Source organism: Streptosporangium sp. H16, from assembly GCF_051918855.1.
Taxonomy (GTDB): domain Bacteria; phylum Actinomycetota; class Actinomycetes; order Streptosporangiales; family Streptosporangiaceae; genus Streptosporangium.
This window is the reverse complement of sequence record NZ_JBPXMD010000002.1, coordinates 280,865-393,441: the sequence shown is the minus strand read 5'-3', so window position 1 is coordinate 393,441 and position 112,577 is coordinate 280,865. Positions and strand designations below refer to the sequence as shown.

The window sequence follows — 112,577 nt, the reverse complement described above, 5'->3', positions numbered from 1 at the left end:
TCGACCTCACCGCCGGCATGACGGCCGACGCCGTCCCGGAACAGATCCGCCGAGTGCTGGACAACCTGCTGGACAACGCGCAACGGCACACCACGCACGACGTGGTGGTCACAGTGCGCCGCACCGGAAGCATGGCCGAGCTCAGCGTCACCGACGACGGTACGGGCGTGCCTCCAGCGGAGCGCGAGCACATCTTCCAGCGCTTCGCCCGGCTGGACACCGCCCGCAGTCGCGACCGCGGCGGCACCGGGCTCGGCCTGGCCATCGCCCGTGACATCGCCCGCGCCCACCACGGCACCCTCCACGTCGAGGACGCGTCCTCGGGCGGAGCGCGCTTCGTCCTCCGTCTCCCGCTCAGCACGCGGTAGGCGTCCTCGTCATCGGCTGGACGCGGGCTCACCACCGGGGGAAGCCCAGAGGTCAGGCGCCCGGGTACTTCCTGCGCCAGGCGTCGGTGATCTCGTGGTTCCCGGCGGACCAGGTCGCGAAGTCGTCGGCCAGCTCGGTGATGGCGTCCCGGCCCTCAAGGTGCGCGAGCCAGTCGGCGGGGAGCGCCGCCTCACCGTGGAGGGTGCCCAGGAGGTTGCCGCAGACGGCGCCGGTGGAGTCGCTGTCGCCGGAGTGGTTGACCGCGAGCAGCAGCGCCCGCCCGACGTCGCCGGGCGCGGGGTGGGTCAGGGCGCAGTAGACCGCGATGGCGAGTGCCTCCTCGGCGACCCACGCGCCGCCCAGTGACTCCACCTTCTCCGGTGTCGGGCCGCCCCGCGCCGCGAGGGACACGGCGCCGCGCAGCGCCAGGCTGGTCTCCTCGTGCGAGGGGTACGTCGCCAGCAGGTCCATCGCCTTCCGTACGGCCCGCGCGAGCGTCTCGTCCGGCTTCGGGGACCCGCCCGCCCCGCCGGGCCCGTTCTCCGTCAAGGACCCGTTCTCCGCCGGGAACTCGTCCTCCGTCAGGAAGTGGACGATGGCGGCGAAGGCGCCGGCGGCCAGGTAGCCGGTGGGGTGGCCGTGGGTGATCTGGGCGCACTCGGCGGCCAGGTCGAAGGCGTGGCGGGCGCTGCGCGCGCCCAGGCCGAAGGGGGCCGAGCGCATGACCGTCCCGCAGCCCTTGGAACCGGGGTTGACCGGTCCGGGCTCGCCGAACGGGGCGGGGGCGCCTGCCTGGCGGGCCCGGCGGTCGCGCAGGCCCGACAGGCAGGCGTTCCCGGGGGCCCGCTGGGAGTAGAGCCACTCCTGCTCGCGCAGCAGGCCGGTGCGGACCAGGTCGTTCCCGGACGGGGCCGGAGCGGGATCGTTCGCCGGACGGTCGTGCGCCGGACGGTCGTTCGTGGCCGGGGAGGAGACGTGCGCCGGGCGGGCGGCGGTGCGGTCGTGCGCGGGGGAGGCGGGGGGCGGGGAGCGGTGCTGCTGGGTGTCCAGCCAGCGCAGGTAGGCGCGCCGGACGGCGGCGACGTCACCGCCGCGGATCAGCCCCTCCACGGTGAACAGCGTCATCTGCGTGTCGTCGGTGATCAGGCCGACCTTGCCGCGCCAGTCGGGGACCAGGCCGGTCAGCCCCTCGGGTCCGTGCTGCCCGCGGATCCTTTTGATCGACTCGAACTCGACGGGAGCACCCAGCGCGTCGCCGAGCGCGCCGCCCAGCAGGCAGCCTCTCACGCGGTCGCGGCGGTCCGGCAGGTCATGGACGGAAGGGTGCACGGGCATGATCCTTTTTTCGTCGGTTGACATCAACATAACTTCAGGTTCGAGACTGTGCGCGAGGACATCGAGAGAAAGTGGTCGACATGCGCATTGTCCAGGTGACCGCGTTCGGGGGACCAGAGGTACTCGCGATGGACCGGTCACCGGAGCCGGGCAGGGACCGGGGCGTCCGGGCCCGGCCGGAGGGGGTGACGTGAAACCGGTGTGAAACCAGATTTGTCTATCTTGGCGTTGACCAGCGTCGATGTCGTCCGCAGGCGGCATCCGAGCTGTGCGAGGTGGAGATGGTCGTCCGCAGTGGGAACCAACGACACGACACCGGGGCGGCATGGGTACGGCCGGTCAGCCGGCCGCACCCATGCCTGTCGTCTCGCTTCCCATCGGCCGGGGAACCGCCCGGAATCTCGGGTGGACCACCGGCCGGGAACGACGCCGGGTGGGCCACATCGCGCCGGGGTCGTCGCCGCAGCGGCTACGGGGGCTGTTGCGGTCTGACACCGGGAACGGGGTTGTACGTGGTCATCGAGGCTCCACCGAGGGGTGCCGGTCACTTCTGCGCGGGCCCGCTCGCGCCGGACGTCCGGCACCGGCGGCCGGGCACCGGACACTGATCGCCGGTGGGGAGCAGCCGCCGCTCAGCGTCGAGCGGCGGGTGGGCCGAGGTCCGGTGCCCAGGCCGGCGGAACCGGTCTTCTCGTCCGACCGTCAGCCTTCGCCAGGGGAAGGGCGATAACAGCCGAAGGGGGAGAAGTTCAACAGCGAGATCCCATACGCGACACCTGGCGCTCGTGATTGGCTATCGATCACCAACGCCTGTGGGGCATGGCACCGATCTGTTGACGATCAAGGAGAAAGATGAAGAAGATCAAGACGGGGTTGCTGGCGCTGATGGTGGCCGGGTTGCTGGGCGCGAGCGCCACGCCGGCCGCGGCGATCGATCTGCACGATCAGGTAACCAAGCCCAACTGTGACAGCCACTGGATGGACCCCGGCGAGTAGCTCACCGGCGGAAACCGGCGTCGCGTGAAGCGGCCGGGCGAGGGGCTTCGGCGCTCCCGTCCGGCCGCGCACCCACCTGGCCGGGCACCCCCGGTCACGCTCCCGTCCGGCCGCGCACTCCCGGCCGCGTACCCCCGACCTCGTGCACCTGTCCGGCCGCGCCCCTCGGGTCGCACATTCAGCCCGGCCGCGCTCCCGCTCGGTCGCGCACCCCCGGGTCGCACATCCGGCCCGGACGCGGTCCCGTCCGGTCAGCAGGGGGTGGGCGGCGCGGAGAGCATGCCGTCGAGGGCGCGCCGGGCCTCGAGCGCCCGCTCGTGCCAGACCGGCAGGCCGATGTCGGCGAATTCCCTCACCGCCCGGTCCAGCATGGTCGCGGCCTGCCCGTGCTCGCCGCGCTCGGCGGCGAGCCGCCCGCGGGCCAGGCGGGCGCGGGCCGCGACGAAGGGCTCCCCGAGCTCCTCGGCCAGCAGCAGCGCCGCGTCGAGCAGGCCGGCCGCGCTGTCGAGCTCGCCCGCCAGCAGCTCGGCCTCGCCCGTCCCGAGCAGGCCGTACGCCTCGCCGATGCGGTCTCCGGCCGACCTGGCGGCGAGCAGGACCTGCCCGAACGCGTCCTTCGCCCGCGTCGGGTCGTTCTGGCGCAGGTGCAGCAGTCCCAGCCTGTTGAGGATCTGCGCGATTCCTCGCGCGTTGCCCAGGTCACGGTAGACGGCCAGCGCCGTCTCCAGGAGCGGGGCCGCCGTGCGGGGGCGGTCGTGCTCGATGTGGATCTGGGCCATGCTGCCGAGCACGTGGGCCTCGGCGTGCCGGTCGCCGACCTCGCGGAGCATGCGCAACGCCCGCCGGTAGGCGTCGAGCGCGGTCTCCACCCGCCCCTCCACCCGCTCGATCAGCGCCGCGTTGCGCAGGGTGAGAGCCTGGCCGTGCCGGTCGCCCACCGTCTCGAAGAGCGGCAGCGCGGCCTCCAGGTGCGGTCGCGCGTCGGTGTAGCGCTGCCGGAACAGGGCGAGCGTGCCCAGCGAGTAGCGCATCGCCGCCTCGCCGCGCCGGTCGCCCGCGCGCAGGGCGGCGGCCAGCGCGGTCTCCGAGGTGTGCCGCCAGTCGTCGAAGTGGCCCTGCGCCTCGAACAGGGTGACCGCCGTCATCGCCAGGTCCCAGCACATCTCGCTCAGGCCGAGCCGGGCGGCCTGCTCCACCGCCGCCACCAGGCCGAGCCGTTCGCCGCGCAGCCAGCCGGACGGGTCGGCGAGCAGGCGGTCGGAGGTGGCCTCCCCGCAGTCCCAGCGCGGCCCGCCGCCGTGCAGGACGGTGTAGTCGCCGCCGTACTGCCGCCGGTGCGCCCGCTCGGCGAGCGCGAGATACCCTCCCGCCAGCCGGGTCAGCGCGGCGACGGTGGCGCCGGGAGGATCGTCGGTCTCGCCGCGCTCCCTGGCGTGCAGCCGCACCAGGTCGTGGACGCGGTAGCGGGGCTCGCCGACGCCGTCCTGGCCCGCGTACTCGACGAGCTGCGCCTCCATGAGCCTCTCCAGCACCTCCTCGGCGTCCATCTCCTCGGCGGAGCGCGATCCGGCGCGGGGGCCGGCGCGGGGGCCGGCGTCGAGCAGCGCCGCGGCGACCCAGCCGGCGAAGTCGGGCGTCTCGACCAGGGCGAGGCGGCGGAACAGGGTGCGGCCGGGCTCGTCGAGACCGGAGTAACCGAGGGCGAGGCTGGCCCGTACCGACAGGGTGCCATGGGTGAGCTCGTCGAGCCGGTCGTGTTCGGCGGCGAGCCGGGAGACCAGCCGGTCGACGCTCCAGTGCGGCCGGGCGGCCAGCCGCGCCCCGGCGATCCTGAGCGCCAGGGGGAGATGCCCGCACAGCTCGGCCAGCCGCCCGGCGGTGGCGGTGTCGGCGGCCAGCTCGACCCGGCCGGTGATCGTACCCAGCAGCCGGACGGCGGCGGCCTCTCCGAGCACCCCCAGGGCGAGCCGCTGCGCGCCGGGCAGGGCGGTCAGCGCGCCGCGGCTCGTGACCACCACCGCGCAGCCGTTCCCCGCGGGGATGAGCGGCTCGATCTGGGCCTCGTTCGCGGCGTCGTCCAGCAGCACCAGCACGCGCCGGTCGGACAGGTGGGCGCGGAACACCTCGGCGCGCTCGTCCAGGCCGTCGGGAACGGCCGTCCCCGGCATGCCGAGGGCGCGCAGGAACCGGCTGAGCGCGTGCGACGGCTCGACCGGTTCGGCTCCGGCGCCGCGCAGGTTCACGTACAGCCGGCCGTCGGGGAAGGCGTCCCGCAGGTCGTGGGCGGCCTGCAGGGCCAGCGCGCTCTTGCCCACCCCCGGCATGCCGGAGATGGCGCAGATCACCGGTCCGGAGGCGGGGCGGTCGCGCAGGACGGAGAGGAGCCAGCGCAGTTCGGTGTCGCGCCCGGTGAGGTCGCCCACTCCGGCGGGGAGCAGGGACGGGGCCGGCGGTGACGGCGGGGACGGCGGTGACGGCGGTGACGGAGCCGGGGGAGAGGGGACGGGAGGGGCGGGGCCCGGGTTCCTCGCCGGTGCCGCTTCAGGGCGGGGGTCCAGGTCGACCCGGGGATCCCCGCGCAGGATGGCCCGTTCCAGCGCGCGCAGCTGCGGCCCCGGCTCCAGGCCCAGCTCCTCGGCCAGGACGGTACGGGTGCGCCGGTAGGTCTCCAGCGCCTCCGTACGCAGCCCGGCCCGGTGCATCGCCACCATCAGCCGCGCGGTCGTGGACTCCACCAGCGGATCCTCCGCGACCATCGAGAGCAGCTCGGGGATGACCTCCGCGTGCCTGCCCAGCGCCAGGTCGGTGTCGATGCGCTCGGTCAGCACCCGCCTGCGGTCCTGCTCCAGGCGCTCGGCCGCCTCCGCCAGCTGGGCCACGCCGTCCAGTCCCGAGAAGGCCCGGCCGTTCCACAGCGCGAGCGCCTCCCGCTGCAGGACGGACGCCACCTCCGGCTCCCCCCGGTTCAGCGCCCGCCTGGCGCGCTCGGTCAGGTCGGCGAAGTGCCAGGCGTCGACCTCCTCGGGCCGCGCGGACAGCGCGTAGCCCGAGCGGTCGTGCCGGATCCGCTCGGGGGCGTCGAGCGTCCTGCGCAGCCGGTGCACGAGCACCTGCAGGTTCTTGCCCGCGCGCGGTCCGAGCCGCTCCCCCCACAGCGCGTCGATCAGGGCCTCGGCCGGTACGACGCGCCCTCGCGCGCAGATGAGGAGCGCCAGCAGCTGCTCCTGCCTGCGTGAGGACAGGAGCACGGGACGTTCGTCGGCGATGATCGTCACATCGCCGAGCACCTGGAATCTCATCAAGCTCCCCGAACGGCTCACGGATCTCAGGGGGCGAGGTGGACGGTGCCACGCCCTGGCGATTACGGACTGCCCGATTCCGGCGAGGATAGCCCGGATGATCTTTTGGCGATAGTCGACCGGCATTCGTTCGTGCCGGGAGGCGGCAGGCTTTCTTTTTTCCTGACAAGTCTCACAAATCCCGGAACACCGCTGTGCCTGTTTGGTAACGGTGATGTAACAAGTCTTTACGGATGATTCCGTCCGGTGATTGACTCCGCTCATCCACTGTAAGCGCTTCCACTCTCAGTCGCCGTCGAGTGTAAGCGCTTCCACCTTCCGGCAGATCGGACGACGGGTGTCAAACAGCGACGAAGGTCAGGGCGCGACCATCTACGAGGTCGCGCAACGGGCGGGCGTCTCCATCGCCACCGTCTCCCGGGCGCTGCGCAACACCGGCCCCGTCGCGGCCGGAACGCGCGAGAAGGTGCTGAGGGCGGTCGAGGAGCTCAGCTTCACCCCCAGCCGCCTCGGCGTCTCCCTGGCCCAGGGCCGCCACGCGGCCAACGGGATCGTCTTCCCCGACCTGTCCGGCCCCTACTTCGCCGAGGTCCTCCTCGGGTACGAGGAGGTGGCCGCCGAGCTCGGCCGCTCCGTGCTCATCCTGTCCACCCGCGGACGGGCCGCGGTGCAGGACCTGGTCAGGGACCTCGTCGGCCGGGTGGACGGCATGGTGATCTTCGGCAGGACCGTCGAGGACGCCGTGGTGGACGAGATCGTCAGGAGCAGGACGCCGCTGGTCCTGCTCGCACGCGATCCCGTCGAACGGGCGGACGCGGTCTCCAGCGAGAACACCGCCTCGGCCGAGGCGCTCGCCACCCACCTGCTCGGTCACGGCTACACCACCTTCGCCCTGGCCGGAGACGACGACCAGGGCGACGTCACCCAGCGCTGGACGGGGGTCAGACGGGTCCTGTCCGGCCACGGGATCCGGCCTCCGGCGCCGTTGCCCTGCGAGCTCACCGTGGAGGGCGGGTACGCGGCGGGGCGTGCGCTGCTCGGCGGGAAACCCGGCGGCGGACACCGTCCCGAGGCGGTGATCTGCGCCGACGACCAGGTGGCCCTGGGCGTCATCCTGGCAGCCGAGGAACTCGGCCTCGACGTGCCAGGCGACGTGGCGATCACCGGCTGGGACGACATCATGGCCGCCCGCCACGCCAGGCCCGCCCTCACCACGGTGCGCCAGCCCATGCGCCTGCTCGGCGCCCGCGCCGCCCGCGCGCTGGACGAGCTCATCAAGGGCACCCGCACCGTCCCGAACTCCGAGATTCTCCCCACCCAGCTGATCGTCCGATCCAGCTGCGGGCCTCACCCCCTGGAGGAAAAGTGAAGAAGTACGCCGTCGGGATCCTCGCGCTGGGGCTGGTGCTCGCCGGGTGCGGCCGGAGCACCGGAGGGACCGCCGAGCAGGCGAGGGACGTCGACACCGGCAAGGCCACCGGCGAGGTCACGGTCTGGGCGATCGGGGCCGAGGGGGAGGCGCTGGGCGCCTTCGCCAAGGACTTCGAGACGGCCAACCCCGGCATCACGGTCAAGGTGACCGCGCTCGGCTGGGACATCGCCCACGACAAGATCACCGCGGCCATCGCGGGGAACGCCACCCCCGACGTCACCATGCTGGGCAGCACCTGGATGGGCGAGATGGCCAAGACCGGTGCCCTCGACCCCACCCCGGCCAACCTGATCGACAAGTCGGCGTTCTTCCCCGGCGCGTGGGGCACGGTCGAGGTGGAGGGGACCGCGTACGGCGTGCCCTGGTACGTCGAGACCCGCGCCCTGTACTACCGCAAGGACCTCGCCGAGAAGGCGTCGGTGAAGCCGCCCGCCACCTGGGAGGAGACCACCGCCTTCGTGAAGGCGCTCAAGGAGAGGGGCGGCGCCTCGCTCGGCGTCGAGCAGAACTTCCGGCAGGGCTCCTGGCAGGAGGTGCTGCCGCTGGTGTGGCAGGCGGGGGGCGAGATCATCGCGGACGGGAAGTGGACGCTGGACACGCCCGAGATGGTCAAGGCGCTCAAGCAGTACGGCTCGTTCTTCGAGAGCGGGCTCGCCAGCACCGACCAGCCGACCGGCGCCTTCCCGCAGACGTTCGTCAAGGGGAAGGTCGGCGCCTTCTACTCGGGGCCGTGGATGATCGCGGGCCTGGAGAAGGACGGAGGCGAGGGCTTCGGCGACAAGTTCGCCGTCGCGCCCTACCCGAAGGGGAGCGCCGGAGGCCCCAGCCTGGTCGGCGGCAGCGACATGGTGGTCTTCAAGGACGCGAAGAACCGCGAGGCCGCCTGGAAGTTCCTGCGCTGGCTCGTCGACCCCAAGGTCCAGGCCACCTGGTACACCAGGGTCAACGCGCTGCCCAGCGTCGAGGCCGCCTGGCAGGACCCGGCGCTCACCGCCGACGAGCGCGTCACCGTCTTCGGCGAGCAGCTCAAGAACGCCAAGGCCGTCCCCGCCGTCCCGACCTGGGAGCAGGTGGCCAAGGTGATGGAGACCGAGGTCGAGAAGATGGCCCTGGGCAAGCAGACGGCCGAGGAGACGGCCAAGCGCGTCCAGGAGCAGGCCGAGACCATCGGGACCGGGGTCTGACCATGGTGGTCAGCGAGCGGGTGGGCTCGCGCGAGCCCACCGGACCGGCTCCCGTCAGGGAGCGGCGATCCGGGGGAGGATTCCGCCGTACCGGCCTGGCCTGGATCTTCGTGACGCCCTTCGTGGTGATGTTCGCGGTCTTCTGGGCGGGGCCGCTCCTCGTCGAGCTCGGCATGAGCTTCACCGACATGCGCAGCACCGACGTGCGCGACCCCCTCGGGGTGAACCTCGTCGGGCTCGACAACTACCTGCGGCTGTTCGACGACGAGCTCATGCGCAAGGCCGCGGTCAACACGCTGATCTTCGTGGTGACCGCGCTCCCGCTCACCATCGCCCTCGGCCTGGGCGCGGCCGTGGCGCTGAACTCCGGGATCGCCCGGCTGCCCGCCGCGTTCTTCCGGCTCGGCTACTACCTGCCGTACGTCACCAGCATCATCGGTGTCGCGGTGGCCTGGAGGTTCCTGCTCGAACCCGACGCGGGACTGGTCAACCAGGTGCTCGCGGCGGTGGGCGTGGACGGCCCCCGCTGGCTCGCCGACGAGAACCTGGCACTTCCGGTGATCATCGTCATGACCGCCTGGCGGAGCTTCGGCTTCGACATGGTCGTCCTGCTGGCCGCCCTGCAGGGCATCCCCAGGGAGCTGTACGAGGCGGCGGAGGTCGACGGCGCCGGACGCTGGGAGCGGTTCCGCTCCGTCACGCTGCCGATGCTCCGCCCGGCGCTGCTGTTCTGCACCGTCTACAGCTCCATCGGGTTCGCCCAGTTCATGGAGGAACCGCTGGTGATGACCCAGGGAGGCCCGGCGGGAGCGACCACCTCGGCCTCGCTCGCCATCTACGGCCAGTTCGGCTCCGGCAACTACGGCTACGCCGCCGCCGCGGCGAGCGTCCTGTTCACCGTGATCGTGGCCCTCGCGGTCCTGCAGTTCCGGGTCGGGAGGTCCAGATGAGGTCCGTTCAGGGCGGGGAGGCCCCCGCGAAACCGGCTCCGGGCCGGGAGGCCGGCGTGAAACCGGCGCCGGGGCGCAGGCCCCCCGCGAGACCTGCTCCGGGCCGCGAGGCCCTCGTGAAACGCCGCTTCTCCACGTACGCGCTGCTCAGCGTCGGGCTCGTGCTCGTCGTGCTCCCGTTCGCCTGGACGCTGCTCACCTCGTTCAAGCCGGAGACCGAGATCAGGCGGACCCCGCCGGACCTGCTGCCGGTGCAGTGGACGCTCGGCAACTACGGCGAGCTGCTGGAGAAGATGAACATCACGCAGGTGTTCGTCAACAGCGCGGTGGTGGCCCTCGCCACCGTCGCGGGCAACCTGCTGTTCTGCTCGATGGTCGGGTACGCCTTCGCCAAGCTGGCCTTCCGCGGAAAGAACGTGCTCTTCGCGCTGGTCCTCACGCAGATGGCGCTGCCCGCCATCGTGGTGATGATCCCGCAGTTCGTGCTCATCGCGAAGCTCGGCCTGGTCAACACCTTCCTCGGGATCATCCTGCCCGGCCTGGTCACCCCGCTGGGCATCTTCCTGATGCGCCAGTTCATCGCGGACATCCCCGACGAGCTGATCCACGCCGCGCGGGTCGACGGCGCCAGGGAGTTCCGGATCTTCTTCAGGATCGTCATGCCGCTCTGCAAGCCCGCGCTCGCCACGCTCGGCCTGATCACGTTCCTCGGCTCGTGGAACAACTTCCTGTGGCCCGCGGTGGTCGCCCAGAGCGAGGACAAGTACACGCTGCCCGTCGCGCTGGCGATCTTCAACGGCTACCAGGGAACCCAGTACGGCCTGCTCATCGCCGGGGCGGTGGTCGTCGTGCTGCCGGTCCTGGTCCTCTTCGTCTTCCTGCAGCGCTTCTTCACCCAGGGCATCGCCTCCACCGGACTCAAGTAACCCCCCACGTAAGGAGCCCCCGTGCGTCGTCGTCACGTGGCCGCCCTGGCGGCCTGTCTCGCCCTGATCACGGCCGCCCCCTCTCCCGCCTCGGCCGCCCCTGCCCCCGCTCCCCCCGCTCCCCCCGCTCCCTCCGGTTCCCCCTCCGCGTCTCCCCTCGTCTCCCCCGATGTCACCTTGACAGCGGGGCGGCGGGAGCTGCTGCGCCGCTACGCCGCGGACACCTGGAAGTCCATGGCCGCGATGGCCGACCCGGCGACCGGGCTGCCCTCCGACAAGATCGACGGCTCGCTCGACCCCGCCACCCGCGCCAAGGTGACCTCGCCGACCAACATCGCCACCTACCTGTGGAGTACGGTGGCCGCCCGCGACACCCGCCTCATCTCCCGGGGTGAGGCCCTGCGCCGCGTGACCAGGACGCTCGCCTCGACGGCGAAGCTGGAGCGGCACGCCCCGACCGGCCAGTTCTACAACTGGTACGACCCGCGCACGCTGGAGATCGTTCGCACCTGGCCGGAGGACGGGTCCGCCGTCCAGCCGTTCCTGTCCAGCGTCGACAACGGCTGGCTCGCCGCCGCCCTCATGATGCTCCGCAGCGCCGTGCCCGAGGTCTCCAAGCAGGCCGGGGCGCTGGCGAGGAGCATGGACTTCGAGTCCTACTACGACCCGCAGGCGCGCCCCGACGCGGGCACCGGCCTGCTGCGCGGCGGGTTCTGGCCGGACAAGCCCACCGGCTGCTCGGTCGAGAGCGACTACAACGGCTCGGGGACCACGGTCCACTCCACCTGCCACCACTACGGCGCGCTCACCGAGGCCAGGATCGCCAGCTACGTCGGCATCGTCCTCGGCCAGCTCCCGCCCGAGCACTACTACGGCATGTGGCGGACCTTCCCCGACACCTGCGACTGGTCGTGGGCCGAGCAGAAGCCGGTCGGCACCTGGCGCACGTACATGGGCGTCAACGTCTTCGAGGGCACCTACGGCTACCGCGGCATGCGCCTGGTGCCCACCTGGGGCGGCAGCATGTTCGAGGAGCTGATGGTGACCCAGCTCGTGCCGGAGGACGTCTGGGGCGCCAGGAGCTGGGGCCGCAACCAGCCGGTCTACATCGCCGCCCAGATCGAGCACGGCATGAACGAGGCGAAGTACGGTTACTGGGGCTTCTCCCCGTCCAACGACCCCGCCGGGGGCTACCGCGAGTACGGCGTGGACGCGATCGGCATGGACACCCCCGGCTACACCTCCGACCAGGAGCGCACCTCCGTCGACTACGGCTTCGAGGGATGCCGCGAGGGAGCGCCGGAACCCGCGTCGTACGGGGACGGCGTGGTCACCCCGCACGCGTCGTTCCTCGCGCTGCGCCACGCGCCCGACGCGGCCCTGGACAACCTCGCCAGGCTCAAGGCGAACTTCGACGCCTACGGGCCCGGCGGTTTCTACGACGCGGTCGCCGTGCGCAGCGGCAAGGTCGCCAAGCAGTATCTCGCCCTCGACCAGGGAATGATCATGATCGCGCTCGGCAACGCGCTCGCGGACGACAGCCTGCGCCGCCACTTCGCCACCCGCGACGTCACGGCCAGGCTCGCCCCCGTGCTGCGCCTGGAGGAATGGGCCGTCGTGCCTCCCAAGTGAGCCGTGGCCCAACGCGCACACCCACCCATCGACCATCGGGGAGACATCAATGAGCACGGCCGACGCCGCACACCGGGACTGGCAGGCCCGCATCTACCGGCCGTCGGGGGAGGTGGCCGCGACCGGACGGGTCGAGGTCGCCGCCCCCCGCGGCCTGCGCGCCGACAGCGGAGGCGGGCACGTCACGCTGACCTGGGAACCGGTGGCCGGGGCCATCGGCTACCTCGTCCACCGCGCGCCCGCCGAGGCGGGACCGTACACCCCGACCGAGCAGCGCGACGTCGACGTGCCGGCCGTGCCGGATCCGCGCTACGTCGACACGCGCGGGGAACCCGCCTGGTACCGGGTCGCCGCCGTCACCACCATGGAGCGGACCGGACCCCTCACCGAGGCGGTGTTCGCCGCGCCGCTCGCCGAGCCGGGCGCGGCGGTCCTGCGGGTCGACGCCTCGGCGAGCACGCGGCCGCTGCCCAGGCCGTGGAAGTACATGATCGGCTCCGAGCACCTGTCGTACATGCTGTCCGCCGACACCGTGGGCGGGTGCCCGATCGGTCCCGAGCTGACCGAGGCGCTGCGGACGATGCGGGACGAGCTGGGCGTCGAGACCGTGCGCGCCCACGCGATCCTCTGCGACGACCTCGGCGTCTACCGGGAGGAGGACGGCAAGCCCGTGCACGACTTCAGCCGGGTGGACGAGGTGTACGACACGATCACCGGGTTCGGCATGCGGCCGATCGTGGAGCTGTCGTTCATGCCGCGCGACCTCGCCTCCGACCCGTCGAAGACGGTCTTCGGCTACGAGGCGATCATCTCGCCGCCCAGGGACTACGACCGGTGGGGCGACCTGGTCCGCGACCTCACCCGGCACCTCGTCGAGCGGTACGGCCTGCGCGAGGTGGTCGACAACTGGGCCTTCGAGGTGTGGAACGAGGCCAACCTGGAGGTCTTCTGGAGCGGTACGCCACAGGAGTTCTTCCGCCTGTACGACGTGTCGGCGGCGGCGGTCAAGGACGTCCACCCGGACATCCGCGTCGGCGGCCCGTCGTCGGCGGCCAACGGCTGGGTCCAGGAACTCATCGACCACGTGGACGCCTCGGGCGCGGCGCTCGACTTCGTCTCCACCCACACCTACGGCAACGCCCCGCTCGACTGGCGGCCCACCCTGGAACGGCACGGCCGCGCGGGCACGCCGATCTGGTGGACGGAGTGGGGACCGACCCCCACCCACTTCCACGGCATCGGCGACGGGCCGTTCGGGGCGGCGTTCCTGCTGCACGGGATGCGGTCGGCGGCCGGACGGGTGGACGCGCTCGCCCACTGGGTGGCCTCGGACCACTTCGAGGAGCTGGGCCGCCCGCCCGCGCTCTTCCACGGCGGGTTCGGCCTGCTCACGGTCGGCAACCTGCGCAAGCCCCGCTACCTCGCGCTCACCCTCGCCGACCGGCTGGGCGAGGACGAGCTCGCCTGCTCGGCCGGCGGCGACGTCGCGGGGGTCGAGGCGTGGGCGGCGCGCTCGGCCACCGGCACCGTCGGGGTGCTGGTGTGGAACGGCACCCTCGACCAGGACCGGGCCGACGGCGCGGAGATCCTGTCGCGCGAGGTCGCCCTCACCGTCGAGGGCCTGGCCGCGGGGGACTACGCGGTCAGCCACCACCGGATCGACGAGCGGCACTCCAACATCCGGGCGGTCTGGGCGGAGATCGGCGGGGGCGCCGACTGGCCCGAGGGCGAGCAGTGGGAACGGCTCCGCGCCGCGAACGGCCTGGACGAGCTGGAGCCCGCCCGCATCCTCCACGCGCCGGACGGGATCCTGCGGCTGGAGTTCTCCCTGCCCATGCCCGCCGTCTCCTACCTGGAGTTCACCCCGGCCTGACGGGAACGCGTCCGATCCCCGGGCGGTTTTCGGGAACCGCGGGCACGCGGGAGGGCAACAACGGGTGTCCTGACCGAGAGCCGAGAGGCCGGATATGAGCGAAACGAGCCGGACCCGGACGGGGGCGGGCGGCATCCTCCCCGTCGATGAGGCGGTCGATGAGGCGGAGGACCGTGACACCTCCCCCACCGGCGGGGGAGAGGACCGCGACCTCCTCTCCGCCGGCGGGGGAGGGGACCGCGACCTCTCTCCCACCGGTTCTCCCGTCGACGGGACGGAGGCCGACGACGCCTCCCTCATCGTGCGGTCGCGGCGGGAGCCGGAGGCGTTCGCCGCGGTCTTCCACCGGCACGCGCCGGAGATCAAGCGCTACGTCACCCGGCGGCTGGGAGCCGACGCGGCCGAGGATGTCGTGGCGGACACCTTCCTCGCGGCGTTCCGCGGCAGGGAGGGCTACGACCCGGCGCAGCCCAGCGCGCGCCCGTGGCTGTACGGCATCGCGACCAACCTGATCAGGCGGCACAAGCGCGTCGAGGTGCGCCGGCTGCGCGTTCTCGAACGGACCGGCGTCGACCCGGTGACCGCACCCTTCGCCGAGCGCAGCGACGAGCGGCTGAGCGCCGGTGCCGCGCGAAGGAGGCTGGCCGCCGCCCTGGCGAGGCTGCCCGCGGGCCACCGGGACGTGCTGCTGCTGGTGACGTGGGGCGGCCTCACCTACCCGGAGGCCGCCCAGGCGATGGACATCCCGGTGGGCACGGTCCGCTCGCGCGTCAACCGGGCCAGGAGCAAGGTGCGCGAGGAACTCGGCGGGGTCGACCCCACGTCCGTCAACGAGGAGACCTTCCATGGATGAGATGACCCAGGTGAACCGGCTGCGCTCGGAAGTTCCCCGGCCGGGCCCGGCGGAGCTGCGCGCCGAGGAGCGGCGGCTGCTGTCGGAGATCGCCGCCCTCGGCGCGGCACCGGCCCGCCCCAAGATCCGCCGCCCGGCCGGCCTCCGGAGGAACATCCGGCTGAGCCTGCGGACGAGCCTGGGAACGAGCCTGGTGGTGGGAGCCGGGGCCGCGGTGGTCGTGGGAATCGGGTTCGTCGAGACCGGCCCGGTCTCCCGGCCGGAGACGGCCGTCCGGGTGGCGCCCGTGGCCGTGTCGGCGGTCCTCCAGCGTGCCGCCGACACCGCGAGCGAGCGGGACGAGCTGGACCCGAAGCCCGGCCAGTTCCTCGCCTACGAGATACAGAGCATGTTCCCGGTCAAGCTGAAGGAGGGCGGGAAGGAGGTCCGCTTCTTCGACCGCGTGCTGTTCAAGGTGTGGTTGCCGGTCGAGGGCTCCCCCATGGAAGGGGGCGTCACGTCGAGCAGGCATCTGCGGCCGGAGCCGTTCCCCGGGGAGCCGCTGCCCGCCGAGGCCGAACGGCGGGAGGGCGGCGGCGCGCCGCCGTCGCAGTTCACCGGCCACGATATCCGTGCCGAGCACCAGCGCACCGACTACGCCTACCTGAGCCGGTTGCCCACCGATCCCGCGGGGATGCGCGAGCACCTCTACCGGGGTCTGGCCCAGGACCCCCTGGCCGACTACAAGGCGTGGGGGAACGTCGGCTCGATGATCACGCAGGCATACATGCCGTCCGCCCAGCGGGCCGCGCTGTTCCGGGCGGCCGGTACGATCCCCGGCGTCGAGACCGTCGACCGGGCCGAGGACGCGGCCGGGCGCGAGGGGGTCGCGGTGGCCATGGCCAACAAGCTCGGCGGGGTGCGGCACGAGTACATCTTCGACTCCACCACCTACCTGTACCTGGGCGAGCGCGTCGTCGCGACGGACGCCGCCAGGGCGGGAGCGCCGGAGGGCACCCTGCTGACCTCGACGGCGCAACTGAAGGTCGAGGTGGCCGACAGCGCGCCCGAGGTGGACGGCCCCGCGTCCGGCGGCGCCGACCCCGCGACCGGCCCACAAGGAGCACGCGACTAGCACGAACCGTGCGATGGTGACGCACGGATCGAGTGGTATTAATCCACACTCTTATCAACAGTTCAAGGGCTGGCGAATTCACCATTCTCTGTCACCATTGCCCCATGCACGCCTTCCGTCTTGTTCGCGCCGCGGTGTTCGCGGTCGTGTGCGTGACGGCGTCACTGGCCATGCATGTGCTGGCCGGAGGTAGCCCGGTGGGACCGGGTGTGCTGGCCTGGGCGGTGCTGCCGACCGCGGCGGGCGCGTTCGCGCTCGCCCGGCGGCGGCGTGGTTTCGGCATGCTGCTGGGGGCGAGCTTCGCCGCGCAGTACGGCATGCACCTGTGGTTCACCTCCGGCGCGGTACCACCGTCGACCGGGCACGAGCACGGCGCCGGTGACCTGTCCACCGGCCTGTTCATGCTGCTGGTGCACGCTGTGACGGCGGTGCTGTCGGCACACTGGCTGGAGCGGGGGGAGTGCGGCCTGGCCACACTCCTGTTCCTGCTCTTCGCCTCGGTCCTCACCCTGCTGCGGTGGCGCGCGCCCGTCACCTGCCGCGTCGCGCTCCCCGCCGCGCCCGTCGACCGGGTGCCACCGGTCACCCGGCTGCTCGCCGCCGCCGTCTCGCGCCGCGGGCCGCCCGCGGCCTCGTACGCCGTCTGACATCGGGCCGTCACGCCCGGACGCCGTCGCGCCCTCGCCGGGCCCGCGTCTCCGGGCGCCGTACCCCTCCCGACCGCGGGTCGTCGCGCCGTCGCGCCCTTCCCGGTCGGTGAGCCCGAGTGCCGCCACACCGGCGCCCGCCGGCGCCTGCCGGTCCCCGGTAGTACCCGGCGGTACACGCCGACTTCCCGGTAGTACCCGGCGGCACACGCCAACGCCAACGGGCCGCGAGCCCGGCTCCCACCACGCCTCCGGCAGGTGAGAGCCGGAATCCCGCCTGCCCTCCCGCGACGCCGAACCGAACCTCACACCGCGGTGCCGCGTACCCGACGGTGCGCGCGTTCCCTGCGAACGGAGAACCCTCCCCATGACGTCTGACGTCGATGTCCAGCCCGAGACCGGGCCGTCCGACCCCTCACCGGCCCCCGTGCCCCCCGTGCCCCCCGTGCCCTCTGTGTCTCCGGTGTCCGCTGTGTCTCCGGTGCCCTCCACCTGGGCGACGCTGCGCTCGCTCCTGCTCCGCCTGCACTTCTACGCCGGGATCCTCGTCGCGCCCTTCCTGCTGGTGGCGGCGACGACCGGCCTGCTGTACGCCGCCTCCTTCCAACTGGAGAAGGTGGTCCACTCCCACGAGCTGACGGTCCCCGTACCGGCAGGGCAGCAGAAGCTGCCCCTGGCGCGGCAGGTCGCGGCCGCGACCGCCGCGCATCCCGGGGGAACGGTCGGAGCCATGTGGACCTACGACGAGCCCGGCGCGACGACCCGGGTGCTGTTCAACGATCCCGGCCTCGCGGAGAGCGTCCGCACGGCGGTCTTCGTCGACCCTTACACCGCCCAGGTTCGCGGGTCGCTGGAGAGCTACGGCAGCTCGGGAGCGCTGCCCGTGCGGACCTGGATCTCCCAGCTCCACCGCCACCTGCACCTGGGCGAGCCGGGACGTGTCTACAGCGAGATGGCCGCCAGCTGGCTGTGGCTGGTCGGGCTCGGCGGCCTGGTGCTGTGGCTGACCCGCCGCCGCCGTGCGGGTCAGCGGCTGCGCCGCCTCGTCGCCCCCGAGCGCGGCGCCCGCGGCCGGCGCAAGACCCTCTCCTGGCACGGCTCGGTCGGACTGTGGGCGCTGGTCGGCCTGCTCGCCCTGTCGGCCACCGGCCTGACCTGGTCGAAGTACGCGGGTGCCAACGTCGACGTGATCCAGAGAGCGATCGGCTGGGGCACCCCGTCCATGCCCGTCTCCGGCGGCCACGGTGACCACGGCGGCCACGCCGGAGGGGACGCGGGCGCCGTCCCGGCCGCCGACGCCGACCAGATCGTCCGGGCGGCGGCGGGCAAGGGCCTGTCCGGTCCCCTGGAGATCGTCTGGCCGGCCGAGTCCGGCGACCCGTACGTCGTCAAGGAGACGGACCGCCTCTGGCCGCAGCGCAACGACCAGGTGGCGGTCGACGCCGCCAGCGGCCAGGCGGTCGCGGAGCTGCGCTTCGACGACTTCCCCATCGGGGCCAAGCTGACCCGGTGGGGCATCGACGGGCACATGGGAGTGCTGTTCGGCCTGGTCAACCAGGTCCTGCTGGGCGTGCTGGCCGTGGCACTGATCTCGGTCATCGTGTGGGGCTACCGCATGTGGTGGCTGCGCCGCCCGACCCGCGGTTTCGGCGCCCCCTACGAGCGCGGCGGCCTGCGGCGGCTGCCTCTCGCGGTGGTCCTTCCCCTGGCGGCCGTGGCGGTCGCGGTGGGCGTGTTCCTTCCGCTGCTGGGCATCTCGCTGCTCGCCTTCCTCGTGGTCGACGTGGTCCTGGCCAGGGTCGCGGCGTCGCGCGCGGGGAAGCCGGAAACCGGAGAGCCCGACGAGCCCGGGGAGCCCGGGGAAGCCGGCACGTTGGACGAGCCCGGCGAAACCGGCGAGGTCGGCAAGGCCGGCGAGTCGGACGATCCCGGCGAGCCGAGCAAGCCCGGGGCCGGGGTCTCCGGCTGAGACCCGCCGACGGCGACCGAAGACCTTCCAGACCCGGACCGGCCGGGAACGAGTGACCCCGGCCGGACCGGCCGGGACGGCGGGGGTGCGGCGTGGGGCGCACGCCGCACCCCCGCCCCCCCCGGCTCAGTCGGGGTGGTGCTGGTGCTGCAGGTAGGCGGCGGTCTCCGGGTTCGCCGGGAAGTACGCCTCGATGGCCAGCTCGGCGACGGTGATGTCCAGCGGGGTGCCGAAGGTGGCCATGGTGCTGAAGAAGGCCAGCTCCCGGTAACCGCGGCGGAGCCGCAGGGGGATCACGATGTCGCCGGGCCCCGGCCGGTCTATCTCCGGCTCTGGCTGGTCGCAGGGGTAGTCGTCGAGTTCCTGCCAGAGCGCCGCCAGCTCGGGGTCGGCGGTGAGACTCATCTGGCGGCGGAGCCGGTGCAGTAGGTGGGCCCGCCACTCGCCCAGGTTGATGATCCGCTGCGCCATGCCCTTGGGATGCAGGCTCAGCCGCAGCACGTTGACCGGGGGGACCAGCAGCTCCGGCGCGACCCCGCGCAGCAGCAACCCGGTCGCGGCGTTGCGGTCGACGAGGTTCCAGCGCTGGTCGACGACGACCGCCGGGTACGGTTCGTGCCCGCTCAGCACCTGCCCCAGCGCCTCCCGAACCGACGCCATGTGCGGTGAGCTGAGCGGCGTCTCCGCGTAGAGCGGCGCGAACCCGCCGGACAGCAGGAGGTGGTTGCGCTCGCGCAGCGGGAGCTCCAGCTCCTCCGCGAGGTGCAGGATCATGTCCCTGCTCGGTTTGGACCGGCCCGTCTCCACGAAGCTCAGGTGCCGGGTGGAGATGTCGGCCTGGATCGCGAGGTCCATCTGGCTCATCCGCCGTCGTTCCCGCCACTGGCGCAGAAGCTCGCCTACCGGCCGGGACGCGCTGGTGGTGGTCACCTACGCCACGATAATCGGTGACGTTCGGCGAAACCATTACCACCCACGTAACGCGCGCCATGATGTCGGAGCTGAAGTGGGCGCTTGCGTTTCCCAGGAAATCTGAATCGCTGGCCACCGCGATCCGTATTGGCTAGAATTATGTACATGACTGTTCTTCCTCTCGCGGACGCGCGAAACCGGCTCTCCGGCATCGTCGAGTCCGCGGTCACCACCCATGAGCGATTCGAGATCACTCGTAACGGCCTGCCCGCCGCTGTGCTGCTGGCCGCCGACGACTACGAGACGATGCGCGAGATGATCGAGATTCTCGCTTCGACGGAAACGGTGGCGGCCATCCGCGAAGGGCTCGCCGACCTGGAGTCGGGACGCGTCTCCTCCCTTGAGGAGGTGGAGGCCGAGCTCCGCCGGACCGGTCGTCTGTGAACAGGCGTTATGAACTCAGCCTCACCCGCCGTGCCAGGCAGGATCTCGCCGAGCGGCTGCCGGCGAAGGTCGTTCCGGCGGTATGGGAGTTCATCACCGGTCCGCTCCTGGACAACCCTCACCGGGTGGGCAAGCCGCTCGACGAGCCTCTCGCCCCGCAGTGGTCAGCGCGCCGGGGCGACTACCGGGTGCTCTATCTGATCGACGAGGACACGGTCGTGGTCCAAGTGATCACCATCCAGCATCGGTCGGACGCCTACCGGTCGCGGTGAGGGGTGATCCTGGTCAGCGGTGGCGGACCTTGGTGGCGAGGCGGTTGAGGATGCGGTCCCACTCGGTGCCGAAGGGGTTGTCCTGGACGAGGTAGGTCCAGGTGGCCGTGGGGCGTTTGAGGCCCGCGCCCTCCAGGTCGAGGCCCTCCTCGGTGACGGAGGCGGTCTCGAAGGTCTCGACCGAGCGTGACTCGATCTCGGCCAGCAGGCGCTGGTACGCCGGGACGGCGTCCTTGTGGAACTCGTCGATCGGGTTGAGCCTGCCGAGGACCCGCAGGTGGATGCCCTCCCGCAGCTCCGCCAGGTACGCCAGGTGGTCGGCCCAGCCGCGGTCGAGGTGGAACAGCACGATCTGGCGGGCCGCCTCGTGCAGCACGTCCTCGCCGACGCTCTCCGCCAGCTCCGCCCACCGCTCGGGGGCCGCCGCGGCCAGCGCCTCGCCGGCCACCCTGCCGCGCAGGACCCGGTCGCGGCGCTCCAGCAGCTGGCCGCGCTGGCGCTCCAGCAGCCGGGTGTAGCGCCAGGTGTTGCGGTGGATCTCCATGTTGACGCCCTCGGCGACCCGCTGGGCGTGGCCCACGAGGGAGTGCTCAGGCACGCCCTTGGCGTACTCGTCGGCGACGTAGTGGGTGATCAGCTCGTCCTCGCCGCTGACGAGGAAGACCGAGCCGCCGGGGTCGCCCTGGCGGCCCGCGCGCCCGCGGAGCTGGTCGTCCAGGCGGCTGCTGGTGTGCCGGCCCGAGCCGATGACGTACAGGCCGCCGAGCTCGTCGACGCCCTCGCCGAGGCGGATGTCGGTGCCGCGCCCGGCCATCTGGGTGGAGACCGTGAGCGCGCCGCGCTCCCCGGCCCGGGAGATGATGGCCGCCTCCTCGGCGTCGTTCTTGGCGTTGAGGACCACGCACTCCAGCCCGCGCCCGCTCAGGGTGAGCGCCAGGCGCTCGGACTCGGCCACGTCCAGGGTGCCGATCAGGATCGGCCGGCCGGTGGCGTGCACCTCGACGATCTCCTCGACCAGCGCGAGGTCCTTCTCCATGCGGTACTCGAAAAGGCGGTCGGGCTCGTCGATCCGCACGTTCGGCCGGTTGGGCTGGATCACGGCGACCTTGAGGTCGTAGAACTCCCGCAGCTGGTCGCCGACCGCCACCGCGGTGCCGGTCATGCCGCACTTCTCCGGGTAACGGGTGATCAGCGCCTGGACGGTGATCGAGTCGAGGATCTCGCCGGTCTCCGACGGCGAGAGCGCCTCCTTGGCCTCCACCGCCGCCTGCAGCCCGTCCGGCCAGCGCTGCAGCAGCGCCACCCGGCCCCGGGAGGGGTTGATCAGGTGCACCTTGCCGTCGCGGACGATGTAGTCGACGTCCTTGGTGAGCAGGGCGTGCGCGTGCAGCGCGAGGTTGACGTCCGTCAGGGTGGCGGGGGTGTCGTAGAGGTCGATGCCGAGCGCCTGCTCGACGGTGTCGATGCCCTTGCTCGTCAGGTGGACGTTGCGCGCCTGGTCGTCGAGCTCGTAGTGGTAACCCTTGACCAGCTGCCTGACCAGCACGGCCATCTCCGGGACCGCGTCGCCGGGGTCGGCGGCGCCGGCCAGCACCAGCGGCACCCGGGCCTCGTCGACCAGCACGGAGTCGGCCTCGTCGATCAGCGCCACGGCCGGCGCGGGCACGATCAGGTCGTCCACGCTGGTGCTCAGCCGGTCGCGCAGCACGTCGAAGCCGATCTCGCTGACCGAGCCGTACGTCACGTCCGCCGCGTAGGCCGCCCGGCGCTCCTCGGGCGTGGAGTTCTGGCCGATCCAGCCGCAGGAGACGCCGAGCGCCGCGTAGAGGGGGCCCATCCACTCGGCGTCACGCTGGGCCAGGTAGTCGTTGACCGAGATGACGTGGACGCGCTTGCCCTGCAGGGCGTATCCGGCGGCGGCCATCGCACCGGACAGGGTCTTGCCCTCGCCGGTGGCCATCTCCGCGACGTTTCCCGACAGCATCGCCAGCATGCCGACCAGCTGCACGTCGTACGGCCGCAGGTCGAGCGCGCGGCGCGCGGCCTCGCGCATGATCGCGCAGAACTCGGGAAGGTCGTCGGCCGACGGCGTGGGCAGCTCGTCGAGCGCGCGGATCCGCTCCTCGCGGGTCCCGGCCTCCGCGACGACCTTCTCGAACTTCGAGAGGTCGATGGTGCCGGGGCGTTCGAGGAACCGCCTGAAGAGCTGGGTAATCGAGGCCACGTTCCCTCCAACGCCCGTCCCCGGGCTCGCGTTCCGTCTCTCCGCACATTGTGGTGCAAAGATCGGCCGTTCAGGATCGGGGTGCTCCCGCCAGATTTCCCGGGGGCACCGGTGACTTGTCACGCCATAGCGGGATAAGTCGGAGGTGATTTTAGCCAACAAGCCGTGGACATCCAGGATGATCACCACAAAGCTTGGAACATGGCCTTCTCCGATTACCAGTACGAGATCTACCTCAACGGCCTGGTCGGGACCCCGCCCCCGTACTCGACGTCCGTCGCCGAGCTGGAGCGGGTCGCACGCGAGCGGCTCGACCCCGGACCGTACTGGTACGTCGCCGGTTCCGCGGGGACCGGCGCGACCGAGCGCGCCAACCGCGAGGCGTTCGACCGCCGGAGGATCGTGCCCAGGATGCTGCGCGACGTCCCGGTCAGGGATCTCACCGCCGAGCTGTTCGGCAGGACCTACCCCGCGCCGCTCGCCCTCGCCCCGATCGGGGTGCAGTCGATCGTGCACCCGGACGGTGAGATGGCCACCGCGAGGGCCGCCGCCTCGCTCGGCATTCCCACGGTGCTGAGCACCGCCGCGTCCCACACACTGGAGGAGGTGGCCGAGGCCGGCGGCCCTCGGTGGTACCAGCTCTACTGGCCGCACGACGACGAGGTCACGCTCAGCCTGCTCGACCGGGCCGCCAAGAACGGCTACGACACCCTGGTCGTCACCCTCGACACCTGGACCCTGGCCTGGCGCCCGCACGACCTCGACCACGCCTACCTGCCGTTCCTGCGCGGGACCGGCCTGGCGATCCCGCTGTCGGACCCGGTGTTCCGCGCCAGGCTGGCCCGCCCGGTCGAGGAGGACCTCGACGCGGCGATCATGCAGTGGGTGCCGATGTTCAACGGCCGCCCCCACACCTGGGACCAGCTGGCCCTGCTCCGCGACAACTGGGACGGGCCGATCGTCCTCAAGGGCATCCAGCACGTGGACGACGCCCTGCGCGCCGCGGACGCGGGCATGGACGGCGTGGTCGTCTCCAACCACGGGGGCCGCCAGATCGACGGCGCCACGGCCTCGCTCGACGCGCTCCCCGCGATCGCGGCGGCCGTGGGCGACCGGATGACCGTGCTGTTCGACTCGGGCGTCCGCACCGGCTCCGACATCGTCAAGGCCCTCGCCCTCGGCGCGCGGGCCGTGCTTCTCGGCAGGCCGTACGTCTGGGGCCTGGCCGCGGGCGGCGAGGAGGGCGTGCGCCACGTGGTGCGCGGCCTGCTCGCCGAGCTCGATCTCACCCTCGGCCTGGCGGGCCACAGCCGTCTCGCCGATCTCGACCCTTCCGCCCTGGAGGGACCGTGAGCCTGTCCGGCCTGCGGCCCGTCCCCGGCGACCGGCTCGCCTTCCGGCTCCCGCGGAAGTTCGAGAGCGGGGAGGAGGAGCGCCGCCACCGCGGGGGACGCTTGGTCGCGGCGCTGCGGCTGTTCGGCTGACGCCTCGCGAGGGCCCCGTACGGTTTCCCGGACGCTGTTGGTTAATTCCGCCCTGTTGGATCTCATCCAACGGGGCGGAGGGCTGCGAAGGGTGAGGTTCGGGTGCGGGCGAGGGGTGCGCCGGTAAGCCAGGCGTCGAGATGGGCGAGGTTGATGGCGGCACCGGTGAGGTGGTGTTGCAGCCGGGTTTTGGCGAGACCGCGATAGCGGGATCTGCGAAGGCCGAACGCCTGAACGGCCTGCGAGATGGTGCCTTCGACGCCGGCGCGGTGCCCGTAACGGCGACGCCAGTGGTCGGTGTCCTGCTCGGTGCGGGCTTGCTGGAGGATGTCGTGCTCGATCTTCGGACGCAAGGTCAGGTTGCGGCCGGTCTGGGAGTCGGTGCACGAGGACCGCAGTTGGCAAGGGCCGCAGTGCCGGGCGGCGAAACGGACGCGGGTGACCGGGGTGCCCCGGTGGCTTTGGGCTTCGCGCCACTGAACGCTGGCCTGGCCGCCGGGACAGGTGGCCTGGCGCTGGTCCCAGTCGATGGTGAAGCGGCTACTGCCGAAGAAGTCACCGCTGGCCTGGTGCCGGTTGGTGTTCTTCCCGACCGGTCCAACGAGGTTGATGCTGTGAGCGCGGCGGGCATGGTGGATCTGCTCGGCATCGACGTATCCAGCGTCTACCAGGTGCTCATCCGGCACCAGTCCCCACTCGGCCAGGGCGCAGTGAATGTCTTCCAGGACCGCGTCGTCATTGACCGGCGCCGGGGTGGTGTGGACATGCGTGATCAGGTGCGGAGCGTCGGGCTCACAAGTCTCACTCAAATGGACCTTGTAGCCGGACCAGCCCAGGTCCCGCTTCGCCCCGGTTCTCGCCTCAGGTTCATACGGGGTACGTAAGCGAATCAGACCGGGTGGAAGATCCTTCGGCTCACGCCAGCGCACGACACCGTCGACGTGCTGGAACTGCTGCACCCACGTCTGTCGCAAGAACTCCACCGCCGGCAAATGCCGCAGGCCAGGCGGCGCCGAGGCCGACCAGACAGCTTCCAGCAACGCCGTTCCGTCAGCTCCGCACTGGTCGCCGTGCTCGACGCGGGCGGCCCACCGAGAGGGGAAACGGCTTTCTTCCGGCCGGGCCGAGTAACGATCGAACCACTCCGGCGCCGCCAAGGCCACCAGCCAGTTCTCGGCCACCTCGGCGATCTGGTTCAGCGCGGTCCGCAGTGTCTCGACCACGAACTCCAGCCGGTTCAAGTCCTTGGTCGCAGTCGCAGCCAGGACATGTGTGGCATCCGTGCGTTGCCGCCTGCCCGGCTTGAGCAGTCCGGCCCCAACCGCCGCGGCCAGCACCGCGTCGAACACGGCCCGGCCCGCATCGCCGTCGACCAGCCGGGCACGAAACTCACTGAGCACGGAGAAGTCGAACCCGGTATCAGTCGGTTCCAGCGATAAGGCGTACTTCCAGTCCAGGCGTGCGCGGGCCGCGTGCGCGGCCTGCCGGTCAGTCAGCCCTTCCGCGAACTGCAACACCGACACCAGCGCCAACCGGGCCGGTGACACCACCGGCCGCCCTCGCGCCGAGAACAACTCCTCGAACTGCGAATCGGCGAAAACCGGCCCGAGCGTGTCCCGTATCCGCATCGCCAGACAGCCCTTCGGAAACACCGCACGCGCCACCCGCACGGTCTCCTTTGGGATCTCCTTCAGATCCACCTCACGCAACGACAAAATCCACCCCTGAACTGAGACTTTCCTCGCTACATGGCCTCGCTTCGACAGCTGACCTGGCCTGATTCGCTCAGGTTTTCAGGCAACTTGGCACCAATCTTTCATCCAAGGTGGCCCGGGGTGGTCAGAGCGCTCTACTGGTCATCACGGGAGTCACGGGTGTCACGTCGTGATCGGGATCTGTTAGCTTTACCTTTCCGGCCGGATGTTGCTTCCGGCCGGAAGGTGTTTGTATGACCACTTTTCAAGCAACCGTGCGGCCCATCAGCGCCGCGGACCGCCCCACAATCGAACGGCTCTGGCTCATGTTCCGTCACGACATGGCGGAGTTCCAGGGCGGGCTGCCCAGCCCCGACGCCACCTATCACAGCGACCGGCTGCGCTCGGCGTTCGAGGACGAGGGCTGGGCGGCCTACCTGTTCACCAGCGGCGACCGGCCTGTCGGGTTCTCGTTCGTGCGCGCACTATCCGGCTCGACGCGCGTGCTGAACAGCTTCTTCGTGGTACGCGGCGCGCGGCGAGCCGGAATCGGGATGAACGTTGTGCGGGAAGTCATCTCCCGGCACCCCGGCCCGTGGAAGATCGCCTTCCAGGACTCCAACACAGCGGCCGTCGCGTTCTGGCGGCGCGTCGCCACCGAGATCGCTGGTGACGCGTGGACAGAGGAACGCCAGCCAGTACCGAACCGGTCCAACATTCCCCCGGACGTGTGGATCTCCTTCACCACCGCCTGATCAGGTATCAAACGGAAACGTGCCTGACGGGGCCGGTGGTGAGCGTGCTCTTCCTCTACGTCAGGAAGATCGCGAGACACGAGTGACCTGAGAGCCGCCATCCGTAACTGGGGGTCGCAGCGTTGCCGAATCCCGGCCATGATCGCGGGTCATCTTCCCTGCCCAAGGGGCCAAATGTCGAGAAAAGTCTCATGAACACGATGATGGCCTGCGCAACCCAAACAGGATCGCGCAGGCCATCATCACGCAAGCCCGGGATTTACCAACAGCGTCCGGTTTCCCGTACGGGGCCCTCGCCCGGATCACGCCGGGACGGGCGCCTGTTCTCTCTCCTTCAGGGCGAGCAGGGCGACCGCGCCGAGCAGCAGGACGCTCCCGCACGCCGTCGCCGGGGTGAGCCGCTCGCCGAGCAGCAGGATCCCCAGGATCGCCGCGCCGACCGGCTCCACCAGGGAGATCACGGCGGCCGTCGTGGCGCGTACCGCGGCGAGGCCGGTGAAGAAGAGCCCGTAGGCCAGGGCCGTCGGCACCGTACCGAGGTAGGCGACGACCGCCCAGGAGACGAGCGGGTCACCGGAGGGCAGCAGGCCCTGGGCCGACGCGACGGGGAGCAGGCAGAGCCCGCCGACGACGAAGCCGCCCGTCGCGGTGGCGTACGGCTCGTCGGTGGAGGCCCGGTTGAGCAGGGTCACACCCGCGTACCCGGCCGCCGACAACAGGGCCCAGCCGACACCGGCCGCCGAGAAGGCCGCCCACCCGTCGCCGAGCGTCAGCACGGCCAGGCCGGTCAGGGCGATCGTGACCGAGCCCAGCCCGGTGGCGCCCAGGCGCTCGCCCAGCAGCAGCCGCCCGCCCGCGGCCACCAGGACGGGGGTGGCGCCTATCGTGACCACGGTGGCCACGGCCAGGCCCGATTCGGCGATCGCCGCGAAGTAGGCCGTCTGGTAGACGGCCATCGCCACGCCGGTGACCAGGACCCGCCCGAGCACCGAGCCCCGCCAGGCGAGGCGGGCCGGCCGGAGGGAGGTGAACGGCCCGGTGGGCCGGGGCCCGCCGAGGGCCGGGTCCCATCCGATGGGACGGGCCCGCCGGGCGATGGTGAGTGGTCCGGCGGGCCGGGCTCGCCGGACGGTGGTGAGTGGTCCGGTGGGCCGATGCCCGCCGAGGCCGAACAGGAGCCTGGCCAGCAGGAGCACGGCGGCTCCGGCGGCGAACCGCCAGAAGGAGACGGCGACGGGGCCGAGCCCGCCCGTCTGGTGGAGCAGCGCGCCGGCGGCGCCGCCGGTGCCCCAGGCGGTCGCCGCGATGGACACGTACAGCAGGCCCCGCCGTACGGAGACATGCGTCATGGAGATCTCTCCAGATGAGGTGGTCGTCGTCAGGTCGCACGTATGCGGACGGCAAGCACCCACCGGACCGCTCGGGTCCGGTCGTCAGGAGAGAGGGCCGCCCGCTAGGGGGCGGTCGGCGGGGCAACGATCAGGAACACGGAGTCACCCTAGCCAGGCCCTCCTCACGGCGGCCACCACTTATCCCGGCCACCGGCCGTTCCGGCCCGCGCTCCGGCGCCCGTGCCGGGAACCGCGCCGACGCCCCGTGCCCGTGCCCGTGCTTGTGCCCGAGCCGGTGCTTGTGCCCGTGCCGGTGCTTGTGCCCGTGCCGGTGCTTGTGCCTGTCCCGGTACCCAGGCTGGCCCCGCGAACTGTTCCGGCAAACGTGACAGCAGCTGACAGGTATGGGCGCGACGATCGCTCCATGACCACGACAGCACAGCTTCTCGCCGTGAACATCGACTGCGCCGAGCCCAGGCGGCTGGCCGAGTTCTACGCGGCAGTCCTCGGTTACGAGATCCAGTACGCGGAGGACACCTACGCCGGTATCGGCGACGGCACGATGAGCATCTACTTCCAGCAGAACCTCGACCGCAAGCCGACCGCGTGGCCGGGGCCCGACAAGCAGTTCCACCTGGACGTCCGCGTGCCCGACCTGGAAGGGGCCGTCCGGGACTACCTGGAGCTCGGAGCCACCCGGCCCGACTTCCAGCCCGGCGAGGGAAAGTGGGTCGTGCTCGCCGACCCCGAGGGGCACCTGTTCTGCGTCTGCCCGCCCAGCGGCCAGTGACCACCGGCCAGTGACCAGCGGCCGGTGACCACCGGCCGCGCGGGCACCTTCGGGCCGGGTGGCCGTCCGGGCTCCGCCGGGCACGGGGAGACCGCCGGCCGTGCGGACACCCCGGACCCGGGCACCGTTCGCGTCCAGGCCCGAGGTGATCACTGGCCGTGCGGGTCCCGAGCAGGGTGACCCCGCCCGGAGCCCGTCCGAAGTCAGGGGGCGGCGGGGGCAGGGCGTTCCTCCGGACGACTGGACGATCCGGGAGGGATGCGCTGGAGTTGCCTTCAGGACTCTCCCCTCCCCGGAGGGGACGGAGAGCCCGTTCTCCCTCGTCTGAGGCTCGTCCGAAGGCGGAGGTCCCCACCCCCGAGGAGGATTGATGAGGCGGCATCCCCGGCGCGGGACGGTCGGCGTGATCTCACTCGTCGCGGCGGGGGCGGTGGCGACGGTCGCGCTGGTGGCGAGCCGGGCCGGGGCACCGGACCTGGCGGCCTACGTGCCCCTGCCCGGCCTGCTCGCCCTGGTGGCCGCGGTGCTCGCGGGGGTGGGCGCGGGGCTGACCCTGGCGCGTCCCCGGCGGGACGACCGCGCGGCACTGCGCGTCCTGTCCTGGTGGTGGGTCCTCGCCGGCGTCGTGCTCATCGTCGTGTCCATGTGGAGCGCCACGGCGGTCCTGCTGTTCCTCTCGGATACGGCGCCGGACGCGTCCAAGCGCGTCGAGATGCGCATGGACGCGGTGAAGACCGGCCTGACCGTGGGTGCCGGGGCCGTGGGGCTGGTGGCGCTCCTCCTGGGCGTGCGCCGCCAGTGGCTCGGGGAGCGCACGCAGGCCTACCAGGAGTACGACGCCGGAGAGCGGCGCGTGACCGAGCTCTACACCAAGGCGGCCGACCAGCTCGGGCACGACAAGGCCGCCGTGCGCCTGGCCGGCCTGTACGCCCTGGAACGCGTCGCGCAGGACAATCCCGAACACCGCCAGACGGTCGTCGACGTGATCTGCGCCTATCTCCGGATGCCGCCCGCCCCGGCCGCGCCGGGGGAGGCGGAGCCCGCCGACCGGGAGGAGACCATCGACCCGCAGGAACTCCAGGTGCGCGCCACGGCCCAGGTGATCCTCAGGAACCACCTGCGCTGGAGCGCGTCCGAGCCGGTCAGGCCCGCCACGTTCTGGCCGGACATCGACGTCGACCTCACGGGCGCGTGGCTCGTGAAGCTGGGGTTCGTCGACTGCCGGATGCGCCGGGCCGGGTTCGGTGGAGCCAGGTTCGATGGGTTCGCCCGCTTCGACAGGGCCGTCTTCGGGGGCGTGGCGGTGTTCGGGGGAGCGGTCTTCAGCGGCAGGGCGGCCTGGGGGGAGGCCAACTACAAGGCGGGCTTCGAGGGCGCGGTGTTCAAGGACGAGAGCGTGTTCCGGCAGGCGGTGTTCGCCCTCCGGGCGGATTTCAGGGGGGTCACGTTCGAGCGGGAGGCGTTCTTCAACCGGGCCGTCTTCAGGGACCGGGCTCTCTTCCGCGGGACCACCTTCGAGGGGACCGTGCTCTTCGGCGACGCCATGTTCGAGGACGAGGCGGTCTTCCGCCAGGCCACTTTCGCGGGAGGGACGTCCTTCGGCGAGACCGTCTTCACGACCGCGCCCGCCTTCTGGGAGGCGACGGTACGGGAGGCTCCCGCCGGCCGGCGATCCTGGCCCGCCGGTTGGCGGGAGGCCGCCCGCGACGACGGCTCCGGCACGGCGCATCTGGTCCGGGAGGCCAGCGAGAACCAGGAGAAACGCGAGAACCCCGACGACTCCCGGCCCGGCGATGACGGCCCCGGCACCGCGCATCTCGTCCTTGAGGACTCCGAGATCCTTGAGGATTCCGAGGACCCCGAGGGCCGCGAGGACTCCCGGCCCGGCGAGCCCGCCGCCGCCCGGACCGGTGACGGCGGTCGGGGTGCCGATCGGATCCGGACCGATGGCCAGGATGCCGGTCATGTCCGGAGTGCCGGTTCGTGAGGGTGTTTCCCGCCGGAGGGAGCGTCGATCTCGTCGGCACCGGCCGGACGACGCCTCGCCGCATCTCGTACAGGCAGAAGAAGGGCCCTACCCGTTCGCCGTGCGCCTTAAGCTTGCGGGATGACCCGTGAATCGCTTCTTTCCGGATGCCCCGTCCGTTATGTGAGGTGGCGATGACCTGGGTCGGGATATCGATCGCCCTGGTCGGCGCGCTGGGATACGCCCTGGGAGCCGCGCTCCAGCAGTTCGAGGCGGTCTCCGAGGGCGCGTCGCTGAAGCTGATGAAGCGGCCCCGCTGGTGGATCGGCGGCGTCATCGGTTTCACCGGGGCGTCCCTGCACGCCGTCGCCCTCAGCTTCGCGCCGCTGATCGCGGTGCAGCCGATCAGCGTGGCGACACTGGTGTTCGCGGTGCCGCTGGCGGCGATGCTGCACGGCAGGCGCCCGCACCGGGCGGAGATCGTCGGGTCGGCCGCGGTGGCCGTCGGGCTGCTCGGACTGTTGCTGCTGGTCCCCGCGCACCCCGTGAAACCCCACATGACGAACCAGGAGGCGCTGGGCTTCCTCGGCTGCGTCGGGCTGGTCGTGCTGGTGACCCATCTGCTGGCCAGGAAGATGACCGGCTCGGCCCACGCGCTCGCGTTGTCGGTCGGCGCGGGGGCGGTGACGGCCAGCGTCTCCACCTTCGTCCGGGTGGTGGGCGGCAACTTCGACGGGGACCTGAGCACGCTGCTCAACTGGTTCACGGTGGCCATCCCCGTGCTGCTCGTCTGCGCGGTCGTGTTGCTGCAGAAGACCTACGAGGTGGGTTACTTCGGCATCTCCTACGCCGCGGTCCAGATCGTCGACCCGATCACCTCGATCCTCGCGGGCGCGCTCCTGCTCGACGAGGCGGTGCCCAGCGGCTGGCTGAACGTGATCCCCGCTCTCGGCGCCGCCGCGCTGCTCGTCTGGGGGACGATCACCTTGGGGCGGCTCTCCCCCGACCAGGGGGTTCCCGCCACGGTGCGCGAGAAGGCGGGCGTCGCGCGGTAGTCGCGAAACGGCGCGGGGTCAGCCGGATCAGGCGGGGTCAGGCGGAGGGCGGTGTCCAGCCGAACACCTCGTCCATCGCGCCGTTCACGCTCGACGGGGCGAGCCGCCAGCTGAGCGCCATCATCGTGTCGCGCAGCCGTACGGCCAGCGGGCCGCGCATCCGGGTGACACGGCAGATCGCCGCGGACCGGGCCACGATCCTGGACGTACGCTCCAGCCGCGCGGCGGTGTAGCCGGACAGCACGTCGTTCCCGTCGGCCGGTCCGCCGCTTCCGGCCGGTGACACGGCGCTTCCGCCGTCCGCGCCGGTGCCGCCGGTGAATCTCCGGCCATCGCCGACCACGTGGGCCAGCACCACCGCGTCCTCGATCGCCTGGCAGGCGCCCTGACCCATGTTGGGGGTCATGGCGTGCGCGGCGTCGCCCAGCAGGGCGACCCTGCCCCGGTGCATGGCGGGCAGCGGGGTGGCGAGGTAGTGGACGTCGTTCCTCAGGACCTTCTCCGGCGAGGCCGCGGCGAGCAGCTCCGGGATCGGGGAGTGCCAGTCTCCGAACAGCCGGCGCAGCTCGGCCAGCTGGTCACCGCCACCGACACCGACACCGACACCGCCGCCCGCCGGGACGGTGTCGGTGGCGTAGCAGTAGGAGGTGCCCCCGGCCAGTGGCATGACGCCGAAGACCTTGCCCCGCCCCCAGCTCTCGTACGCCTGACCGGGGACGCCCTCGGCGGGGATGAGCACCCGCCAGCTGGTGACGCCCGCGTAGCGGGGGGCGGGATGGCCGGGGAACAGCGCCGACCTGACGGGAGAGTGGATGCCGTCGGCCGCCACCACCAGGTCCGCCTCCGCCGGCCCGTCGGGGAGGGTCACCAGGCCGCTCTCCGGGTCGACCTCCGAGACCTCGGTGTTCAGCCGGAGCGTGTCGGGTTCGAGGTGGGAGGAGAGCACGTCGACCAGGTCCGCGCGGCGCAGCAGCACCACGGAGTCGCCGCCGTTGCGCGCCGAGGCGGCCTCCACGCTGGTCCTCATCAGCCACCTGCCGTCGGAGCGCCGGACGCCGCCGGCGCCCTGGACGGCCGACAGCTTGCGGATCTCGTCACCGGCCCCGATCGTGTCGAGCGCCTTGAGCGCGTTGGCGGCGACGGCCAGCCCCGAGCCGACCGGCTCCAAGGACGCCGCCCGCTCGAACACCGTCACGTCCCAGCCCCGCCGCTGGAGCGCCACCGCCGCCGTCAACCCACCGATGCCCGCTCCGATGACCACCGCACGTGCCATGACCTTCTCCTTTACTACGGATGTAGTGGATATTACTACGCCTGTAGTTGAACTACAAATGTAGTATCGGAGGGTGAAGTCCCAACGCGCGGAGCTCGTCGCCGACACCGCCATCGCCCTGCTGGCGGATCGGGGAATGCGCGGCCTGACCCATCGAGCCGTGGACGAGGCGGCGGGTCTGCCACCGGGGTCGACCTCCAACCTGGCCCGCACCCGGTCCGCGCTCCTGGAGCTGGCCCTCGCGCGGCTCACCCAGCTGGAGTCGGCCGCGTTCGCGCCGATCCTCGAGTCTCCGGCACCGGACGTGGTCGAAGCCCTCGCCGAGATGACGGCCCAGGCGCTCTGGACACAGCTGACCGTCGGCCGCCGCCGGACGGTCGCTCGCTACGAGCTGGCCCTCGAGGCCACCCGCCGCCCCGAGCTGCGCAGGATCTACGACAGGGCGGGTGAGCGCTTCCGCGCCCCCGCGGTCGCGATCCTCTCCGCCGCGGGGTCGTCCGACCCGGTACGGCACGGGCGCCAGATCATCGCCTTCAGCGAGGGAGTGATCTTCGACGCCGTCATCGGCGCCGGAGCGGAACCGACCCTGGAGGACCTCCGGCTGGGGGTCAGGGAACTCCTGCGGGGCATGCTCGGCAGTGAGGGTTCGTAGGTCACGAACTGCGCGGCATGCTCGGCCGTGAGGGCCCGTAGGTCACGAACTGCGGGGCAGGCGGGGTAGGCCGGTGAGGCGGGCGCGGTGGGCCGGCCACTCGTCGTCGAGGATGCTGAAATAGGCCGTGTCGCGCCAGGTGCCGTCGGCACGGCGGCGCTGGCGGCGCAGGGTGCCCTCGGCGACGCCGCCGAGGCGCCTGATCGCGTCCTGCGAGCGGACGTTCAGGTTGTCGGTCTTGAGCTGGACCCGGTTCACGCCCAGCTCGTCGAAGGCGTGGTCGATCAGCAGGACCTTGCACTCGGTGTTCACCGCGGAGCGCCACACGGACCTGCCGTACCAGGTCCAGCCGATCTCGATGCTGTCGGCGTACCCGGGGGTGTCGATGTAGGTGGTCCAGCCGACCGCGCGGCCGGTCTCCCTCAGGATCACCGCGAACGGCACGTGGTCCGGCGTCTCGATCAGCCGTACCGCGATCTCCGCCAGCTCGGCCTCGGTGCGCGGGGTCGGGGCGGGCATCCAGCGCCACACCTCGTCGTCGCCGCCACCGGCCAGGAACAGGTCGGGGACGTGGCCGCCGGTCAGCGGCTCCAGCCGTACGGTCTCGCCTTCGAGGACGACGGGAACGGGCATCTTCGCGGTCATGGAGACGACCCTAGAACCTGCGGCGGACCTGCTCGAAGGTCCAATCAGGGGGTGTTCCCGGGGACCACTCGGCGCTCGAACTGCGCGAGCCTGCGTCCCGCCGCGGAGTCCTCGATCAGCCGGATGAGACGCTTCTCCCTCGTCTCGGGCCGCTTCGCGGTGGTCACCCAGTGCAGCGCGGTCCTGCGGTAGCCGGGCGGCTGGCTCTGGAACCACTCCCACGCCGCCGCCTCCGCCCGGAAGCGGCGCTCCTGCTCCTCGTCCAGCGCGGCGTCCTCGGCCCGCTCGTGGGAGTAGATCACCGAGTTGTCCTCGGTCCGCTGCGCGAAGGCGAGCAGGCCCGCGGGGCGCATCAGGCCGCGCTCGGTCAGCTCGGCGACCTTGGCGATGTTGACCGCGCTCCACGTGCTGCGCGCCTTGCGCGGCGTGAAGCGGATGCTGTAGCTCTCGGCGTCGACGGTCCTGCGGACGCCGTCGATCCAGCCGAAGCACAGGGCCTGCTCGACGGACTCGGGCCAGGTCATGCTCGGGCGGCCGGTGCCCTTCTTGAAGAAGCCCACCAGCAGTTCCTTCTCGGTCTCGTGGTGCGCCTCCAGCCAGGCGCGGAACTCCTCGGGGGTGGCGAAGAAGGCGGGGTCCATGGGGTCGAGCATAGAGGGCCTGTCGACAGACATACCGTCCGGTCGGTACCCTCACGGGAGACCGTGAGGAGGGGCCATGGATTTCGCGTTCGACGCCGAGACCGAGGAACTGCGGGGACGACTGCTCGGCTTCATGGACGAGTGCGTGTATCCGGTGGAGGAGGCCTTCGAGGCCCAGGCCGCCGAGAGCGGGTGGGCCACTCCGCCGCTGATGGAGGATCTCAAGCAGGAGGCGCGCAGGCGAGGCCTGTGGAACCTCTTCCTGCCGGGCGAGCACGGCGCGGGCCTGACCAACCTGCGGTACGCGCCGCTGGCCGAGATCATGGGCCGCTCGCCGAGGATCGCCCCGACCGCGACCAACTGCGCCGCCCCCGACACCGGCAACATGGAGGTCCTCTCCATGTTCGGCAGCGAGTGGCAGCGCAAGGAGTGGCTGGAACCGCTGCTGCGTGGCGAGATCCGGTCGGCGTTCGCGATGACCGAGCCCGACACCGCGTCCTCCGACGCCACGAACATCGCGCTGTCGATCGTCAGGGACGGCTCCGAGTACGTCGTCAACGGCCGCAAGTGGTTCGCCTCCGGCGCGATGAACCCCAACTGCAAGATCTTCATCGTGATGGGCAAGACCGACCCCGAGGCGTCCTCGCACCGGCAGCAGTCGATGATCCTGATGCCGCGCGACACGCCCGGCATGCACGTCAAGCGGGGCATGCACGTCTTCGGCTACTCCGACTCCGACCACGGCGGGCACGCCGAGATCGTGTTCGAGGACGCCAGGGTGCCGGTCGACAACCTGATCGGCGAGGAGGGCGGCGGCTTCGCGATCGCCCAGGCCCGCCTCGGGCCCGGCCGTATCCACCACTGCATGCGGCTGATCGGGATGGCCGAGCGGGCCGTCGAGATGATGTGCGTCCGGACCCTGTCGCGGAACGCGTTCGGCAAGCCGATCGCCCAGCAGGGTGTCGTCCAGGACTGGATCGCCGAGTCGCGGGTGAGGATCGAGCAACTCCGCCTGCTCGTGCTGAAGACCGCCTGGCTGATGGACACCGTGGGCAACCGGGGCGCCCACGCCGAGATCCAGGCCATCAAGATCGCCACTCCGCGCGACGTGGAGTGGATCCTGGACAAGGCGATCCAGTCCCACGGCGCCGGAGGGGTCAGCCAGGACTTCCCGCTGGCCGGCCTCTGGGCCGGCGCCCGCTCGCTGCGGCTCGCCGACGGGCCCGACGAGGTCCACAAGCGCTCCCTGGCCTACCGGGAGCTCAAAAAACACATTTGACTTTCTCCCTCTCCTAAAGGAGGGGGAGTCCCACCCTCGCGGGTGAGGTTTCCTGCTTCACTGCCGACCGCACCCGGGAGGACCCGGAATGTCTCACGTCAGCTCCACAGGCAGACACCGCTTGACCAGCGGCCAGGATGTTCTTGGCGGCGTTGACGTCCCGGTCGTGCCGGGTGCCGCAGGACGGGCACTGCCACGTCCGGGTGTTGAGCGAGAGTTCGGCGAGCAGGTGCCCACACGCCGAGCACGTCTTGCTGGAGGGGTACCAGCGGTCGATCACGATCAGGTGGCGCCCGTGTTTGGCGGTCTTGTACTCCAGTTGCCGCCGGAACTCGCCCCACCCGCAGTCGGAGATGACCCGCGCGAGGCAACGGTTGCGGACCATGTTCTTCACAGCCAGGTCCTCGATCATGATCAGGTCGTAGTCGCGCACCAGGCGGGCGCTGGCCCTGTGCAGGAAGTCCGCGCGAGCGTTACGGACCTTGGCGTGCGCGCGGGCAACCTTCGTCTTCGCTTTCGTCCTGTTGTTGGAGCCGCGCTGTTTGCGGGCCATGCGCCGCTGGTAGCGAGCCAGACTCTTCGCCCTGTGCTTCAGATGGCGCGGATTGGCGATGCGTTCCCCGCTGGACAGGACCGCGAGGTCCTTCACTCCGAGATCCACGCCGATCGCCTGGCCGGTGGCCGGGGCGGGTTCGTCGGCGGTCTCGACGGCGAAGGAGGCGTACCAGCGGCCATCGGGGTCGCGGGAGAGCGTCACCGTCGTCGGGTCCAGCGTGGCAAGGTCCACGTCGGGCCAGGACCATACGAACTCCACCGGCGCGTCCAACTTCGCCAGGAACAGTCTCCCGTCCTTCCAGCGGAACGCCGAGCGTGTGTAGGTAGCCGACTGCTTGCTGTGGCGGGATTTGAACCGGGGATAGCGGGCGCGTCCGGCGAAGAAGTTCACGAACGCCGTGTACTGATGCCGCAACGTCTGCTGCAACGGCACGGAGGAGACATCGAACAGGAAGCCGAACTCCGGGTCGCGCTTCAGGTCGGTCAGGTATCGGTCGGTCTGCGCGTAGGACGTCTTGGCCCCGTCGACGTGGTAGCGGTGGTGTCGCCACGCCAGCGTCTTGTTCCACACGAGGCGTACGCAGCCGAACGTGCGGTTCAGCATCGCGGCTTGTTCGGCGGTGGGGTAGGCCCGCACCTTGTACGCCGTACGCATGTTCGTGTTTTACCGCATCACATCAAGACGCGTAAGCGAAAGAGAAGATGTGCGCGCCTCGCGCCCTGGATTGTCCCGGATCCGCCGGGAGGCCCGTCACGGGCCGGATTCCTCCCGAACCTAAAGGGCCGTGCCTTTTCCGGAGGATTGGCGACTCAGCGTTGCTCCTGTCATCCCGTACCCGGGGCGGCGGGCGATGCCGGGACCGTCCCGCAGGCGCGGGGCACGCGAGCCGATGAGGGGCGGCGAAGGCCGAGGAGTGCCGATGAAGAATCGACGAAGGGAGCGTTTTCGTGGCGCTGGATGAGAAGGCGGTCAGGGAGCGCGCTGCCGCGTTCCTGGCCGGGCACGACCCCGCCGGGGACCGGCTGGAGTTCCTGCGGGCCAGGTTCGACGCCGGGCTGGCCTGGGTGCATTTCCCCGAGGGGCTCGGCGGGCTCGGAGCGGCGCGCGAGCTGCAGAGCGTCGTGGAGCGCGAGCTGGAGGGGACGCCGCAGATCAATCCCGGGCTGCAGACGATCGGGCTGGGGATGGCGGCGCCCACGATCCTGACGTTCGGCACCGACGAGCAGCGCAGGCGGTTCCTGCGCCCGCTGTGGACGGGCGAGGAGATCTGGTGCCAGCTCTTCAGCGAGCCCGGCGCCGGTTCCGACCTGGCCACGCTCGGCACCCGCGCGGTCAGGGACGGCGACGAGTGGGTGGTGGACGGGCAGAAGGTGTGGACCTCCGGCGCCCACCACTCCCGCTGGGCGATCCTGGTCGCCAGGACCGACGTGGACGTGCCCAAGCACCGGGGGCTCACCTACTTCGTGTGCGACATGCACGCCCCCGGGGTCGAGGTCAGGCCGCTGCGGCAGATCACCGGCGAGGCCGAGTTCAACGAGGTCTTCCTCACCGGCGTACGGCTCGGTGACGACCTGCGGCTGGGGGAGGTCGGCGACGGCTGGCGGGTCGCGCAGACCACGCTCATGAACGAGCGGGTCGCCATCGGCGGCGCGCCGGTCCGGCGGGGCGGCGGCGTGGTCGGCCTGGTCGCCGACACCTGGCGCTCCCGGCCCGAGTCGCGCACCCACGACCTGCACCAGCGCCTGCTGCGCCTGTGGGTGGAGGCGGAGGTGACCCGCCTGGCCGGTACGCGCCTGCGCGAGCAGCTCTCCGCCGGGCAGCCGGGACCCGAGGGCTCCGGCATGAAGCTCGCCTTCGCCGACCTCAACCAGGCCCTGTCGGGGCTGGACGTGGAACTGCGCGGCGAGGAGGGCCTGGTCTACGACGACTGGACCTTCCGCCGCTCCGACAGCGTCGACTTCTTCGGCCGGGGCCCCGGATACCGCTACCTCCGCGCCAAGGGCAACTCCATCGAGGGCGGCACCTCGGAGATCCTGCGCAACATCATCGCCGAGCGCGTGCTCGGCCTCCCCTCGGAACCCCGCGTCGACAAGGACGTGCCCTGGAAGGACCTCCCGCGATGAGCCTCCTTTACACCGAAGTCGAAGAGGAGCTGCGCGCCTCTGTGCGGGACCTTCTCGCGGACCGCTGCGGGGCCGACGCCGTGCTGAGGCGCGCCGAGTCCGAGGCGCCGTACGACATGGACCTGTGGAAGACGTTGTCGCGGGACATCGGGGTGGCGGGCCTGCTGGTGCCGGAGGAGTACGGCGGGGCGGGGGCGTCGGCGCGGGAGGTCGCGGTGGTGCTGGAGGAGCTGGGGCGGGCGGTGGCGCCGCTGCCGTTCCTCACCAGCTCGGTGCTCGCCACGAAGGCCCTGCTGCAGGTCGGCGAGGAGGACCTGATCCAGGAACTCGCCTCGGGGGAGACGACGGCGGCGCTCGTGGTGTCGCTGGCCGCCTCGCCGTACCGTCCGCTGCCGGAGACCGTCACCGTCACGGACGGTGGGGTGCTGAACGGGGAGATCACGGCGGTGGCCGGCGCGGACGTGGCGGACGTGCTGCTGGTGCCCGTCGGGACGGCGCTCTACCAGGTGGAGGCGGCGAATGTCCGGATCGACGTGGTGCCGTCGCTCGACCTGACGCGGCCGGTCGCCACCGTCACGTTCTCGGACACCCCCGGTGAGGCGATCGGCGGGCTCGACGTGCGGAGGGTGCTGAACTTCGGCGCGGGCCTGCTCGCCTCCGAGCAGCTCGGGGTCGCCGAGTGGTGTCTGAGCACGACGCTCTCCTACATCAAGGAGCGCCACCAGTTCGCCCGGCCGGTCGGCTCCTTCCAGGCGATCAAGCACCGGATGGCCGACCTCTGGCTGGACGTGGTGCGGGCCCGTGCCGCCGCGAGGAACGCGGCCGACCTGCTGGCCACGGACCCGGGCGCGTCCGGTGCGGGGGAGGCGGCCCGGGACCGCGAGCTGGCGGCGGCGGTGGCCGCGTCGTGGTGCTCGGAGGTGGCGGTGCACGTCGCCGAGGAGAGCGTCCAGCTCCACGGGGGGATCGGGATGACCTGGGAGCACCCGGTGCACCTCTATCTCAAGCGCGCCAAGTCCGCCGAGATCGCGTTCGGCACCCCCGGCGCCCACCGGGAGGCCGTGGCGGCCCTCGCGGACCTGCCCGGTCCGGCCTGACCGCGTGCTGTCACGATGACCCCCGGCTCCGTGCCGGGGGTCATCGTGGAGTTCGTCGCCCCGCTCGGGCGGAGGGTCACGCGGGGAGTGCCGGCCGGTCCGGCCGCAGCGAGGTGAGCAGCAGGTCGGCGAAGTGCGCCCCCAGCTCGGGACCGGAGAGCGCGCCCTCCGCGCTGTACCAGGTGCCCAGGTGGTGGACGGAGCCGAAGAAGAAGTCGACGACGATGTCCGCGGGGACGTCGCTCCTGAAGGTGCCCTCGCGCTGCCCCTCGGTCACCAGGTCGCGGAAGCGCTCGTGATAGTTGCGCCGCTCGGCGCGGACGACCTTGCGGGTGTCGGGCGCGAGCAGGTGCATCGAGCGGAAGAAGATCTTGGAGTCGTCCAGGTTCTCCACCGTGGTCGTCACGACGTCCGCGGCGGCGGAGTGCAGGCGTGAGGCCACCGGCCCCGGGCCGTCGGCGAAGTGGGTCAGCCGCTCCATCTGCAGGCGCAGCACGCGCCCGTAGATCTCGTGGAGCAGGTCGTCCTTGGAGTCGAAGTAGTGGTACATGGCGCCCTTGGTGACGCCGGCCGCCGAGACGACCTCCTGCACTGACGTACTCTCGAAGCCTCGCTCGGCGAACAGGCGTGTGGCCTCGCTGAGCAGGCGTTGCCGTACCGGCTCCTGGTCCTGAGTCATGCGTCCCCCATGGTGTGGTGAGGGAAAGCATACCGACTGGTCGGTTGCGCCGCTGATGGCTGGCGAATGTGTGTTACTTGCGTCACCTTCGCGATCCAGGGATAGCTGGAGCCCCCGATCGGGTATTTCATAGTCCAAGGATCTTCAGCGTGGCAGATCCCCCCTCCCATCCTTCCCGACCGTTCTAGCCATGGGGGTTCGCTATGCCGGGCGGATCTATCTACGTGACGCCAGTCGACCAGGTCCACGGCCTGTCGCCGCAGGTCATGTACGAGCAGTTCTGGATCAAGGAAGTCGCCCAGCGCAGGAAGATGCGCGCGGTCAAGGCGGTGGTCGGCCTGGCGGTGGGCGTCGCGCTCGCCTACCGGTTCGGCATGTCCCCGCCGATCCTCGGGCTGCTGTGCGGCCTGCTTGTCGCCGCCGGGGACGCGTTCCTGACCTGGCGGGAGTACGACGCCACCGCCGTCTGGCGCGGCAGGCGCCGGGGCGAGACCGTCACCGGCAAGCTGCTCCGCCGCAAGCTGCGCAAGGACGGCTATCACATCCTCGAAGGCCGGGCCGTCCCGGGCAAGGCCTCGGTCGACCACCTCGTCATCGGCCCCGGTGGCGTCTGGGTGGTGGACAACGAGGCGTGGGACCCCGACACCGAGATCGCCCGGTACGGCGACCGGTTGTTCCTGGGTGAGAAGTACGGCACGAAGGTGGCCAAGGCACTCGTCGAGGTCTCCGAGTCGCTGGCCGAGATCCTCTCCCGCGAGTCGGGCATCCCCGTCACCATCGAGCCCCTGATCGCCGTGCACGGCGGGGAGATCAGGCGGTCGGTCACCGCGGAGGGGATCACCCTTCTCAAGCCTCGCCTGGTCGCGCGCTGGATCCGGCAGGGGCCACGGGCCGACTTCGACGACGCCCAGGTCGAGGTCCTCGCCAGGACCGCCGCCCGGGTGCTGCGCCGCATGAGCTGACCGCGCCCGCCGCGTTTTCTCAGACGAGTGCCTCGATGAAGGCCGCCAGCTGCGCGGCGTTCCGGCACTCGTACATCGGCACGATCCCGCCGTACGCCGTCGCCAGCGAGTCGCCGCTGTCCCACTGGGCGGTCGGCTCCGGGTTGAGCCAGTAGGCGTGCCGGGCACCCCCGGCCAGGCGCCTCAGCGTCTCCAGCGCGGGCGGCTGGTAGTTGGACCGGGCGTCGCCCAGGATGAGCAGGGACGTCTTCGGCCCGATGGCGTCGCCGTACCGTTCGGCGAACCGCTCCAGCGCGTGGCCGTAGTCGGTCCGGCCGAATCGCACCATGTCGGCCTCCTTCGCCAGCCGGGTCATCGCCTCCACCACGTCGGCGCCCGGTACGAAGAACCGGGTGATCTCGTCCACGGTGTCCACGAACCCGAACGCGCGGACCTTGGTGAACTGCTCGCGCAGCGCGTACGTCAGCAGCAGGGTGAAGTGCGCGAAGGAGGCGACCGAGTCGCTGGTGTCGCACAGGACGACCAGCTCGGGCTTGTGCGGGCGGCGCGGCCTGTTGAAGGTGGTGAGCGGCACCCCGCCGCTGGACAGCGAGGCCCGTACGGTCCTGCGGAAGTCGAGGCGGCCACGGTGGCCGAGCCGGTGCTTGACGGTGAGCCGGGCGGCGAGGCGGCGGGCGAGCGGGTGGACCTCCCGGCGGAGCCTGGCCAGGTCGGCCTTGGTGATCCGCAGGAAGTCGAGCTGCTCGAGCGGCGGGCGCACCGCGGAGCGGGCGATCCGCTCGATCCCGGAGTCCTCGGCGATCCGGCGGCGCACGTCGGCGGAGACGGCGTCCTCGAAGCGCCTGGTGTTCTCGCCGATCCGCTGCCGGGCGACCCTCTCCGCCAGCCCGCCGCGCTCCCGGCCCGCGAGGACCTCGGCGAGCAGCCGCGCCATGAGCGTCTCGGGAGAGAGCTCCCGCATCACCGGGTAGGAGAACCAGTTCTGCCTGCCGGGGCCCGCGGGCTGGCGGCCGAAGCGCTCCACCATCGCCCGCGCGAACTCGTTCATCCCCTCGGCGCCCAGCAGCAGCCCGGCCAGCCGGTCGCGCAGCTCGGAGACCTCGGCGGTCTCCAGGTCCGGCAGGCCCGGCAGGTCCGGATCGGCCGCGCGCGGCGCCCGCAGGCCGGTCGTCGAGGCGGGGAACCACAGGTCGAACAGCGTGTCGAAGCCCGGCCGGTGCGAGGGCCGCTTGACCAGCGTCGCGGCGTACGCGGCCCGCAGCGACTCCCGCTCGGCCAGGTCGATCACCGCCAGCGCCCTGGCCGCGTCCAGGCCCTCGGCCGGCGACACCGGCAGCCCGGCCTCGCGCAGCGCGTGCACGAATCCCACGTGCCGGTCGAGCAGGCTCACCTCCGGCCTCCCGTCGCGTGGACCGGATCGCCCGGAACCCCGCGTGCCGGGCCGTTCGGGACGCCGGTCGCGATCCTCCCGGTTCCCGGGGCCGTGCGGGCGGTGCCGGTCGCGGGGCTCTCCACGCTGTCGACCAGGGGGCCGGTCACAGCGCGAGTTCCTTGCGGGCCCGGGTCTGGTCGGAGGCGTGCTTGAGGACGACGCCGAGGGTGGCTCCGATCGCCGCCTCGTCGAGCTCGGTCCTGCCCAGCGCGATCAGGGTGTTGGCCCAGTCGATCGTCTCGGCGATCGAGGGCGACTTCTTCAGCTCCAGGGCGCGCAGGGTGGCGACCGTGCGGGCGAGCTGCTCGGCCAGGCTCGCCTCGATCGCGGGCACCTGGGCCAGCACGATGTCGCGCTCGCGCTCCGGCGTCGGATACTCCAGGTGCAGGTAGAGGCAGCGCCGCTTCAGCGCCTCGGAGAGCTCGCGGGTCGCGTTGGAGGTCAGCACCACGTACGGCTTCCGTACGGCGGCGATCGTGCCGAGCTCGGGGATCGTGACCTGGTAGTCGGACAGGATCTCCAGCAGCAGCCCCTCGACCTCGACGTCGGCCTTGTCGATCTCGTCGATCAGCAGGACCGTCGGCGTCTCCGACCGGATCGCCGTGAGCAGCGGCCGCTCCAGCAGGAACTCCTCGGTGAAGATGTCGTCGTGCGTGGCGTCCCAGTCCTCGCCCTGCCCGGCCTGGATGCGCAGCAGCTGCTTCTTGTAGTTCCACTCGTACAGCGCCCTGGCCTCGTCCAGCCCCTCGTAGCACTGCAACCTGACCAGCCGGGCCCCGGTCGTCGCCGCCACGGCCTTGGCGAGCTGGGTCTTGCCCACCCCCGCGGGCCCCTCGGCCAGGAGTGGTTTGCCGAGCGCTCCCGCCAGGAAGACCGAGGTCGAGATGGAGTCGTCGGGGAGGTAGCCGTCGGCGTCGAGCCGCTCGCCGGCGTCGCTCGGTGAGGCGAACCACATGTGTGCTCCCAGTACAGGACCGAATGTTATTCTAGCTTAGCCGGTGATCGTCTCCGGCCCGCGATCATCTTCGGCCGGCGGCGGTCGCCGATTTCGAGGCGCCGCTCGATGTGCGCTATTGTTCAAGGGCTTCAAGCGCCGCTAGCTCAGTTGGTTAGAGCAGCTGACTCTTAATCAGCGGGTCCGGGGTTCGAGTCCCTGGCGGCGCACACCGTGTCCGAACAGCGCATCCCTTGATCACAGGGGATGCGCTGTTCGGATTTTGAGCGTCTTGTTCGTCAGGGTTCGTCCCCCGATGTTGGCTTGAACGCCGCCGTCCCGGCAAAAACGATCACCCCTGCCTCGCCACGACAGCCGGGGGTTCACCCAAGGCCGGGTAGTTAAGGCGCTCGTGGCGCTGTCAAGCACGTGAGTTCCCGGGACGTGGGAACGGAGATCCAGTAGACAGTGATCTTCCACAACCAGCCGTCGAAGAACTGGATCTCCGTTGATCACTGAGTCTGCCAGGACTGCTGTGTCCAGCGCTATCAAGACGAGTAACTCGCCCTGGCCAGCAGCCGAAGGGGTGTTCGCGCCCGGGCATTTGGGCGAGCTGACCGCGCTCGTGCCGTTCGAGCTCGTCGATGCGGTCCTTCACGAGACACGCAAAGTGCAGCGACGACTGCGTTGTCTGCCCTCGCGGGTCGGGGTCTACTTCCTGCTGGCCATGTGCCTGTTCCCCGAGATCGGCCACCAACTGGTCTGGCAAAAATTGACGGCCTCGCTGACCGCCCTGCCCGTCGTGATGCCCACCGCAAAAGCCCTGCGTGACCTGCGCCGCAGGGTTGGCAGCGCACCGATGCGCAGGCTGTTCGAGGTGCTGTGCGGACCACTGGCCCAACCCTCAACTCCCGGGTGGGCCACCCCGAGTCCGTGGAACCCGGCGCCCCCGCAGCGACATGCGACGGCCCACCCCAACCACGCAGGGGACATTACGGGCAAAGCAGCGGACTCGATGAACGTCAACAAGCCCCTGACGAATCGAGGTTGGCTCCGCTACATCGAGAGCGCACCTAGATGTATCGGGAAGAATGCGCGCCGTAATGATAAACGATTGAACAACGAGCCTTGCCCGCTGTCCGTCGGCATGCTCAAATCAACTGACTCGTCCCGGTGATCAGATGGGAAGTGCATGTCTGGGCGATTATTCGCAGTCGTAACGTTGCTACTTGCGGCTATCATCCCACTTGGCGGAAATGCGACCGCCACCGGAAGTGTAGACAAGCCCGAGGTCGTCGACCCCGCACCGTTTTCCTACATTGCCCCCAAGGTCAGGTCTCTCATGGACGCCCAGACCGAATTAAAAGAGCTCGCTCGTCCGATCATGGACATTGTTCGTGGCAGCAAAAAGGACCTAGGGTTCACGGGGGTCGCCCTTCAGGGAGACCATGTACAGCTGTGGTGGCACGGGGAAATTCCAGCGAATATCGATGCAGTCATCGATAAAAGTGTAAACAAATTTCGGGTAACTCCGGCGCCCCGCTCGCTCGTTGAACTGAAGGCGGAGGCAGCACCCCTTCGGGCTGCCATGCGTGATACCTCATCAGGCATTCACACCGTGGCCTATCGTATTGATGGCACGGGCTTGATCGTGAGGCGTTCCCCCGACGATGCGGCAAAGTCTGCGGCAGCTGTCAGTCGACTCTCGCTCGACGTTGCGGTTGCCTACGAAGATGCCCCCAGGCCGGAGTTCACCGGGCGAATGAATGACAGTCCGTCATACTATGCTGGGGCTCGTATTGACAATAAAACATTCCATTGTACTGCCGGATGGCCTGTTCACAGCAACTGGATCCTCACGGCCGCTCATTGCGGCTATCCAAACCAGTGGTGGTATAACGGCAGTCAAACCCTCACCATGGGTTACGTTGCAAGAGAGGAAACACCCCACGACCTGATGCTGGTCCATGCGGATGTAACCGGAGGTGCTCAGGGTCGAATGTGGGACGGCGGTGTCAGTACTCCGGGCGGCCAGAACACCTCCTCTGAATACACAAAGCAAATCCTCGGCTCTGACCACGTTTATCCGGGTGAGTGGCTTTGCACCTCAGGGTCGACGAGCGGTGCCCTCTGCGGCTATCAGGTCACGAACAACTTCCCGACGGACTACTGCGCTTACGACCACTGGGGCACCTACGAGTGCTATGTCGACCTCTTTGAGGCCGAGCAGCACACCGGTTACGAAGCAGCTCGCGGCGGGGACAGCGGCGGGCCGGTCTTCGGACTCAACGGGGACATGTCGAAAGTTATCGCTAAAGGCGTTATCTCGGGCAGGCGGTCCAATGTCTTTGGCCAGCCCAGATGGCTGCTCTTCCAGGATTTCATCACCGCTGTATACGACTTCAACGTCACGGTCGTCACTCCCTGATATCAGGGACGACTACGCCCCCGGCAAAGTCGAGAAGTGCGCGGTCACCCAAAGGATCGTTTAGCTTGACTGACACCTTCCTGACGGAAGGTGTCAGGTTTTGATCGCACGTTCCCATGTTCGTGTGGGAGGCCTTCAATCCAACTGAGACGAACGTTGGAGATTCAACAACGACGGGAGTAACGTCAGGTTTTGGCACGCCCGGACATGGGCGACCCCATAATTCCTCAATGTCCGCAGTCAGGTTCAACCCCTCAACCAATGTGTTCCTGAACGTCGTTGAAGGAAAAGCCAACCCAAGCCGCCAGAAGTGGTCGGTGCTCATCGCCGGCCACTTTAAAGTTCCGCCCCCCGTGAGATGAAACTCCCACGCCGGGAGAGATATTGTCCCGCGATCGGTGTTAAACGGTGCGACAACCAAGGTTGCGGTGGCGACTTTCGCTCTGGGGGCATCCTTGGTTGCCGGCTTGGCCTTTATTGCCGTTAAGGCGGCTTGGCTGCTGATCAGATCGACGCTTTTCGTGACGCCGTGAAGCGTAATCGGCGTTGCCGAGGGAGAAGCAGAGGAAGTAACCGTACCCTCTGGAACGACTTGCTTACTCTGGGAGTCTGTGAGCGGAAGGTCATCGAGAACGATCATGGGGCGGCCCAGTGGGGATGCGACAGGGAAGTCGCTCCATATGTCGGCGAGGCCTGGATCGGGAGCTTGTAGAACCGGTCGCGCCGAACTGCAGCCCGAAACCAGAATGAGGGACACGAGAAAACAGCTAACCTTGCGCATGATCTCCTCCTGTCTAAGTCCTCCAATCAAAACACGATCTTAGTACGGCAGCCGCATTTTGGGGTGTGAGCTGGGCCGATGCCGCGATCGGAGCGGCCAAGTATCGGCGTTCGGCGGACATGAGGACAGCCGCCTCGTGATTCTGTCTGTGTGAAGAGAACAAAACCGGAGGCGGCTGCTGCCGTTATCGTAGAGGCCCGACGGGTCGAGCGGGTGCTGAATGAGGTGCTGGGGCGGATCGGTGGGTGTTTCGCCCGGATCGAGCCCCGGCTGCAGGCCGGCAAGTACGTGCGGGCGCTGCTGTCGGACCTGCCCGAGCGCAACGGGTGGACGATCACGGAATGGATCGGGGATCGGCGCCCGGACGCCACCCAGCGGCTGCTCAACCACGCGGTCTGGGACACCTGGGCGGCGATGAGCGAGGTCCGGCGGTTCGTCGTGGAGCGACTGGACGCGGCGGCCGGGCGAACAGGCCTGCGGATCGGCGCGCTGGATGAGACCGGCCAGGAGAAGAAGGGCCGGGCCACCGCCGGGGTCAAGCGTCAGCACATGGGATGTGCGGGCGGGGTGGAGAACGACATCAACACCGTGCACCTGGCCTACGTGCGGGAAGGGGTCGGGCACGCGTTGATCGGGGCCCGGCAGTGGATCCCGGCCGAGCAGGTCACCGATCCGGTGGTGGCGGTGATCACGGGTCTGCCGCTGAACCTGGCCTTTCGTACCAAGGGCGAGCTGGCGATCGACATCCTGGCCGATGCCTACGCTGATGGGGTGCGCCTCGATTTCGTGGTGGGCGACGAGGTGTACGGTGCCTGTTTGAGGGTGAAGTCGATGTCGGCCCATACGGTGTGGCCGAGCTGCGGGCTTCCGTGGACGCCGATGGTCAGGGCGAGTTCCTTTATGAGAAGGATCCCGAACCCGCCCTCCACGATCTTCCCACCCGCTGCGGAGGTGAGGACGGGTCGTCCGGCTCCGCCGAGATCGGTGACGGCCAGGTACGCGAGGTCGTCCAGGACGACTTCGACGCCGAACCAGCCGTTGTTATGTCCGGAGACGGTGTGGAGTACGGCGTTGTTGCACAACTCCGCCGCGATCGTCCCCGCATCGTCGCTACGCGGGGTTCCGGCGAAGAGCCCTTCGACAAAGTGGCGGGCCTCGGACACCTGCTGAGGGGTGCCGGGGAAGGTGCGTCGCCACACCATCGGTCCCGGCACCCGGAGCCATTCCTCGGGGCTGGCATAGCCCCACTTTCCTTGGTGCATCGCTGATCTATCTCCAGGATGGGTGTTCCGGCCACCGGTTGGCGGCCGGTGATCACGCGCGCGGTACGTGGCGGTATCGAGCACCAACTCGCCCATCAAGGTCAAGTTCAATACACGGCTCCACCTCCCCGCGTGTTTGAGGCGTTCAGGCATGTCATACGGCCTTCCGACACGGACACCGCACTCCGAAAGCGAGGCCGTCACCCCTGTTGATCCGACTTATCAACGCCGCCCCCGCTTGTTGCTCGGGTGGCGAGGAGATCGGGCAGCCGCATGCGAAGGCGACGAAGCTCAACCCACCCATGCGCGCTGTAGTCCATCCCCGCTCGAGGTCGGCGATCGCCGTCAGGGAGCGGGGATCCTGGGATGCTCGGTGGCCCGCGACAAGCCACCGGCGCACTGCGGCGAGTGCCTGGTCGCGGCTGACCGGTGGTGCGGTCCACAGGTCCTGCGGGGGATCGGAGGCGTGCCAGTGGGTCACGGACGGAAGGAGGGGTGCCATGTCAGCGGCTCCATGTCGGCTGGGCCATCAGGCATGGATTCCCCATAGCGAACGCACTTTCCGGCGCGTGCGCGCGAGCGCCATTCTGCGATCTCGTTGAGACCGGTCGCTTCGAGGTCAGTAGCTGTCAGCCCGAGGTAGGGGTTCGGCTGGATCAGGATCGTGAGGACTCCGGTCGTGGTGCGGTCGCCGGCCCAGGTGTGATCGGCGGGCGTGAAGTCGTCGTCGATCCAGACGAGTGGCTGGTCGGTGAAAACCTGGGTGATGGTGTCGCGTTTCCAGAGGTAACCGTTGGGGTGGCTGGTGGTGAGCGGGAGGCGGGGTAGGTCGATGTGGTCCCAGGTTGGCAGGCCGAGAAGGCTGCCGACGAGGGGCGCGGCGTCTGCACGCCAACTGGTGCACCACACGGGGGTGAGGGCGTATCGGGTGGTCAGGTCGAGGACGAGGCGGCCGGTGGCGGGGTTGAGCCAGATCGCGACGGGCTCGCTGTAGCCGGTGGGGGTGACGTGGTGGGTGCGGAAGCCGTCGGGAATCTCCCCAGCGGGGCCGGGGAATGGGATGTGGACGCCGTCGATGTCACACAGAAGGTGCATTGGTCAGCTCCTGGTGTAGATGAGGACCAGGTCCGTGGTGTCGGTCGCGCGCAGGGTGAGGGCGAGTCGTCCGTCGTGGCGAAGGGCGCGGGCGGTCGCGGTCAGGAGCGGGCGTAGGTCGGCGCGTTCGACGAACGAGAAGGCGCCGAAGATCGAGAGGCAGAGGTCGATGGACTCGGGTGGGCAGGATCGGAGGTAGGCGGCTGCGTCTGTCCGGATGAAGGCGAGGCGGGGAAGACCTGCGTAGAGGGTCCGGGCACGCTGGATTTTGAGAGGGTCGTGGTCGATGCCGATCCCCTCGGCGTGGTGATGGATGGCGAGGTGGGCGAGGTTGTGTCCGCTGCCGCAGCCGAGTTCGACGACCCGCCTGCCTGTCAGATCGCCGAAGACCGTGAGTGGAGGGCCGATTCCTGCGGCTCGGGTTCACTCGAACCGGTCGCGGACGGTCAGGCTCGCAAGAGAAGTGCGGCTTCGGTGAGGTGGCGGGAGATCGCGGAGATCCATGCGTCTTCGGCTCCTTCGGCCCATCCGATCGTGAGCTGGTGGGTGAACCAGTCGGCAACCCAGACGCGGTGCCAGCCGAGCGCCCAGCGGGCGGAACTCAACCCGCCTCTTGAGGCCGCCGCCTCTTCGGGGCCGCCGACGGCGACGTAGGAGGTGATGAGCTCTTTGAGCTTGCCGGTGTCGGGAGCATCGATCGTGCCGTGCCAGGACGCCAGGTCGAGCAGCCCGGGACCGTGAAACGCCCGCGCGAAGTCCAGGAGGTGCGTCTCGGTCTCCTTGAGATGCACGGAGGTCGGATGCCATTCGGAGTGGCACAGCCCGAACGGCGGAAGATCGGTTCCGACGGAGCGGGCATCGGCGACCTTCGCCAGACCGCGAGCGGTCTCGGTGAGTGCGCCGAGGTCACGTCCAGGGCGGTCGAGGTGAGCGAGACGCGCACGGATCTGCTCGGGCATCGCGGCCAGGCACACCCCGTCCACGGTCGGCAAGTCTTTGGTGTCGCGGATGGCATGAACGCGAACAGCCAGAGCGGCACCTTCGGCGTCGGTTGCCTGCCGACCGGCCGGGCCGAGGTCGGTCAGCAGCATGCCGAGCAATCCAGGTGTTCGGTCGACCGCCAGGCGGGCCGGGACCGGCAACCCGCCCGCCTCGGCAACCGCCAAGGCGTGGTCTTCGGCGGCGAAGGGGCCTTCGGCGTACTTGAACACCACCGAGGTGCCGTCAGCCAGGTGAAGGCGTTCCACGCCCGAACGTGCCCAGACGCGGATCTCCTCGCGTTCGGCCGGCCCTTGCCCGAGGTTGTCCAGCAGCCGGGCGAGCAGAGCGTTCACCTCGATGGTGTCCAAGGTGCTGGGCCTTCCTTATCGATCGGTGGTCGGGACGCGGCAGGCTTCGACGGCCGCGATCCAGCTGCCCTTCATCGTGGCCAGCTCGCTGCGGAACTTCTCCAGCGGAGCGCCGTAAGGGACGACCGCGCCGCCGGTCTGGTTCGGGACGGACTGGCATCCGTGGACGAGACGGCCGCCGAGAGCGGTGTGGGCGCGCACGAGCTCCAGACGGCGGGTCTCGTTGAACCAGCCGCCGTGGTAGACCTCGTCCAGCAGGTCACCCTCGGCGTCGGTGAGGTCGAACACCGCGCGGGTGGTGGAGTTGAAGAACCAGGCAGGCCCGATGTTGGAGATCTCGCCGGTCAGCTCGACCTTGTTGAGCGCCATGAACGTGCCCGCCTGCCGGAGCATCATCAGATGCTCCTCGGTGATCTCCGGCATACCGAGATCGGCCAGATGCTCGGCGCGGAACACGTACCGGTACACCTCCCACCCGATCTGCAGGACGGTCGCTGCGTCGCTGGTCGGCGTGGCGTCGGCGCGGATGTAGTCCAGCGCGAGCTGCTCCAACGAGGTGTCCGGGGTCTCGTGGGCGTCGAGCATGTCGCGCCGCACCTGCTGCCAGGGGATGACGAGCCAGGTGTGGTTGGTGAACTTGAAGAAATACTCCTCGGGGTCGAGGGTGACGCGGTGGCCGTCCACGGTGATACCGGGGATACGGTTCCAGCGCGGATCGAACACCTCGGGCAGCTCGACGCTGATCTTGTCGTGGGTGGCAGTGGACACTTCGTTCTCCGTTCGAGAGGACAGGCAGCGGCACCCGTGCGGGACTGTAGGAAAGAGGGTTTTTCACGCTCCGCGTTCGGATTCCTACTAAGAGTGGCTCTCCGGGCGTGGTGCGGCTATGGTCAATGGCGTCGCAGAACGTTTAATCGGTTTATCCGTAGGGAGTTCCGATGGCGAGGCACTCCGGCCAGCGTTCCCCCAACGACCGGCTGCGGGAGATGATCGCGGCTTCGGGCCTGAGCTATGAGGGCGTGGCGCGGGCCGTTGTGCGCGTCGCTGCGGAGAACGGGGAAGTTCTGCGGACGAACAAGTCCGCCATCGCGCATTGGGTTGCGGGCGTTGAGCCGAATGAACGGACTGTCGGCTACCTCGTCGAGGCCCTCTCGCGCCGCGCCGGACGTCCGGTGACGAAGCTGCAGCTCGGTTTCCAGATCGACGAGTCGCCGGTGCTGGAAGGCGCGCACCCCGTCGAAACCGCGACCATGCTCGGCCGGGCCGATATCGAGAACAGAGGCTTCCTCGCCACCGCCGTCTACACCACGGATCGGGTGAGTCTGCCTCTCGGCTACGACTCAGAGGCGGTGAGCAGGCTTCTGCGGGCACGGACCGGCAGCGCGCGAGTCGGTGCCAGAGAAGTGGCCGTCGTCCGGCAGATCACCAAAGCGTTCGGCGCGGCCGATGAGCGCCTCGGCGGGGGCCACGGCCTCACTACCGTTGCCGCCTACCTGGCCGACACCGTCGCCCCCATGCTGTCCGGCCGCTTCACCGACGAAGCGACACGTCGCGACGCGTTCGGTGCCACTGCCGAGCTCGCCTGGCTGCTCGGCTGGAAGCATCACGACCTCGGACATGAGGGCGCGGCCCAGCGGTACTACCTCACCGGCTTCCAACTCGCCGTCGAGGCTGACCCGGGTGCCCACGCCGCCTGGATGATGCGCGCGATCGCCCACCAAGCGCTCAGCCTGAAGGAACATCGGCACAGCCGGGACCTCATCGAAGCCGCCCTCAAACGCGCTGAAGGCCGCTGCGACGGTGCCACCGAAGCGCTTCTGCACATCACGCACGCCCGTTCCCACGCCGCTCTCGGTGAGAAGGCCGGAGCAGCGAGAGCGCTCCTCGCGGCCGAGGACGCCCTCTCCCGACCAGGCGATCCTCAGCCCTCATACTCGCTCCTCATGGGACCCGCCTCCGGCACCGTCGACTCCCACACCGCCAGGACGCTCACCGAAATCGGCGATCATGTGGGCACCGAGGCCCGGCACCGGGCGGCCTTCACATCTTGGGACCCCGTCGCTTTTCCCCGCGTCCACCTGCTCACCCACATGGACCTCGGGGACTGTCTCGCCGCCCAGGTAAGAGCCGACGAGGCGATCGCAGCCTGGAGCCAGGCACTCGACCTCGCCGAAGGAATGGCGTCAGGCCGGAGCAGAATCGCCCTGGCGAGCATCCGACCGACCCTCGCCGTATACAAGCGCAGAGGCGTCCCCGGCGCGGCCCTGCTGGAACAGCGCATCCGGCACGCGGCCACCGCCGCGTGAAAGGATCGTGTCCATGCTCACGCCCGGCACCGCCCTGCCCCCCGCGCTTGAAGCACACACCCTCCTCGTCGCCGCCGTCATCGTCCACGACCAGACGCGGCAACGAGTCCTCCTCATACAACGAGCGGCCGGAGCGAAGTTCGCCCCCAACCACTGGGACCTTCCCGTCGGAAAGGCGAGCAAGGGCGAAGTGATCATCCGAACCGCGGTCCGCGAACTGAAAGAGGAGACCGGACTGGTCGTAGACCCCGCCGACCTCCGAGTAGCCGGTCTCATCCACTGCTCCTGGGGTGTCGAGGCACCGAACGGCTTCGTCACCGTTGTCTTCGTCACCGACACCTGGAGCGGCACCCCGATCAACGCCGAACCTCGCAAACACGCGCGCGTCGCCTGGCACCCGGCAGACCAGATACCCCAGGCATTCGTGTCCACCACTCGCGCCGCGCTGATCAACTACCTGACAGGCGGCCCCATGGTGACCACCGAGGGATTCTGACCTCAATGACATCGTCATCCCGCTCGCCCTGTCGGACGCCATGAAGACCGTTGTGTTCGCTGTTACCCGCAGAGGGCGTCGTCGACGACCTTGATGACCTTCAGCGCTCCGGCCTCGGTGCTGGGCAGGGCGGTCACCGCGACCGCGGCCGCCCGGCCGTCGGTGGTGGCGGCGTCGCGGGTCTCGTAGCCGTCGATGTCGCCGCCGTGGCCCCACGCGGTGTCGCCGCAGCTCAGCTTCATCTTGACCACGCCGAGCCCGTACCTCCAGCTCTCGGGGAACCCGGGGGCCTTGACCGTCTTCTTCATCTCCGCCAGCTGCGCGGGCTTGAGCAGCTTGCCGTCCAGGAGGGCGAGGAAGAAGGTGTTGAGGTCGTTCGGGGTGCCGATGAGCTGGCCGGCCGCGCCGCCCCAGGACGGGTCCATCGTGGTGATGTCGACGAACTCGCCCTTGGGCTTCCTGACCGTGTAGCCGCGGGGGTGCGGGCCCTTGATGGTCTGGTCGCCGACGCCCGGCCAGTAGGTGTCACGCAACCCGGCGCGGTCGATGACCCGCCTGGTGACCTCTTCGGCGATCGGCCGGCCGGTGACCTTCTGCACGACCAGGCCGAGCAGCAGGTAGCCGGTGTTGCTGTACTCCCAGCCCTTGCCCGGCCCGAACGACGCCTTGTGCCGCAGCGCCACGTCGATCATGTCCCTGGGCTCGACATAGCGGTGCTGGATCTCGAAGAAGTCCTGGTGCATGTAGCGGGTGTAGTTGGGCAGGCCGCTGGTGTGCTGGAGGAGCTGGCGGACCGTGATCTCACGGCCGTCGCCGGCCTTGCCGCGGACCAGCCCGGGCAGATATTTCTCGATCGGCCCGTCCAGCTTGATCTTTCCCTCGCCGACGAGCTGCAGCACGACGGTGGCGACGAACGTCTTGGTGTTGCTGCCGGTGCGCACCCGGCCGTCGACCGGCACCTCCTCCCGCGTCTCCAGGTTGCCGACGCCCGCGGTGTAGCCGGTGACGCGCCCGTCGATGTCGCGCACCGAGGCCAGCGCACCGGGGAACTCCTTGCCGATCAGCCCGTCGAGTGACTTCTGCACGCCGTCGTCGAAACCGGCGGCCGGGGATGCCGAGGCCGACGCCGAGGCGGAGGCCGTCGCCGCGACCGGCGCGGCGACGGTGCCGACGGCGATCATCGTGGCGAGCCCGCAGGCGAGGAGGCGGGAGCGGGGGGAGGAGGGCTTGTACATCGGAACTCCTTGTTCGAGGGTCACTTGCCGACCCCTGAAGCATGTCGCGGGGGAGATCGTCGCTTCGATCCCGCGAGCTGGAGACTCCTGGTACAGCTGGCGCTACCTCGGTCGTCAGCCGACGGGCAGGTGGTCGAGGTAGCCCCGGACGTTGCGGCGGGTCTCGGCCACCGAGTCCCCGGCGAACTTCTCCGCCACCGCGTCCGCCAGGACGAGCGCGACCATCGCCTCGGCCACGATCCCGGCCGCCGGGACCGCGCACACGTCAGACCGCTGGTGGTGGGCCCGCGCCGGGGCGCCGGTGGTGACGTCCACGGTGGCCAGGGCTCGCGGCACGGTCGCGATCGGCTTCATCGCCGCCCGCACCCGCAGCGTCTCGCCGGTGCTCAGACCGCCTTCGGTCCCGCCGGAACGCCCCGAGGTCCGCCTGACGCCCTCGTCCGTCGGCACGATCTCGTCGTGCGCCCTCGACCCCGGCGTACGGGCCAGCTCGAAGCCGTCCCCGACCTCGACACCCTTGATCGCCTGGATGCCCATCAGGGCGCACGCCAGCCGCGCGTCCAGACGCCTGTCCCAGTGCACGTGGGAGCCGAGCCCCACGGGGACCCCGTAGGCGAGGACCTCGACCACGCCGCCGAGCGTGTCACCCTCCCGGTGCGCCCGGTCGATCTCGGCGACCATCGCCTTGCTCGCGTCCGCGTCCAGGCAGCGCACCGGGTCGGCGTCCAGTCTCCCGGCGTCCCCGGGGGTGGGGAGGATCCCGCCGGGGGCCCTGGCGGAGGCCAGTTCCACGACGTGCGAGACGAGCTCGATCCCGGCCGTCTCTCGCAGGTAGGAGCGGGCCACCGTGCCCAGCGCGACCCGCGCCGCCGTCTCCCGCGCGCTGGCCCGCTCCAGGATCGGCCTGGCCTCGTCGAAACCGTACTTCTGCATGCCCGCCAGGTCCGCGTGGCCGGGCCGGGGCCGGGTCAGGGGGGCGTTGCGGGCCAGTCCCTCCAGCGCCTCGGGGGCGACCGGGTCGGCCGCCATGACCTGCTCCCATCTGGCCCACTCGGTGTTGCCCACCATGATCGCGACCGGTGAGCCCAGGGTCAGCCCGTGCCGTACGCCGCCGAGGACGGTCACCTCGTCCTTTTCGAACCTCATCCGCGCGCCCCGGCCGTACCCCAGCCGCCGCCTGGCGAGCGCGTCGGCCAGCATCGCGGTGGTGACCGGCACTCCGGCGGGCAGCCCCTCCAGGGTCGCCACCAGGGCGGGTCCGTGGGATTCCCCGGCGGTCAGCCAGCGCAGCCTGCTCATCGGGACGCTCCCGCGCTGAGGCTGAGAGCGCGGCTGAAGTCGCGGGCCCCGTGCAGCCAGGCCACCCTGTCGTGCAGGTCGTCCACGGTGAGGGAGGACAGCATCTCGTTGCGCGCCCGAGCCTCGGCGCCCGCCGGGTGGTAGAGCCGCGTCCCCAGCTCGCGGGCCACCACCTGCGTCCTGGCCGTGCGCTCGCGCCGTTCGGCGTTGTACTTCTCCAGGCGCTGCGGGATCGCGTCCTCGTCCCAGTCGAGCAGCCTGCCGATCACCACCGCGTCCTCGAGGGCCATGCACGCGCCCTGGGCGGCGTACTGCAGCATCGGGTGCGCGGCGTCGCCGAGCAGGGCGACCCGCCCGTCGGTCCAGCGGTCGACGGGGTCGCGGTCACACAGGACCCAGGTCCTCCACTCCTCGCCCAGTTCCAGCAGGTCGCGGGCCGTGTCGCTCAGGCCGGGGAACTCGCCCAGCACATGGGACCTGTCCACGGGCTCGCCGGTCACCTCCTCGCGGGCGCCGTCGTCCCGGGTGGCGGCCAGGTTCAGGAACCTGCCGCCGCCGATCGGGTAGTGGACGAAGTGCCACTTCGGGCCCGCCCAGAGGGTGACGGTGTTCCAGCGCAGCTCCTCGGGGACCTTCTCCATGGGGATGACCGAACGGTAGATGGTGTGCCCGGAGATCCGGGGCCCGCCGTCCCCGACGAGCTGCCGGCGGACGGCCGAGCGGATGCCGTCGGCCCCGACGAGGGCGGCGCCGGTGAACCGCTCTTCCGCGTCCGTGACGGCGGTGACGCCGGCCGGGCCCTGCTCGTACCGGGTGACCGCCCGGCCGCCGAGCAGCTCGATGTCGCCGGACGCGCGGCAGGCGTCGAGCAGCGGCTGGTACAGGTCGCCCCGGTGGACCACCGCGTACGGGTTGCCGAACCGCCCCCGGTAGGCGCCGGTCAGCGGCATGCTGGCCACCCGCTCGCCCGTCGTGCCGTCCATGAAGCGCAGCTCGTCGATGAAGACCGCCCGGTCGCGCACGGCCTCGCCGACCCCGAGGCGGTCGAGCGCGTGAAAGGCGTTCGGCCCCAGCTGGATGCCCGCGCCCAGTTCGGCGAACGTGGCCTGGCGTTCCAGCACGGTCACCCGGTGTCCCCGATCGGCGATGCCCAGCGCCGCCGCGAGGCCGCCGATGCCACCACCGGCGATGAGAATCTTCGCCATGTCCTCGTCATCCCTCCAGGGCCAGGCCACGGCCCGCCAGTTCGGCGATGTCGAAGATGCCCTCGGTGGTGGCCTCCACCTCGAAGACGGAGCGCTGGACGGGCGGGAATCCGATCAGTTCGGCGGCCCTGGCCGGCAGCGGAACCGCCGCGGCCTCCGCCGACTCCCAGAGCAACACGGCGCCCCAGCGGTCGCTCCTCCGGTCGGAGATCCAGAATTTCAGGCGCAGCCCGGGAATCGTGGCGAACCGGTCCACCGCCTCGTCGCGCAGAAACGCGCGGAGCGATTCGACGGTCTGGTCCGAGTCCCGCAGATCCCACCAGACGACCGCGGCCTGCATACGCTTGACACCTCCGGAATTCGATTCTTCGTGCCGCTGTCTCCGGTGTTTTGTCCCCCGGATTCACGGCCATTGTTCGTTTTTCATCTATTACGGTAGGCCCCAGCTCAGGGCGGTACAACGGGCCGGTGATAAGACATTCTTCTCATGATGCGAACAAGGAGGAGCGGTGGCCGGAAAAGGTTTCGGGCATGAATGCGCGAGTGTCGGAAAACGGCCGGGAGAGATGGGGAGAAATGTTGAGGACCGGCCCCGGTCCTTCGTCGGGGCCGGTCCTTTCCATCGGGTTCTTCTTACGGTCCTTTCCGTCGGGTTCCTCGTGTGCGAATCAGCGGTCAGCCCTTTTTCGCCTCCGCGATGGTGCGGGCCATCCGCTCGATGCTGGCCTCGTCGAACAGGTCGTCGATGTCGACGTCGGCGTCGAAGACCTCGCGGATCCGCTCGGTCAGGCGAGCCGCGCGCAGGGAGTCCCCGCCCAGCTCGAAGAAGTTGTCGAGGATGCCGATGCCCTCGAGTTCCAGCGTCTTCGCCCAGATCTGCTGCAGGGACCGCTCGATGTCGTCGCGCGGCTCCTGGTAGGGGCTGCCGACGTCCGGGCGGGACCGGGGCGGCTCGGGGAGCGCGGTCCGGTCGATCTTGCCGTTCGTCGTCGTCGGGAGACCGCCGATGACGTACGCCGCCGGCACCATGAACGAGGGAAGCGTCTGCTGCAGCGCCGCCCGGACGTCCCGGACCTCGGGGACGGGCCCGGGGCCCGGCTCGATGTAGGCCACCAGCTGGACGTCTCCCTGGCCGTCCTTCTTGGCCAGGACCGCCGCCTGGCCGACGCCCGGCTGGGCGGCCAGGACGGCCTCGATCTCGCCGAGGTGCACCCGGTTGCCGCGCACCTTGATCTGGTTGTCGGTACGGCCGACGATCTCGATGCTCCCGTCGGTCCAGTAGCGCGCCACGTCACCCGTCCGGTACAGCACCGGGTGGCGGACCCGGTCCATCGGGTTGGCGAGCCACTTCTCCGCGGTGGCCTCGGGCCGGCCCAGATACCCCCGCGACAGGCTCTCCCCGGCCACGAAGATCTCGCCGACGACTCCCGGCGGGAGGACTTCGAGGTTCTCGCCGAGCACGTACGCCTTGACGTTGGGCGTGGGCCGGCCGATCGGGGGCAGGCGGTGGGCGCGCCCCTCCTCGCCGAGGTCCACGCCGAGCTGGGTGATGTCGCACGTGGCCACCACCGTCGCCTCCGCGGAGCCGTACAGGTTGAACACGTGGAAGGGCAGGTCGGCGGAGGGCCACGACTGCACGCGCTCGCCGCAGATCCTGATGTTGACCAGCTCGGTCTCGGCGGGCCAGTGAAGCGTCCACAGCCGTTCGGCCATGGCCTTCATGAGCAGGGTGTGGGTGATCCGCTCCGAGACGAGCCAGTCGCGCAGCCACTCGGGCGACGTCACGACCGACGGCTCGGGGATGTGGACCGTGGCGCCCGCGGCCAGGACCGAGAAGCACTCGACCTCCACCATGCCGTAGCCGGGCGCCGCCAGCCACGTCCCGCGGGACCTCTCGGTGATGCCGCAGATCACGCGCATGCTGTAGATGAGGTTGCGGGCCGCGCCGTGCGGCACCATGACGGCCTTGGGCACCCCCGTGGAGCCGGAGGTGTAGCAGATGTGGATGAGGTCCTCGGACCGCACCGGCTCGCTGACCGGGGTGGTGGGCTCGTCGCGCCAGTCCGCGTCGTCGAGCGAGAGCACCGGGCAGATCCCGGACACCTTGGACTCGTGGGCCGTCATGGTCAGCACCACCACGGCGGAGGCATCCTCGATCATGAAGCGGACGCGGTCGTCGGGGAACTCGGGGTCCAGCAGGATCGCCGCCGCCGCCGTCTTGAAGCAGGCGAGCTGCGCGATCAGGCTCTCGGCGCCGCGCGGGAAGCAGACCCCGACCCGGTCGCGGGGGCGGACCCCCGCCGAGGCCAGCCGGTGAGCGAGCTGGTTGGCCTGGTCGTCGAGCTCGCGGAAGGTCAGTCGGCCACCGGGCCAGGCCACCGCGACCACGTCGGGCGTCCGGCGCGCGATGTCCGCGACGACCTCGTGGAAGAAGAGGCCGGGTACGGGCTCGTCCGTTTGGTTCCAGTCGACCAGGATGCGCCGCGACTCCTCCTCGGTGAGCAGCGGGACGTCCCGCAGCGCGACGGCCGGGTCGGCCGCCAGGGCGTCGAGGACCCGCCCCAGGTGCAGCGCGTACTGGGCGGCGGCGTCCGCGTCGAACTCCGCCCGGGACATCACGAGCTCGAGGCCGCCCCCGTCCCGGGTGAGCACGGTCAGCGCGGCACGCGGGCCCGGCTCCTCGCCGTTCGCGAAGCCGTCACTCGCGAAGCCGTCACTCGCGAAGCCCTCACTCGTGAAGCCCTCACTCGCGGAGATGCCGTTCGCGGGGACGCCGTTCGGGGGCGCGTCACTCGCGGGGACGCCGTTCGCGGGAACGTCTCCCGTGGAGACGACGGCGTGACAGGTCTCGCCGGCGAACGGCTCCGCCCGCGTGGCGGCGATCGCGGACAGCAGGTCCGCGGCGGTCGTGTCCCCCGACACCCGCAGCCGGACGGTCCCGGCCGGACCCCGCCGCGCCCGCCGTCCGATCAGCAGCTCGGTCTCCCCCGTGTAGCGGTGGAGCAGGCCGGCCAGGGCCGCCACCGCGAACGTCTCACCGTCCGGGACGGCCTTCTCGGGGACGGGGATGGGGTGCCGGTGCGGCTCCCCGATCCGGTCGTCACCGGCGGGACGGGCGAGGGGAAGCGACGAGTTGGTCGTTTCCATGGGAATCGTTCCTCTCGAAATAGCGTGGGACAGGGGGCTCAGGCGAGGGCAGGCAGCGAGGCGGGGAGAGCGGCCTCGGCCAGCAGGGGAGTGGTCTCGGCACCGGCCCGCCGGAGGGAACGCCCGGTCTCGGCGGCCGCGGCGAGCTCCTCGACCATCCGGGTGGTCTGCTCCCAGTCCACGCAGGCGTCGGTCACGCTCTGCCCGTACGCGAGGCGGTCCGTCCGCCCCAGGACCAGGTCCTGCCGGCCGGCGGCCAGGAAGCTCTCCAGCATGATCCCGGCGATGCCGGTCTCCCCGCCGGCGATCCGCCGCGCGATGTCCGAGGCGACGTGGGGCTGCCGCTCGTGGTCCTTGCCGCTGTTGCCGTGGCTGGCGTCGATGAAGAGGCGCTGGGGCAGTCCCGCCCTCCCCAGCAGTTCGAGGGCGTTCGCCACGTCGGAGGGTCCGTAGTTCGGGGCCGTGCTGCCGCCGCGCAGGACGACGTGGCACTCGGGGTTCCCGCTGGTGGCGACGATCGAGGCGACGCCCTCGTCGTCGATGCCCGGGAACACGTGCCCCTTGGAGGCCGCGACGATGGCGTCGACCGCGTCCTCCACGTGGCCGCTCGTCGCGTTCTTGATGCCGACGGGCATGCTGAGCCCGCTGGTGAGCTGCCGGTGCACCTGGCTCTGGACGGTGCGGGCACCGATCGACCCCCAGGACACGGCGTCGGAGAAGTAGAGGGGGGTCAGCGGGTCGAGGAACTCACAGCCGATCGGCAGGCCGGTCTCCAGGATGTCCACCATCAGGCTTCTCGCCAGGCGCAGCCCGCTGTTGAGGTCGTGCGAGCCGTCGAGGTGGGGGTCGCTGATGAGCCCCTTCCAGCCGAGGCGGGTCCGCGGCTTCTCCATGTAGACCCGCATGACGACCACGAGCGAGCCGGACACCTGCCGCGCGAGGTCGGACAGCCGCTCGGCGTAGGTCAGGGCGGCGCGGGGGTCGTGGATGGAACACGGGCCGGCGACCACGACGAGCCGGTCGTCCTGGCCGCTCAGCACCTGGGCGACCTCGTACCGGCCGTTGAGGACGGTCTCCCCGGCGGCGGGCGACAGCGGGATCTCCTCCCGCAGCGTCGCGGGCGGGAGAAGCGGCTCGACCGGGGTGACCCGGGAGTCGAGGGAGGGGGTGGGAGACGCGTCGGGGGTCTGGGTGACGGTCATGACGGGGTTCCTTCCTGTGGGGTGATCAGGCGTCGCGCGCCTCGAGGACGGCCGCGGAGAATGTGAATCCCATGCCGGTGCCGATGAGGAGCACCCGGTTTCCCGGCTCCAGAAGGTCCTCTTTCAACAGGTGGTCCAGGCCGTAGAGCTGGTCGGCGGGGCCGAGGTGGCCGATCGTGAGCCCGAGCTCGGCCAGGGTGTTACCGGGAACGGCGTCCAGCGGTCGTACGAAGCTCTCCTTGAACAGGGCCCGCCCGACGAACGGCGTGACGAGCCAGTCGATCCCGTCCATGGACAGGCCGGCGTCGGACAGCGCCCGGGAGACGACGCCGGCTGTCCCGGCCGCCGACCTGGCGCGGACGTCGCGCAGCGACAGCTCGCCGCGGGCCAGGAACTCCCGGGTCCTGCGCCTCATGTCGGGCCGCGGCTCGGGGGCCGTGCGGAACGGCTCGTCGCCGCGCGAGAGGCCTTCGAGGGCCGCGTCGGTCTCCGACGCGCAGGACAGCAGCCTCAGCCGGCCATCGCCGCGAGTGACCACCGCCGACGCGGCGCCGTCACCGAAGACCATGCCGGGGGAGAGGTACCAGCGGTCGGTGGGCGGGGCGAACCGGTCCGCGACCGTGATGAGGGCGGAGGGGAGCTCGGGGCGTCCCGCCAGCATGCTCGCCGCGATCTCCAGGCAGGCCAGGGAGCCGTTCGACGCCGCCGAGACGGTCATCGGCATCCCGGCCATCCGGGTGCCCAGCAGTTCCCCGCCGATCCAGCAGGCCGCGGGCCACATGTCGATGCCCTGGAAGTGGCTGTGGCTGTGCAGGTAGAGCGTGTCGGGACCGATCTCCGTCCCGCAGGCCGCGGCCTCCTTGAGCGCCTGCCTTCCCGCGGTCACGGCCATCTCGGGGGGAGCGTCCGCGGACTGGGAGACGGAGACCATCCCGGTGCTCTCCGCGACCTCGGCCGAGTACGAGCCGTCCTCGACGGCCCGGTCTATCGGCACCAGGTCGCCGAGCGTGCCGCCCGTGCCGGAGATCCAGATGTCATCGAATCGCATCGCTGAGCGTCCTTTCCGTGCCGGAGGTGCCGGAGGTGCCGGAGCTGCCGGGGATACCGGAGGCCTCGGGGACGTCCCACAGGTACTCGCCGCCCGCGGTGACGTGGATCGGCCCGCAGATCCCGTCGAGGATCCGCCGGACGCTGCGGAGCAGCACCCGTCCGACGGCCGTGTCGATCGCGCCCGCCAGGTGCGGGACGCTCGTGGAGTAGTCAACCTGGAAGGTGACCTCACAGCCCTCGGCGAGGTCCTCGGTCGTCCAGGAGCCCCTGAACTCGTGGAAGTCGCCGGTGACCTGCTCGAACTCGATCCGGTACGGCTGCGCGCCGACCAGGTGGCGGCTGTGCTGGACCCACTCGGCCGTGCCACTGCGGAAGGCGAGGACCCACTGGCGGAGCCCGCCGCCGAGGTCCTCGACGGAGAGGATGTCCGGGGCGCACGACGGGAACGCCCGGTCGTCGCCGAGCTGCTCGATCAGGTCCTCGGCCGAGCACCACACCTTGGCCTTAAAAATGCGAGATGTCATGGTATTTACTCCGTATCGGTCGCCGGGCGGACGATGCTGACGCCCTGCAGGTGCGAGGCGCGCAGCATGAGGTAGTTCGCCTCCCCGAAGGCGCCGCCGGTCAGGCCGGTCCCGCCGTGGGTGGGAAGGAACGGCAGGAAGCCGGCGTGCGAGTCGTTGATCTTGAGCTGGCCGCCGCTCGTGACCCCCTCGGCGAACCGGTCGATCACCGAGGGGTCGGCGGCCCAGAAGGAGTTGCGCAGGCCGTACGCGTTGCCGTTCACGAACTCGACGACCCGCTCCAGCAGGTCGTCGTCCGTCCCGCCGGCCTCGGGGACGATGACCGGCAGGAGGGGGAAGAACGTCTCGTCGCGTACCACCCACAGCGACCTGGAGTCGCGGAGCCCGTCGACCCGCAGGATCGTCGGCTCCAGGAAGAACCCGGTCTCCGACGCCGACCCGTCCACCTCCAGGCGGCGGCCGCCGTGGACGAGCGTCGCGCCCTGCCCGAGCGCCTGGGCGACGCAGGCGTGGAACGCGTCGACCATCAGGACCGGGGTGAGCACGACGCCGCGCTCCTCGGGGTATCCGGGCTGGATCTTCTGCACGGCCACGGTTAGCCGCTCGACGAGCTCGTCGGCGATCGCGGGGTGGGCGACCACCTGGTTGGGCACGTTGCAGATCTGGCCCGACTGGGTGAAGAACTGCGTGAGGCTCTCCACCGCGACGTCCAGGTCCGCGTCGTGCCAGACCACGAAGCAGTCGTTGCCCGCGAGTTCCAGGATGGGCTTCTTGCCGGCCGCGACGCAGTCGCGCTCCAGAGCCAGGCCCTTCTTGCTGCCGCCGATGTAGACGATGTCGTCGACGTGCTCGCTGGCCAGCCAGGCGTCGAGCATGGGGGGCCCGCAGAGCGCGTTGAGCGTGCCGGGGGGCGCGCCCGCCTCCTCGAGCACCGGCGCCACGATCTCCCGCATCGTGTACATGACCGCGAGCGGGATCCCGCGCGGCGCGCGCACCACCACGGCGTTGCCGGCCAGGAGGGCGGTGACGCCGAACAGGGCGTTGGCGACCGCGGCGTTCTGCGGCGGGTTGACGCAGACCACCCCGTCGGGGACGCGTCGCAGGATCATCTCGCGCTCGCCGTCGTGCCGGTCGAAGCGCATCTGCGCGGCGCACCATCCGAGCGTCTCCCGGCTCCAGCCGGTGAGGGGGATCCCGTCGACCATGCCCTCGGCGAGGGAGCGGGGCTGCCCCTCGGCGACCAGGATCTCGACCAGCTCGTCCCGGTGCTCGGCGAGGCGTTCCGCGATGCGGTACCCGATCTCCATCCGGGTGGCGAGCGGGAAGCGGGCCCATTCCGGGGCGGCCCGGGCCGCCGATTCGAGGGCCAGCTCCACCATCGCCTCGTCGGCGACGGCGCACGCTCCCGCGACGACGTCCCCGGCCGATTCGATGTCGACGACGCCCAGGTCAAGGTCGCGCTTGAGCCTCAGGCTGGAGAAGGTGTCCTCCAGGACGGCCCGCGTGGTGACCGTGTGGACGTACTTCCCGCTGTCGCCGGTGATGTCCCTGCCGCCGATGTAGGCGGGATAGACCCTGGTCGTCACGTCGTTTCCCTTCGCGCCCCGGATTTCTCTGTCGGATTTGTAGTTACCAGCAATTACGCTAAGACGGTAACAAGGGTGGGACAACGGGGGGGCGATAAGACCTGCTTCTCGGGATGCGAACACGAACCGTGGAGCGCGCGGCGCGACGGAGGGCAGAACGGCTCGCCGATCGTGCCCGTGCCGCCGTGCCGACGCCGGTGGGGCGGGAAGCTTGGCGAGGCATGTCGAATCACCGATACTGACTACCGGTAAACATTTTTCGGTAGTAACCTTGTCAGGGTGAAACGACAACCGGGAGACAGAGCTGTGGCGCCGGGCCCGCTCGCGCTGGTGCAGGCGTTCGTCAACAGCGTCAACGTGGAGTTCGGCCCTGACCGTTTCGCCACCGCGGAGGGCCTCGCCACCTGGCTGGAACGCAACGGCCTCGGCGGCCCGGGGGTGGAGCCGGGCGAGCTGGATCGCCGCGACGCCGTGATCCTGCGGGAGGCGCTCCGCGCGCTCCTGCGGGAGAACAACGGCGGGCCCCCCGACCCCCAGGCCCGCCGCACGATCGAACACGTCGCGCGCGCCTGCCCGCTCGTCGTGGGGTTCGACGGGGAGGCCGGGCCCCTCGGCCTCCGGCCCGCGCTGACCGACGTGCGCGGGGCCCTCGCCACGGTGCTGGCGTCCGTCGCCGATGCCGTCGCCGACGGTTCCTGGCAGCGCCTCAAGGCGTGCGGCGAGCACCGATGCGAGTGGGTCTTCTACGACCGGTCACGAAACCGGGGCAGCCGGTGGTGCTCGATGTCGGTGTGCGGGACGCGGGCCAAGATGCGCACCTACCGCGAGGCGAAGCGGGCGCACAACGAGATCGGGTGAGCCGGACGAGCCGGGTGGAGACGGTCCGGCCGTCTCCACCCGGCTCCCCGGTCGCGTCACCGATCCGGGCGTGCCACCGATCCGGTCGTGCCACCGAGTCGGTCGTGCCACCGAGTCGTGTCACCGATCGGGGCGCGTCACCGATGCGCCTCGCCGGGGATCACGGCGGATCACGGCGCGTTCTCCCGGCCGAGGAGCTTTCTCGCGACGACGAGCTTGGTGGCCGCCGCGGTGCCGTCCGCGAGCTGGAGCCCGATGACGTCCCTGAGCCGCTGCGCGATCGGCCCGTCCTCCGACCAGCCGAGGTGGCCCATGGTCAGCAGGGACTGGTGAACGGCCTCCATCGCCGCCTTCGGCGCCCACCACTTGGCCATGTTGGAGGGGAGCCGCGGGTCCAGGCCGCCATCGGCGCGCCACAGCGCCTCGTACGACACCAGCCGTGCCGCGTGCAGCATGGTCGCGTGCTCGACCAGGGGGAAGGCGACCCCCTGGAACCTGCCGATGGGCTCGCCGAACGCCTCCCTGGCGCCCGCGTGGGCGACGGCCTCGTCGAGCGCGGCCCTGCCGACCCCGAGCGCCATCAGCGAGATGAGCGCCCGCGAGACGCCGAACCCGCGCATGACCGCGGCGAAGCCGAGTCCCGGTTGCCCGACCACGTCCCGGGGGCCGACGCGGACGCCGTCGAGGACGAGCCTGCCGCGCCCGCCGGACCGGCAGCCGAGGTCGGAAAGGACCTCGCGGCTCACCCTGGCCTCGTCGAGCCGGACGTAGAAGGCGGTGATGCCGTGCGCCCCCGGCTCTCCGGTGCGCGCGAAGACCAGGCCGTGCGTGGCGTAGGCGGCGAGCATGATGGAGGTCTTCTCGCCGTTCAGCACCCATCCGTCGCCGTCGGGTTCGGCGCGCATCTCGATGCCCGCGGCATCGGTGCCGTGGCCGGGCTCGGTGAGGCAGAGCGCGACGATCGCCTCGCCGGTGGCGATCGGCGGCAGCCAGCCCGCCAGCTGCTCAGGCGTGCCGTTCGCGGCCAGGACACCGCCGATGAGGGCGGCGTTGAGCACGGGGTAGCAGACCGACAGGTCCGCCGCCGCCAGCTCCTCCAGGGCGACGCCCGCGCTCACCGCGTCGAGCCCGCGCCCTCCGTACTCCTCGGGGACGCGCAGCGAGAACAACCCCTCCTCGCCCATCTCGGCGAGCAGCCCGGAACGGTAACCGCGCCGCACGTCACTCTCGTGGCGGTACGGGGCGACCCTGTCGGCCGCGAACTCCCGCACCCTCTTGGCGAGCGCCTGCTGTTCACTGGTGAATTCGAAGTCCATGACCTGTCCTAAGCCCGGAGCCGGTCGCGCAGGGCGAATTTCTGGATCTTTCCGGAGGGGGTTCTCGGCAACGACGGCACGATCTCCAGCCGCTCGGGCCAGTACTGCTTGGCCATGCCGAGGCCGGCGAGGTGGCCGCGCATGTCGTCGAGGGTGAGCGGGGGATCCGACGGCGAGCCCGCCGTGACGAGGATCGCGCAGGCGCGCTCGCCCAGCCGCGGGTCCGGGTAGCCGACGACGGCCACGTCCTTGATGGCGCGGTGCCGCAGCAGGGCCGCCTCCACCTCCACGACGGGGATGTTCTCGGCGCCCCGCATGATGACGTCCTTGACCCGGCCGGTGATCCGGATGCCGCCGTGGCCGTCCTCACGGGCCAGGTCCCCGGTGTCGAACCAGCCGTCCTCGGTCAGCGACTTCGCGTACACCTCGGGGCGGCGGAAGTAGCCGAGGCACTGGGCGGCGCCGCGGACCTGGAGCAGGCCGGGCTGCCCCGCGGCCACCGGCTCGCCCTGGCGGCCGACGATCCTGACCTCCATCCCCGGTACGGGGGTGCCGTCGCTCTCGGCCGCGCGCATCGCCGGGTCCTCGGGGCGGGTGATCGTCACGCAGCCGTTCTCGCTCATGCCCCACAGGGCGTACACCCGGCAGCCGAGGACCTCCCGCGCGTCCTCCACCAGGAGCGGCGCGATCGGCGCGCTGCCCGTGGCGAACGTCGCCAGCGCGGACAGGTCCCTCGGGGAGGCGCGCTGCGCCTCGATGAGGTCGGAGAGGAACGTGGGCGCGCCCATGAAGAACGTGACCTTCCGCTCCTCCAGGATCCGTAGCATCAGGGCCGGGTCCCACGCGTCCACCTGCACGGCCGTCGCGCCGAGGATGAGCGGCATGACGAAGTTCCAGGTGTAACCGGCCTGGTGGGTCGTGGGGGAACCCATCGCCGTCACTTCCCTGATCGTCAGGTGAAGCACGTCGGCCTGCGCCCTGTTCATCGAGTACAGGGTGTTGTGGCTGTGCACGACGCCCTTCGGCTCACCGGTCGTGCCGGAGGTGAACACGATCTGGGCGGGGTCGTCCGGTCCGGCCTCGAGGGCGTCGAGGGCCTCGATCTCCTCGGGGGAGGGGTCGGGGCCGAGGAGGTCGCGGTCGAAGTCGAGCGCGCCGCTCATACCGCCGCCGCCACCGCCGCCGAGCAGCACCCGGTGGCGCAGGCCGGGGACGGCGCGGGCGACCTCGGCGCTCATGTCCGCGTACGAGAAGCCGCGGAACTCGGCCGCCGCGATGTATACGGGGCTGGCGGTGAGCCCGGTCATGAACTCGACCTCGCGCCTGCGCATGATCGGCACGACCGGGCCCGCCACGGCGCCGATCCGCGCGCACGCGAGGATCGACGCGACGAGCTGCCACGAGTTGGGCAGCTGCAGGGTCACCACGTCACCGCGGCCCACGCCCAGCCGCACCAGGCTCACCGCGAGGCGGTCGACGCGGTGGGCGAGCTCGGCGTAGGTCACCGTCTCGGCGACGCCGCCGCGATAGCAGACGAGCGCCTGCTTGTCCGGGTGGTCGGCGGCGGAACGCCGGAGGTCGTCGAGGATCGTCTCGTCGCGCCACCAGCCGGCGGACCGGAAGTCGTCCTTCATCTGGGGTCCCTCCTCGGTCTGCCGAGGGCCGTCCTGGCCCGCGCGGCGACGGCCTGGGGGGTGATGCCACCCCGCTCCAGGAGATATCTCTGGCCACCGGAGACCGGCACGAACGCGTCCGGCATCGCCACCCGGTGCACCCTGACCGGCAGGATCTCGGAGAGGCTCTCGGCGACGGCGGCTCCGAAGCCCCCGGCGCGCCAGTGCTCCTCCACCGTGACCACGACGCCGGTCGCGCTCGCCGCGGCGGCGAGCGTGGCCGTGTCCAGCGGCTTGACCGTGTGCACGTGGATCACGGACGCCGCGATGCCGTCGCGCTCCAGCAGGTCCGCGGCGTCGAGGGCGGCGAGCACCGGGTACGGGCCGCAGGCGGCGAGCGTGACGTCCGCGCTCCCGCCGCCCTCCCGCAGGGTCCGCGCCTGCCCGAGCCGTACGGGCGGGCCGTCGGGAAGGTCGGGGGTGGCGTTGCGGCCCAGCCGGAAGTAGACGGGGCCCGGCAGGAGGAGGGCCTGGCGGAACAGCTCGTCGGTGGTGGCCGCGTCGGCCGGGACGACGACGGTCATGTTCGGCAGGTTCCGCATGACGGCCAGGTCCTCCAGCGAGTGGTGGGTGGGGCCGAGATGGCCGCCCGACACCCCGGAGTGGGTCGCGGCGATGCGGACGGGCAGGTTGTTGAGCGCGATGTCGACCTTGACGGCCTCCAGGGCCCGGGTCGAGGCGAACGCCGCCATCGTGTTCACGACGGGCACGCGCCCCTCCTTGGCGAGCCCGGCCGCGGCGCCCATGAGGGTGTGCTCGGCGATGCCCAGGTTGAGGTACCTGTCGCCCGCCTCGCCGAAGTCGACCCCGCTGAACAGGCCGGTGTCGCTGTCCAGGCAGATCAGCCGCTCGTCGGCGGGCATGAGTTCCACGAGCACGTCCCGGTAGACCTCACGGGACGAGCGCGTCTTCAGTGTGGTGGCGGTCATCGCCGCTCTCCTTCCGAGGCGGCGCGCAGGTCTTCCGCGGTGGCGCGCAGGGCGGAGAGCGCGCGGCGGTGCTGCCGGTCGCCCAGCTTGGCGTAGTGGCTGCGTGCCTGCCCCTCGATGAAGGGCAGTCCCTTGCCCTTGACGGTGTGGGCGATGATCAGGGTGGGCCGCCCCCGCTCGGGCGGCGCGTTGAACGCCGCGGTCAGCGCGTCGACGTCGTGGCCGTCCACCTCGTGGACCTGCCAGCCGAAGGCCTGCCACCGGTCGGCCAGCGGCTCCAGGTCGCCGACGGACTCCGTCTCGCCGGTGATCTGGAGGCGGTTGCGGTCGATCACGGCGGTCAGGTTGTCCAGCCCGTGGTTCGCGGCCACGCTCGCGGCCTCCCAGACCGAGCCCTCCTGGAGCTCTCCGTCGCCCATGACCACGAAGCACCGGCGCCCTGAGCCGCCGAGCCTGGCCGCGAGCGCGACCCCGACGCCCAGCGCCAGGCCGTGGCCGAGAGAGCCGGACGGCATCTCCACGCCGGGAATCTCTGCGTGGGGGTGGGCCATGAAGGAACTGCCCGGCAGCGCGTAGTCGGCGAGCCGCTCTTCAGGGAAGAAGCCGGCCTCGCAGAGGGTCGCGTAGAGGGCGATGCCCGCGTGTCCCTTGCTCAGCAGCAACATGTCCCGGTCGGGCGAACCCGGGTTGCGGGGGTCGATGCGCATGATCTGGAAGTACAGGGTGGCGAGAACCTCGACGAGGGACATGGAACCCCCCAGGTGCCCGCCCTCGGGACTCGCGCACATGTTCACGATGTGTTCCCTGATCCGGCCCGTCACCGCGGCCGGATCGGTCATCTCGCCCGCCTGGGTCGTACCCGGCAGGGTGGAGGTGCTGCTCACGTCTGCTCCTTTCGCCTCGGTCAGTTCGGGTGCAGGCCGATGAAGTCGAGCCCGAGGGACTCGGGCAGGCCGAGCCGGATGTTCATGCACTGCACCGCGTTCCCGGAACCGCCCTTGACCAGGTTGTCCAGGGCCGCGATCACCGTCACGCCGTCCGACTCCGGGTCCAGGGCGAAGCCGACGTCGCAGAAGTTGGAACCGGACAGGATCTTCGCGTCCGGGAACCGGTGCAGGCCGCGCCGCTGGGCGACCACGCGGACGAACGGCTCGTTCCCGTACCGCTCCCGGTAGACGGTGCGGATGTCCCGCTCGCCGGCACCGTCGGCGAGGCGTGCCCTGCACAGCAGCTGCACCCCTCGTACGGCCTCCACTCCCGTCGCCGTCATGCTGACGGGAAGCCCGGTCGCCTGGGAGATCTCCGCCTCGTGCCGGTGGCGCGTCGGGGCGAAGACCCTGAGCGCGCCGCTGCGTTCGGCGTGCAGGTTCTCCGCGCCCGCGGTCGCCCCGGCGCCGCTGGAACCGGTCCTGGCGTCGACCGTGATCTCGTCCCTGATCAGTCCGGCCTCGGCCAGCGGGGCGAGCGCCAGGATCCCGGCGTTCGCCATGCAGCCGGGCACGCTGATCCGGTCGGCCGTCCGCAGACGGTCCCGGTGGAACTCCGGCACGCCGGGCACGAAGGTGCCGAGAAGCTCGGGGGCCTCGTGCGGGACCCCGTAGTAGTCCGCGTAGGTGTCGGCGGACCGCAACCGGAAGTCGCCGGACAGGTCGATGATCGTGCCGGCCCTGCCGAGGAACTCCGGCATCCGGCGCATCGTCTCCCGGTGAGGTGTCGCCAGGAACAGGACGTCGTAGTGGTCGAGCCGGTCCTCCGCGCAGAAGGCCAGCCGGGTCCTTCCCCTCAGGTTCGGGTGGACCCCGTCGATCTGGCGGCCTTGCAGGCGCCGGGAGGTGGCGGCGGCCAGCTCGACCTCCGGATGGGTGGTCAGGATGCGCAGGAGCTCGCCGCCGATGTAGCCGGCGGCCCCGACGACCGCGACGCGTGTCATGTCTCTCCCCTCGCGATGAGATGGGCCGCGATGGCGTCCGCCACGTCGACCCTGGAGCCGTGGGCCTCCTGGAAGCCCCTGAACTCCACCCGGTCGTTGACTTCGAGCACGGTCAGGTGCCCGTCCACGTCCTCGATGAGGTCGACGCCCGCGATGTCGGTGCCGACCGCCTCGGCGGCGGCGACCGCGAGCTTGGCGTGGACGGGGCCGAGCGGGCAGTACTCGCTCACGGCGCCCCTCGCCACGTTGGTGCGCCACTCCTCGCCCCGGCGGTAGGTCGCGCCGAGCGCCTCGCCGCCCACGACGAGCACGCGGATGTCCCGGTCGGCCTTGGGCACCTGCTCCTGCAGGTAGACCACGTGCGACTGCGGGGAGGGGAGCGCGGCGACGTGTTCGAGCACGGCCGTCGCCACGGCGCGGTCCGTGACCCTGGTCACCAGCCGGCCCCAGGAGCCGACCAGCGGTTTGACCACGGCCGGGTAGCCGATCTCGTCCAGGGCCTCCAGCGCCGCCTCGGACGTCATCGCCAGCGCGGTCCTGGGCGTCGGCAGCCCGCTGTTCAGCAGGGCCGCCGACGTGTGCCACTTGTCGCCGCTGAGATGCGTGGCGGCGGCACTGTTCAGCACCGTCACCCCCGCCGACTCCAGGGCACTCGCCGCGTAGAGAGCGCGAAAGTGCCCGACTTCGCGATTGAGGACAAGGGTGGGACCGGTCCAGGCCGAGTCGTCCGCGACGAACAGCGACCTGGGGTCCAGGTGCTCGAACCTGGCGCCGCGCCGTTCGAGGGCGCCCATGATGCTCTTTTCCTCGAACCGCACTCGTGACGCGAGGACGGCGAGGTGAGGTGCTACGGAATCCATGGCACAGCTCCCTCCGCTACTCGCCCCAGTCTTCTTCGACGTCCGGTGCCAGCGTGAGGGTCGGGGGCTGGACGGAGGCGATCTCCAGCTCGCTCCGGCAGTCCAGGCACTCCACGATCTCGCTCACCCTGGCGTCTCCGTCGATCGTCACCTCGGCCGCGCACTCAGGGCATTCCGGGCCGTTCACAACCTTCTGCATGAGCTCATCCCTGTTCGTAGTTGTCCGAGATTGTCTTATAAACCGTAACCCCATTTCCCATGAAACAGCTAATAAGTGGTTTTACTCGAAATGAACGATATTGCTTATGTGGCGATCTCATAACTCTGATCTATTACCTCATAAGCATCGCTTCTTGGGTAGGGGCCGAAAATTGCCGTGCCGGGTGATTAAGCTCTTTAGTGGTGATTATTTGCTTGCTTGTCGTCATCTTCAGAAGTCTCCAGAGGTCTCCAGAAGGAGGGGTAATGCGAGGGATCGCAGAGAGTCCGGCCGTCAACGGCAACGGTGCGCACCCGGCTCCATCTGATCTTGATTTCGATTTCGGAACCGTCGAGCGCACACCGGGCGAGGAGTTCGCGGCCGCCGTGAGCGCGGCCGGCGAGCGCACAGGTGACGGTGCCGGTGAGCGGGGGGACCTGGTGGTGCCCTTCGGCATGCACCTGCCCGCCGCGTTCCCGCTCTTCGCCTCCCGCCCCCGCTATCCGGTACGCCACCTGCTGAAGACCGCGCCCGTGGCCGACGGCCCGGCGTCCTACGTCCACGAACCTCCCCGGGGGCGGTTGAGCGAGTCGGGCACCTCCTACGCCGCCACCCCCGAGGCGGCCTTCGCGCCCAGGATCGAGCGGACCAGGCTCACCGACCTCACCGTCTCCGTGCCGATCCCCGAGGGGATCCTCGGGCAGCCCGCGCTGCTGGCCCCGTACGTCGACTACCGCGTGCTCGTCCGGCTGTCGGTGGCGGAGAACGAGGCGCTGCTGCACGGCACCCGCGACGGAGCGATCACCGGGCTGCTCCGGCTGCCCGGCACCCGCCACCGGCGGACCGGCCTCGGCCTCGAGGAGGCGGCCACCGAGGCCGCCGCCGAGGTGGAGGAGACCGGCGGCTCGTGCGACGGCATCGTCGCCCACCCCGCGGTCTACTGGGAGATGGTCAGGACGGGCATGCTCGGCCGGCTGGCCGCCGCCGGGATCACCGTGTCGAGGACGCGCATGATCCCGAGGGACACCCTGCTCATGGGGGACTTCCGCGCCGCGTTCACCCTGCTGCTGCCCGGCACCTCCTTCCTCGCGCTGCGCCGCGGCGCCGGGACCGACGGCGCCGACCTCGTCGAGGCGAGCACCCGCGTCGGCCTCGCCGTGCACCTGCCGCAGCACCTGATGACGCTGTCGTGGGGTGGCCGCCATGGGTGACCCGCGGATCCTGTACATCACCGGGTGGATGCGGAGCGGCAGCACCCTGCTCGGGAACGTCCTCGGCGAGCTTCCCGGCGTCCTGCACGCCGGCGAGCTGCACTACCTGTGGCGCAACGGCGTGCTGAACGCCGGCACGAACTCCAGCTGCGGCTGCGGCAGGGACCTGACCGCGTGCGACGTCTGGTCCCCGGTCCTCGGATCCGGCGACGTGGCGCAGGCCGGCGCCGCGCGCCGGATGATGATCCTGCAGCGCTTCCTGCTGCGGACCCGCCACACGAGGACCCGCCTCGCGGAGGCCCAGGGCAGGACACCGACGGCGCCCGGCGTCGAGGAGGCGCTCGGACGCACCGCCGCCGTCTACCGGGCGCTGGCCACGAGCGGCGGCGAGCGCCTGATCGTGGACGGCTCGAAGTATCCCGCCGAGGCGGCGGCGCTGCTGGGGCGTACGGACCTGGACGTCCGGGTGCTGCACATGGTGCGCGACCCCCGCGCGACGGCGTTCTCCTACAAGAACGCCAAGGAGTACATCGACCCGATGAGCCCCGCCCGCAGCAGTGGGTACTGGAGCGCGTTCAACGTCGCGTCGGAACTCGTCGGAGGGGCCGCCCCCGACCGGTACCTGCGGGTCAGGCACGAGGACCTCTGCGACCGGCCGCGAGAGGTCGTCGCCCGGGTCATGCGGTTCGCGGGGCTGGCGGGAGAGCCGCCGGTCGACGGGACCGGCCTGGTCTCGCTCGGGGAGAACCACACGGTGACCGGCAACCCCGACCGGCTGTCCAAGGGCGACACCAAGATTCGTTCCGACGAGCGCTGGCGCACCGCGCTGTCCGCGCGGGAGATCGCCGCCGCGACGGCGTCGGCCCTGCCGGTGCTCACCCGCTACGGATACCCGCTCCTGCCGATCGGGCAGGCACGATAATTAGGGAGCCATTTCATGGACCTTCGGCTTAAAGGGCGCGTGGCCCTGGTGGCGGCTTCGAGCAGTGGGCTCGGGCTGGCCGTGGCCAAGACCCTCGCGGCGGAGGGGGCGAACGTCTCGATCTGCGGCCGTGATCCCGCCAAGCTGGCCACGGCCCACGTCGAGGTCAACACGATGGGAACGGGCGAGGTGCTCAGCACCCCCGTGGACCTGCGCGACGAGCGGGCCGCCGCCGAATGGGTGCGGCGGACCGCGGACACGTTCGGCGGGCTGGACATCGTGGTGACCAACTCCGGCGGGGTCCCGTTCGGGCCCGTCGACAGCTTCCAGGTCGCCGACTACCGGGCGGCCATCGACGGGAACCTCCTGCCGCACGTGAGCGTCACCCTCGCGGCGCTGCCCTTCATCAAGGAGGGCGGCTGGGGCCGCATGCTGATGATCGCCTCGGAGTCGGTGCGCCAGCCCCACCCGGAGAGCGGCCTGTCGTCGGTGGCCCGGCTGGGCCTGCTCGGCTACATGAAGGGACTGGTGCACGCGCTCGGCGCGAACGGGGTCACGATCAACATCCTCGCCCCGGGCTTCCACCGCACCCCCATCCTCGACGAGCAGTTCGGCGCGGAGGTGGAGACGGAGATCGCCCGCGTCGCCGAGCGGATCCCCCTCGGCAGGATCGGGGACGTGGCGGATTTCGGCGCGCTGGCCGCCATGCTCGCCAGCGACCAGGCCTCGTACGTCACGGGCACGGTTTTCGTGGCCGACGGAGGCAACACCCGCGGCATCGGCTGAAGACACCGGCCGACCGGCCGGGAAGCTGAGGAGGAGCGAAAGATGTCCGTACTCGGACACGTCGCCAGTACGCGCAAGGCGGCACTCTACGTAGTCAAGATAGGCAGCGCGAGTCTCGGCCACGACGCGCTCTTCGACGAGCTGGCGCTGCTGCGCCGCCGCGGCGCCCGCGTGCTCCTCGTCGCGGGCGGCGCGGCCGGCATCACCCGGCACTACGCCGACATCGGCCGCCCGGTCAGGACGCTGAGCCTGCGGGGCGACAGCGAGGTGCGCTACTGCCCTCCCGAGGAGATGCCGCACATCGTGGACGCGTACGAGCGGGTGACGCTGCCGCGCGTGCGCGACGCGCTCACCTCGCGCGGGCTCACCGTCTTCGCCTCGGTCGCGCGGGACGGGGCGCTGGTGAGCGCCCAGGCCAACCGGCCGCTGCGGGCCGTGCGGGACGGCAGGACGACGGTGGTCCGCGACCACCGGGCGGGCACCGTGACCGGAGTGGCCGCGGACCGCCTCCAGGCGCTGCTCGACGCGTTCGACGTGGTGTGCCTCTCGCCGCCCGTCGCCGACGGCGCCGGCGGCACCGACGGCGGCGACGGTTCCGCGCTCAACGTCGACGCCGACGTCCTCGCCGCCGAGCTGGCCAACGCCCTCGCCGCCGACCACCTGCGCCTCGTCACCGGCACGCCGGGACTGCTCGCCGATCCGGAGGATCCCGCGAGCCGCCTGGCCGACGTCGTACGCGGCGAGGGGGAGCGGTTCGCGCGGGGCCGGATGCGGCAGAAGGTACGCGCGGCGGAGATCGCCCTCGACGGGAGCGCCGACGTCGCGATAACCGGGCCGCACATCCTGTCGCCCGCGTCGGGAACGCGCTTCTGGCGCGCCCCGGCGCCCGCGCCGGACCTGTCGCTCCTCGCCCGCGCCGTGGAGATCTCCTCGGTGTCGGCCGACGAGCGGGAGCTCGCCGAGTACCTGGTGGACTGGTGCACGGAGCGCGGCGTCCACGCGGAGATCGACGCGGCCGGCAACCTCGTGGCCACCCGCGGCTCCGGCGACCGGCGGCTGCTCATGCTCGGGCACCTCGACACCGTGCCGCACCGGTGGCCGGTGCGCTGGGACGGGCTGACGATCACCGGCAGGGGCTGCGTCGACGCCAAGGCCAGCCTCGTCGCCTACCTGGAGACCCTCGCGGACATGGACGTGCCGAGCTGGGCGCAGGTGCGCGTCGTCGGCGCGGTCGAGGAGGAGGTCACCTCGGCGGGGGCCTTCCACGCCAGGGACCACTACCCGGCCGACGCGGTGGTCGTGGGCGAGCCCAGCGGCGAGAAGGCCCTGACCATCGGCTACTACGGCCTGCTCAAGGTACGGCTGCGCGTCAGCCACAGCGTCGGGCACACCGCGGGACAGGGCGTCACCACCGCCGCCGACCAGATGGTGGACGTCCTGAGCAGGCTGCGCGACGAGATCGGCAGGGCCGACTCCCAGGCGCTGGTGGCCGTGCTCGGCATCCACGCGGTGAACGGCGGGGACGTCCAGCTGGGCGAGACCGTCGTCGACGTGCGGGTTCCCCCCACCCTGGACCTGGAACACCTCGTCGAGCTCGTCCGCCGGGTCGCGGGACCGGTCGTCGTGGAGGTGCTCCGCGCCACGCCCGGAGTGGTCACCTCCCGCACCAGCCCGCTCGTGAAGGCGTTCTCGCGGGCCTTCAGGGAGGAGGGCGTGGCTCCGAGGTTCCTCGCGAAGAAGGGGAGCAGTGACATGAACACCCTCGCCACCACCTGGCGGGGAGTGCCCATGGTCGCCTACGGCGCGGGTGACGCCGCGCTCGACCACACGCCGGACGAGCACCTCGACGCCGAGGAGTTCAGACGGGCCAGGACCGTGCTGTCCAGGGCGGTCGCGAACTGGGTGGAGCAGGGCCGCCCACCGGCGACGCCGGCCACACCGCAGGACACGGCCGGTGCCGGACCCGCCGAAGGTGCCGGGGCCGTCGAGGGCGCCGGGGCCGCCGGGCCCGCCGCCGGTGCCGGGCCCGCCGGTGGCGCCGGGGCGGGCGAGACCGCTGGAGCCGCTGGAGCCACTGAGGCTGTCGCAGGAGAGAGGACACCGTGATGACAACGATCGCCGTCGACGAGACCGCCGGCCACACCTACCAGCTGTCCCACCTGGACGCGCTGGAGGCGGAGGCCGCCCACATCTTCCGGGAGACGGCCGGGGAGTTCGACCGGCCGGTGATCCTCTTCTCCGGGGGCAAGGACTCCATCGTCATGCTCCACCTGGCGCGCAAGGCGTTCGCCCCCGCGCCGGTGCCGTTCCCCCTGCTGCACGTCGACACCGGCCACAACTTCCCCGAGGTCATCGGCTACCGGGACCGCGTCGTCGCCGAGCATGGCCTGCGGCTGGAGGTCGCCTCGGTCCAGGAGCTCATCGACCGGGGTGAGCTGGCCGAGCGGCCCGACGGCTCGCGCAACCCGCTGCAGACGGTGCCGCTGCTCGATGCCATCGAGACGAACGGCTTCGACGCGGTCTTCGGCGGCGGGCGGCGGGACGAGGAGAAGGCCCGCGCCAAGGAGCGGGTGTTCTCCCTGCGCGACGACTTCGGCGCCTGGGACCCGCGGCGGCAGCGACCCGAGCTGTGGAACCTCTACAACGGCCGCCACTCGCCCGGCGAGCACGTCCGCGTCTTCCCGCTGTCGAACTGGACCGAGCTGGACGTCTGGCAGTACATCCTCAGGGAGGGGATCGAGCTTCCGCCGATCTACTTCGCGCACGAGCGCGAGGTGTTCTCGCGCCGGGGCATGTGGCTCGCCCCCGGCGCGTGGGGCGGCCCGAGGGAGGACGAGCCCCTGGAGCGGCGCCTCGTGCGGTACCGCACGGTCGGCGACATGTCGTGCACCGGCGCCGTCGACTCCGGCGCCGCGACCCTGGAGGCGGTCATCGAGGAGATCTGCTCCTCCAGGCTGACCGAGCGGGGCGCCACCCGCGCCGACGACAAGCTGAGCGAGGCCGCCATGGAGGACCGCAAACGGGAGGGCTACTTCTGATGACCACCACACTGCTGCGTTTCGCCACCGCCGGATCCGTGGACGACGGGAAGTCCACCCTCGTCGGCCGGCTGCTGTACGACTCGAAATCGATCCTCGCCGACCAGCTGGAGGCGGTGGAGACGGCCTCGCGCAAGCAGGGCCTGGAGACCGCCGACCTCGCGCTGCTCACGGACGGCCTGCGCGCCGAGCGCGAGCAGGGAATCACGATCGACGTCGCGTACCGCTACTTCGCCACCGCGCGCAGGCGCTTCATCCTCGCCGACACGCCCGGCCACGTGCAGTACACCCGCAACATGGTCACCGGCGCCTCGACCGCCGAGCTCGTGCTCATCGTCGTCGACGCCCGCAACGGCGTCGTCTCGCAGACCAGGCGGCACGCCGCCGTCGCCGGCCTCCTCCGCGTCCCCCACGTCGTGCTGGCCGTGAACAAGATGGACCTCGTCGGCTGGGACGAGGGGGTCTTCGCGGCGATCGCCGAGGAGTTCACCGAACACGCGTCCGGCCTCGGGATCGGTGAGGTGACCGCGATCCCGATCTCCGCCCTCACCGGCGACAACATCGTCACCCCCTCGCCGAACATGGACTGGCACACCGGTCCCACGATCCTGGAACTCCTGGAGACGGTGCCGGTGGGCGTCGACCCCTCCCGGGCGCCCGCGCGGCTTCCCGTCCAGTACGTCATCCGGGCGGACGGCCACCGCGCCTACGCCGGCCAGATCTCCAGCGGCGTCCTGCGCGTCGGCGAGCGCGTCACGGTCCTGCCCGGCGGGCGGACCTCCACGGTGGCGGCGATCGACGTGCTCGGCGAGCCCGTCGCCACGGCGTGGGCGCCGCAGTCGGTCGCCGTACGCCTCTCCGACGACGTCGACGTCTCCAGAGGCTCCCTCATCGTGCCGGAGGACGCGGCCCCCGACCTCACCTGCGAGCTGCGCACGACCACCTGCCACCTCCACGAGCGCGCCCTGCGCGTGGGGGAACGGGTCCTGGTCAAGCACACCACCAGGACGGTCCAGGCGGTCGTCGAGGACATCGTGCCCTCCGTCGCCCTGGGGGATCTGACCTGCGCCCCGGAGGCGGACAGCCTCGCCGTCAACGAGATCGCGAACGTCGTGCTGCGTACCACCGACCCTCTCGCGGCCGACCCCTACGCGCGGTCCCGCATGACCGGTTCCTGCCTGCTGATCGACCCGGCGGACGGGACCACCCGCGCCGCGGGGATCGTCGAGGAGACGCTGCCGGGGTGAGTGCCGACCGCGAGAGCGTCGGCGGATTCGCCATGAGAGTGTCAGCGCGCGGACGTCCGGCCGTGGAAGGCCGGCGCGGTCCACGGCGTCCAGGGGCATCTGGGCGCCGAAGGGAACCGCGCCAGGCCCGCCCCGCGGCGCAGGCGAGACGGGCCGTCAATGGTGTGGCCTCGGGGTGAGATCAACGGGCTGATCTCACCGAGGTCTCACTACTCGTCCTCGCCCTCGTCGTCTTCGAAGATCTCGTCGACGACCTCGGCGGCGACGAAGCCGCCGACCACACCGGCGGCTCCGGCGGCGGCGACGCCGCCCCAGCCGGGTCCGCTGCTGTGACCGCCATGGTGGCTGTCGTGGTGGCCGCCGTAGTGGGCGCCGCCCTGGTGGGCGTAGGGGTCGTGGTGGCCGCCGTGGGAGGCGTACGGGTCGTGGCCGCCGTAATGGGCGCCGCCGGAGCCGTACTGGGACAGAGCGGCCAGCCAGCCGTTGATCTCGGCGGTCCAGTCGCGGTGCGGGGCCTGGTCGTGGCTGGTCTGCCAGCGGCCGAAGGCGTCAGAGCTGGAGCCGCCGTAGCGGCCGGAGCGCTTGTCGGCCTCCACGATGACGTCCAGGCCCGCGGGGCTCGCGACGAAGGTGAGCTCGACCTCGTTGATCTGCCCGGCGTAGGCGGGCGGCGGGTAGAACTCGATCTCCTGGTAGAACGGCAGCTGCTGGCTGACGCCGTAGAGGTGGCCGTGCTCGATGTCGGCGCTCTTGAACTGGAAGCCGAGTCGCACGAAGGCGTCCAGCACGGCCTGCTGGGAGGCCAGGGGGGCGATCTCGACCGGGTCCATGTCGCCCTTGTCGACGGCCGCGGCGATCGCCAGCTCGGTGCGCACCCCCATGACCATGCCGTGCAGGCGCTGGCCCATCACCTCGGTGACCGGAGCCTCCCACGGGACGGGGAACTGGAACGGCACCACCTTGTCCTCGCCGCTGCGCAGCCGGAAGGGCCCGCTGACCTGGGTGCGGAAGAACTCCACCAGGCCGGTCTGCTCACCCTCGCCGTGCTCAGACTCCATTCTGGTGACCAGACCGAGGGCGATGTACTCGATGTCGGCGTCGAAGTCACCGCCCTTGACGCGCACCTCACCGCGCAACAGCTCGCCGGGCCGCACCCGCGGCGCGGCCAGCACGGTGTCCACCGAGGGAGCCCCGACTCCGAAGGCCCCCAGCATCCGTTTGAAGATCACGATTTCCTCTCTTTCTCGTTCGCGTGACGTGTGACGGTCGAGAGGGAAACGATCATTCCGCGGCCAGGGTTCCCGCTGCTCCATACCGGATCGGCAGGTAAGAAAAACATGTCTCACCTGGTGCGGAGGTCAGGGAATTCTTGAAGAACGCGCCGCGGTGGGCGTACAGACGGCGAGTTCGGCGATGAGGACCGGCGGCGCCGGCGAGACGGCTGGGGTATGACCTGCTTCACAACCGGGCACTTGGCCGGCAGGTGAGACGTTGCCCCGGGCAAGCAGGCCGCCGGCGCTGCTTCGTCCCTCAGGGGCCGATAGCGTGGCGTAAGACCACCTGGCCGACGATGTCCAGGTTCGCCGAAACGGCTCGCTGGAGCCGGAGGGGAAGGGCAAGGTGGTGATGTCCGTGTCGTCGGGCTCAGGCCATAGCACAGGCCACGCCAGGGACCGCCGATCACCGGATGGGAGCTCGCGGTGAGTATCGCGCTCGGCCTGCTGGCCGTCCTGGTGCTGACCCTGGCGACCGGCTACTTCGTCGCCCAGGAGTTCGCCTACGTCACCGCCGACCGGCTGACCCTGTCCCAGCAGGCCGCCGCCGGGGACAAGAAGGCCGCCAAGGCCGTCAAGGTCATGGAACGGCTGTCGTTCATGCTCTCGGGCGCCCAGCTCGGCATCACCGTCACCGCGCTGGTCGTCGGTTTCATCGCCAAACCCGCGCTGGCCGAGCTGGTCGCCCCCGCGTTGCGGGCCGCCGGCCTGAGCGGCGGCGCGGTCGACGCCATCGCCCTGGTGATCGGTTTCGTCATCGCCACGATCGTCCAGATGGTGCTGGGCGAGCTGGCGCCCAAGAATCTCGCGCTGGCCAGGCCCGAACCTTTGGCCCGCGCGCTGGCCTCCTCCACCATCGTCTACTTGATGATCGCCGGGCCGATCATCAAGCTGTTCGACTCGGCGGCCAACAGGCTGTTGCGGGCGGTCGGCATCGAACCGGTCGAGGAACTGCACCACGGCGCCACCCTGGAAGAGCTCGGGCACATCATCGGCGAGTCCGAAGCCCACGGCCACCTGCCCGGCGATCAAGCCGACCTGCTGGAGCGGGCGCTGGCCTTCTCCGAGCACACCGCGGAGGAGGTCATGGTCGCGCGCGCGAACGTCATCGCCGTCAGCGGCTCCGCGCTGATCCCGGAGCTGGACGAGATCATCGCCCGTCACGGGCACACCCACTACCCGGTGCTCGGCGGCGACGGCGTGGACGACCTGGTCGGCATGGTGAGCCTGCGCGAACTGGCCGCCTTGGCACCGGAGCGGGCCGCGAGCACCCGGGTCGCCGACATCGCCGGTGAGGTGCTGGTGGTGCCTTTTTCGACCTCGCTGCCGGACCTGGTGGCGCAGATGCACGCGCGCGGCCAAGAGGTCGCCTGCGTCCTGGACGAGCACGGCGGCCTGAGCGGGCTCGTCACCTGGGAGGACGTCGCCGAAGAGCTGGTCGGGGAGATCGCCGACGAAAACGACCTCGACATCCCCGCCGTGACGTCCACCGGCGAGGACTGGGAGATCGAGGCCGAGCTGCGCATCGACGAGGTCGCCCTGGAGACCGGGCTGGAGCTGCCCGACGAGGACGACTACGACACCGTCGGCGGCCTGGTGCTGGACCGGCTGGGCCGTTTCGCCGTCCCCGGCGACGTGGTCACCGCCGAGCTGGTGCCCTCCATGGCCGACGACGCGCCCACCCACGTCGAGATCGAGGTACTGACCCTGGACCGCCACGTTCCCGAACGGGTACGGCTGCATCCGCTGCGCCGCACCGGCCCGACCGGCGAACAGAACAACGAACAAAGCGATGATCCGACGGGTGAACCGACCGGCGCGCAGCCCCCCGCACCGGCCGACGAGCAGAGCCACGAGCAGCCTCGGGCTGATGAGCAAGGCAGCCAACAGCCTCGGGTCGACAAGCAAGCCCGCGAGAGTGAGAACACGTGAACCTGCCCCTGGGGTTGACCCTCACCATCGTGTTGCTGATCGGCAACGGCTTCTTCGTCGCCTCGGAGTTCGCGCTGGTCGCCGCCAAACGACACCGGCTGGAAAAAGACGCCGCGCACGGCAGCCGCGCCGCCGCCGCGGCGGTCAAGGGCATCCGCGAGCTGTCGCTGATGCTCGCCGGAGCGCAGCTGGGCATCACGTTGTGCTCGCTGGGCCTGGGCGTGGTCTCCGAACCACTGATCGCCGGCAGCCTGGCTCCGCTGTTTCACACCCTGGGCCTGCCCGAGGCCGCCGCGCACGCGGTCGCCTTCGTGATCGCGCTGGCCATCGTGACGTTCCTGCACATGGTCATCGGCGAGATGGCCCCCAAGTCGTGGGCCATCGCCCACCCCGAGCGCTCGGCCACCATCCTGGCGCTGCCGTTTCGCGGCTTCACCGTGGCGGTGCGGCCGATCCTGACCGCGCTCAACGGCGTCAGCAACCTGCTGCTGCGCATGGTGCGGGTCCAGCCGCGCGATGAGATCTCCAACCCGCGCACTCCCGCCCAGCTGCAGCGCCTGGTGGAGGAGTCGCGGCGCCTGGGCCTGATCGAGACCGCCGATCACGCCGTGCTCACCCAGGTCCTGCGCGCCCCGGTCGCCGAGATCGCCCCGCTCATCGCCCCCGTCGACGGCATCGTCGCGGTCGCGGCCGGCGACTCCTGCCAGGAGGTGATCGACACCTGCGCCCGCACCGGCCGCACCCGCCTGATCGTCCACGACGACGCCGGGCAGGCGACCGGGGTCGTCCACGTGCGCGACGCCTACCTGGCCCGCCGTCGCGGCGCCGCCTCCCGGGCGGGTGACCTCGCCTACCGCCTGCCCGAGCTGGCCTCCACAACGTCGGTGTCGCAGGCCGTGGCCACGCTGCGCGCCGCCCACAGCCAGCTGGCGCTCGTCCGCACCCCCGACGGCACCCTGGCCGGGCTGATCAGCCTGGACGACCTGCTGAGCACGCTGCTCATCCCCACCTGACGAAAGGACCTCGCGGGAGCACCCGGTCTCTCGCTCGTGGCGGTTGGCAGTGGGGTCACCCGACACCTTCGGGTGAGTCACCCGGCATCTCCAGGGTGAGTCACCGGGTGTTCGTGGTTTCCGGGGTGAGCCTGCTCGCCTGGGCGGCGGGTCGTCCGGTGCCCGTGGTCATCGGGGTGAGTCACCCGGCATCTTCAGGGTGAGCCACCCGGTGGGGAATCTTCAGGGACGGGTTCGGTCGGTTCGACCGGGCCGACCGGGTCAGCCGGCGAAGGGGTAGCCGCGCAGTGACTGCTGGAAGGCCTTGCGCGCGATCGGGACGTACCCCGAGGCCGCGGCGCCGGTGGAGAGGGCCATGGTCACCGGCAGCGGGCCCGGCGGGGAGGGAAGGGTGAGCTTGGCCGCCTTGGGCAGGCCCCAGAGGTCGTCGCCGTTGGCGACGAGGCAGGCCACGCCCAGGCCGGCCTTGGCGGCCGCGCGCAGCCCAACGAGCTCGGCACCCTCGTAGCCGACACGCCACGGGACGTCCGACTCGTCGAGGACGTCGACGATGCGGCCGCGGAGCGTGCACGGTTCCGTGAAGAGCGTGAGCGGGAGCGCGGCGCCCTCTCCGTGGGCCGGACGGCCGAACCAGTCCATACGCATGTGGCCGAGTTCCTGGCTAGTGGCCCCGGCGCCCTGGGACTTCGTCTGGAGGAGCAGTGCCAGGTCCAGCTGGCCGGTGTTCACCCGGCCCTCCAGGGATTCGCTCAGCCCCGTCTGGACGCTGACCTGGGCGTGCGGCATGCCCTTGGTGAGCAGCCGCAGGATTTCCGGGAGCGCCTCGGCGAGCTGGTTGACGATCCCGATGGACAGCCGCACGTTCCCCGGCGCGGGGACGAAACGGCCCACCGCCTCGTCGTTGAGTGCCACGAGGCGGCGGGCGTACCCGAGGAGTTCCTCGCCCTGCGGGCTGAGCTGCAGCTTCCGGCCGGTCGAGGTGAATATGGGCCCCTTGACGAGACCGCTCAGCTGGCGGATCTGCTGGCTGATGGCGGGCTGGGTTATGTGCAGGGCCTCCGCGGCCCTCCGGAAACCGCCGACATCGACTACGGTGACCAATGCTCTCAGCCGATTTATTTGCAGGTCGTGGTACATTCTTCCTCTTAAGCTGACCTAGTAGGAAAGTATCGAGCCATCTGTTCGAGGTGGCTTTTGGATAAATAGGTCGCAGGCTTTTCCGGATGTTCGCGCCGTGCTCTAGTAAGGCAGGTGGACCCCGCTGGGAGTGCGGGTGTCGAGGGCGTACCGGGAGTCGTTCGCGCGTTTCTTCCGCTGTCGGGGGATCCGGATGAGTTTTCTCTGCGGCCGGCGGATTTGCTTCTGCTCCATGGTCTCCTCCAGTCTTCCGGTCCGGATGCGGTCAGCGTAACCCCGGGCGACCGGGAGCTCCTACACACAGGGCCACGAGTGCGGTGTGAAACTCTCATGCTCGCTTGATGACGCGAAAACTATTCTCATCGCCGGTCGGGAAGCACAATTTACTTATTCGAACTCATCCAGATCGAGGAGACGGCGATGGTGACCTTGAACGCTTCACGGACTGAGCAGCCGAAGGAGTACGACCGGCTCTTCGCCGAGTTCTTCGTGAGCGCCTGGAGCGAGCCCGCGCGTGCCGGCGACCCCGTCGCCACGCTCGCCGGGTTCGGTGTCCACCTCCGCAGCGGGGAGGACACGCCCGAGCCGAGCACCGGGCCCGTGGAGTGCGAGGTCTTCGACGACCTCGTCATCGAGGACCTCGACCATCCCGCTCCCGTCGTGGCCGCTTGGACATACTGCGGATGAACACCTCCGTCGAGGACGTCGAGGACGTCGAGGACAGGGCGACCTCACCGCTGATCGGATTCAAGCGCCACCTGCGGGCGGTGACGGTTCCGGGGGAGGCGGTCTATCTGACCTCGGCCCGGGGAACGGTCGCCCTGTCCGGCAGGCAGATCCAGGCGCTCGCGCCGCTGCTGGGGGGCGACCACAGCCTCGCCGAGGTGCGGAGGCGGACGGCGTCCGAGATCTCGGCCGTGCAGCTCGGGCGGATCTTCGGCAGGCTGGCGGAGGCGAACCTCGTCGGATCCCGCCGTCCCTCGCGAGGCGGCGCCGATGTCGCGTCCGAGGCGTACTGGGACCTCGGGCGGGTGGAAGCGGATCGGGCCGCGACGGCCCTGGCGGAGTCGTCCGTCGAGATCGTCGCCCTGGGGGGCGTCGACACGGGGCCCGTGGCCGAGGCGTTGCGGTCGATGGGCGTCACCGTCGAGGAGGACGGTGACCGGCCCGCGGCCCTGACCCTCGTTCTCTGCGACGACTACCTCGACCCGGAACTCGAACGGGTCAACGAGCGGCTGCTGGCGGACGGGCGGCCCTGGCTGCTGGCCAAGCCGGCCGGCGCCGACCTGTGGATCGGCCCGGTCTTCCGGCCGGGTGAGGGGCCCTGCTGGTCCTGCCTGACCACGCGGTTGCGCGGGCACCGGCGCGGGGAGGCGCGGCTGTGGAGCGCGTCGAAGACGGGCGTCACCAGCCCGCCCGACGCGTCGCTGCCCCTCACCCGCGCCCTCGGGGCGCAGTTCGCGGCCCTGGAGGCGGCCAAGTGGCTGGCCGGGTCGCGGGGCGAACAGCAGGACACCGTGTGGACGCTGGACACCTTCTCGCTGGAGGGCCGCCACCACCGCGTGGAGAAGCGCCCGCAGTGCCCCTCCTGCGGGGATTCCGGGCTGGTGGCGGCGAGTGTCGGAAAGCCCGTCGTCATCGCGTCCAGGAGCAAGGCGGCCGTGGGCGGCAACGGGCACCGCGCGCTCGCCTCCGAGCTGGTGTGGGAACGCTACCGCCACCTGGCCGACCCCCTCACCGGGATCACGGACGCGATCCGGCGCGACCCGCGAAGCCCCTCCTTCCTGCACTGCTACCTTTCCGGGCCGAATCTCGCGCTCACCGACGACAGCCTCACCGCGATGAGAGCCGGTCTGCGCCAGCAGAGCGGCGGCAAGGGGAGCACCGACATCGAGGCCAGGGTGGGCGCGCTCTGCGAGGCGGTGGAGAGACACTGCGGCTCGCGGCACGGGGACGAGCCGACGGTGAGAGACAGCTTCCGCGGCCTGGGCGAGCGAGCCGTGCGTCCCGACGAGTGCCAGCACTTTCACCGGCGCCAGTTCGAGGACCGCGACCGCTGGAACGCCGAGAGCATGGCCTTCCAGCACATCCCGGAGCCGTTCGACGACGAGGAGGTCGTCGAGTGGACCCCGGTGTGGTCGCTCACCGCGAAGCGGCAGCGCCTGCTCCCCACCGACCTGCTCTACTTCAGCAGGGGCGGCCATCCGTCGGTGCGCGCGACCTCGAACGGGAACGCCGCGGGCTCCAGCGTCGAGGACGCGATCGTCCAGGGCTTCCTCGAACTGGTGGAGCGCGACGCGGTGGCCATCTGGTGGTACAACCGCACGCGCCAGCCCGCGGTGGACCTCGGCTCGTTCGACGATCCGTGGATCACCGACCTCCGGTCGCGCTACGAGGACATCGACCGGGAGTTCTGGGTCCTCGACGTCACCTCCGACCTGGGCATCCCCGTCATGGCGGCGATCTCGCGGCGCGTCGACAAGCCGGCCGAGGACATCATGCTCGGGTTCGGGGCCCACTTCGACCCCCGGATCGCCGCGCGGCGCGCGCTGACCGAACTCGGGCAGCTGCTCCCGGCCGTCGCCGGGGCACGCGCCGACGGGACGGGGTACGGCCCGACCGATCACCACATCCGGGACTGGTGGCTCACCGCGACGGCGGAGAACCAGCCCTACCTCCGTCCCCACGGGGACCGGGCCCCGCGGACCCTGGGCGACTACGCCTACACCCCTCGCGGCGATCTGCGGGAGGACGTCGAGCACATCGTCACGCTGGCCGGGCGGATGGGCCTGGACGTGCTCGTCCTCGACCAGACGCGTCCCGACATCGGCATGCCGGTCGTCAAGGTCGTCGTTCCCGGCCTGCGGCATTTCTGGGCGAGGTTCGGCCCCGGCCGGCTGTACGACGTCCCCGTCCTCCTCGGGCGTCTCGACAGGGCGACGGCCTACGAGGACCTTAACCCGATTCCCCTGTTCATGTAGCCGTTCCGCCTCGACAAGGGTCAGGAGTCACAGGATGGTCGGAGGCCAGGGCAGCGATACCGATGTGCTCCAGATATTCCCCCAGTGGTCGTTCCGGGAGGACGTGTACGTCGAACCGGAACCGTACAGCGGGACCGTGGTGCTCCACAGCCGCTGGGAGGACGTGGTCCTGCGATCCCCCGGACCCGCCGTGCTGGAGGCGATGCGCCGGATGAGCCTGGGGCCCACCTCGCTCGACAACGTCATCCGCGAGGACGCCGAGCGGCGGGAGCTCGACGCGATCATCGACGGTCTCCAGCACCTCGTGGTGCGTTCCTTCGGATTCGACCCCGAGCAGCCGCTGATGTCGGTGATCCCGCTCGCCCAGCGGGCACGGTTCCGGCTGCCGGAGGTCCCCCTGCTCCACCCGGTCCGCCTGTCCAGGTTCGCGCTGATCAGAACCGACGGGAACAACTACCACATCGAGTCCCCGCTGTCGCTGCACCGGGTCATCCTGCACCGGGCCGAGGCCATGTCCGGTGTCGGGTCGCTGATCCGCCCGGTCGTCCCGTCGGAGATCGAGCGGGACCGCCGGCCCGTGATCGCCTATCTGATGGCGGCGGGGATGGTGGTGCAGGCCGTGGAGGAGGACCCCTTCCAGCCGATGGTGTTCGAGGAGGACGTCGACCCCGCTCTCGTCGCCTGGACTCCCGTCGACCTCATGTTCCACACCCGGTCCACCCTGGGCCGGCACGACCACGACTTCGGGGCGACGTACCCGATGGGAGACAAGTGGAGCGTCGAGCCCGTCGTGAAGCCGGAGCCCGCGCGGGCTCTCGCCGATCCGGGGCCGGAGCGGGCTCCCGTCGCGCTGCCCCGGCCGAAGTGGGGCGAGCTGCTCGCAGCGGATCCGCCGCTGACCACGGTCGTCGAGGCGAGCCGGCACACCCGGCACTACGGTGAGAGACAGCTGACGGCCGACGAGCTCGGGGAGCTCCTGTACCGGACGGCCAGGGTCCGGTCCCTGGTCGGCTCCCCGGACGAGACCTCGACGACCTCGACGAGCGATCGCCCCTACCCGAGCAGCGGCGGCTCCTACGAGCTCGAGCTGTACGCCACGGTGGACAGGTGCGCCGGCGTCCCCCGGGGCGTCTACCACTACGACCCGCTGCGGCACCGGCTGGAGCCGATCGAGTCCACCCCGGCGGACGTGGACGAGCTGCTGGAGACGGGCAAGGTGGCGGCGAACCTGGACGCGACGCCGCCCGTCCTGCTGACCATCACCGCGCGGTTCCGCAGGCTGTCGCGGAAGTACAACGGGCTGAGCTACTCGCTGGTGCTCAAGAACGTCGGAGCGCTGACGCAGACGCTCTCCTTGGTCAGTACGGCCATGGGGCTGGCGGCGTGCAGGCTGGACAGCGGCGACATCGAGGTGACGGGACGTGTTTTCGGCCTCGACTGGCGTGTCGAGTCGAGTGTCGGTGGATTCGTCGTCGGCCACCGTCCCGGCCGCGAGCCGAACCGCTTTTCCGGGCGGTACGCGGTGAATGACGCCGAGTGGGTTCTTCGAGCAAGGGCGGAAATCACGTAAGTTGGACTTCCCTTTTTGGCATTTCATGAATGTGTGAGGATGCGCGCGGCGGGAGCCGCGTGAACACGCCGCGTCCCACCCACCGGACGCGCGTGAATCGTGCCGCACGACTATGACACGCGGTTTTTCCACTGCGTGCACCCGTTGATTCCCCTGGAGCCACGCGGACGGGCTGTCTAAGCTTATTCAGCTGATATAGATTGTTTCGGGGCGTCGGGCTGACGGGGAAGGACCACCGGTCGGGCTTTGAAGGAGACGGTCGATGACGGTGAACGCCGGCCCCCCGCAGCGCTGGCGCGGATTCGCCAGCTCGCTGCACAGGTCACGCCGTAGGACCCGGCAGGGAGTGGGCGGGCGGGCGGCCCCCAGGATGGCCCGTGCGATCATCGTCGCCGTCCTGTACGGCTACGTGTTCAACGCGCTGATGTTCGTGTGGGGAAGCGGCCTGCCGGGTTCCGACCTGCTGGGCTTCGCCGGCTGCCTGTTCGTCGCGCTGGTCCTGCAGCTCGCGCATTCGACGCGGGACGCGCTGAGCTGGCCCGTGCCGGTTCGGGTTCTCACGCTGTCGACACAGGCCGTCGCCACCTTCCTGCCGTTCGCGTGGGTCGGCCCGCAGGCGGGATCCATCGCGGGGTTCCTCGCCGGGTCCATGCTGCTGGTGGTGGCGGGGCCGGGGCGCTGGGGGCTCTTCTTCGCCGTCGCCGCCGGTGTCGGCGTGCTGCTCGCGCTCCGGGAGGCGAACCTGCTCGCGTTGGACGTCGTCTACAGCGTCTACTTCACCCTGCTGACCGGGTTGATGGTGTACGGGGTCAGCTCGCTGGCGTCTCTGGTGAAGGTGCTCTACGTGGCGCGGGGGGAGTTCGCGCGGGTGGCGGTGGCGCGGGAGCGGCTGCGGGTGGCGCGGGACCTGCACGACCTGCTGGGCTACAACGTGTCGGCGATGACCCTGAAGAGCGAGCTGGCGTACCGGCTGCTGCCGGGGGCGGCAGACCGGGCGCGGCAGGAACTCCGGGACGTCCTGGTGGTCGCCCGCCGCGCGCTGGCGGAGGTGCGGGTGGTGGCGGGCGGGTATCTCCCCATGTCGCTGACGGCGGAGGTCGAGTCGGCGGAGTCGATGCTGTCGGTCGCCGAGATACGGGTGGGCGTGGCCGTCTCGCGGGAGGGCCTGCCCGAGGCGCTGGACACCGTGCTGGCGATCGTGCTGCGGGAGGCGGTCACCAACGTGCTGCGGCACAGCAAGGCGCAGCGCTGCGAGATCGAGGCGGGGGTGGAGGAGGGCTGGGCGCGGCTGCGGGTCGGCAACGACGGGGTCGAGCCGCAGCTGGGGACGCGCTCGTTCGGGACCGGTACGGGACTGGGGAATCTCACGGGCCGGCTGGAGGCCGCGGGGGGACGGTTGTCGGTCACGGTCGACGGTGAGTGGTTCCAGCTGACGGCGGAGGCCCCGGTGGAGGCCCCGGTGGCGGTACCGGTCGCGGAGGGCTCCGAGGTCCCCGGCGCGTCCGAGGCGACCAGGACGTCCGAGGCGCCGGAGACGTCCGAGGAATCCGGGGTGCCGGGCAGGCCGGGGACTCCCGGCGCGCCCGGGACGGTCAGGGTGCCCGGAGCGCCGGAGGAGGAGCACGCGCGACCGGGAGCACCGGGTGACCGGCCGCCGGTCAGGGCCACGGCGCGGACGTGGCACCTGCGGGTGGCGCGCTTCATCGCCGTGCTGGTGCTGTCGGGTTACGGCGTCCTCATCGTGGTCAACGTGCTGGCGGAGCGGCCGCACCCGGTCGGGCTGATCGGATTCGCCGCGTGCGTGGCCGTGCTGGTCGGCGTGCAGATCGTCCACTCCCTGGGGGAGCATCGGTCGTGGCCGGGGTGGCTCAGGAAGGTGACCCTGGCGGTGCAGGCGGTCGCCACGGTCCTGCCGCTGCTGTGGATCGGCGCGCCGTGGGGTTCGATGGGCGGTTTCCTCGCGGGGGCGGTCCTGCTGCTGGTGGGTGGCCACTGGCGGTGGGTGCTGTACGCGGCCGTCGGCGCGGGGGTGATGCTGCTGTCCGTGTTCCAGGGCGACGTGGCGGAGTGGACCGCGTACCTGGTGATCTCCACGCTCCTGACCGGGCTGGTGGTCTTCGGCATCAGCTCGCTGTCGGACCTGGTGGCGCAGGTGGACCGGACGCGGGGGGAGCTGGCGCGGATGGCGGTGACCCAGGAGCGGTTGCGGGTGGCGCGGGAGCTGCACGCGCTGCTGGGGCACGAGCTGTCGGTGATGATCGTCAAGAGCGAGCTGGCGCACCGGCTGCTGCCGAGGTCCGCGGAGCGGGCGAAGACCGAGGTGGCGGAGGTGCTGGAGATCGCGCGGCGGGCGGTCGCGGACGTCCGGGCGGTGGCCAGCGGGTACCGGCACATGTCGTTCGACGCGGAGGTGGACTCGTCGGTCTCCACGCTCGCCGCCGCGGGAATCGACACCGGGGTGATCGTTCCCGCGGACCTGGTTCTCGGGGAGCTGGACGCGCTGCTCGCGGTCGTGCTGCGTGAGGCGGCCACGAACGTGCTGCGGCACAGCGACGCGCGGCGGTGCTCGATCGAGGTGGCCCTGGAAGCGGGCGGGCTGCGGCTGTGCGTGACCAACGACGGGGCGCCGCCGGAGGTGCTTCCTGCCGTCCGCGACGATTCCGGGCTGGGGGACCTGGCGGCACGGCTGGGCGCCGTCGGCGGGCGGCTGGCGGCCGAGGTCGCTGACGGGGCGTTCCGGCTGGTCGTCACCGCTCCCGCCGCCGCCCTCGTTCCCCGTACGCAGGCGTTGGGGGACACGTCGCGGGACGCTCGGGGAGGCACACCGGAAGATATGTCCGGAGGTATATCGGGAGGCGCGCGGAGAACGGACGGCCAGGGCGGGTGATACGGCCGGAGCGTTTTTCGGCTGACAAATGTGAGTAAGTTAATGTCAGAATTCCAAGGCATTGCCAAATTCAATTGACTGGGTACTATTCGGGGCAAGATCGGTTGGTCCAGTCGTTTGATCGAACGGTGGCGAGGCGTATGTGGACGAGAATCGCCTCGCAGAGTGGTTCGCGGGATCGCTCCCGGTGCCGCCCGTGGGATCGGCCGCAGGGGCGCCCGCGAGATGGAGAGACTTCGTGGACCCCGGTCGTCGGTTCTCGCCCCGGAGCCGACGTCCGAACGGGAGCGCCGCTGTGCTGAAGATCCTCCTCGCCGAGGATGTGCCCATGGTGCGCGGGGCGCTGGCCGCCCTGCTGGACATCGAGTCCGACCTGACGGTGGTGGCACAGGTCGGCAGCGGGGACAGGATCGTGCCCGTCGCGCTCGAGACGCGCCCCGATGTCGCGATCATCGACGTCGACCTGCCCGTGCTCGACGGTCTTTCCGCGGCGGAGGAGCTGCACGCGAAGCTGCCCACGTGCCGGACGCTGATCCTGACCGGCCTGGGACGGCCCGGCACGCTTCGCCGGGCCCTCTCGGTGTCGGTGTCCGGCTTCCTCCTCAAGGACACGCCCTCGGAGCGCCTCGCCCAGGCGGTCCGCGAGGTGGCCGCGGGGCGTCGCATCGTCGACCCGCAGCTCGCGCTGACCGCGTGGGACGTCGGGGAGAACCCGCTGTCCGGACGTGAGGTCCAGGTCCTGAGGCTGGCCGCGGGTGGCGCCGAGCCGCCGGAGATCGCGGCCGTCATGCACGTCTCCGTCGGGACCGTGCGCAACTACCTCACGAAGATAGTCACCAAGCTGAACGCCAGGAACCGGGTGGACGCCATCCGTATCGCCACCGAGGCCGGCTGGATCTGACCGGGCGGGACCTCGCGTCCTCCCCGTCCTCCCCGTCCTCCCCGTCATCCCTGGCCTTCCCGTCCTGTCCTTCCCGGCCCCCTTGGGCCCCCTTGGCCCCCCTTGGGCCCCCTTGGCCTCCCGATCCTTTCGGGTCCGCCGTTCCGTTCTCGCCGTTCCGTCTTCGCATCCTGAGAAGGATGTCTTATCGCGGGCCCATTGTCCTGATTTTGTTACCGGCATAGCGTAATTGCTGGTAACAAAAGCGTCGGCCGCTGTTCGTCACGTACTTCCCCCGGCCGGGAAAGGATGCCCGCAGATGAGTTCCAACAGGTGGCTGCACTACTTCGAGACGCAGATCCCCCTCTCCGAGGAGCCGCCGCGGATCGCGGCCAGGCTCGCCGGCTCCGGCCTGCACGCGGCGTACGTCGTGTACGAGAGCGGAGGGAAGTGGTCCTACGCGGGGGGAGCCCGGGCCGAGGTCACGCTGGACCGCAACGGCGCCCGGCTCGTCCAGGAGGACGAGCCCGATGTCGTCCTGCCCTGGAGCGACCGGCCCCTGCGCCAGGTGGCCCGGCTGCTCGACACCGTGAAGGTCCCCGCCTGGCGCGCGTACGGCTGGGCGACCTTCGAGCTCTCCTACGCCAAGGAGGGGAAGCTGGACCACGTCGGTGACGGCCGGCTGCTGCACCTCGTGGTGCCGAAGGCCGAGGTCCGCATCGAGGACGGCCACGCCCACCTCCGCGCCGCCGACCAGGAGACGCTGACCGCGCTGCTGGAGGCGATCTCCAGCCCCGTGGAGACCCCCGACGGAGCGCCGAAGCCGCTGGATGTGCGTGAGCTCGGCGAGGACGCGTACCGGCTCGCGGTGAAGCTCGCGGTCGAGGAGATCAACCAGGGCGACCTGAACAAGGTCATCCTGTCGAGGGTCGTCGACGTCGACGAGGACATCGACCTGATCGCCACCTACCTGGCCGGGCGCCGGGGCAACAACCCCGCGCGGTCGTTCCTGCTCAACCTCGGTGGCGTGGAGACGGCCGGGTTCAGCCCGGAGATCGTGGTCAAGGTGTCCGCGGACGGCCACGTGGTCAGCCAGCCGCTGGCCGGGACCAGGGCGCTCACCTCGGACCTGCTCGAGAACGAGAGCCTGCGCGCCGACCTCCTGGCCTCCGCCAAGGAGATCTACGAGCACGCGATCTCGGTGAAGGTCGGCACCGACGAGCTCGTCGACGTCTGCGTGCCCGGCTCGGTCGAGGTGCCGGAGTTCATGGCGATCCGCGAGCGCGGCAGCGTCCAGCACCTCGCCTCCCAGGTGTCCGGCAGGCTCGCCCCCGGCTTCAGGGCGTGGGACGCCTTCGGCGCGGTCTTCCCCGCGGTGACCGCGTCCGGCGTGCCGAAGGAGGCCGCGTACACCTCGATCCGCAGGCACGAGCCCGAGTCGCGCGGCCTGTACAGCGGGGCCGTGCTGACCGTCGACCACACCGGCGAGATGGACGCGGCACTCGTGCTGCGCAGCGCCTACCGGCAGGACGGCCGCACCTGGCTGCGCGCCGGGGCCGGCATCGTCGGGCAGTCCACTCCCGAGCGGGAGTTCGAGGAGACCTGCGAGAAGCTCGACAGCGTCGCGCGCTACCTGGTCCCCGCCGTCGAGGGGAGTGCGCGATGAGGGTCGACGACATCTACCTCGCAGGGGTGGGCGCCTACCTGCCCCCCGTGGTGACCACCGAGCACGCGGTCCGGGAGTCCTGGTACGACCGGGCCGACCGCGAGGCCTCCGGGATGGAGGCCGTGATGGTGGCCGGCGAGACGCCGGCCCCGGAGATGGCGGCCCGCGCGGCCCTGGTCGCGCTGCGCCGGTCGGGGCACGAGCCGGACGACTTCGGCGCGCTGCTGCACAGCGACAGCTACCACCAGGGGCCGGACGGCTGGTCGGCGCCGCACTACGTGCTGCGCAGGACGCTGAACCGGCCGATCACCGCGCTGGAGGTCAGGCAGGGCTGCCTCGGCATGATCGCGAGTCTTGAGATGGCCGCGCACCGGCTGATCGCCGACCGTGACAGGGACGCCGTGCTGCTGACCGCCGGGGACAATTTCTCCACCCCGCTGGTGGACCGGTGGCGAGCCTCCAGGATGTTCCTGCTCGCGGACGGCGGCGGCGCCGCGGTGGTGTCGCGGCGCGGCGGTTTCGCCCGGGTGCTGGCCTTCGGGACGGTCTCCAATCCAGGGATGGAGGAGCTGCACCGCGGCGGGGAGGTGCTCTTCCCGCCCGGCATCACCGTCGGCCGCTCGCTGAACTTCGAGGAGCGCAGCGACTACTGGCGCCGGCAGTGGGCGGAGGGGAAGGCGCCCCCGATGGGGCACTTCGGCGAGTGCGTCGCCGAGGCGGCCGGGCGGACGCTGGCGGAGGCCGGGATCTCCATGGAGAAGGTCACCCGCGTCTGCCACACCGGCTTCGCGCGGGGCTCCCTGGAGGGCATGTTCCTCGACCCCCTGGAGATCGACGCGGACCGGGGCCTGTGGGACTTCACCCGGAGGGTCGGGCACGCCGGCGCCGCCGACCCGTTCATCGGCCTGGAACACCTGTGGACGAGCGGGCAGGTCGCTCCCGGCGACCACGTGCTGCTCATCGGCAGCGCCCCCGGCATGGAGGCCGGCTGCGCGGTCGTGGAGATCGTCGCCCCGTACGAGCCCGGGAACCCCGAGCTCCAGAACCACGAGCCCGGGAACCACGAACCCCGGAACGAGAGCCACGAGCCCCGGAACCACGACCCCCAAGACGAGAACCACGAGCCCGGGAACCGCGAGCCGGAGAACGGAGGCCGGTAGATGCTTGACGGATGCACGCCATGGCCCAAGGAGTTCGCCGCCCGTTACCGGCGCGAGGGACTCTGGCGCGGGGAACGCCTCGGCGACCTCCCGCGAACCTGGGCCCACGCGTTCGGAGACGGTACGGCACTGGTCGGCGGGAGGCTGCGACTGTCCTACCGGGACCTGGAGAACCGGGTCGACCGGATGGCGGCGGGTTTCCACCGGCTCGGGATCGAGCCCGGCGACCGGATCGTCCTGCAGCTGCCCAACGTCCCCGAGTTCGTCATCGTGGCCTTCGCGCTCTTCAGGGTGGGCGCCAAGCCGGTGTTCTCCCTGGCGTCGCACCGGGCCAACGAGATCAGGCACCTGTGCGAGCTGTCAGGCGCGTCCGGATACGTCGTCCCCGGCGTCCATCGCGGGTTCGACCACACCGCGCTCGCCCTGCGGATGGCCGCCGAGGTACCGAGCCTGCGCCGGATCTTCGTCATGGACGGGGAGACCGGCGAGGAGGGCGAGGAAAAGAGCAGCGGCGAGACAGGCGAGAGCAGCGGCGACGAGACCGCCACGGCCGCCGCGGTGATCCCGCTCTCGCGGGTGGACGCCGACCCGGTCCCGCTCCCCGGGAGCGACCCGTCGGACGTGGCGTTCTTCCTGCTCTCCGGCGGGACCACCGCGCTGCCCAAGCTGATCCCGCGCACGCACGACGACTACGCGTACCAGACCAGGGCGGTGGCCGAGCTCTGCGAGCTCGGCGCGGACGACGTCTACCTGGCCGCGCTGCCGGTGGAGTTCAACTTCACCTGGGGCTGCCCGGGGGTCGTCGGCACGCTCGGCTCCGGCGGCACGGTCGTGCTCGCCGAGAGCCCGGTCGCGGAGGACTGCTTCCGCGCGATCGAGCGGGAGAGGGTCACCATCACCTCGGTCGTCCCCACCGTGGCGCAGCTCTGGCTGGAGGAGGCGGCGTGGGCCGAGGCGGACCTGTCCAGCCTGCGCGTGCTGCAGATCGGCGGGGCCAGACTCCAGCCGGAGCTGGCCGCGCGGATCGAGCCCGAGCTGGGCTGCCGCCTCCAGCAGGTGTTCGGCATGGCCGAGGGAATGCTCTCCATGTCCAGGAAGGGCGACGATCCCGGGTCCGTCGTGGACACCCAGGGGCGGCCGATCTCACCGGCCGACGAGGTGCGGATCGTCGACGAGCGGGACGCCGAGGTGCCCGCGGGCGCCACCGGCGAGCTGCTCACCCGTGGCCCGTACACACTGCGCGGCTACTACCGCGCCGAGGAGCACAACCGGCGGGCCTTCACCGAGGACGGCTTCTACCGCACCGGTGACCTGGCCCGGCTGACCGCCGAGGGGAACCTGGTCATCGAGGGACGGCTGAAGGACGTGGTGATCCGCGGCGGAGACAAGATCGCGGCCGGAGAGGTGGAGGGCCACCTGCTCACCCACCCGTCGGTCGCCAGGGCGGCGGTCGTGCCGGTCCCCGACGAGTTCCTCGGCGAGCGGATCTACGCGTTCATCGTCCATCGGGGCGAACAGGACGGGAAACCGGCGCCGGCCGAGCTGAAGCGGGCGCTGCACGAGCGCGGGCTGGCCGAGTTCAAGCTGCCGGACCGCGTGGAGTTCGTCGACGACTTCCCGCTGACCCCGCTCGGCAAGATCGACAAGAAGGTGCTCGCCGCCGCGGCGAAGGACCCGGCCCTGTCCCGCCGGTGGGCGCCCGCGGAGCCCACCCCCGAACACCAGGAAAGGTGAACCAGACATGGAACGCGATATCTCAGCACCGCCCACGGCCGACGACCTGCGGCAGACCGTCGCGACGATCGTCGGCACCGAGCCCGGCGAGATCACCGGCGACGCCAACCTCGTCTTCCTCGGGCTGGGGTCCCTGGAGATGATGCGGCTCGTCACCCGATGGCGACGCCAGGGCGTCGCGGTGGAGTTCGGCGAGCTCGCCGCCGAGCCGACCGTCGACGCGTGGCAGCGGCACCTGCGCGCGGCCTGGGAGGCCCGGCAGGTGAAATCGGGGGAGGCCGTCGGATGAGCGCGCTGCTGATCCGCGGCGGCTGCCTCTACCCGGCCGACGCCGGGGCGCGCGTCGTCCCCGACGGAGCCGTGCTCGTCGAGGGCGAGCGGATCGTCGCCGCCGGGACCACCGCGGAGGTCGAGGCCGCCATGGAACCCCGGCGGCGCGAGAACCTGCGCACGATCGACGCCCGGGGGAAGATAATCCTGCCCGGCTTCGTCAACGCGCACTGGCACGACCTGTTCGCCATGCGGTTCCCCTTCAAGGGGGCGCTGCGGCCCGCCGCCGACCGCGACGACAAGCCCGCGTTCATGGCGCTGGGCGGCGACGTCCAGCAGATCTCGGTGGTCTTCGACTCCTTCCACGACCAGATCGACCGGCTCACCCCGGACGAGGCCGAGGCCATCGCCCGCTACTCGATGTGGACCCAGCTGCGCTCCGGCGCGACCACCCTCGGGGACGTGGGCTCGTTCAACCGACCCGAGGCGCTGGCCTCGGCCGCCCGCCACCTCGGCATGCGCTGCGTGGTCAGCACCTGGGCGAGCGACGCGGTGTGCGCCCCCGGCGAGTCGCGGTTCCGCAGGACCCGCGACGCCGACGTGGTGCTGCGGCGGATCGAGGACCTGCTGCGCGACTGCGCGGGGGACACGAGCGGGCTGGTACGGGCACGGCCGACCTCCGTCTACGGGGTCAACATGACCGACGACCTCGGTGTCGGTTTCGCCGAACTCGTCGCCGAGTACGACGTGCCGTTCGCGACACACGTCGGCGCGCTGCGCAACGAGGCCGAGGTGACGCGGAGCTACTACGGCACGACCCCGGTGCGCAGGTTCGCCGAGCTCGGCCTGCTCTCCGACCGGTTCATGGCGGTGCACTGCGCGTTCGCCGACGACGAGGAACGCGAGATGCTCGTCGCGGCGAACGCGCACATCAGCCACTCGCCGGCGAAGTACGGCCCGGCGGGGGAGTCCTCGCTGACCGAGACCCGGGCGATGCCGGAGTTCCGGCGCGCCGGGCTGGACGTCTCGCTGTCCACCGACGGCGCAGCGCTGCCGGTCGGCGGCATGGCCGAGGCCATGCGGGTCACCTGGCAGATCTACAACGAGATGTACGCCGACCCGACCGAGGTGCTGCCGACCGACGCGCTGGCGATGGCCACCCGGCTCCCTGCCCGGGGGCTGGACTGGGCGGGGGAGATCGGCAGCATCGAGGCGGGCAAGCAGGCGGACCTGCTGCTGGTCCCCGCCGACGACTGGCGCTACCTGCTCAACCCGCGCCCGCTGGAGAGCTTCCTCGCGCTCGGCGGCTCGACGGACGTGGACACCGTGATCGTCGCGGGCCGGACGCTGGTGGAGGGCGGCAGGGCCACCGGTCTCGACGAGGACGAGCTCGAAGCCGACTACATCGAGGCACTCGGCGCCTTCTCGGTGCGCTGCCTCGGTGTCGACCCCGATCTGGTCGCCACGCTGACCCGTGCGGCACGCCGATGAGGAGGTACCACCGATGCATGACAGGACGGCCCTGGTCACCGGGGCGGCAGGCGGTATCGGCGAGGCGGTGGTGCGGGCGCTGGCCGCCGAGGGCGTCGCCGTCGCGGCGGTGGACGCGAACGCCGAGGCACTGAACCCGCTCGTCAAGGATCTCGCCGAGGCCGGGCACCGCGTCCGGGGCTTCGTCGTGGACGTGACCTCCAGCGCCGAGGTGGACATCGTGGTGGAGCGGGCGGAACGCGAGCTGGGGCCGATCGGCTACCTGGTCAACGCCGCCGGGGTGCTGCGCGTCGGCGCGGGAGCCTCGCTCACCGACGACGACTGGGACACCACGTTCGCGGTCAACGCGACCGGCGTGTTCCACGTCAGCAGGGCGGTGGCCAACCGGATGATCCCCCGGGGGTCCGGGGCGATCGTCACGCTGGCCTCCAACGCGGCCAGGACGCCGCGCTGGAACATGGCGGCCTACGCGGCGTCCAAGGCCGCGGCGAGCAGTTTCACCAAGTGCCTGGGGCTGGAGCTCGCCCAGCACGGCATCCGGTGCAACGTGGTCGCCCCCGGCTCCACCGACACGCCGATGCTGACCTCGCTGTGGGCCGGAGGCGACGCGCTGCGGGTCTCCATCGAGGGCGCGCCGGAGACCTTCAGGGTCGGCATCCCGATGGGGCGGCTGGCGCGGCCCGCCGACGTCGCCGACGCGGTGCTGTTCCTGCTCTCCGACCGTGCCGCGCACATCACCCTGCAGGACCTCACGGTCGACGGCGGCGCCGCCCTCGGCAACTGAGCACGACCCCGCCCGGCCGAGAGCCCGGCCGGGCCGCGGAGCCCGGAACCCCACGAAAAGACGTCACGAAGAGACGTCACGAAGAGACTTAACGAAGAGCGGAGGCACGCCATGGCGATCCCGGCGATCGAGTCCTATCCCATGCCGACCGAGGACGAGCTGCCGGAGAACATCGCGCGCTGGACCATCGATCCCGATCGCGCGGTGCTGCTCGTCCACGACATGCAGAACTACTTCCTGAGCCCGTTCCCGCGGGGGCAGGCCCCCACGACCGACCTGGTGGAGAACGTCGCGACCCTGCGGGCGCGCTTCGCCACGCTCGGCGCGCCGGTCGTCTACACCGCCCAGCCCGGCGGGATGACCGACGAGCAGCGCGGCCTGCTCAAGGACTTCTGGGGCGCGGGGATGAGCTCCGCCCCGGAACACCGGATGATCATCGACCGGCTGGCCCCGTTCGGCCCCGACGTCGTGTTCACCAAGTGGCGGCCCAGCGCGTTCTGCCGTACCGGCCTGCTCGACCTGTTGCGCGAGAGGGGCCGCGACCAGCTGGTGATCTGCGGGGTGTACGCCCACGTCGGAATCCTGATGACCGCCCACGAGGGGTTCTCCCAGGACATACAGACGTTCGTGGTGGCGGACGCGGTGGCCGACTTCTCGCGGGAGTACCACCGGCAGGCGCTGGACTACGCGGCGTCGAGGTGCTCGGTGACGCTGTCCACCCGGTCCGCGCTGGCGATGCTGAACGGGGCGGCCGCGGACGGGGCCGCGCCGGACGCGACGGTCCTGGACGAGGCGGCGCTGGAAGGAGCGGGACGATGACCGCGACAACGACCGCGACAACGACCGGGCCGATGCCCGGGGCGATGAACGCGGCGGAGGCCGGGGCGATGAATGCGGCGGCCGGGACGCTCCTGCTCGACCGGATCCTCGGTCCGCAGGCGCCCCCGTTCGCCCTGCTGCATCGTCCGGGCTCGACCGGGGCGGACCGGCTCGACCTGCTCATCGGGGAGACCACCGAGGTCGGCCGCATCGCGGACATCCCGCTGCCGCCCGATGACGACGCCTCCCGGGGTGCCGGTGCCCGGCACGAGGTGCTCGCGATGCTGCCGTACCGCCAGATCGGCGAGCGCGGGTACGCGTTCCCCGACGACGAGGCCCCGCTGCTCGCGATGACCGTCGTCGACCAGGCCGTGCTGCCGATGGGCGAGGTCCTCGACCGGCTCCCCGACGGGCCGATCGAGCTGGGCGAGGGCGACTTCGACTCCGACGACGAGGAGTACGCGGCCACCGTGCGCCGGGTGCTCTCCGAGGAGATCGGCCGGGGAACGGGCGCGAACTTCGTCATCAAGCGGTCGTTCTCCGCCGAGATCACCAACTGGTCGACCCGCACGGCGCTGGCGTTCTTCCGGCGGCTGCTCGGCAGGGACCCCGGCTGCCACTGGACCTTCGTGATCCACACCGGCGGGCGCACCTTCGTCGGCGCCTCGCCCGAGCGGCACATCAGCCTCGACGCGGGCACCGTGGTGATGAACCCGATCAGCGGCACCTACCGGTACCCGGCGGAGGGGCCCGAGGTGCGCGGGGTGCTCGGCTTCCTGTCCGACAGCAAGGAGGCGAACGAGCTCTACATGGTGCTCGACGAGGAACTGAAGATGATGGGCCGGGTGTGCGACCTCGGTGGCCGCACGGTGGGCCCGTACCTCAAGCAGATGGCGCGCCTGGCGCACACCGAGTACCTGATCGAGGGGCGCAGCTCGCTGGACGTGCGGGACATCCTGAGGGAGACCATGTTCGCGCCCACGGTCACCGGCGGCCCGCTGGAGAGCGCCTGCCGGGTGATCAGCCGCTACGAGCCGGAGGGCCGGGACTACTACGCGGGCATGGTCGCGCTGATCGGCCGGGACGAGGCGGGCGGCCGGGCGCTGGACTCCGCGATCGTCATCCGCACCGCCGACATCGACGCGGCGGGCCGGATGCGGATCGCCGTCGGCGCCACGCTGGTCCGCGACTCCGACCCGGCCTCCGAGGCGGAGGAGACCCGAACGAAGGCCGCGGGGCTGCTGGAGGCGCTGCGCCACGCGCCGGGAGGCGACGTCGGCGCTCCCGCCGAGCCGGCGGACATGGGCACCGACCCGCGGATACGGCGGGCACTGATCGAGCGGAACGCGCCGCTCGCCGGCTTCTGGTTCGAGGGCCCGGACAACCGCAGGCACCTCGTGCCCAGGTTGGTCGGCCGCAGGGTGCTGGTGATCGACGCCGAGGACACCTTCACCGCGATGGCCAGGCACCAGCTCGCCGCGCTGGGGTGCGAGGTCAGCGTGCGCAGGTTCGACGAGGACTACCGGCTGGAGGAGCACGACCTGGTCATCGTCGGCCCGGGCCCCGGGGACCCGAGGGACCACGACGATTTCAAGATCGCCCATCTCAGGGACGCGACGCGGCGCCTGCTGGAGCTGGGCATCCCCTTCCTGTCGGTCTGTCTCGGCCACCAGGTGCTCAGCACGCTGCTCGGGCTGGAGCTCGGCCGCAATCCGTTCCCCAACCAGGGCGTGCAGCGGAAGATCGATTTCCTGGGGCGGACGGAGCTGGTGGGCTTCTACAACACCTTCGCCGCCCGCAGCCCCGCCGACCGGTTCCCCTGCCGGGAGCGCGAGGGCACGGTCGAGGTGTTCAGGGAGGCGTCGAGCGGCGAGGTCCACGCGCTGCGCGGACCCGGCTTCGTCTCGGTGCAGTTCCACCCCGCGTCGGTGCTGACCCGCAACGGCGTGGAGATCCTCGGCGAGATCCTCAGCGACCTGCTGGTACAGGCCGAGCACCCCGTCCCGTCCGAGGCCGGGCCCTCCCGGTGAGACGTGCGCTCAGGGGCGGGGGAGGGCCTCGATGGTCTCCATGTGGATCTCGCCCCACTCGCCGAGCGGGATGAGCGCGGTGTTGAGCGAGTGGCCGAACTCGGTCAGCGAGTACTCCACCTTCGGCGGAACCTGGTGATAGACCTCGCGGTGCACCAGGCCGTACGACTCCATCTCCCGGAGCTGCTGGATCAGCATCTTCTCGCTGATGCCCGACACGCTCCGGCTCAGCTCGCCGAACCGGAGGGCCCCGGAGTGGAGGGCCCACAGGATCAGCGCCTTCCACTTGCCGCCCACGACGTCGACGGCGGCGTCGAGCCCGCACGAGTAGGTCTGTTTCTTCATCCCGCTCTCCATACTTACGAAAAGGTTAGTACCTGACAAAATAGTAGGTACTTGAGGAAATTTCAGCGGCGCGCCAGCATCGAAACGTCCCAGCCGGGGTCACGAAGGGATCCGGGACTGGGACCTTCTTGTGCCGACACCGCATGAAATAGGGGGATAAATGAATACCGACGCTCGGACGCCGGTGACAGTCATCGGTCTGGGGGCGATGGGCAGGGCACTGGCCGGGGCCTTCCTGGACAACGGCCATCCCACGACCGTGTGGAACCGTACCGCGGGGAAGGGCGGAGAGCTCACCGAGCGGGGCGCGACCGAGGCGGCCACCGCCGCCGAGGCGGTCGCGGCGAGCCCGGTCGTCGTGGTCTGCGTGCTGGACTACGACGCGGTCCGCGAGGTCCTCGGCGCCCCCGGCGCCTCCGGTCTCGAGGACGTCGCGGACGTCCTCGACACCCCCGGACCCCTCGACGGCTCCGGCACCCCCGGCACCGTGGCCGGCCTCCTGGCGGGCCGGACCCTGGTGAACCTCACCAACGGCACGCCCCGCCAGGCGCGCGAGCTGGCCCGCTGGGCCTCCGAACAGGGAGCGGACTACCTGGACGGCGGCATCATGGCGGTGCCCCCGATGATCGGGAGCCCCGCATCCCTCATCCTCTGCAGCGGGTCGCCGGAGACGTTCACCGCTCACGAGCGGACCCTGTCGGCGCTGGGCACCCTCTCCCACCTGGGCGAGGACGCGGGCCGGGCGGCCCTGTACGACATCGCGCTGCTCAGCGCGATGTACGGGATGTTCGGCGGCTTCTTCCAGGCCGTCGCCATGGTCGGTTCCGAGAAGGTCCCGGCGACGGAGTTCACGCCGCTGGTGGTCTCGTGGCTCAACGCCATGATCACAAGCCTTCCCGAGATGGCGAAGGCGTACGACGCGAACGACCACTCCGCCACCGCCTCGAACCTGGGGATGCAGGCGGAGGCCTTCGTTAACCTGCTGGACGCCGGCAGGGACCAGGGCGTCAGCACCGAGCTGCTGGAGCCCATGGGGACGCTGCTCCACCGTGGGGTCGCCGCGAACCGGGGCGACGACGACCTCTCGGCCCTGATCGACCTGCTTCGCACGGACCCCGCGAGCGGCGCGGTCCCCGCGAGCGGCGCGGTCCCCGCAAGAGGTGCGGTCCTCGCGAAAGGCACGGACCTCATGAAAGTCGCGGACCCCGCGGACGCCGGATCGCACGACATCGGATCGGAGTAGGACATGACCCACGACCACCCCGCCCCCGTGACGGTTCTCGGCCTGGGGCCGATGGGCCAGGCACTGGCCGGAGCGTTCCTCGCGCACGGCCATCCCACGACCGTGTGGAACCGGACGGCCGCCAAAGCCGAGGATCTCGTCGCCCGGGGAGCGATCCGCGCGGACACGGTCGCCGACGCGGTCGCGGCGAGCCCGCTGACGATCGCCTGCGTGATCGACTACGACGCCGTGCGGGCGATCGTCGACCCGGCCGCCGACGCGCTGAAGGGCCGCACCCTGGTCAACCTCACCGCCGACACGCCGGAACGTGCCCGCCTGACGGCCGCGTGGGCCGCCGAACGCGGCATCGACTACCTCGACGGGGCCATCATGACCCCGACGCCGACCATCGGGGGACCGGCGGCCGTCGTCCTGTACAGCGGGCCGGAGGAGGTCCACCGAGCCCATCTGCGAACGCTGGCGAGCCTGGGCGGCACCTCCGCCTACCTGGGCGCGGACCCCGGGAGGGCGGCGGCGCACGACGTGGCCCTGCTCGACCTCTTCTGGACGTCGATGAGCGGCCTCGTCCACGCCTTCGCCCTGGCCGCCGCCGAGAACATCGCGGCGAGGGACCTCGCCCCGCTCGCCAAGGGGATCGGCGCCCTGCTCCCCGACATCATCGACGAGTTCGCGGAGCACCTCGACGCCGGCGACCACCCAGGCGACGAGTCCACCATCCTGTCGGCCGTCGCCGGCATGGAGCACATCATCCACGCGGCCCGGGACCAGGGCATCGACACCGGCGTGCTGAGCGCCGCCCGGGCCGTCGCCCGGCGGGCCATCGACGCCGGTCAGGGCGGCGACAGCTTCTCACGCCTGGCGGAGGTGCTCACGAGGCCCGTACCGGCGGCCTCCTGACCGAAGACCGGTGACCCCGGCGGGTCCGGTGACGAGCGGGGATCGCCGGGCACGCGTCCCCGCCGCGCCCGTGTCCGGCCGGACCCTGACGGACTGAGGCGGACGACGCATGTGATCATGGGGGTGCTTGGTCTCGTGGTGGCCCGGAGGCGGTGGGCGCGCGTCATGCTGCACCGAAACCGCACTGAACCGCACCGAACCGCACTGAACCGCACTGCCGCACTGAACCGCACTGAGACCGCGCGGAACCCGTCGTCCGATCCCGGCTCCGGGACGGGAGCCGAGGTAGAATAGGGGTACCAAGGACATTTCGTGCGTTGGCATTCGGGTCGGCGTCGCCCAAGGCGATAGGCAACCCCGGTCCCCCAGGGCCGAGACAGGCCAGACGATCATGACGTCCGAGCTTCTCTCCCACGGCGCACCCTCCACCCCCGGTGCCGTCACCGCGAACGCCCCCTCCGAGGTACGCCTCAGCCTGGATCCCGCCCTCGGCCGCAGGGGCGCCGTGGACGGGGCCTGGTGGCCGTACTCGCTGGACGCCACCGCGGAGCTGCCCGCACTCATCGCCGCGGTCGACGAGTTGCTCGGCCGGCACGTCCTGCGGGTGGGCCTGTCCCTGAAGGCGTGGGACGACATCCCGCACCGCGTCGCGGCCCCGGGCCGGCAGGTGAAGGTCGGCTGGTTCCGCCACATGGACCCGCACGTGGTCACCCTGATCCCGGTGAACATGGAGCCGGTCAACCTGCTGGTGATCCCGCCGGGCACCGAGGGCGCCACCGCCGCGAACGCGCTCAGGCTGGCCATCACGCCCGAGGTCGCCACCGGCCCGGCCGGCATCCTCACCGCCGCCGCCTCGGGCACGGCCCCGGCCGCCCCGGTCGCTCCAGTCACCCCGGCCGCCCCGGTCACCCCGGTCACCCCGGTCACCCCGGCCGCTCTGGCCACCGGGGACGACGGCCAGGCGTCCTGGGAGGACGAGGGCGGCCACAGATGACCGGAGGCGAGCACCGCTGCCCCCTACCAGAGGGTGAGGGAGCGGCTCAGGATCCCCGCGGCGTCGTCCTCGCCGACCGGGCGCGGGGCGGTGGCGAGCAGCCGCTGCTGCTTCATCGCCCCCTCCGCGAGCGCGGGGACGTCCGCCTCGGTGTACCCGACGCCGCCGATGCCGTTCGGCATCCCGACGTCGCGCATCAGCCTCGCCAGCACGCCGGGCAGGAACTCCGCGAGGTCGCCGGGCCTGGTGGCGGACGGGTCGAGCAGCTCGGCTGCCCGCAGGTGCCGTTCCGGCCGCGCCTCGAAGGTGAACCTGAACGCCTCGGGGGCGGTCAGCGCGACGGCCATCCCGTGCGGCACCATCGGCTCGTCCCCCGGGTAGCCCTCGGGGCGGAAGTCCCGCACGCGCCCGGCGATCGGGTAGGCGTTGGCGTGCGGGATGTGCACGCCCGCGTTGCCGAACCCCAGCCCGGCGAACGTCGCCGCCAGCGCCATCCGCGCCCTCGCCTCCTTGTCGTCCCCGTCGCGTACGGCGGCGCGGAAGGACCGCGCGAGCAGATGCAGCGCCCGCTCGGACCACATGTCGGCCACCGGGTTCGAGCCGCAGTACGGGACGCGCTCCTCGGGACGCTTGCGCTCGTAGGAGGTGTACGCGCGGGCGGTGTAGCTCTCCAGCGCGTGGCAGAGGATGTCCATCCCGGAGGCGGCGGTCACCTCCGGGGGCTGGGACATCGTCAGGTCCGGGTCGACGACCGCCAGGACCGGGCGGAGCCGGGCGTGGCTGATCCCGGTCTTGACCTTCAGATCGAGCACGTCGAGCACGCAGATCGTGGTGCTCTCCGACCCGGTACCCGTCGTCGTGGGCACCGCGACCAGCGGCTTGAGCGGCCGTGACGGTGCCAGGCCACCCCCCACGGGCGCGTTGACGTAGTCCATCAGCTCGCCCGGGTTGGTGGTGAGCAGGTTGACCGCCTTGGCGGTGTCGATGCTCGACCCGCCCCCGACGGCGACGAAGGCGTCCCACGGGCCGGAGGCGCGGGCGTACTCGACGGCCGCGAGCAGGCTCTCGTCCGTCGGCTCGACGCGCACGCCGTCGTACACGCCCGCCTCCATGCCGAAGCCCGCCAGCTGCTCGGCGATCCGCCGCGGCGCGCCGGTCGCGGCCACCCCCGGGTCGGTGACGACGAGGACGCGGCGCGCGCCGTACTGCCCGAGATCGAAGCCGATCTCGGCGGAGGCGCCCGGCCCGAACTTCAGGGCGGGGGCGCCGTAGGTGAAGACGGACTCGGGGTTGCTCGGAGTACTGAACACGTCCGGCTCCTCTCTCGCGATTCTGACCCGTGTCATCGGACGGGGGCATCCGCGTCAGCGAGCATACCCAGCGGTATGTCGCTCCGGCCCACCCGCCCGCCGATCTTGGGGATGGCGCCTTTCGAGGGCAACAGGAGCCTTTCGAGGACAAGAAGCCTGCAAGCCGATGACAAGCCGGGCTCCATATCGTCGCCGCCATGATGAAAAGAACGATCGCGGTGACCGCCGTGGCAGGAGCCGCGGTGCTGGCGGCCCAGCTCCCCGCGTCCGCGGGTTCCTCCACCGCGCTGCTCCGGCTGCGCGCCGGTCTGACGCTGGAGATCCCGAACTCCTGGCGGGTGTACGGGACCGCGGACCAGATCCGAGTGGTGACCGGTGCCTGCGCTCGGCCCAACGGCGGCTACTTCCAGCCCAGATGTGACAGCTTCTGGGTCATGGGGCCGAAGACGCTCAAGCGCGGGGGAGAGGGCTTCCGGCGCTACGACCCCACGCAGGGCCCGTACTACCCGGCCTCCGACGTGCAGCGCTGCCCGACCGACCCCAGGTACGGGCAGGTCATCGGCAAGGCGATCGTGGTCGGCTACCGGAACATCGGGGTGGCGCACAAGGCGCACTACCGGGTCTGGCCCGGCAGGTGTGTGTCGTACAGCGGCGGCGAGCAGAAGTCGACGTTCAACCAGCGCGAGTGGTACCTGCCGCAGTCGAAGATCCTCGTCGTCGACCAGTGGGCCACCCCCGGCCTGGCCACGATCCTGAAGAACGCCACCTGGGACAACTGATCCCGGAACGGGGTCCGGCCCCGGGCAGGAGGGCGTGGTGACGGTGAACGGCGGCGGACCAGGGCCTGAGCCCGTTCCGCCGGCCTGCTTGCCCGGGTGCCCCGCGAGGGCGTGGAGCCGTTCCTACCCGGCGCCCAGAGGGGCTCGCCGCGCGAGCACCCTGCGATGGCTGATTCGCCAGCCCAGGTCGCCGCGCGAGACCGTGTCCTCGTAGGTCACGCTTCCGCACGTGCCGTCCGCCATGATGCCGATGCCCTTGGACAGAGCGCGTACGTGATCGTCGGCTGTTTCGGTGACAACGATGTTCGTCACGTGGTGGCCGACCGGATTGCTCTCGCCCATGGCCAGCGCCGCGTCGCGAAACGCGGCCAGCCCCTCGATGGTCCCTCCGCCCAGATCACTGACGTCGTAGACGGCGTCGGCGGTGAACAGCTCGTGCAGCCGGTCGAGTTTCCCGGCGTCGATCAGGTGACCGTGCATCGAGATCAGCTCCGTGATGGCCACGCGATCCTCGGCGGTGAGCGCCATGGCAGTCCTCCCGTAAGGGCTCCGACGAGACGCGTCGTCAACCCGGGTGAGCGATATGGGGACCTCCCCGTTTACGGGTATTACCATAAACGGGGAAGTCCCCATTAACAAGTCTGGAGCAGGCAGATGGCGCGTACGGGCGACAGTCCGACCACTCCCGGACGAGGGCGCAGAGCCGACGCCGCACGGAACGCCGGGTTGCTGCTGTCGGCGGCGAGAGAGCTCTTCGAAGAACACGGTCCCGAGGTCGCGTTGGACGACATCGCGCGCAGAGCGGGCGTTGGCAACGCGACTCTCTACCGGCACTTCCCCACTCGTGGCGACCTGCTCGTCGCCGTGTACGCGGAGGAGGTCGCCGCACTCTGTGAGCGGGGTGCGGCACTGCTTCGGGAGCCGTCGGCGGTCGAGGCGCTCTTCGACTGGCTGGACGGCTTCGTCGTCCACGTCGCGACCAAGGGCACCCTCGCCCTCGCGGGCACCGAAAGCAGGAACGAGCGGCGCACCGAACTGTTCGATCGCTGGCATGAGTCGATGAGATCGACCGCGGAGGCTCTGCTCCTCAGGGCGCAGGAGGACGGAGCCGTCCGATCCGACCTCGCGGTAGGTGACCTGCTGGCCCTGACAAGCGCGGCCGCCATCGCCGGCGCCGACGCGAGCCATGCGCGACGGCTGTTACGGATCCTGCGCCACGGCATGGCACTGTAAAAGCCCCCAGCGCCCCCGTTGCTCCCCTCGCCGTAATGACGGGGAGGTCCGTACGCCCTCCACCACCTTCGAGTGGCCGGGCGCGCGGACCTACCCCGGCACCCGGAACCAGACCGACCCGCCCGCGCCGTCGCGGTGCGACCCCCACCCGGCCGCGATCATCTCCACCAGCCACAGCCCCCGCCCGCCGTCGTCGTCGGTCTCCGGCACGCGCACGGCGGGCGCGCTCGCGGCCGATCCATCGTCGGTGACCTCCACGTGAACCGTCGTGGTGGTACGCGCCACGTAGACGGTCACCCGTCCATCCGCCGTACGCCCGGAGTCGGAGTGGGCCACGGCGTTCGTGGTCAGTTCACTCAGCAGGAGCAGCACGTCGTCGAGCAACGGGTGCGCGACCTGCCCTGCCAGCAGGTCGCGCACCCAGGCCCGAGCCTCCGGCACGGATTCCACCCGCCCGGGAAACACCCTCCGCCACGCGCCGTACGGCCCACCCGCCCACGGCGCTGTCGAAGTTCCTTCACCGTGATGTCCGGGACAGCTGTCCTCTTTCCCCGTGGTCTCCTTTTCGGATCTCACGCGGTCACCGCCGACATGATCATGTCGGCTGCGTTGTCGGCCTCCGCCCAGACCCATTCCCCGCGCTGCCACAGCCGCGCCCACCAGGGCCGCCAGACGAACGCCCACCCGCAGAAGCGCCGGACGACCGTGATCCTGACCAGTGCCGCGCCCGTCGCCGTACGGATCTCCAGAATCGGCTGCCCCGCCACCGGGAGGACCAGCGAGGTGCACACGCCGAGCCGGTGCAGATCCCAGCCGAGCCGGGTCAGATGGACGAATCGTTCGTGCTGCTCGACCGCTGTCGCGCTCCTGTCCTCCGAGTGTCTCCGGTGAGCGCGATTGAGGCGTGAAAGGTCGCCGTTCTGATCATTCATCACTCGTCTCGTCTCCGGTTTAAAGGCGCGGGTTCGCTTTGTTTTTCGTCCTGTCGAACAGAGAGGACGTGTGCTTAGATTGCCCTCATGAGAGGTGAGGACATAACCGGATCGGTAACCCGAGAGATAGCTGAAAATGCCGACGGTCGGCCTGTCGATACCAAGAGCTGACATCGCCCATTAACCCAAAAGGCCGTTTTTCTCTATTTCAGGAGGAATGCGATGAGCGTCGAGACCTCCCCGGAGCCCGGATCCCCGCACGCGCGTTTCGGGGCTGAGATGCGCCGGTTGCGCGAGGCCGCGCAACTGTCCCAGAGCGCAGTGGCCTCACGCCTGGGATGCACGCAGACGCAGGTGAGCCGCCTGGAGTCCGCCACCCGCACGCCGTCGAGATCCGACGCCGAGCGGCTCGACCTGCTCTTCGGCTCCAACGGCAGCACGCACTTCACGGACCTGCGCCGACACATCGTCGCCCGTCCCAGCGGCCCGGCCTGGTTCATCGGCTGGGCCGAGGAGATAGAACCCGCCGCCCTCGTCCTCCGCTCCTGGGACCCTCTTCTCGTCCCCGGCCTCCTCCAAACGGAGTGCTACGCCCGGCACCTCTTCACCCACGGTCCCCGGGCTACCCCCGACGAGGTGGAAGAGCGCGTCCAGGCCCGCATGCGACGCCAGCAAATCCTCGACAAGGACGACCCCCCGATGCTTCTCGTCCTCATAGACGAGGGCGTCCTTCGCCGTCGCGTCAACGGCCCCGAGGTGATGCGGGAACAGCTCGGCCACCTGCTGGAGGTCGCCCAGCGGCCTACGGTCGCCGTTCAAGTCGTCGATCCAGATTGCACCGCGGGTATGTTGGGCGCTTTTATGATCGCCGAACTCCCGAACGGTCAACCGGACACCATCCATGTCGATTCGTCGATCGAAGGACACGTCACGACCGACCAGGATTCCGTGACCTTGATATGGAACAGATATGAATCCATACGCCGATGGGCTTATCCTGACCGCATGTCCCTCAAAATGATCGAGGAAGCGAGGCAGGAATGGACCTGAGTGCCGCAGTATGGCGGAAGTCGTCGCGCTCCGGAGACAACGGCGGCCAGTGTGTCGAGGTGGCCGCCAACCTGCCGGGTGTGGTCGCGGTTCGCGACAGCAAGGACCCTCAGGGTCACAAGCTCCTCTTCACCCCTGCCGAGTGGCGGACCTTCGTCGGTGGCGTCAAGATCGGTGAGTTCGACCGACTGACCTGACGGGAAACACGACACCCGGCGCCGTCGAGAACCGGTTTGAGCTTCCACCGGACAGATGCGGCGACCGACGAGAGGGAGTGCGCCCCCTTGGCGGAACTGCTTGACGACGAGGCGTTGGAGCGCTCGTCGGTGGTGGCGAACCGGGTGATGAACCGGGAGCGGGGGCTGACCGGTTCCAATGGGTACGGCCGGGAGCTGGGCATCGACGTGTTGGAGGTCCTGCGCGAGCGGGTGAAGGCCGGGCGTAGGGTGCGCT

At 70.8% G+C, this 112,577-nt stretch carries 101 protein-coding genes, 1 tRNA gene and 2 pseudogenes (2 of these 104 running past the window's edge); 61 read left to right on the top strand and 43 right to left on the bottom strand.

Features of this window, described 5'->3' with window-relative positions; translation table 11 throughout:
* Positions 1-368, top strand: partial view of an ATP-binding protein gene (locus ACTOQ2_RS04805; protein WP_440098463.1) — the end only. The gene continues 961 nt to the left of window position 1, outside the view; 368 of the gene's 1,329 nt are visible here — the last part of the coding sequence; its start codon lies off the left edge, out of view; the stop codon is at positions 366-368.
* 52 nt (positions 369-420) lie between these two features.
* Here ACTOQ2_RS04805 and ACTOQ2_RS04800 read toward each other — a convergent pair whose 3' ends face one another.
* Positions 421-1,698 carry an ADP-ribosylglycohydrolase family protein gene (locus ACTOQ2_RS04800; protein WP_440098462.1) on the bottom strand — a complete coding sequence of 426 codons (1,278 nt, stop codon included), beginning with the start codon at positions 1,696-1,698 and terminating at the stop codon, positions 421-423.
* 858 nt (positions 1,699-2,556) lie between these two features.
* Here ACTOQ2_RS04800 and ACTOQ2_RS04795 point away from each other — a divergent pair.
* Positions 2,557-2,700: a hypothetical protein gene (locus tag ACTOQ2_RS04795; RefSeq protein WP_440098461.1), complete on the top strand. Its 144-nt coding sequence runs from the start codon at positions 2,557-2,559 to the stop codon at positions 2,698-2,700.
* Positions 2,701-2,951: 251 nt separating this feature from the next.
* On the opposite strand, the gene ACTOQ2_RS04790 is transcribed toward ACTOQ2_RS04795, so the two are convergent.
* Entirely contained in the window at positions 2,952-5,999 is a 3,048-nt protein-coding gene (locus ACTOQ2_RS04790; protein ID WP_440098459.1) for an AfsR/SARP family transcriptional regulator, read from the bottom strand.
* A 337-nt stretch (positions 6,000-6,336) separates the two neighbouring features.
* Between ACTOQ2_RS04790 and ACTOQ2_RS04785 the strand changes: the two genes are divergently transcribed.
* From ACTOQ2_RS04785 to ACTOQ2_RS04740, 10 genes are all read left to right on the top strand, one after another.
* Complete coding sequence (locus ACTOQ2_RS04785) at positions 6,337-7,368, top strand: LacI family DNA-binding transcriptional regulator (RefSeq protein ID WP_440098458.1); 1,032 nt, start codon at positions 6,337-6,339, stop codon at positions 7,366-7,368.
* Positions 7,365-8,615, top strand: coding sequence for a sugar ABC transporter substrate-binding protein (locus tag ACTOQ2_RS04780; protein WP_440098456.1), 1,251 nt, complete (start codon positions 7,365-7,367; stop codon positions 8,613-8,615). Before ACTOQ2_RS04785 ends, ACTOQ2_RS04780 begins: the two co-directional genes overlap by 4 nt.
* A 2-nt stretch (positions 8,616-8,617) precedes the next feature.
* Positions 8,618-9,565, top strand: coding sequence for a carbohydrate ABC transporter permease (locus ACTOQ2_RS04775; protein WP_440098455.1), 948 nt, complete (start codon positions 8,618-8,620; stop codon positions 9,563-9,565).
* Between the two features lie 116 nt (positions 9,566-9,681).
* Positions 9,682-10,491 (top strand): carbohydrate ABC transporter permease, encoded by an 810-nt coding sequence (locus ACTOQ2_RS04770; RefSeq protein WP_440098453.1) that lies wholly within the window; start codon positions 9,682-9,684, stop codon positions 10,489-10,491.
* A gap of 21 nt (positions 10,492-10,512) precedes the next feature.
* On the top strand, positions 10,513-12,123 hold the full coding sequence (locus ACTOQ2_RS04765) for a glucoamylase family protein (protein WP_440098452.1): 1,611 nt from the start codon (positions 10,513-10,515) through the stop codon (positions 12,121-12,123).
* A gap of 49 nt (positions 12,124-12,172) precedes the next feature.
* Entirely contained in the window at positions 12,173-13,996 is a 1,824-nt protein-coding gene (locus ACTOQ2_RS04760) for a GH39 family glycosyl hydrolase (RefSeq protein ID WP_440098451.1), read from the top strand.
* A 94-nt stretch (positions 13,997-14,090) separates the two neighbouring features.
* A complete protein-coding gene (locus ACTOQ2_RS04755) occupies positions 14,091-14,849 on the top strand; it encodes an RNA polymerase sigma factor (protein WP_440098449.1) in 759 nt (252 codons plus the stop codon).
* On the top strand, positions 14,842-15,963 hold the full coding sequence (locus ACTOQ2_RS04750) for a CU044_5270 family protein (RefSeq protein WP_440098447.1): 1,122 nt from the start codon (positions 14,842-14,844) through the stop codon (positions 15,961-15,963). The genes ACTOQ2_RS04755 and ACTOQ2_RS04750 overlap by 8 nt, the downstream gene beginning before the upstream one ends.
* 104 nt (positions 15,964-16,067) lie before the next feature.
* Positions 16,068-16,610 (top strand): hypothetical protein, encoded by a 543-nt coding sequence (locus ACTOQ2_RS04745; RefSeq protein ID WP_440098446.1) that lies wholly within the window; start codon positions 16,068-16,070, stop codon positions 16,608-16,610.
* A gap of 472 nt (positions 16,611-17,082) precedes the next feature.
* Positions 17,083-18,579, top strand: coding sequence for a PepSY domain-containing protein (locus tag ACTOQ2_RS04740; protein ID WP_440098445.1), 1,497 nt, complete (start codon positions 17,083-17,085; stop codon positions 18,577-18,579).
* Positions 18,580-18,705: 126 nt separating this feature from the next.
* Here the strand turns inward: ACTOQ2_RS04740 and ACTOQ2_RS04735 are convergent, their stop codons facing one another.
* Positions 18,706-19,509, bottom strand: coding sequence for a helix-turn-helix domain-containing protein (locus tag ACTOQ2_RS04735; RefSeq protein WP_440065630.1), 804 nt, complete (start codon positions 19,507-19,509; stop codon positions 18,706-18,708).
* Positions 19,510-19,656: 147 nt separating this feature from the next.
* Here ACTOQ2_RS04735 and ACTOQ2_RS04730 point away from each other — a divergent pair, with 147 nt between their 5' ends.
* Both ACTOQ2_RS04730 and ACTOQ2_RS04725 read left to right on the top strand, forming a co-directional pair.
* Positions 19,657-19,935, top strand: a complete 279-nt coding sequence (locus ACTOQ2_RS04730; RefSeq protein WP_362837472.1) for a type II toxin-antitoxin system Phd/YefM family antitoxin — start codon at positions 19,657-19,659, stop codon at positions 19,933-19,935.
* Entirely contained in the window at positions 19,932-20,207 is a 276-nt protein-coding gene (locus ACTOQ2_RS04725; RefSeq protein ID WP_440098443.1) for a type II toxin-antitoxin system RelE family toxin, read from the top strand. Before ACTOQ2_RS04730 ends, ACTOQ2_RS04725 begins: the two co-directional genes overlap by 4 nt.
* Before the next feature lie 13 nt (positions 20,208-20,220).
* On the opposite strand, the gene secA2 is transcribed toward ACTOQ2_RS04725, so the two are convergent.
* Entirely contained in the window at positions 20,221-22,422 is a 2,202-nt protein-coding gene (secA2, locus tag ACTOQ2_RS04720) for an accessory Sec system translocase SecA2 (protein ID WP_440098679.1), read from the bottom strand.
* 210 nt (positions 22,423-22,632) lie between these two features.
* Here secA2 and ACTOQ2_RS04715 point away from each other — a divergent pair, with 210 nt between their 5' ends.
* Positions 22,633-23,784 carry a lactate 2-monooxygenase gene (locus tag ACTOQ2_RS04715; RefSeq protein WP_440098442.1) on the top strand — a complete coding sequence of 384 codons (1,152 nt, stop codon included), beginning with the start codon at positions 22,633-22,635 and terminating at the stop codon, positions 23,782-23,784.
* Positions 23,781-23,915 (top strand): hypothetical protein, encoded by a 135-nt coding sequence (locus tag ACTOQ2_RS04710; RefSeq protein ID WP_440098441.1) that lies wholly within the window; start codon positions 23,781-23,783, stop codon positions 23,913-23,915. The genes ACTOQ2_RS04715 and ACTOQ2_RS04710 overlap by 4 nt, the downstream gene beginning before the upstream one ends.
* 62 nt (positions 23,916-23,977) lie before the next feature.
* On the opposite strand, the gene ACTOQ2_RS04705 is transcribed toward ACTOQ2_RS04710, so the two are convergent.
* Complete coding sequence (locus ACTOQ2_RS04705; RefSeq protein WP_440098440.1) at positions 23,978-25,630, bottom strand: IS1182 family transposase; 1,653 nt, start codon at positions 25,628-25,630, stop codon at positions 23,978-23,980.
* A gap of 320 nt (positions 25,631-25,950) precedes the next feature.
* Between ACTOQ2_RS04705 and ACTOQ2_RS04700 the strand changes: the two genes are divergently transcribed.
* Positions 25,951-26,364, top strand: a complete 414-nt coding sequence (locus ACTOQ2_RS04700) for a GNAT family N-acetyltransferase (protein ID WP_440098439.1) — start codon at positions 25,951-25,953, stop codon at positions 26,362-26,364.
* 302 nt (positions 26,365-26,666) lie between these two features.
* On the opposite strand, the gene ACTOQ2_RS04695 is transcribed toward ACTOQ2_RS04700, so the two are convergent.
* Positions 26,667-27,713, bottom strand: a complete 1,047-nt coding sequence (locus tag ACTOQ2_RS04695; protein ID WP_440098438.1) for a DMT family transporter — start codon at positions 27,711-27,713, stop codon at positions 26,667-26,669.
* 406 nt (positions 27,714-28,119) lie between these two features.
* On the opposite strand from ACTOQ2_RS04695, the gene ACTOQ2_RS04690 reads away from it, so the two are divergent.
* The 3 genes from ACTOQ2_RS04690 (at position 28,120) to ACTOQ2_RS04680 (ending at position 31,506) form a co-directional block, all read left to right on the top strand.
* Entirely contained in the window at positions 28,120-28,485 is a 366-nt protein-coding gene (locus ACTOQ2_RS04690; RefSeq protein WP_440098437.1) for a VOC family protein, read from the top strand.
* A gap of 370 nt (positions 28,486-28,855) precedes the next feature.
* Positions 28,856-30,472 (top strand): pentapeptide repeat-containing protein, encoded by a 1,617-nt coding sequence (locus tag ACTOQ2_RS04685; RefSeq protein WP_440098436.1) that lies wholly within the window; start codon positions 28,856-28,858, stop codon positions 30,470-30,472.
* A gap of 173 nt (positions 30,473-30,645) precedes the next feature.
* Positions 30,646-31,506, top strand: a complete 861-nt coding sequence (locus ACTOQ2_RS04680; protein ID WP_440065640.1) for a DMT family transporter — start codon at positions 30,646-30,648, stop codon at positions 31,504-31,506.
* Between the two features lie 37 nt (positions 31,507-31,543).
* Here ACTOQ2_RS04680 and ACTOQ2_RS04675 read toward each other — a convergent pair whose 3' ends face one another.
* Entirely contained in the window at positions 31,544-32,779 is a 1,236-nt protein-coding gene (locus tag ACTOQ2_RS04675; RefSeq protein WP_440098435.1) for an FAD-dependent oxidoreductase, read from the bottom strand.
* Between the two features lie 73 nt (positions 32,780-32,852).
* Between ACTOQ2_RS04675 and ACTOQ2_RS04670 the strand changes: the two genes are divergently transcribed.
* A complete protein-coding gene (locus tag ACTOQ2_RS04670; RefSeq protein ID WP_440098434.1) occupies positions 32,853-33,431 on the top strand; it encodes a TetR/AcrR family transcriptional regulator in 579 nt (192 codons plus the stop codon).
* 42 nt (positions 33,432-33,473) lie between these two features.
* Here the strand turns inward: ACTOQ2_RS04670 and ACTOQ2_RS04665 are convergent, their stop codons facing one another.
* Positions 33,474-34,076, bottom strand: coding sequence for a GNAT family N-acetyltransferase (locus tag ACTOQ2_RS04665; RefSeq protein WP_440098432.1), 603 nt, complete (start codon positions 34,074-34,076; stop codon positions 33,474-33,476).
* 44 nt (positions 34,077-34,120) lie between these two features.
* Positions 34,121-34,717 carry a YdeI/OmpD-associated family protein gene (locus ACTOQ2_RS04660; RefSeq protein WP_440098431.1) on the bottom strand — a complete coding sequence of 199 codons (597 nt, stop codon included), beginning with the start codon at positions 34,715-34,717 and terminating at the stop codon, positions 34,121-34,123.
* A 76-nt stretch (positions 34,718-34,793) separates the two neighbouring features.
* Here ACTOQ2_RS04660 and ACTOQ2_RS04655 point away from each other — a divergent pair, with 76 nt between their 5' ends.
* Positions 34,794-35,996 carry an acyl-CoA dehydrogenase family protein gene (locus ACTOQ2_RS04655; protein ID WP_440098430.1) on the top strand — a complete coding sequence of 401 codons (1,203 nt, stop codon included), beginning with the start codon at positions 34,794-34,796 and terminating at the stop codon, positions 35,994-35,996.
* Positions 35,997-36,009: 13 nt separating this feature from the next.
* Here the strand turns inward: ACTOQ2_RS04655 and ACTOQ2_RS04650 are convergent, their stop codons facing one another.
* Positions 36,010-37,206 (bottom strand): RNA-guided endonuclease InsQ/TnpB family protein, encoded by a 1,197-nt coding sequence (locus tag ACTOQ2_RS04650; protein WP_440098429.1) that lies wholly within the window; start codon positions 37,204-37,206, stop codon positions 36,010-36,012.
* Positions 37,207-37,499: 293 nt separating this feature from the next.
* On the opposite strand from ACTOQ2_RS04650, the gene ACTOQ2_RS04645 reads away from it, so the two are divergent.
* Positions 37,500-38,675: an acyl-CoA dehydrogenase family protein gene (locus tag ACTOQ2_RS04645; protein ID WP_440098427.1), complete on the top strand. Its 1,176-nt coding sequence runs from the start codon at positions 37,500-37,502 to the stop codon at positions 38,673-38,675.
* On the top strand, positions 38,672-39,772 hold the full coding sequence (locus ACTOQ2_RS04640; RefSeq protein WP_440098426.1) for an acyl-CoA dehydrogenase family protein: 1,101 nt from the start codon (positions 38,672-38,674) through the stop codon (positions 39,770-39,772). Before ACTOQ2_RS04645 ends, ACTOQ2_RS04640 begins: the two co-directional genes overlap by 4 nt.
* Before the next feature lie 76 nt (positions 39,773-39,848).
* Here ACTOQ2_RS04640 and ACTOQ2_RS04635 read toward each other — a convergent pair whose 3' ends face one another.
* The gene (locus ACTOQ2_RS04635; RefSeq protein ID WP_440065654.1) at positions 39,849-40,451 is read right to left on the bottom strand and encodes a TetR/AcrR family transcriptional regulator; all 603 of its coding nucleotides are present in this window, start codon (positions 40,449-40,451) and stop codon (positions 39,849-39,851) included.
* Between the two features lie 224 nt (positions 40,452-40,675).
* Here ACTOQ2_RS04635 and ACTOQ2_RS04630 point away from each other — a divergent pair, with 224 nt between their 5' ends.
* Entirely contained in the window at positions 40,676-41,413 is a 738-nt protein-coding gene (locus ACTOQ2_RS04630; protein ID WP_440098425.1) for a nuclease-related domain-containing protein, read from the top strand.
* Between the two features lie 19 nt (positions 41,414-41,432).
* On the opposite strand, the gene ACTOQ2_RS04625 is transcribed toward ACTOQ2_RS04630, so the two are convergent.
* Genes ACTOQ2_RS04625 through ACTOQ2_RS04615 form a run of 3 tightly spaced genes read right to left on the bottom strand, consistent with a single transcriptional unit; the run spans position 41,433 to position 43,800 of the window.
* The gene (locus ACTOQ2_RS04625) at positions 41,433-42,803 is read right to left on the bottom strand and encodes a vWA domain-containing protein (RefSeq protein WP_440098424.1); all 1,371 of its coding nucleotides are present in this window, start codon (positions 42,801-42,803) and stop codon (positions 41,433-41,435) included.
* Positions 42,800-42,952, bottom strand: coding sequence for a hypothetical protein (locus tag ACTOQ2_RS04620; RefSeq protein WP_440098423.1), 153 nt, complete (start codon positions 42,950-42,952; stop codon positions 42,800-42,802). Before ACTOQ2_RS04620 ends, ACTOQ2_RS04625 begins: the two co-directional genes overlap by 4 nt.
* The gene (locus ACTOQ2_RS04615; RefSeq protein WP_440098422.1) at positions 42,949-43,800 is read right to left on the bottom strand and encodes an AAA family ATPase; all 852 of its coding nucleotides are present in this window, start codon (positions 43,798-43,800) and stop codon (positions 42,949-42,951) included. The genes ACTOQ2_RS04620 and ACTOQ2_RS04615 overlap by 4 nt, the downstream gene beginning before the upstream one ends.
* Positions 43,801-43,935: 135 nt before the next feature.
* Here ACTOQ2_RS04615 and ACTOQ2_RS04610 point away from each other — a divergent pair.
* The 3 genes from ACTOQ2_RS04610 (at position 43,936) to ACTOQ2_RS04600 (ending at position 46,207) form a co-directional block, all read left to right on the top strand.
* Positions 43,936-44,009: transfer RNA gene (locus ACTOQ2_RS04610), tRNA-Lys, on the top strand.
* 305 nt (positions 44,010-44,314) lie between these two features.
* Positions 44,315-44,956: a transposase domain-containing protein gene (locus tag ACTOQ2_RS04605; protein WP_440098421.1), complete on the top strand. Its 642-nt coding sequence runs from the start codon at positions 44,315-44,317 to the stop codon at positions 44,954-44,956.
* A 165-nt stretch (positions 44,957-45,121) separates the two neighbouring features.
* Positions 45,122-46,207 carry a trypsin-like serine protease gene (locus tag ACTOQ2_RS04600; RefSeq protein ID WP_440098420.1) on the top strand — a complete coding sequence of 362 codons (1,086 nt, stop codon included), beginning with the start codon at positions 45,122-45,124 and terminating at the stop codon, positions 46,205-46,207.
* On the opposite strand, the gene ACTOQ2_RS04595 is transcribed toward ACTOQ2_RS04600, so the two are convergent.
* A complete protein-coding gene (locus tag ACTOQ2_RS04595; protein ID WP_440098419.1) occupies positions 46,197-46,988 on the bottom strand; it encodes a hypothetical protein in 792 nt (263 codons plus the stop codon). The genes ACTOQ2_RS04600 and ACTOQ2_RS04595 overlap by 11 nt on opposite strands.
* 213 nt (positions 46,989-47,201) lie before the next feature.
* On the opposite strand from ACTOQ2_RS04595, the pseudogene ACTOQ2_RS04590 reads away from it, so the two are divergent.
* A pseudogene (locus ACTOQ2_RS04590) lies at positions 47,202-47,963 on the top strand (transposase); the annotation flags it as partial.
* Here ACTOQ2_RS04590 and ACTOQ2_RS04585 read toward each other — a convergent pair.
* The 5 genes and pseudogenes from ACTOQ2_RS04585 to ACTOQ2_RS04565 form a co-directional block, all read right to left on the bottom strand.
* A pseudogene (locus ACTOQ2_RS04585) lies at positions 47,888-48,190 on the bottom strand (ATP-binding protein); the annotation flags it as partial. The pseudogenes ACTOQ2_RS04590 and ACTOQ2_RS04585 sit on opposite strands and share 76 nt — an antisense overlap.
* A 537-nt stretch (positions 48,191-48,727) precedes the next feature.
* Entirely contained in the window at positions 48,728-49,345 is a 618-nt protein-coding gene (locus ACTOQ2_RS04580; protein ID WP_440098418.1) for a hypothetical protein, read from the bottom strand.
* A 3-nt stretch (positions 49,346-49,348) separates the two neighbouring features.
* Positions 49,349-49,723: a class I SAM-dependent methyltransferase gene (locus ACTOQ2_RS04575; RefSeq protein WP_440098678.1), complete on the bottom strand. Its 375-nt coding sequence runs from the start codon at positions 49,721-49,723 to the stop codon at positions 49,349-49,351.
* A 68-nt stretch (positions 49,724-49,791) separates the two neighbouring features.
* Entirely contained in the window at positions 49,792-50,694 is a 903-nt protein-coding gene (locus tag ACTOQ2_RS04570) for a hypothetical protein (protein WP_440098417.1), read from the bottom strand.
* Positions 50,695-50,709: 15 nt separating this feature from the next.
* Positions 50,710-51,462 (bottom strand): hypothetical protein, encoded by a 753-nt coding sequence (locus ACTOQ2_RS04565; protein ID WP_440098416.1) that lies wholly within the window; start codon positions 51,460-51,462, stop codon positions 50,710-50,712.
* 170 nt (positions 51,463-51,632) lie between these two features.
* On the opposite strand from ACTOQ2_RS04565, the gene ACTOQ2_RS04560 reads away from it, so the two are divergent.
* On the top strand, positions 51,633-53,000 hold the full coding sequence (locus tag ACTOQ2_RS04560) for a tetratricopeptide repeat protein (RefSeq protein ID WP_440098415.1): 1,368 nt from the start codon (positions 51,633-51,635) through the stop codon (positions 52,998-53,000).
* Positions 53,001-53,013: 13 nt separating this feature from the next.
* On the top strand, positions 53,014-53,496 hold the full coding sequence (locus tag ACTOQ2_RS04555; protein WP_440098414.1) for an NUDIX domain-containing protein: 483 nt from the start codon (positions 53,014-53,016) through the stop codon (positions 53,494-53,496).
* A gap of 62 nt (positions 53,497-53,558) precedes the next feature.
* On the opposite strand, the gene ACTOQ2_RS04550 is transcribed toward ACTOQ2_RS04555, so the two are convergent.
* From ACTOQ2_RS04550 to ACTOQ2_RS04510, 9 genes are all read right to left on the bottom strand, one after another.
* Positions 53,559-54,731, bottom strand: a complete 1,173-nt coding sequence (locus ACTOQ2_RS04550; RefSeq protein ID WP_440098413.1) for a serine hydrolase domain-containing protein — start codon at positions 54,729-54,731, stop codon at positions 53,559-53,561.
* Between the two features lie 114 nt (positions 54,732-54,845).
* Positions 54,846-56,030, bottom strand: a complete 1,185-nt coding sequence (gene aroC / locus ACTOQ2_RS04545) for a chorismate synthase (protein ID WP_440098412.1) — start codon at positions 56,028-56,030, stop codon at positions 54,846-54,848.
* The gene (locus ACTOQ2_RS04540; RefSeq protein ID WP_440098411.1) at positions 56,027-57,235 is read right to left on the bottom strand and encodes a 3-hydroxybenzoate 6-monooxygenase; all 1,209 of its coding nucleotides are present in this window, start codon (positions 57,233-57,235) and stop codon (positions 56,027-56,029) included. The genes aroC and ACTOQ2_RS04540 overlap by 4 nt, the downstream gene beginning before the upstream one ends.
* 7 nt (positions 57,236-57,242) lie before the next feature.
* Complete coding sequence (locus ACTOQ2_RS04535) at positions 57,243-57,575, bottom strand: hypothetical protein (RefSeq protein ID WP_344745356.1); 333 nt, start codon at positions 57,573-57,575, stop codon at positions 57,243-57,245.
* A gap of 335 nt (positions 57,576-57,910) precedes the next feature.
* Positions 57,911-60,382 (bottom strand): non-ribosomal peptide synthetase, encoded by a 2,472-nt coding sequence (locus ACTOQ2_RS04530; RefSeq protein ID WP_440098410.1) that lies wholly within the window; start codon positions 60,380-60,382, stop codon positions 57,911-57,913.
* A 38-nt stretch (positions 60,383-60,420) separates the two neighbouring features.
* The gene (locus ACTOQ2_RS04525) at positions 60,421-61,584 is read right to left on the bottom strand and encodes a 3-deoxy-7-phosphoheptulonate synthase (protein ID WP_440098409.1); all 1,164 of its coding nucleotides are present in this window, start codon (positions 61,582-61,584) and stop codon (positions 60,421-60,423) included.
* A 25-nt stretch (positions 61,585-61,609) separates the two neighbouring features.
* The gene (locus ACTOQ2_RS04520) at positions 61,610-62,632 is read right to left on the bottom strand and encodes a ketoacyl-ACP synthase III family protein (RefSeq protein WP_440098408.1); all 1,023 of its coding nucleotides are present in this window, start codon (positions 62,630-62,632) and stop codon (positions 61,610-61,612) included.
* Positions 62,619-63,158, bottom strand: coding sequence for a type II toxin-antitoxin system RatA family toxin (locus ACTOQ2_RS04515; RefSeq protein ID WP_440098407.1), 540 nt, complete (start codon positions 63,156-63,158; stop codon positions 62,619-62,621). The genes ACTOQ2_RS04520 and ACTOQ2_RS04515 overlap by 14 nt, the downstream gene beginning before the upstream one ends.
* Positions 63,159-63,163: 5 nt before the next feature.
* Positions 63,164-64,744, bottom strand: coding sequence for an aldehyde dehydrogenase family protein (locus ACTOQ2_RS04510; RefSeq protein ID WP_440098406.1), 1,581 nt, complete (start codon positions 64,742-64,744; stop codon positions 63,164-63,166).
* Positions 64,745-65,023: 279 nt separating this feature from the next.
* On the opposite strand from ACTOQ2_RS04510, the gene ACTOQ2_RS04505 reads away from it, so the two are divergent.
* Positions 65,024-65,602: a CGNR zinc finger domain-containing protein gene (locus ACTOQ2_RS04505; protein WP_440098405.1), complete on the top strand. Its 579-nt coding sequence runs from the start codon at positions 65,024-65,026 to the stop codon at positions 65,600-65,602.
* Between the two features lie 170 nt (positions 65,603-65,772).
* Here ACTOQ2_RS04505 and ACTOQ2_RS04500 read toward each other — a convergent pair whose 3' ends face one another.
* From ACTOQ2_RS04500 to ACTOQ2_RS04470, 7 genes are read right to left on the bottom strand one after another with little or no spacing between them, the layout of a single operon-like run.
* Positions 65,773-66,918: an acyl-CoA dehydrogenase family protein gene (locus ACTOQ2_RS04500; RefSeq protein ID WP_440098404.1), complete on the bottom strand. Its 1,146-nt coding sequence runs from the start codon at positions 66,916-66,918 to the stop codon at positions 65,773-65,775.
* 8 nt (positions 66,919-66,926) lie between these two features.
* Entirely contained in the window at positions 66,927-68,552 is a 1,626-nt protein-coding gene (locus ACTOQ2_RS04495; RefSeq protein WP_440098403.1) for an AMP-binding protein, read from the bottom strand.
* A complete protein-coding gene (locus ACTOQ2_RS04490) occupies positions 68,549-69,520 on the bottom strand; it encodes a transketolase family protein (RefSeq protein ID WP_440098402.1) in 972 nt (323 codons plus the stop codon). The genes ACTOQ2_RS04495 and ACTOQ2_RS04490 overlap by 4 nt, the downstream gene beginning before the upstream one ends.
* The gene (locus ACTOQ2_RS04485; RefSeq protein ID WP_440098401.1) at positions 69,517-70,404 is read right to left on the bottom strand and encodes a transketolase; all 888 of its coding nucleotides are present in this window, start codon (positions 70,402-70,404) and stop codon (positions 69,517-69,519) included. Before ACTOQ2_RS04485 ends, ACTOQ2_RS04490 begins: the two co-directional genes overlap by 4 nt.
* A 20-nt stretch (positions 70,405-70,424) precedes the next feature.
* On the bottom strand, positions 70,425-71,450 hold the full coding sequence (gene argC, locus ACTOQ2_RS04480) for an N-acetyl-gamma-glutamyl-phosphate reductase (protein ID WP_440098400.1): 1,026 nt from the start codon (positions 71,448-71,450) through the stop codon (positions 70,425-70,427).
* Positions 71,447-72,310: a RimK family alpha-L-glutamate ligase gene (locus ACTOQ2_RS04475; protein WP_440098399.1), complete on the bottom strand. Its 864-nt coding sequence runs from the start codon at positions 72,308-72,310 to the stop codon at positions 71,447-71,449. Before ACTOQ2_RS04475 ends, argC begins: the two co-directional genes overlap by 4 nt.
* Before the next feature lie 16 nt (positions 72,311-72,326).
* Positions 72,327-72,509, bottom strand: coding sequence for a lysine biosynthesis protein LysW (locus tag ACTOQ2_RS04470; RefSeq protein WP_344745370.1), 183 nt, complete (start codon positions 72,507-72,509; stop codon positions 72,327-72,329).
* A 266-nt stretch (positions 72,510-72,775) separates the two neighbouring features.
* On the opposite strand from ACTOQ2_RS04470, the gene ACTOQ2_RS04465 reads away from it, so the two are divergent.
* From ACTOQ2_RS04465 to ACTOQ2_RS04440, 6 genes are read left to right on the top strand one after another with little or no spacing between them, the layout of a single operon-like run.
* A complete protein-coding gene (locus tag ACTOQ2_RS04465) occupies positions 72,776-73,720 on the top strand; it encodes a family 3 encapsulin nanocompartment shell protein (protein WP_440098398.1) in 945 nt (314 codons plus the stop codon).
* Complete coding sequence (locus ACTOQ2_RS04460; protein WP_440098397.1) at positions 73,713-74,642, top strand: sulfotransferase; 930 nt, start codon at positions 73,713-73,715, stop codon at positions 74,640-74,642. Before ACTOQ2_RS04465 ends, ACTOQ2_RS04460 begins: the two co-directional genes overlap by 8 nt.
* Before the next feature lie 15 nt (positions 74,643-74,657).
* Entirely contained in the window at positions 74,658-75,428 is a 771-nt protein-coding gene (locus ACTOQ2_RS04455) for an SDR family NAD(P)-dependent oxidoreductase (RefSeq protein WP_440065683.1), read from the top strand.
* 42 nt (positions 75,429-75,470) lie between these two features.
* Entirely contained in the window at positions 75,471-77,534 is a 2,064-nt protein-coding gene (locus ACTOQ2_RS04450) for a M20/M25/M40 family metallo-hydrolase (protein ID WP_440098395.1), read from the top strand.
* Entirely contained in the window at positions 77,534-78,466 is a 933-nt protein-coding gene (cysD, locus tag ACTOQ2_RS04445) for a sulfate adenylyltransferase subunit CysD (RefSeq protein WP_440065685.1), read from the top strand. Before ACTOQ2_RS04450 ends, cysD begins: the two co-directional genes overlap by 1 nt.
* Complete coding sequence (locus ACTOQ2_RS04440; protein WP_440098393.1) at positions 78,466-79,713, top strand: sulfate adenylyltransferase subunit 1; 1,248 nt, start codon at positions 78,466-78,468, stop codon at positions 79,711-79,713. Before cysD ends, ACTOQ2_RS04440 begins: the two co-directional genes overlap by 1 nt.
* A 209-nt stretch (positions 79,714-79,922) precedes the next feature.
* Here the strand turns inward: ACTOQ2_RS04440 and ACTOQ2_RS04435 are convergent, their stop codons facing one another.
* A complete protein-coding gene (locus ACTOQ2_RS04435; RefSeq protein WP_440098392.1) occupies positions 79,923-80,942 on the bottom strand; it encodes a sporulation protein in 1,020 nt (339 codons plus the stop codon).
* Between the two features lie 471 nt (positions 80,943-81,413).
* Between ACTOQ2_RS04435 and ACTOQ2_RS04430 the strand changes: the two genes are divergently transcribed.
* Complete coding sequence (locus ACTOQ2_RS04430) at positions 81,414-82,919, top strand: hemolysin family protein (RefSeq protein WP_440098391.1); 1,506 nt, start codon at positions 81,414-81,416, stop codon at positions 82,917-82,919.
* Positions 82,916-83,932 (top strand): hemolysin family protein, encoded by a 1,017-nt coding sequence (locus ACTOQ2_RS04425; protein WP_440098390.1) that lies wholly within the window; start codon positions 82,916-82,918, stop codon positions 83,930-83,932. The genes ACTOQ2_RS04430 and ACTOQ2_RS04425 overlap by 4 nt, the downstream gene beginning before the upstream one ends.
* Positions 83,933-84,193: 261 nt before the next feature.
* Here the strand turns inward: ACTOQ2_RS04425 and ACTOQ2_RS04420 are convergent, their stop codons facing one another.
* On the bottom strand, positions 84,194-85,069 hold the full coding sequence (locus ACTOQ2_RS04420) for a LysR substrate-binding domain-containing protein (RefSeq protein ID WP_440098389.1): 876 nt from the start codon (positions 85,067-85,069) through the stop codon (positions 84,194-84,196).
* 420 nt (positions 85,070-85,489) lie between these two features.
* On the opposite strand from ACTOQ2_RS04420, the gene ACTOQ2_RS04415 reads away from it, so the two are divergent.
* The 13 genes from ACTOQ2_RS04415 (at position 85,490) to ACTOQ2_RS04355 (ending at position 103,341) form a co-directional block, all read left to right on the top strand.
* Positions 85,490-85,756, top strand: a complete 267-nt coding sequence (locus tag ACTOQ2_RS04415; protein WP_440098388.1) for a hypothetical protein — start codon at positions 85,490-85,492, stop codon at positions 85,754-85,756.
* Positions 85,753-88,050 (top strand): TOMM precursor leader peptide-binding protein, encoded by a 2,298-nt coding sequence (locus ACTOQ2_RS04410; RefSeq protein WP_440098387.1) that lies wholly within the window; start codon positions 85,753-85,755, stop codon positions 88,048-88,050. Before ACTOQ2_RS04415 ends, ACTOQ2_RS04410 begins: the two co-directional genes overlap by 4 nt.
* 34 nt (positions 88,051-88,084) lie before the next feature.
* Positions 88,085-89,620, top strand: a complete 1,536-nt coding sequence (locus tag ACTOQ2_RS04405) for a SagB/ThcOx family dehydrogenase (protein ID WP_440098386.1) — start codon at positions 88,085-88,087, stop codon at positions 89,618-89,620.
* Between the two features lie 262 nt (positions 89,621-89,882).
* A complete protein-coding gene (locus ACTOQ2_RS04400; protein ID WP_440098385.1) occupies positions 89,883-92,507 on the top strand; it encodes a histidine kinase in 2,625 nt (874 codons plus the stop codon).
* A 295-nt stretch (positions 92,508-92,802) separates the two neighbouring features.
* A complete protein-coding gene (locus ACTOQ2_RS04395; RefSeq protein WP_440081500.1) occupies positions 92,803-93,408 on the top strand; it encodes a response regulator transcription factor in 606 nt (201 codons plus the stop codon).
* Between the two features lie 298 nt (positions 93,409-93,706).
* Complete coding sequence (locus tag ACTOQ2_RS04390; RefSeq protein ID WP_440098384.1) at positions 93,707-95,053, top strand: salicylate synthase; 1,347 nt, start codon at positions 93,707-93,709, stop codon at positions 95,051-95,053.
* On the top strand, positions 95,050-96,213 hold the full coding sequence (locus ACTOQ2_RS04385) for a ketoacyl-ACP synthase III family protein (protein WP_440098383.1): 1,164 nt from the start codon (positions 95,050-95,052) through the stop codon (positions 96,211-96,213). Before ACTOQ2_RS04390 ends, ACTOQ2_RS04385 begins: the two co-directional genes overlap by 4 nt.
* Entirely contained in the window at positions 96,214-97,947 is a 1,734-nt protein-coding gene (locus tag ACTOQ2_RS04380) for a (2,3-dihydroxybenzoyl)adenylate synthase (protein WP_440098382.1), read from the top strand.
* Positions 97,948-97,954: 7 nt separating this feature from the next.
* Positions 97,955-98,236: a phosphopantetheine-binding protein gene (locus ACTOQ2_RS04375; RefSeq protein WP_440065701.1), complete on the top strand. Its 282-nt coding sequence runs from the start codon at positions 97,955-97,957 to the stop codon at positions 98,234-98,236.
* Positions 98,233-99,708, top strand: a complete 1,476-nt coding sequence (locus ACTOQ2_RS04370; protein WP_440098381.1) for an amidohydrolase family protein — start codon at positions 98,233-98,235, stop codon at positions 99,706-99,708. Before ACTOQ2_RS04375 ends, ACTOQ2_RS04370 begins: the two co-directional genes overlap by 4 nt.
* A gap of 13 nt (positions 99,709-99,721) precedes the next feature.
* A complete protein-coding gene (locus ACTOQ2_RS04365) occupies positions 99,722-100,492 on the top strand; it encodes a 2,3-dihydro-2,3-dihydroxybenzoate dehydrogenase (RefSeq protein WP_440098380.1) in 771 nt (256 codons plus the stop codon).
* Positions 100,493-100,603: 111 nt separating this feature from the next.
* Positions 100,604-101,311 (top strand): isochorismatase family protein, encoded by a 708-nt coding sequence (locus ACTOQ2_RS04360; protein WP_440081490.1) that lies wholly within the window; start codon positions 100,604-100,606, stop codon positions 101,309-101,311.
* Positions 101,308-103,341: an anthranilate synthase family protein gene (locus tag ACTOQ2_RS04355; RefSeq protein ID WP_440098379.1), complete on the top strand. Its 2,034-nt coding sequence runs from the start codon at positions 101,308-101,310 to the stop codon at positions 103,339-103,341. The genes ACTOQ2_RS04360 and ACTOQ2_RS04355 overlap by 4 nt, the downstream gene beginning before the upstream one ends.
* A 9-nt stretch (positions 103,342-103,350) precedes the next feature.
* On the opposite strand, the gene ACTOQ2_RS04350 is transcribed toward ACTOQ2_RS04355, so the two are convergent.
* Entirely contained in the window at positions 103,351-103,686 is a 336-nt protein-coding gene (locus tag ACTOQ2_RS04350) for a winged helix-turn-helix transcriptional regulator (protein ID WP_440098378.1), read from the bottom strand.
* Between the two features lie 184 nt (positions 103,687-103,870).
* Between ACTOQ2_RS04350 and ACTOQ2_RS04345 the strand changes: the two genes are divergently transcribed.
* The 3 genes from ACTOQ2_RS04345 (at position 103,871) to ACTOQ2_RS04335 (ending at position 106,820) form a co-directional block, all read left to right on the top strand.
* Positions 103,871-104,929, top strand: coding sequence for an NAD(P)-dependent oxidoreductase (locus ACTOQ2_RS04345; RefSeq protein WP_440098377.1), 1,059 nt, complete (start codon positions 103,871-103,873; stop codon positions 104,927-104,929).
* 3 nt (positions 104,930-104,932) lie between these two features.
* Complete coding sequence (locus ACTOQ2_RS04340) at positions 104,933-105,826, top strand: NAD(P)-dependent oxidoreductase (RefSeq protein WP_440098376.1); 894 nt, start codon at positions 104,933-104,935, stop codon at positions 105,824-105,826.
* A 391-nt stretch (positions 105,827-106,217) separates the two neighbouring features.
* Positions 106,218-106,820 carry a DUF5994 family protein gene (locus ACTOQ2_RS04335; RefSeq protein ID WP_440098375.1) on the top strand — a complete coding sequence of 201 codons (603 nt, stop codon included), beginning with the start codon at positions 106,218-106,220 and terminating at the stop codon, positions 106,818-106,820.
* Positions 106,821-106,843: 23 nt separating this feature from the next.
* Here ACTOQ2_RS04335 and ACTOQ2_RS04330 read toward each other — a convergent pair whose 3' ends face one another.
* Positions 106,844-108,130 (bottom strand): hydroxyacid-oxoacid transhydrogenase, encoded by a 1,287-nt coding sequence (locus tag ACTOQ2_RS04330; RefSeq protein WP_440098374.1) that lies wholly within the window; start codon positions 108,128-108,130, stop codon positions 106,844-106,846.
* A gap of 197 nt (positions 108,131-108,327) precedes the next feature.
* Between ACTOQ2_RS04330 and ACTOQ2_RS04325 the strand changes: the two genes are divergently transcribed.
* Positions 108,328-108,909 carry a hypothetical protein gene (locus ACTOQ2_RS04325; protein WP_440098373.1) on the top strand — a complete coding sequence of 194 codons (582 nt, stop codon included), beginning with the start codon at positions 108,328-108,330 and terminating at the stop codon, positions 108,907-108,909.
* A 123-nt stretch (positions 108,910-109,032) separates the two neighbouring features.
* Here ACTOQ2_RS04325 and ACTOQ2_RS04320 read toward each other — a convergent pair whose 3' ends face one another.
* Complete coding sequence (locus ACTOQ2_RS04320) at positions 109,033-109,437, bottom strand: nuclear transport factor 2 family protein (protein WP_440098372.1); 405 nt, start codon at positions 109,435-109,437, stop codon at positions 109,033-109,035.
* 126 nt (positions 109,438-109,563) lie between these two features.
* Here ACTOQ2_RS04320 and ACTOQ2_RS04315 point away from each other — a divergent pair, with 126 nt between their 5' ends.
* Entirely contained in the window at positions 109,564-110,142 is a 579-nt protein-coding gene (locus ACTOQ2_RS04315; RefSeq protein ID WP_440098371.1) for a TetR/AcrR family transcriptional regulator, read from the top strand.
* 90 nt (positions 110,143-110,232) lie between these two features.
* Here ACTOQ2_RS04315 and ACTOQ2_RS04310 read toward each other — a convergent pair whose 3' ends face one another.
* Together ACTOQ2_RS04310 and ACTOQ2_RS04305 are read right to left on the bottom strand one after the other, a co-directional pair.
* Entirely contained in the window at positions 110,233-110,775 is a 543-nt protein-coding gene (locus ACTOQ2_RS04310) for an ATP-binding protein (protein WP_440098369.1), read from the bottom strand.
* The gene (locus ACTOQ2_RS04305; protein ID WP_440098368.1) at positions 110,715-111,074 is read right to left on the bottom strand and encodes a hypothetical protein; all 360 of its coding nucleotides are present in this window, start codon (positions 111,072-111,074) and stop codon (positions 110,715-110,717) included. Before ACTOQ2_RS04305 ends, ACTOQ2_RS04310 begins: the two co-directional genes overlap by 61 nt.
* Before the next feature lie 222 nt (positions 111,075-111,296).
* Between ACTOQ2_RS04305 and ACTOQ2_RS04300 the strand changes: the two genes are divergently transcribed.
* The 3 genes from ACTOQ2_RS04300 to ACTOQ2_RS04290 all read left to right on the top strand — a co-directional run.
* Entirely contained in the window at positions 111,297-112,124 is an 828-nt protein-coding gene (locus ACTOQ2_RS04300) for a helix-turn-helix domain-containing protein (RefSeq protein ID WP_440098367.1), read from the top strand.
* Positions 112,115-112,321 carry a DUF397 domain-containing protein gene (locus tag ACTOQ2_RS04295; protein WP_440098366.1) on the top strand — a complete coding sequence of 69 codons (207 nt, stop codon included), beginning with the start codon at positions 112,115-112,117 and terminating at the stop codon, positions 112,319-112,321. Before ACTOQ2_RS04300 ends, ACTOQ2_RS04295 begins: the two co-directional genes overlap by 10 nt.
* A gap of 87 nt (positions 112,322-112,408) precedes the next feature.
* Positions 112,409-112,577 carry the beginning of a class I SAM-dependent methyltransferase gene (locus ACTOQ2_RS04290; protein WP_440098365.1) on the top strand. 509 nt of this gene lie beyond the right edge of the window, so 169 of the gene's 678 nt are visible here — the first part of the coding sequence; it begins with the start codon at positions 112,409-112,411; its stop codon lies beyond the right edge, outside the window.

What these genes read in the sequence shown, in the direction of transcription:
- ACTOQ2_RS04360 (WP_440081490.1), top strand. Translation starts at nt 100,604, where the DNA reads ATGGCGATCCCGGCGATCGAGTCCTATCCCATGCCGACCGAGGACGAG.
- ACTOQ2_RS04315 (WP_440098371.1), top strand. Translation starts at nt 109,564, where the DNA reads ATGGCGCGTACGGGCGACAGTCCGACCACTCCCGGACGAGGGCGCAGA.
- ACTOQ2_RS04795 (WP_440098461.1), top strand. Translation starts at nt 2,557, where the DNA reads ATGAAGAAGATCAAGACGGGGTTGCTGGCGCTGATGGTGGCCGGGTTG.
- ACTOQ2_RS04550 (WP_440098413.1), bottom strand. Translation starts at nt 54,731, where the DNA reads ATGTACAAGCCCTCCTCCCCCCGCTCCCGCCTCCTCGCCTGCGGGCTC.
- ACTOQ2_RS04580 (WP_440098418.1), bottom strand. Translation starts at nt 49,345, where the DNA reads ATGCACCTTCTGTGTGACATCGACGGCGTCCACATCCCATTCCCCGGC.
- ACTOQ2_RS04690 (WP_440098437.1), top strand. Translation starts at nt 28,120, where the DNA reads ATGACCACGACAGCACAGCTTCTCGCCGTGAACATCGACTGCGCCGAG.
- ACTOQ2_RS04750 (WP_440098447.1), top strand. Translation starts at nt 14,842, where the DNA reads ATGGATGAGATGACCCAGGTGAACCGGCTGCGCTCGGAAGTTCCCCGG.
- ACTOQ2_RS04650 (WP_440098429.1), bottom strand. Translation starts at nt 37,206, where the DNA reads ATGCGTACGGCGTACAAGGTGCGGGCCTACCCCACCGCCGAACAAGCC.
- ACTOQ2_RS04665 (WP_440098432.1), bottom strand. Translation starts at nt 34,076, where the DNA reads ATGACCGCGAAGATGCCCGTTCCCGTCGTCCTCGAAGGCGAGACCGTA.
- ACTOQ2_RS04350 (WP_440098378.1), bottom strand. Translation starts at nt 103,686, where the DNA reads ATGAAGAAACAGACCTACTCGTGCGGGCTCGACGCCGCCGTCGACGTC.
- ACTOQ2_RS04470 (WP_344745370.1), bottom strand. Translation starts at nt 72,509, where the DNA reads ATGCAGAAGGTTGTGAACGGCCCGGAATGCCCTGAGTGCGCGGCCGAG.
- ACTOQ2_RS04380 (WP_440098382.1), top strand. Translation starts at nt 96,214, where the DNA reads ATGCTTGACGGATGCACGCCATGGCCCAAGGAGTTCGCCGCCCGTTAC.
- ACTOQ2_RS04595 (WP_440098419.1), bottom strand. Translation starts at nt 46,988, where the DNA reads ATGCGCAAGGTTAGCTGTTTTCTCGTGTCCCTCATTCTGGTTTCGGGC.
- ACTOQ2_RS04420 (WP_440098389.1), bottom strand. Translation starts at nt 85,069, where the DNA reads ATGTACCACGACCTGCAAATAAATCGGCTGAGAGCATTGGTCACCGTA.
- ACTOQ2_RS04700 (WP_440098439.1), top strand. Translation starts at nt 25,951, where the DNA reads ATGGCGGAGTTCCAGGGCGGGCTGCCCAGCCCCGACGCCACCTATCAC.
- ACTOQ2_RS04410 (WP_440098387.1), top strand. Translation starts at nt 85,753, where the DNA reads ATGAACACCTCCGTCGAGGACGTCGAGGACGTCGAGGACAGGGCGACC.
- ACTOQ2_RS04530 (WP_440098410.1), bottom strand. Translation starts at nt 60,382, where the DNA reads ATGGAAACGACCAACTCGTCGCTTCCCCTCGCCCGTCCCGCCGGTGAC.
- ACTOQ2_RS04540 (WP_440098411.1), bottom strand. Translation starts at nt 57,235, where the DNA reads ATGGCGAAGATTCTCATCGCCGGTGGTGGCATCGGCGGCCTCGCGGCG.
- ACTOQ2_RS04455 (WP_440065683.1), top strand. Translation starts at nt 74,658, where the DNA reads ATGGACCTTCGGCTTAAAGGGCGCGTGGCCCTGGTGGCGGCTTCGAGC.
- argC (WP_440098400.1), bottom strand. Translation starts at nt 71,450, where the DNA reads ATGACACGCGTCGCGGTCGTCGGGGCCGCCGGCTACATCGGCGGCGAG.
- ACTOQ2_RS04305 (WP_440098368.1), bottom strand. Translation starts at nt 111,074, where the DNA reads ATGAATGATCAGAACGGCGACCTTTCACGCCTCAATCGCGCTCACCGG.
- ACTOQ2_RS04450 (WP_440098395.1), top strand. Translation starts at nt 75,471, where the DNA reads ATGTCCGTACTCGGACACGTCGCCAGTACGCGCAAGGCGGCACTCTAC.
- ACTOQ2_RS04465 (WP_440098398.1), top strand. Translation starts at nt 72,776, where the DNA reads ATGCGAGGGATCGCAGAGAGTCCGGCCGTCAACGGCAACGGTGCGCAC.
- ACTOQ2_RS04685 (WP_440098436.1), top strand. Translation starts at nt 28,856, where the DNA reads ATGAGGCGGCATCCCCGGCGCGGGACGGTCGGCGTGATCTCACTCGTC.
- ACTOQ2_RS04560 (WP_440098415.1), top strand. Translation starts at nt 51,633, where the DNA reads ATGGCGAGGCACTCCGGCCAGCGTTCCCCCAACGACCGGCTGCGGGAG.
- ACTOQ2_RS04370 (WP_440098381.1), top strand. Translation starts at nt 98,233, where the DNA reads ATGAGCGCGCTGCTGATCCGCGGCGGCTGCCTCTACCCGGCCGACGCC.
- ACTOQ2_RS04755 (WP_440098449.1), top strand. Translation starts at nt 14,091, where the DNA reads ATGAGCGAAACGAGCCGGACCCGGACGGGGGCGGGCGGCATCCTCCCC.
- ACTOQ2_RS04635 (WP_440065654.1), bottom strand. Translation starts at nt 40,451, where the DNA reads ATGACTCAGGACCAGGAGCCGGTACGGCAACGCCTGCTCAGCGAGGCC.
- ACTOQ2_RS04790 (WP_440098459.1), bottom strand. Translation starts at nt 5,999, where the DNA reads ATGAGATTCCAGGTGCTCGGCGATGTGACGATCATCGCCGACGAACGT.
- ACTOQ2_RS04745 (WP_440098446.1), top strand. Translation starts at nt 16,068, where the DNA reads ATGCACGCCTTCCGTCTTGTTCGCGCCGCGGTGTTCGCGGTCGTGTGC.
- ACTOQ2_RS04535 (WP_344745356.1), bottom strand. Translation starts at nt 57,575, where the DNA reads ATGCAGGCCGCGGTCGTCTGGTGGGATCTGCGGGACTCGGACCAGACC.
- ACTOQ2_RS04730 (WP_362837472.1), top strand. Translation starts at nt 19,657, where the DNA reads ATGACTGTTCTTCCTCTCGCGGACGCGCGAAACCGGCTCTCCGGCATC.
- ACTOQ2_RS04515 (WP_440098407.1), bottom strand. Translation starts at nt 63,158, where the DNA reads ATGACATCTCGCATTTTTAAGGCCAAGGTGTGGTGCTCGGCCGAGGAC.
- ACTOQ2_RS04495 (WP_440098403.1), bottom strand. Translation starts at nt 68,552, where the DNA reads ATGAAGGACGACTTCCGGTCCGCCGGCTGGTGGCGCGACGAGACGATC.
- ACTOQ2_RS04325 (WP_440098373.1), top strand. Translation starts at nt 108,328, where the DNA reads ATGATGAAAAGAACGATCGCGGTGACCGCCGTGGCAGGAGCCGCGGTG.
- ACTOQ2_RS04675 (WP_440098435.1), bottom strand. Translation starts at nt 32,779, where the DNA reads ATGGCACGTGCGGTGGTCATCGGAGCGGGCATCGGTGGGTTGACGGCG.
- ACTOQ2_RS04475 (WP_440098399.1), bottom strand. Translation starts at nt 72,310, where the DNA reads ATGGATTCCGTAGCACCTCACCTCGCCGTCCTCGCGTCACGAGTGCGG.
- ACTOQ2_RS04490 (WP_440098402.1), bottom strand. Translation starts at nt 69,520, where the DNA reads ATGACCGCCACCACACTGAAGACGCGCTCGTCCCGTGAGGTCTACCGG.
- ACTOQ2_RS04400 (WP_440098385.1), top strand. Translation starts at nt 89,883, where the DNA reads ATGACGGTGAACGCCGGCCCCCCGCAGCGCTGGCGCGGATTCGCCAGC.
- aroC (WP_440098412.1), bottom strand. Translation starts at nt 56,030, where the DNA reads ATGAGCAGGCTGCGCTGGCTGACCGCCGGGGAATCCCACGGACCCGCC.
- ACTOQ2_RS04355 (WP_440098379.1), top strand. Translation starts at nt 101,308, where the DNA reads ATGACCGCGACAACGACCGCGACAACGACCGGGCCGATGCCCGGGGCG.
- ACTOQ2_RS04500 (WP_440098404.1), bottom strand. Translation starts at nt 66,918, where the DNA reads ATGGACTTCGAATTCACCAGTGAACAGCAGGCGCTCGCCAAGAGGGTG.
- ACTOQ2_RS04295 (WP_440098366.1), top strand. Translation starts at nt 112,115, where the DNA reads ATGGACCTGAGTGCCGCAGTATGGCGGAAGTCGTCGCGCTCCGGAGAC.
- ACTOQ2_RS04375 (WP_440065701.1), top strand. Translation starts at nt 97,955, where the DNA reads ATGGAACGCGATATCTCAGCACCGCCCACGGCCGACGACCTGCGGCAG.
- ACTOQ2_RS04525 (WP_440098409.1), bottom strand. Translation starts at nt 61,584, where the DNA reads ATGACCGTCACCCAGACCCCCGACGCGTCTCCCACCCCCTCCCTCGAC.
- ACTOQ2_RS04310 (WP_440098369.1), bottom strand. Translation starts at nt 110,775, where the DNA reads ATGGGTCTGGGCGGAGGCCGACAACGCAGCCGACATGATCATGTCGGC.
- ACTOQ2_RS04660 (WP_440098431.1), bottom strand. Translation starts at nt 34,717, where the DNA reads ATGGACCCCGCCTTCTTCGCCACCCCCGAGGAGTTCCGCGCCTGGCTG.
- ACTOQ2_RS04300 (WP_440098367.1), top strand. Translation starts at nt 111,297, where the DNA reads ATGAGCGTCGAGACCTCCCCGGAGCCCGGATCCCCGCACGCGCGTTTC.
- ACTOQ2_RS04335 (WP_440098375.1), top strand. Translation starts at nt 106,218, where the DNA reads ATGACGTCCGAGCTTCTCTCCCACGGCGCACCCTCCACCCCCGGTGCC.
- ACTOQ2_RS04715 (WP_440098442.1), top strand. Translation starts at nt 22,633, where the DNA reads ATGGCCTTCTCCGATTACCAGTACGAGATCTACCTCAACGGCCTGGTC.
- ACTOQ2_RS04640 (WP_440098426.1), top strand. Translation starts at nt 38,672, where the DNA reads ATGAGCCTCCTTTACACCGAAGTCGAAGAGGAGCTGCGCGCCTCTGTG.
- ACTOQ2_RS04615 (WP_440098422.1), bottom strand. Translation starts at nt 43,800, where the DNA reads ATGTGGTTCGCCTCACCGAGCGACGCCGGCGAGCGGCTCGACGCCGAC.
- ACTOQ2_RS04695 (WP_440098438.1), bottom strand. Translation starts at nt 27,713, where the DNA reads ATGACGCATGTCTCCGTACGGCGGGGCCTGCTGTACGTGTCCATCGCG.
- ACTOQ2_RS04440 (WP_440098393.1), top strand. Translation starts at nt 78,466, where the DNA reads ATGACCACCACACTGCTGCGTTTCGCCACCGCCGGATCCGTGGACGAC.
- ACTOQ2_RS04415 (WP_440098388.1), top strand. Translation starts at nt 85,490, where the DNA reads ATGGTGACCTTGAACGCTTCACGGACTGAGCAGCCGAAGGAGTACGAC.
- ACTOQ2_RS04405 (WP_440098386.1), top strand. Translation starts at nt 88,085, where the DNA reads ATGGTCGGAGGCCAGGGCAGCGATACCGATGTGCTCCAGATATTCCCC.
- ACTOQ2_RS04775 (WP_440098455.1), top strand. Translation starts at nt 8,618, where the DNA reads ATGGTGGTCAGCGAGCGGGTGGGCTCGCGCGAGCCCACCGGACCGGCT.
- cysD (WP_440065685.1), top strand. Translation starts at nt 77,534, where the DNA reads ATGACAACGATCGCCGTCGACGAGACCGCCGGCCACACCTACCAGCTG.
- ACTOQ2_RS04340 (WP_440098376.1), top strand. Translation starts at nt 104,933, where the DNA reads ATGACCCACGACCACCCCGCCCCCGTGACGGTTCTCGGCCTGGGGCCG.
- ACTOQ2_RS04680 (WP_440065640.1), top strand. Translation starts at nt 30,646, where the DNA reads ATGACCTGGGTCGGGATATCGATCGCCCTGGTCGGCGCGCTGGGATAC.
- ACTOQ2_RS04385 (WP_440098383.1), top strand. Translation starts at nt 95,050, where the DNA reads ATGAGGGTCGACGACATCTACCTCGCAGGGGTGGGCGCCTACCTGCCC.
- ACTOQ2_RS04555 (WP_440098414.1), top strand. Translation starts at nt 53,014, where the DNA reads ATGCTCACGCCCGGCACCGCCCTGCCCCCCGCGCTTGAAGCACACACC.
- ACTOQ2_RS04655 (WP_440098430.1), top strand. Translation starts at nt 34,794, where the DNA reads ATGGATTTCGCGTTCGACGCCGAGACCGAGGAACTGCGGGGACGACTG.
- ACTOQ2_RS04760 (WP_440098451.1), top strand. Translation starts at nt 12,173, where the DNA reads ATGAGCACGGCCGACGCCGCACACCGGGACTGGCAGGCCCGCATCTAC.
- ACTOQ2_RS04520 (WP_440098408.1), bottom strand. Translation starts at nt 62,632, where the DNA reads ATGCGATTCGATGACATCTGGATCTCCGGCACGGGCGGCACGCTCGGC.
- ACTOQ2_RS04600 (WP_440098420.1), top strand. Translation starts at nt 45,122, where the DNA reads ATGGACGCCCAGACCGAATTAAAAGAGCTCGCTCGTCCGATCATGGAC.
- ACTOQ2_RS04365 (WP_440098380.1), top strand. Translation starts at nt 99,722, where the DNA reads ATGCATGACAGGACGGCCCTGGTCACCGGGGCGGCAGGCGGTATCGGC.
- ACTOQ2_RS04390 (WP_440098384.1), top strand. Translation starts at nt 93,707, where the DNA reads ATGAGTTCCAACAGGTGGCTGCACTACTTCGAGACGCAGATCCCCCTC.
- ACTOQ2_RS04460 (WP_440098397.1), top strand. Translation starts at nt 73,713, where the DNA reads ATGGGTGACCCGCGGATCCTGTACATCACCGGGTGGATGCGGAGCGGC.
- ACTOQ2_RS04320 (WP_440098372.1), bottom strand. Translation starts at nt 109,437, where the DNA reads ATGGCGCTCACCGCCGAGGATCGCGTGGCCATCACGGAGCTGATCTCG.